Annotated in this window: 113 protein-coding genes and 1 pseudogene (2 of these 114 cut by a window edge); 75 read left to right on the top strand and 39 right to left on the bottom strand. The window is 44.4% G+C overall.

Annotated features, from left to right (window positions below; genetic code table 11):
* From KSX81_RS18315 to KSX81_RS18275, 9 genes and pseudogenes are all read left to right on the top strand, one after another.
* Positions 1-449: the 3' portion of a DUF2589 domain-containing protein gene (locus KSX81_RS18315; RefSeq protein ID WP_005680436.1), read on the top strand. Its footprint begins 49 nt before the window's first position; the window shows 449 of its 498 coding nt (coding positions 50-498); the start codon falls outside the window, past its left edge; it ends in the stop codon at positions 447-449.
* Positions 450-470: 21 nt separating this feature from the next.
* A pseudogene (locus tag KSX81_RS18310) lies at positions 471-1,174 on the top strand (DUF2589 domain-containing protein).
* Positions 1,175-1,178: 4 nt separating this feature from the next.
* Positions 1,179-1,772 (top strand): hypothetical protein, encoded by a 594-nt coding sequence (locus KSX81_RS18305; protein ID WP_217732871.1) that lies wholly within the window; start codon positions 1,179-1,181, stop codon positions 1,770-1,772.
* Between the two features lie 179 nt (positions 1,773-1,951).
* A complete protein-coding gene (locus KSX81_RS18300) occupies positions 1,952-4,297 on the top strand; it encodes an ATP-binding protein (RefSeq protein ID WP_217726171.1) in 2,346 nt (781 codons plus the stop codon).
* Entirely contained in the window at positions 4,278-5,585 is a 1,308-nt protein-coding gene (locus tag KSX81_RS18295) for a sigma-54-dependent transcriptional regulator (RefSeq protein ID WP_217726170.1), read from the top strand. Before KSX81_RS18300 ends, KSX81_RS18295 begins: the two co-directional genes overlap by 20 nt.
* 292 nt (positions 5,586-5,877) lie before the next feature.
* Positions 5,878-6,291, top strand: a complete 414-nt coding sequence (locus KSX81_RS18290; protein WP_004315319.1) for a hypothetical protein — start codon at positions 5,878-5,880, stop codon at positions 6,289-6,291.
* A gap of 245 nt (positions 6,292-6,536) precedes the next feature.
* Positions 6,537-7,148 carry an RteC domain-containing protein gene (locus KSX81_RS18285; RefSeq protein ID WP_004309735.1) on the top strand — a complete coding sequence of 204 codons (612 nt, stop codon included), beginning with the start codon at positions 6,537-6,539 and terminating at the stop codon, positions 7,146-7,148.
* Between the two features lie 128 nt (positions 7,149-7,276).
* On the top strand, positions 7,277-8,731 hold the full coding sequence (locus KSX81_RS18280) for an ATP-binding protein (protein WP_118409805.1): 1,455 nt from the start codon (positions 7,277-7,279) through the stop codon (positions 8,729-8,731).
* Positions 8,732-8,736: 5 nt separating this feature from the next.
* On the top strand, positions 8,737-9,150 hold the full coding sequence (locus KSX81_RS18275; protein WP_195622971.1) for a hypothetical protein: 414 nt from the start codon (positions 8,737-8,739) through the stop codon (positions 9,148-9,150).
* Between the two features lie 94 nt (positions 9,151-9,244).
* Here KSX81_RS18275 and mobC read toward each other — a convergent pair whose 3' ends face one another.
* The 4 genes from mobC to KSX81_RS18255 form a co-directional block, all read right to left on the bottom strand.
* Positions 9,245-11,254 (bottom strand): conjugal transfer protein MobC, encoded by a 2,010-nt coding sequence (gene mobC / locus KSX81_RS18270; RefSeq protein WP_152635408.1) that lies wholly within the window; start codon positions 11,252-11,254, stop codon positions 9,245-9,247.
* Between the two features lie 41 nt (positions 11,255-11,295).
* Complete coding sequence (gene mobB / locus KSX81_RS18265) at positions 11,296-12,546, bottom strand: conjugal transfer protein MobB (protein ID WP_008781210.1); 1,251 nt, start codon at positions 12,544-12,546, stop codon at positions 11,296-11,298.
* On the bottom strand, positions 12,525-12,953 hold the full coding sequence (gene mobA / locus KSX81_RS18260) for a conjugal transfer protein MobA (protein WP_005776212.1): 429 nt from the start codon (positions 12,951-12,953) through the stop codon (positions 12,525-12,527). Before mobA ends, mobB begins: the two co-directional genes overlap by 22 nt.
* A 270-nt stretch (positions 12,954-13,223) precedes the next feature.
* Positions 13,224-13,403, bottom strand: coding sequence for a hypothetical protein (locus tag KSX81_RS18255; protein ID WP_072066744.1), 180 nt, complete (start codon positions 13,401-13,403; stop codon positions 13,224-13,226).
* A gap of 232 nt (positions 13,404-13,635) precedes the next feature.
* On the opposite strand from KSX81_RS18255, the gene KSX81_RS18250 reads away from it, so the two are divergent.
* From KSX81_RS18250 to KSX81_RS18165, 18 genes are all read left to right on the top strand, one after another.
* Positions 13,636-14,391: a ParA family protein gene (locus tag KSX81_RS18250; protein WP_005643916.1), complete on the top strand. Its 756-nt coding sequence runs from the start codon at positions 13,636-13,638 to the stop codon at positions 14,389-14,391.
* Positions 14,392-14,396: 5 nt separating this feature from the next.
* On the top strand, positions 14,397-14,846 hold the full coding sequence (locus KSX81_RS18245; RefSeq protein ID WP_004311202.1) for a DUF3408 domain-containing protein: 450 nt from the start codon (positions 14,397-14,399) through the stop codon (positions 14,844-14,846).
* Complete coding sequence (locus KSX81_RS18240; RefSeq protein ID WP_317197081.1) at positions 14,843-15,232, top strand: DUF3408 domain-containing protein; 390 nt, start codon at positions 14,843-14,845, stop codon at positions 15,230-15,232. The genes KSX81_RS18245 and KSX81_RS18240 overlap by 4 nt, the downstream gene beginning before the upstream one ends.
* Complete coding sequence (locus KSX81_RS18235; protein ID WP_049100628.1) at positions 15,229-15,969, top strand: hypothetical protein; 741 nt, start codon at positions 15,229-15,231, stop codon at positions 15,967-15,969. Before KSX81_RS18240 ends, KSX81_RS18235 begins: the two co-directional genes overlap by 4 nt.
* A gap of 200 nt (positions 15,970-16,169) precedes the next feature.
* Positions 16,170-16,481 carry a DUF4134 domain-containing protein gene (locus KSX81_RS18230; RefSeq protein ID WP_004311205.1) on the top strand — a complete coding sequence of 104 codons (312 nt, stop codon included), beginning with the start codon at positions 16,170-16,172 and terminating at the stop codon, positions 16,479-16,481.
* A gap of 10 nt (positions 16,482-16,491) precedes the next feature.
* On the top strand, positions 16,492-16,824 hold the full coding sequence (locus KSX81_RS18225; RefSeq protein WP_007749041.1) for a DUF4133 domain-containing protein: 333 nt from the start codon (positions 16,492-16,494) through the stop codon (positions 16,822-16,824).
* The gene (locus KSX81_RS18220) at positions 16,821-19,325 is read left to right on the top strand and encodes a TraG family conjugative transposon ATPase (protein WP_211475857.1); all 2,505 of its coding nucleotides are present in this window, start codon (positions 16,821-16,823) and stop codon (positions 19,323-19,325) included. The genes KSX81_RS18225 and KSX81_RS18220 overlap by 4 nt, the downstream gene beginning before the upstream one ends.
* Positions 19,326-19,362: 37 nt before the next feature.
* Positions 19,363-19,746, top strand: a complete 384-nt coding sequence (locus KSX81_RS18215; RefSeq protein WP_080971827.1) for a DUF3876 domain-containing protein — start codon at positions 19,363-19,365, stop codon at positions 19,744-19,746.
* 26 nt (positions 19,747-19,772) lie between these two features.
* Positions 19,773-20,402: a DUF4141 domain-containing protein gene (locus KSX81_RS18210; RefSeq protein WP_004308927.1), complete on the top strand. Its 630-nt coding sequence runs from the start codon at positions 19,773-19,775 to the stop codon at positions 20,400-20,402.
* A 3-nt stretch (positions 20,403-20,405) separates the two neighbouring features.
* Positions 20,406-21,410, top strand: a complete 1,005-nt coding sequence (gene traJ / locus KSX81_RS18205; RefSeq protein WP_118496404.1) for a conjugative transposon protein TraJ — start codon at positions 20,406-20,408, stop codon at positions 21,408-21,410.
* A gap of 31 nt (positions 21,411-21,441) precedes the next feature.
* Complete coding sequence (traK, locus tag KSX81_RS18200) at positions 21,442-22,065, top strand: conjugative transposon protein TraK (RefSeq protein ID WP_004314861.1); 624 nt, start codon at positions 21,442-21,444, stop codon at positions 22,063-22,065.
* Positions 22,066-22,070: 5 nt separating this feature from the next.
* Complete coding sequence (locus KSX81_RS18195; protein WP_044546584.1) at positions 22,071-22,331, top strand: TraL conjugative transposon family protein; 261 nt, start codon at positions 22,071-22,073, stop codon at positions 22,329-22,331.
* A gap of 28 nt (positions 22,332-22,359) precedes the next feature.
* The gene (gene traM, locus KSX81_RS18190) at positions 22,360-23,709 is read left to right on the top strand and encodes a conjugative transposon protein TraM (RefSeq protein WP_122118582.1); all 1,350 of its coding nucleotides are present in this window, start codon (positions 22,360-22,362) and stop codon (positions 23,707-23,709) included.
* 54 nt (positions 23,710-23,763) lie between these two features.
* Positions 23,764-24,750, top strand: coding sequence for a conjugative transposon protein TraN (gene traN / locus KSX81_RS18185; protein ID WP_122118583.1), 987 nt, complete (start codon positions 23,764-23,766; stop codon positions 24,748-24,750).
* A gap of 2 nt (positions 24,751-24,752) precedes the next feature.
* Positions 24,753-25,328: a conjugal transfer protein TraO gene (locus KSX81_RS18180; protein WP_118473142.1), complete on the top strand. Its 576-nt coding sequence runs from the start codon at positions 24,753-24,755 to the stop codon at positions 25,326-25,328.
* Positions 25,329-25,336: 8 nt separating this feature from the next.
* A complete protein-coding gene (locus KSX81_RS18175) occupies positions 25,337-26,209 on the top strand; it encodes a toprim domain-containing protein (protein WP_005840064.1) in 873 nt (290 codons plus the stop codon).
* A 30-nt stretch (positions 26,210-26,239) separates the two neighbouring features.
* Positions 26,240-26,746, top strand: coding sequence for a DUF3872 domain-containing protein (locus tag KSX81_RS18170; RefSeq protein ID WP_217726081.1), 507 nt, complete (start codon positions 26,240-26,242; stop codon positions 26,744-26,746).
* A complete protein-coding gene (locus KSX81_RS18165; protein ID WP_048928290.1) occupies positions 26,743-27,270 on the top strand; it encodes a glycoside hydrolase family protein in 528 nt (175 codons plus the stop codon). Before KSX81_RS18170 ends, KSX81_RS18165 begins: the two co-directional genes overlap by 4 nt.
* Positions 27,271-27,335: 65 nt before the next feature.
* On the opposite strand, the gene KSX81_RS18160 is transcribed toward KSX81_RS18165, so the two are convergent.
* The 11 genes from KSX81_RS18160 to KSX81_RS18110 all read right to left on the bottom strand — a co-directional run bounded on the left by KSX81_RS18160 (position 27,336) and on the right by KSX81_RS18110 (position 32,909).
* Complete coding sequence (locus KSX81_RS18160; RefSeq protein ID WP_229069671.1) at positions 27,336-28,643, bottom strand: hypothetical protein; 1,308 nt, start codon at positions 28,641-28,643, stop codon at positions 27,336-27,338.
* A 157-nt stretch (positions 28,644-28,800) separates the two neighbouring features.
* Entirely contained in the window at positions 28,801-29,109 is a 309-nt protein-coding gene (locus KSX81_RS18155; protein ID WP_048928289.1) for a hypothetical protein, read from the bottom strand.
* A 52-nt stretch (positions 29,110-29,161) separates the two neighbouring features.
* Positions 29,162-29,467: a DUF6956 domain-containing protein gene (locus tag KSX81_RS18150; RefSeq protein WP_083434146.1), complete on the bottom strand. Its 306-nt coding sequence runs from the start codon at positions 29,465-29,467 to the stop codon at positions 29,162-29,164.
* Positions 29,407-29,637, bottom strand: a complete 231-nt coding sequence (locus KSX81_RS18145; RefSeq protein WP_008778214.1) for a DUF3873 domain-containing protein — start codon at positions 29,635-29,637, stop codon at positions 29,407-29,409. Before KSX81_RS18145 ends, KSX81_RS18150 begins: the two co-directional genes overlap by 61 nt.
* A 20-nt stretch (positions 29,638-29,657) precedes the next feature.
* Entirely contained in the window at positions 29,658-29,915 is a 258-nt protein-coding gene (locus tag KSX81_RS18140) for a hypothetical protein (RefSeq protein ID WP_008778215.1), read from the bottom strand.
* Between the two features lie 24 nt (positions 29,916-29,939).
* On the bottom strand, positions 29,940-31,205 hold the full coding sequence (locus KSX81_RS18135) for a PcfJ domain-containing protein (RefSeq protein WP_122118585.1): 1,266 nt from the start codon (positions 31,203-31,205) through the stop codon (positions 29,940-29,942).
* Positions 31,202-31,621 (bottom strand): PcfK-like family protein, encoded by a 420-nt coding sequence (locus tag KSX81_RS18130; protein WP_004310304.1) that lies wholly within the window; start codon positions 31,619-31,621, stop codon positions 31,202-31,204. Before KSX81_RS18130 ends, KSX81_RS18135 begins: the two co-directional genes overlap by 4 nt.
* A 23-nt stretch (positions 31,622-31,644) precedes the next feature.
* Complete coding sequence (locus tag KSX81_RS18125) at positions 31,645-31,866, bottom strand: hypothetical protein (protein ID WP_008019901.1); 222 nt, start codon at positions 31,864-31,866, stop codon at positions 31,645-31,647.
* 11 nt (positions 31,867-31,877) lie between these two features.
* The gene (locus KSX81_RS18120) at positions 31,878-32,093 is read right to left on the bottom strand and encodes a hypothetical protein (protein WP_034530475.1); all 216 of its coding nucleotides are present in this window, start codon (positions 32,091-32,093) and stop codon (positions 31,878-31,880) included.
* 7 nt (positions 32,094-32,100) lie between these two features.
* Positions 32,101-32,436 (bottom strand): hypothetical protein, encoded by a 336-nt coding sequence (locus KSX81_RS18115; protein WP_008778217.1) that lies wholly within the window; start codon positions 32,434-32,436, stop codon positions 32,101-32,103.
* A gap of 62 nt (positions 32,437-32,498) precedes the next feature.
* Positions 32,499-32,909 (bottom strand): hypothetical protein, encoded by a 411-nt coding sequence (locus KSX81_RS18110; RefSeq protein ID WP_008778218.1) that lies wholly within the window; start codon positions 32,907-32,909, stop codon positions 32,499-32,501.
* Positions 32,910-33,474: 565 nt separating this feature from the next.
* Between KSX81_RS18110 and KSX81_RS18105 the strand changes: the two genes are divergently transcribed.
* Both KSX81_RS18105 and KSX81_RS18100 read left to right on the top strand, forming a co-directional pair.
* The gene (locus KSX81_RS18105; protein WP_004301750.1) at positions 33,475-33,972 is read left to right on the top strand and encodes a hypothetical protein; all 498 of its coding nucleotides are present in this window, start codon (positions 33,475-33,477) and stop codon (positions 33,970-33,972) included.
* 20 nt (positions 33,973-33,992) lie between these two features.
* On the top strand, positions 33,993-35,645 hold the full coding sequence (locus KSX81_RS18100) for a flotillin family protein (protein ID WP_004301748.1): 1,653 nt from the start codon (positions 33,993-33,995) through the stop codon (positions 35,643-35,645).
* 629 nt (positions 35,646-36,274) lie between these two features.
* Here the strand turns inward: KSX81_RS18100 and KSX81_RS18095 are convergent.
* Positions 36,275-36,712 carry a DUF6078 family protein gene (locus tag KSX81_RS18095; protein ID WP_004320897.1) on the bottom strand — a complete coding sequence of 146 codons (438 nt, stop codon included), beginning with the start codon at positions 36,710-36,712 and terminating at the stop codon, positions 36,275-36,277.
* A 191-nt stretch (positions 36,713-36,903) separates the two neighbouring features.
* On the opposite strand from KSX81_RS18095, the gene KSX81_RS18090 reads away from it, so the two are divergent.
* From KSX81_RS18090 to miaA, 22 genes are all read left to right on the top strand, one after another.
* On the top strand, positions 36,904-37,764 hold the full coding sequence (locus tag KSX81_RS18090; RefSeq protein ID WP_004308557.1) for a hypothetical protein: 861 nt from the start codon (positions 36,904-36,906) through the stop codon (positions 37,762-37,764).
* Positions 37,765-37,848: 84 nt separating this feature from the next.
* The gene (locus KSX81_RS18085; RefSeq protein ID WP_004301742.1) at positions 37,849-38,526 is read left to right on the top strand and encodes a DUF5715 family protein; all 678 of its coding nucleotides are present in this window, start codon (positions 37,849-37,851) and stop codon (positions 38,524-38,526) included.
* Between the two features lie 101 nt (positions 38,527-38,627).
* Positions 38,628-39,644: a PhoH family protein gene (locus tag KSX81_RS18080; RefSeq protein ID WP_004301740.1), complete on the top strand. Its 1,017-nt coding sequence runs from the start codon at positions 38,628-38,630 to the stop codon at positions 39,642-39,644.
* A gap of 71 nt (positions 39,645-39,715) precedes the next feature.
* Positions 39,716-40,660 carry a phosphoribosylaminoimidazolesuccinocarboxamide synthase gene (locus tag KSX81_RS18075; RefSeq protein ID WP_004301731.1) on the top strand — a complete coding sequence of 315 codons (945 nt, stop codon included), beginning with the start codon at positions 39,716-39,718 and terminating at the stop codon, positions 40,658-40,660.
* A gap of 162 nt (positions 40,661-40,822) precedes the next feature.
* Positions 40,823-41,560 (top strand): bifunctional demethylmenaquinone methyltransferase/2-methoxy-6-polyprenyl-1,4-benzoquinol methylase UbiE, encoded by a 738-nt coding sequence (gene ubiE, locus KSX81_RS18070; RefSeq protein ID WP_004308553.1) that lies wholly within the window; start codon positions 40,823-40,825, stop codon positions 41,558-41,560.
* A 17-nt stretch (positions 41,561-41,577) separates the two neighbouring features.
* On the top strand, positions 41,578-42,606 hold the full coding sequence (locus KSX81_RS18065; RefSeq protein WP_149938961.1) for a hypothetical protein: 1,029 nt from the start codon (positions 41,578-41,580) through the stop codon (positions 42,604-42,606).
* A 6-nt stretch (positions 42,607-42,612) separates the two neighbouring features.
* Entirely contained in the window at positions 42,613-43,359 is a 747-nt protein-coding gene (locus KSX81_RS18060; RefSeq protein WP_004304542.1) for a shikimate dehydrogenase family protein, read from the top strand.
* An 18-nt stretch (positions 43,360-43,377) separates the two neighbouring features.
* Entirely contained in the window at positions 43,378-44,328 is a 951-nt protein-coding gene (locus KSX81_RS18055; RefSeq protein ID WP_004301723.1) for an alpha/beta hydrolase, read from the top strand.
* Positions 44,329-44,400: 72 nt separating this feature from the next.
* Entirely contained in the window at positions 44,401-45,318 is a 918-nt protein-coding gene (locus KSX81_RS18050) for a TPM domain-containing protein (protein ID WP_004301721.1), read from the top strand.
* A gap of 48 nt (positions 45,319-45,366) precedes the next feature.
* On the top strand, positions 45,367-45,948 hold the full coding sequence (locus KSX81_RS18045) for a LemA family protein (RefSeq protein WP_004301719.1): 582 nt from the start codon (positions 45,367-45,369) through the stop codon (positions 45,946-45,948).
* A 69-nt stretch (positions 45,949-46,017) separates the two neighbouring features.
* A complete protein-coding gene (locus KSX81_RS18040; protein ID WP_130060920.1) occupies positions 46,018-46,362 on the top strand; it encodes a hypothetical protein in 345 nt (114 codons plus the stop codon).
* 34 nt (positions 46,363-46,396) lie between these two features.
* Positions 46,397-47,716, top strand: a complete 1,320-nt coding sequence (locus KSX81_RS18035) for a toll/interleukin-1 receptor domain-containing protein (protein ID WP_004301715.1) — start codon at positions 46,397-46,399, stop codon at positions 47,714-47,716.
* 33 nt (positions 47,717-47,749) lie between these two features.
* Positions 47,750-49,519 (top strand): TIR domain-containing protein, encoded by a 1,770-nt coding sequence (locus KSX81_RS18030; protein WP_004301713.1) that lies wholly within the window; start codon positions 47,750-47,752, stop codon positions 49,517-49,519.
* 128 nt (positions 49,520-49,647) lie between these two features.
* Positions 49,648-50,814, top strand: a complete 1,167-nt coding sequence (locus tag KSX81_RS18025; protein ID WP_004320904.1) for an AIR synthase-related protein — start codon at positions 49,648-49,650, stop codon at positions 50,812-50,814.
* A gap of 3 nt (positions 50,815-50,817) precedes the next feature.
* The gene (prfA, locus tag KSX81_RS18020; protein WP_004301709.1) at positions 50,818-51,930 is read left to right on the top strand and encodes a peptide chain release factor 1; all 1,113 of its coding nucleotides are present in this window, start codon (positions 50,818-50,820) and stop codon (positions 51,928-51,930) included.
* 82 nt (positions 51,931-52,012) lie between these two features.
* Positions 52,013-52,837, top strand: coding sequence for an orotidine-5'-phosphate decarboxylase (gene pyrF, locus KSX81_RS18015; protein ID WP_004301706.1), 825 nt, complete (start codon positions 52,013-52,015; stop codon positions 52,835-52,837).
* Between the two features lie 30 nt (positions 52,838-52,867).
* Positions 52,868-54,097, top strand: a complete 1,230-nt coding sequence (locus tag KSX81_RS18010) for an HD domain-containing protein (RefSeq protein ID WP_004308539.1) — start codon at positions 52,868-52,870, stop codon at positions 54,095-54,097.
* Positions 54,098-54,179: 82 nt separating this feature from the next.
* Positions 54,180-55,220, top strand: a complete 1,041-nt coding sequence (gene lpxD, locus KSX81_RS18005; RefSeq protein ID WP_004301700.1) for a UDP-3-O-(3-hydroxymyristoyl)glucosamine N-acyltransferase — start codon at positions 54,180-54,182, stop codon at positions 55,218-55,220.
* A 3-nt stretch (positions 55,221-55,223) separates the two neighbouring features.
* Complete coding sequence (locus tag KSX81_RS18000) at positions 55,224-56,609, top strand: bifunctional UDP-3-O-[3-hydroxymyristoyl] N-acetylglucosamine deacetylase/3-hydroxyacyl-ACP dehydratase (protein ID WP_004301699.1); 1,386 nt, start codon at positions 55,224-55,226, stop codon at positions 56,607-56,609.
* Positions 56,610-56,627: 18 nt separating this feature from the next.
* Positions 56,628-57,395 carry an acyl-ACP--UDP-N-acetylglucosamine O-acyltransferase gene (lpxA, locus tag KSX81_RS17995; RefSeq protein WP_004301698.1) on the top strand — a complete coding sequence of 256 codons (768 nt, stop codon included), beginning with the start codon at positions 56,628-56,630 and terminating at the stop codon, positions 57,393-57,395.
* Between the two features lie 21 nt (positions 57,396-57,416).
* Positions 57,417-57,971 (top strand): IS1096 element passenger TnpR family protein, encoded by a 555-nt coding sequence (locus tag KSX81_RS17990; RefSeq protein WP_004301697.1) that lies wholly within the window; start codon positions 57,417-57,419, stop codon positions 57,969-57,971.
* A 121-nt stretch (positions 57,972-58,092) separates the two neighbouring features.
* The gene (miaA, locus tag KSX81_RS17985; protein ID WP_004301696.1) at positions 58,093-58,995 is read left to right on the top strand and encodes a tRNA (adenosine(37)-N6)-dimethylallyltransferase MiaA; all 903 of its coding nucleotides are present in this window, start codon (positions 58,093-58,095) and stop codon (positions 58,993-58,995) included.
* A gap of 6 nt (positions 58,996-59,001) precedes the next feature.
* Here the strand turns inward: miaA and KSX81_RS17980 are convergent, their stop codons facing one another.
* The 3 genes from KSX81_RS17980 to KSX81_RS17970 all read right to left on the bottom strand — a co-directional run bounded on the left by KSX81_RS17980 (position 59,002) and on the right by KSX81_RS17970 (position 61,953).
* Positions 59,002-61,119, bottom strand: a complete 2,118-nt coding sequence (locus KSX81_RS17980) for a M56 family metallopeptidase (protein ID WP_052588015.1) — start codon at positions 61,117-61,119, stop codon at positions 59,002-59,004.
* A gap of 23 nt (positions 61,120-61,142) precedes the next feature.
* Positions 61,143-61,511 carry a BlaI/MecI/CopY family transcriptional regulator gene (locus KSX81_RS17975; RefSeq protein ID WP_004301694.1) on the bottom strand — a complete coding sequence of 123 codons (369 nt, stop codon included), beginning with the start codon at positions 61,509-61,511 and terminating at the stop codon, positions 61,143-61,145.
* A gap of 139 nt (positions 61,512-61,650) precedes the next feature.
* Positions 61,651-61,953 carry a hypothetical protein gene (locus KSX81_RS17970; protein ID WP_004301693.1) on the bottom strand — a complete coding sequence of 101 codons (303 nt, stop codon included), beginning with the start codon at positions 61,951-61,953 and terminating at the stop codon, positions 61,651-61,653.
* Positions 61,954-62,107: 154 nt separating this feature from the next.
* Here KSX81_RS17970 and KSX81_RS17965 point away from each other — a divergent pair, with 154 nt between their 5' ends.
* The 3 genes from KSX81_RS17965 to KSX81_RS17955 all read left to right on the top strand — a co-directional run bounded on the left by KSX81_RS17965 (position 62,108) and on the right by KSX81_RS17955 (position 66,348).
* On the top strand, positions 62,108-64,318 hold the full coding sequence (locus tag KSX81_RS17965; RefSeq protein ID WP_052588014.1) for a S9 family peptidase: 2,211 nt from the start codon (positions 62,108-62,110) through the stop codon (positions 64,316-64,318).
* Entirely contained in the window at positions 64,318-65,166 is an 849-nt protein-coding gene (lipA, locus tag KSX81_RS17960; RefSeq protein ID WP_004301691.1) for a lipoyl synthase, read from the top strand. The genes KSX81_RS17965 and lipA overlap by 1 nt, the downstream gene beginning before the upstream one ends.
* Positions 65,167-65,229: 63 nt before the next feature.
* Complete coding sequence (locus tag KSX81_RS17955) at positions 65,230-66,348, top strand: hypothetical protein (RefSeq protein WP_004301690.1); 1,119 nt, start codon at positions 65,230-65,232, stop codon at positions 66,346-66,348.
* On the opposite strand, the gene KSX81_RS17950 is transcribed toward KSX81_RS17955, so the two are convergent.
* The 3 genes from KSX81_RS17950 to KSX81_RS17940 form a co-directional block, all read right to left on the bottom strand.
* Positions 66,314-67,018, bottom strand: coding sequence for an SAM-dependent methyltransferase (locus tag KSX81_RS17950; RefSeq protein ID WP_004301689.1), 705 nt, complete (start codon positions 67,016-67,018; stop codon positions 66,314-66,316). The two genes, KSX81_RS17955 and KSX81_RS17950, sit on opposite strands and share 35 nt — an antisense overlap.
* Positions 67,019-67,109: 91 nt before the next feature.
* Complete coding sequence (locus tag KSX81_RS17945) at positions 67,110-68,117, bottom strand: hypothetical protein (protein ID WP_004301688.1); 1,008 nt, start codon at positions 68,115-68,117, stop codon at positions 67,110-67,112.
* A 6-nt stretch (positions 68,118-68,123) separates the two neighbouring features.
* Positions 68,124-68,981, bottom strand: a complete 858-nt coding sequence (locus KSX81_RS17940; RefSeq protein ID WP_004301687.1) for an enoyl-ACP reductase — start codon at positions 68,979-68,981, stop codon at positions 68,124-68,126.
* A gap of 351 nt (positions 68,982-69,332) precedes the next feature.
* Here KSX81_RS17940 and KSX81_RS17935 point away from each other — a divergent pair, with 351 nt between their 5' ends.
* From KSX81_RS17935 to KSX81_RS17925, 3 genes are all read left to right on the top strand, one after another.
* On the top strand, positions 69,333-70,952 hold the full coding sequence (locus KSX81_RS17935) for a glycoside hydrolase family 28 protein (protein ID WP_004301686.1): 1,620 nt from the start codon (positions 69,333-69,335) through the stop codon (positions 70,950-70,952).
* A gap of 164 nt (positions 70,953-71,116) precedes the next feature.
* Positions 71,117-72,358 carry a DUF4861 domain-containing protein gene (locus tag KSX81_RS17930; protein ID WP_004301684.1) on the top strand — a complete coding sequence of 414 codons (1,242 nt, stop codon included), beginning with the start codon at positions 71,117-71,119 and terminating at the stop codon, positions 72,356-72,358.
* Positions 72,359-72,512: 154 nt separating this feature from the next.
* Positions 72,513-74,189: a glycoside hydrolase 43 family protein gene (locus KSX81_RS17925; RefSeq protein WP_004301683.1), complete on the top strand. Its 1,677-nt coding sequence runs from the start codon at positions 72,513-72,515 to the stop codon at positions 74,187-74,189.
* Between the two features lie 82 nt (positions 74,190-74,271).
* Here KSX81_RS17925 and KSX81_RS17920 read toward each other — a convergent pair whose 3' ends face one another.
* Together KSX81_RS17920 and KSX81_RS17915 are read right to left on the bottom strand one after the other, a co-directional pair.
* Positions 74,272-74,700 (bottom strand): DUF6575 domain-containing protein, encoded by a 429-nt coding sequence (locus tag KSX81_RS17920; protein ID WP_004301681.1) that lies wholly within the window; start codon positions 74,698-74,700, stop codon positions 74,272-74,274.
* 2 nt (positions 74,701-74,702) lie between these two features.
* Positions 74,703-75,077: a hypothetical protein gene (locus KSX81_RS17915; RefSeq protein ID WP_004301677.1), complete on the bottom strand. Its 375-nt coding sequence runs from the start codon at positions 75,075-75,077 to the stop codon at positions 74,703-74,705.
* Between the two features lie 179 nt (positions 75,078-75,256).
* Between KSX81_RS17915 and KSX81_RS17910 the strand changes: the two genes are divergently transcribed.
* A complete protein-coding gene (locus KSX81_RS17910) occupies positions 75,257-75,907 on the top strand; it encodes an HAD family hydrolase (protein ID WP_004301675.1) in 651 nt (216 codons plus the stop codon).
* A gap of 23 nt (positions 75,908-75,930) precedes the next feature.
* Here the strand turns inward: KSX81_RS17910 and KSX81_RS17905 are convergent, their stop codons facing one another.
* The gene (locus KSX81_RS17905; protein WP_004301673.1) at positions 75,931-76,332 is read right to left on the bottom strand and encodes a HEPN domain-containing protein; all 402 of its coding nucleotides are present in this window, start codon (positions 76,330-76,332) and stop codon (positions 75,931-75,933) included.
* On the bottom strand, positions 76,329-76,652 hold the full coding sequence (locus KSX81_RS17900) for a nucleotidyltransferase domain-containing protein (RefSeq protein ID WP_004301671.1): 324 nt from the start codon (positions 76,650-76,652) through the stop codon (positions 76,329-76,331). Before KSX81_RS17900 ends, KSX81_RS17905 begins: the two co-directional genes overlap by 4 nt.
* A gap of 264 nt (positions 76,653-76,916) precedes the next feature.
* Here KSX81_RS17900 and KSX81_RS17895 point away from each other — a divergent pair, with 264 nt between their 5' ends.
* Complete coding sequence (locus KSX81_RS17895; protein ID WP_004301669.1) at positions 76,917-78,056, top strand: glycoside hydrolase family 88 protein; 1,140 nt, start codon at positions 76,917-76,919, stop codon at positions 78,054-78,056.
* A gap of 65 nt (positions 78,057-78,121) precedes the next feature.
* On the opposite strand, the gene KSX81_RS17890 is transcribed toward KSX81_RS17895, so the two are convergent.
* From KSX81_RS17890 to KSX81_RS17835, 12 genes are all read right to left on the bottom strand, one after another.
* Positions 78,122-82,408 carry a two-component regulator propeller domain-containing protein gene (locus KSX81_RS17890; protein ID WP_195643076.1) on the bottom strand — a complete coding sequence of 1,429 codons (4,287 nt, stop codon included), beginning with the start codon at positions 82,406-82,408 and terminating at the stop codon, positions 78,122-78,124.
* A 100-nt stretch (positions 82,409-82,508) separates the two neighbouring features.
* Positions 82,509-84,851, bottom strand: coding sequence for a hypothetical protein (locus KSX81_RS17885; RefSeq protein ID WP_254884189.1), 2,343 nt, complete (start codon positions 84,849-84,851; stop codon positions 82,509-82,511).
* A 386-nt stretch (positions 84,852-85,237) separates the two neighbouring features.
* On the bottom strand, positions 85,238-85,819 hold the full coding sequence (locus KSX81_RS17880; RefSeq protein ID WP_008144980.1) for a DUF4948 family protein: 582 nt from the start codon (positions 85,817-85,819) through the stop codon (positions 85,238-85,240).
* A 6-nt stretch (positions 85,820-85,825) separates the two neighbouring features.
* Positions 85,826-86,566 carry a toxin-antitoxin system YwqK family antitoxin gene (locus KSX81_RS17875; RefSeq protein WP_008144979.1) on the bottom strand — a complete coding sequence of 247 codons (741 nt, stop codon included), beginning with the start codon at positions 86,564-86,566 and terminating at the stop codon, positions 85,826-85,828.
* Positions 86,567-86,671: 105 nt separating this feature from the next.
* Positions 86,672-87,130, bottom strand: coding sequence for a hypothetical protein (locus tag KSX81_RS17870; protein WP_008765525.1), 459 nt, complete (start codon positions 87,128-87,130; stop codon positions 86,672-86,674).
* Positions 87,131-87,175: 45 nt separating this feature from the next.
* Entirely contained in the window at positions 87,176-87,913 is a 738-nt protein-coding gene (locus tag KSX81_RS17865) for a DUF1266 domain-containing protein (RefSeq protein WP_008144975.1), read from the bottom strand.
* Positions 87,914-88,248: 335 nt separating this feature from the next.
* A complete protein-coding gene (mobV, locus tag KSX81_RS17860; RefSeq protein ID WP_217725700.1) occupies positions 88,249-89,616 on the bottom strand; it encodes a MobV family relaxase in 1,368 nt (455 codons plus the stop codon).
* Positions 89,617-89,768: 152 nt separating this feature from the next.
* Positions 89,769-90,176, bottom strand: a complete 408-nt coding sequence (locus KSX81_RS17855; RefSeq protein ID WP_254884188.1) for a hypothetical protein — start codon at positions 90,174-90,176, stop codon at positions 89,769-89,771.
* A 20-nt stretch (positions 90,177-90,196) separates the two neighbouring features.
* Positions 90,197-90,589, bottom strand: a complete 393-nt coding sequence (locus tag KSX81_RS17850; protein ID WP_217725699.1) for a hypothetical protein — start codon at positions 90,587-90,589, stop codon at positions 90,197-90,199.
* A gap of 17 nt (positions 90,590-90,606) precedes the next feature.
* A complete protein-coding gene (locus KSX81_RS17845; RefSeq protein WP_195310924.1) occupies positions 90,607-91,839 on the bottom strand; it encodes a site-specific integrase in 1,233 nt (410 codons plus the stop codon).
* Between the two features lie 510 nt (positions 91,840-92,349).
* Complete coding sequence (locus KSX81_RS17840; protein WP_004318650.1) at positions 92,350-96,318, bottom strand: two-component regulator propeller domain-containing protein; 3,969 nt, start codon at positions 96,316-96,318, stop codon at positions 92,350-92,352.
* Between the two features lie 72 nt (positions 96,319-96,390).
* On the bottom strand, positions 96,391-98,439 hold the full coding sequence (locus KSX81_RS17835; protein WP_004318649.1) for a hypothetical protein: 2,049 nt from the start codon (positions 98,437-98,439) through the stop codon (positions 96,391-96,393).
* Between the two features lie 230 nt (positions 98,440-98,669).
* On the opposite strand from KSX81_RS17835, the gene KSX81_RS17830 reads away from it, so the two are divergent.
* The gene (locus tag KSX81_RS17830; protein WP_004318648.1) at positions 98,670-98,912 is read left to right on the top strand and encodes a transposase; all 243 of its coding nucleotides are present in this window, start codon (positions 98,670-98,672) and stop codon (positions 98,910-98,912) included.
* 156 nt (positions 98,913-99,068) lie between these two features.
* Here the strand turns inward: KSX81_RS17830 and KSX81_RS17825 are convergent, their stop codons facing one another.
* Entirely contained in the window at positions 99,069-100,196 is a 1,128-nt protein-coding gene (locus tag KSX81_RS17825) for an AraC family transcriptional regulator (protein WP_005680128.1), read from the bottom strand.
* 177 nt (positions 100,197-100,373) lie between these two features.
* Between KSX81_RS17825 and KSX81_RS17820 the strand changes: the two genes are divergently transcribed.
* From KSX81_RS17820 to KSX81_RS17750, 15 genes are all read left to right on the top strand, one after another.
* Positions 100,374-101,660 (top strand): IS1380-like element ISBfi1 family transposase, encoded by a 1,287-nt coding sequence (locus KSX81_RS17820; RefSeq protein WP_004312659.1) that lies wholly within the window; start codon positions 100,374-100,376, stop codon positions 101,658-101,660.
* 770 nt (positions 101,661-102,430) lie between these two features.
* On the top strand, positions 102,431-102,610 hold the full coding sequence (locus tag KSX81_RS17815) for a hypothetical protein (RefSeq protein ID WP_008771119.1): 180 nt from the start codon (positions 102,431-102,433) through the stop codon (positions 102,608-102,610).
* A gap of 181 nt (positions 102,611-102,791) precedes the next feature.
* Entirely contained in the window at positions 102,792-103,247 is a 456-nt protein-coding gene (locus tag KSX81_RS17810) for a ferritin-like domain-containing protein (protein WP_005680129.1), read from the top strand.
* An 80-nt stretch (positions 103,248-103,327) separates the two neighbouring features.
* Positions 103,328-103,975 carry a MarC family protein gene (locus KSX81_RS17805; protein WP_004308119.1) on the top strand — a complete coding sequence of 216 codons (648 nt, stop codon included), beginning with the start codon at positions 103,328-103,330 and terminating at the stop codon, positions 103,973-103,975.
* A gap of 46 nt (positions 103,976-104,021) precedes the next feature.
* Positions 104,022-104,504, top strand: a complete 483-nt coding sequence (locus KSX81_RS17800; protein WP_004308118.1) for a ferritin — start codon at positions 104,022-104,024, stop codon at positions 104,502-104,504.
* Positions 104,505-104,527: 23 nt separating this feature from the next.
* Entirely contained in the window at positions 104,528-105,580 is a 1,053-nt protein-coding gene (locus tag KSX81_RS17795; RefSeq protein ID WP_004308117.1) for a class I fructose-bisphosphate aldolase, read from the top strand.
* Positions 105,581-105,592: 12 nt separating this feature from the next.
* Entirely contained in the window at positions 105,593-106,342 is a 750-nt protein-coding gene (gene gpmA, locus KSX81_RS17790) for a 2,3-diphosphoglycerate-dependent phosphoglycerate mutase (protein WP_008643582.1), read from the top strand.
* A gap of 76 nt (positions 106,343-106,418) precedes the next feature.
* Positions 106,419-106,847, top strand: a complete 429-nt coding sequence (locus tag KSX81_RS17785; RefSeq protein WP_004308115.1) for an Hsp20/alpha crystallin family protein — start codon at positions 106,419-106,421, stop codon at positions 106,845-106,847.
* A gap of 100 nt (positions 106,848-106,947) precedes the next feature.
* On the top strand, positions 106,948-107,445 hold the full coding sequence (locus KSX81_RS17780) for an RNA polymerase sigma factor (protein WP_004308114.1): 498 nt from the start codon (positions 106,948-106,950) through the stop codon (positions 107,443-107,445).
* Between the two features lie 22 nt (positions 107,446-107,467).
* On the top strand, positions 107,468-108,454 hold the full coding sequence (gene pfkA, locus KSX81_RS17775; RefSeq protein WP_004308113.1) for a 6-phosphofructokinase: 987 nt from the start codon (positions 107,468-107,470) through the stop codon (positions 108,452-108,454).
* A gap of 12 nt (positions 108,455-108,466) precedes the next feature.
* Complete coding sequence (locus KSX81_RS17770) at positions 108,467-110,242, top strand: cation:proton antiporter (protein ID WP_004308112.1); 1,776 nt, start codon at positions 108,467-108,469, stop codon at positions 110,240-110,242.
* 6 nt (positions 110,243-110,248) lie between these two features.
* The gene (gene glgP, locus KSX81_RS17765; RefSeq protein ID WP_004313433.1) at positions 110,249-112,807 is read left to right on the top strand and encodes an alpha-glucan family phosphorylase; all 2,559 of its coding nucleotides are present in this window, start codon (positions 110,249-110,251) and stop codon (positions 112,805-112,807) included.
* A 6-nt stretch (positions 112,808-112,813) separates the two neighbouring features.
* The gene (locus tag KSX81_RS17760; RefSeq protein ID WP_008643581.1) at positions 112,814-113,632 is read left to right on the top strand and encodes an arginase family protein; all 819 of its coding nucleotides are present in this window, start codon (positions 112,814-112,816) and stop codon (positions 113,630-113,632) included.
* Between the two features lie 54 nt (positions 113,633-113,686).
* Positions 113,687-114,223, top strand: a complete 537-nt coding sequence (locus KSX81_RS17755; RefSeq protein WP_008775197.1) for a methylglyoxal synthase — start codon at positions 113,687-113,689, stop codon at positions 114,221-114,223.
* Positions 114,224-114,457: 234 nt separating this feature from the next.
* Positions 114,458-115,343, top strand: partial view of an ATP-binding protein gene (locus tag KSX81_RS17750; protein ID WP_004312905.1) — the beginning only. It continues 1,520 nt past the right edge of the window; 886 of the gene's 2,406 nt are visible here — the first part of the coding sequence; it begins with the start codon at positions 114,458-114,460; the stop codon falls past the right edge of the window.

The following is a 115,343-nucleotide window of genomic DNA, read 5'->3' as shown; positions in this document are numbered from 1 at the left end:
GTGTTCAAACCAATTCATTCTCTGATATTATGAATGGTTTGCAATACGCCGTAAACTGTGCACAAGATACATTGCAGAATCATCAGATACAAAATCTGACCAGACTTTTTGAAGGAACAAATGCAAATAACGCAAATACGTTCCAATCGAAAAAAATCATGGTTGGAGACAAGACTATTGATATTCCACTTATAGCTTTGATATCCCATCATTATCTTGCGATGGATAATGTGCAGATAAAGTTCAAGGCGAAGGTCGGAAGCGTGGAATCACAGATTCCAGAAAACAACTTATTGTTATCCAGCCCACAAAGAGCCAATCTCCAGATGCAGATGAGCAACATAAAACCGGATGCGGATGATGTCATGGAGGTTTGCGTCAATTTTAAGGTTCAGGAGACTCCGGAGAGCATTTCCCGAATTATTGACGATTTTGTAAAAAATATCTAACAATTTTAAAATTCAAATGTTATGGCAGAAGAAATAAAGAACCAAGGGCAACAAGAAAATGCGGAAAACTTGAATGAAAATGTAAGCGGACAGGCGAAAGAAATTATCTCCGCTGCATTGGAAGAGACTCAAAACAGAGAAACTTCTCCAGTTCTTAAAGCAGATTCAAACGTGACTGACAAATTCAAGGGGCTTCCCATGCGGGAACTTATTGCAGCTCCACTTATTGCAGCAGCCGAAGCACAACAGGAATTGGCAGCGACAGCATGGAATTTCTACCAGCAAATTGCATTTGATGGTAAAAGCGGCAATAAAGCGCGTATATTGAATTCGATGTCGAAAGACCGATACAGCAGGATGGAAAAATGACAACAATGTCACAAAGTGTCAAGGCTCCGTTTATAGGATTGGTGCCTATTCCTTCCCTGCTCATAGATCGCGTGGATGTCGATTTCCAGATGGAGGTTACCGATACATCAAACGTAAAAAGCACTACCAACGCAGAAGTAGAGGCAAAAGCTTCTGCAAAACATTGGTTTATAAATGCGGAAATCAGCGGCAAAGTCACGACCGCCCGCGAGAACACCCGCATGACCAACCAAACGGCAAAATACCAGATACATGTGACAGCCAGTCAGCAGCCGCAGACCGAAGGTCTGTCTAAACTGATGGATATAATGGCATCATGTATCGAGCCTATAACAAACGAAAGTAACAGTAAGTAAATATATGAATTTGATTCAAGCATTAAGATTGCCAAACAGTCAAGCAGTAATGACAAATATTGCACGGTTTCATTATCAAAATATTTATAATGTAGGTTTGACCCGTCCGATTGTCACGCAAAGTAATTTGACATTTCAAATAAAAGGATATACCCGTAACTATCGTTTTCTTAGATTAGACTATGCCTGTGTCATATATATTGCGGATAGAATAGCAGTCGTTGCTTCAAATGGCATAGATACTTTAAGTTCAGGTTTTTCGGGGTGTTATATGGCCAGTTTTAGGCACAATGGCATTAGGTATGTTGCTCATATTCCAACGCCTAACAATAGTATTAAAACATCATGGAATCGGGCGGTTAAAAATCGAATAATAGATAATGTTGTTCTTTTTAAACCTACTGAAGGATTGGCGAGAATCCCAGGAACCATTGGTATTTGGGGAATTATAACATTTAACGATAGATGTTATCGGCTTGATGTAAATGAAAACGCTCCTCCAAGTCAAGCCATACGTGGCCAAAGAATTTTTAACTCAATCCCGAGAAATCCCATACTAACAGAAATTCCACCTATCGCCGGTGGTCAGATGCCTTAATAATTATAACAATTGTAAATAAGGGAAGAATGGTTGTTTCATTGAGGAGTAGAATTCTATTCGGATATATAATTCTGGTGGCGGTCATAGGCAGCATGGCCGCCATTCTCATCCATGAACCTGCGAAGTTCCACGACCTATATGCGTATTTTAAATAACGGTATTTACACAAACAGCAAATGAGCGAACAATTCGTTACCACTACCAAGCATTTCCGCAAGCTGCTTGCCGCAGGCTATCTGTTGATAGTCCTGCTGGTGGGCGGCATCATCTGCACGTGGCTCGGAGAATGGCGCGACTTGGAGTTGCTGGAACGGGAGAACCGTGAAATCAACCGCTTCCGCAAGGAAACACACGATGCGTATGTGGGTGTGGTGGAGTTGTCTCTTTTGGGCGAGTCGGTGCTGGAATGGGACGATAAGGATGTGGCGGCATACCGGCGGCAACGGATGACGGTGGATAGTATGCTTTGCCGCTTCAAGAGCCATTACGAATCGGTGCGCATAGACAGCGTGCGCCACTTGCTGGAGGACAAGGAAAAGCGGCTGTGCGCCATCATGGAGGCTCTGGAACAACAGGCGGACATCAACCGCCGGATAGCCAAGCAGGTGCCGGTGATAGTGCAAACGAGCAGGCAGGAAGAGCCGAAGAAACAGAGGAGGAAAGGTTTTCTCGGGTTGTTCGGCAAGAAACAGGAAGCACCTCCGACGACGACCACCACGATGCTCTACACACTGAACCGTGATATGATAGCGCAACAACGTGCCCAGAGCCATCGTCTGTCGGAATATGCCGACAGCCTTGCCAGCCGCAATGCGGAACTGAACCGCCAACTGCAAACCCTTATCCAGCAGATGGACCACAAGGTGCAGGCTGACTTGCAGGAACGTGAGGCGGAAATATCCGCTATGCGTGAAAAGTCGTTCTTGCAGGTAGGTATCATAACGGGTGTCATGCTGCTGTTGCTCATTATTTCATACATCATCATTCACCGCTATGCCACCCGCATCAAGCAGTACAAACGTAAGACAACAGATTTAATCGGGCAACTGCAAAAGTCCGTAAAACAAAACGAATCGTTGATAGCCTCACGTAAGAAAGCGATGCACACCATCACCCACGAGCTACGCACACCACTGACTGCCATACATGGATATGCGGAACTGATGCAGGACAACGAAGAAGAAAAGATAAGCGGTTATGCGGACAATATCCTGCAAGCCTCCAAGAGAATGACCGACATGCTCAACTCCCTGCTTGACTTCTTCCGCTTGGACAGCGGCAAGGAACAAGCGAATGTCCGTCCGTTTCGTTTGGAAAACATCGCGGAGCTGTTGCAAACGGAGTTTACGCAACAAGCAGAAGCAAAAGATCTTAAACTTACCATCGAGTGCCCGGAGGGTATTATCCTGAATGGCGACAAGGAGCGCATCATACAGATATGCGACAACCTGCTGGGCAATGCCGTCAAGTTCACGAATGCCGGAAGCGTTTCACTTGTCATAAGCTATGACGGCAATAGGCTGACCCTTGTAGTAGAGGACACCGGAACCGGCATGAGTGCGGAAGAACAACAGCGAGTGTTCGGAGCGTTCGAGCGGCTTTCCAACGCCGCCACGCAAGACGGTTTCGGATTGGGGTTAAGCATTGTGAAACAGATAGTCGGGATGCTTGGCGGCACTATACGCTTGGAAAGCGAAAAAGGAGAAGGCAGTCGTTTTACTGTGGAGTTGCCAATGAACACTGCCGATATTGGTTTTGAAGAACAGACAGCCGCAGAAAGTCTGGCTCATATAGAAAGACCTTATTCTGTCATCGTATTGGACGACAATCCGATGGTATTATCCATGACAAAGGAAATGTATGCTGGTATAGGTGTGCATTGCGACACGTTCACCACTATTGGCGATGCAATGGAAGCCATGCGGCAGCACACATACGACCTCATGATAACCGATATGAAGATGCCGGAGATTAACGGCTATGAGGTGTTGGAGTTGTTACGCTCGTCAAGTGTCAGCAACTCGAAAGAGATTCCCATTGTCGTGGCGACCGCCTCCGGCAGTTGCAGCGAAGAGGAGCTGTTGGAAAATGGATTTACCGCCTGCCTGTTCAAGCCATTTTCCATTTCCGAACTGGTTGCTGTATCAGACAAATGCCTTTTGACAAGTACGGACAAGGATGAACTTCCCGACTTGTCCTCTCTGCTTGCATATGGTGACAAACGGGCGATGCTCGACCGTTTGATAACCGAAACAGAAAAGGATATGCAGGCTGTCCGGGAAATCATGGAGAGGAATGACCGCAAGGCGTTGGACGAATGGATGCACCGTCAGCGAAGTTCATGGGCTGTTATCCGTGCTGACAAACCCTTGTGGAACCTGTATGAACTGCTGCATCAAGAATCTGAATGTTCCGAAATGGAATTGCGGAAATGCGTGGATGCCATGCTTCGTATGGGAACAGTTATCATAGAACTTGCGCAAAAGGAAAGGAGGTTGTCGGATGAAAGTATTTGTGATTGAGGACAACCCCGTCTATAACGATTATGTCTGCAACCTGCTGAAGAAAGACAGCTTCGATACTATGTCGGCATATAATCTTGCCACTGCCAAGAAACTATTGGCAAAGTCAGAGGTGGATGATATTGTCGTTGCCGACCTACGCCTCCCCGACGGTGAAAGCATAGAGTTGTTACGGTGGATGCGTGCCAACGACAAACAGCAGGTGTTTATCGTTATGACCAATTACGGGGAGGTGCATACGGCAGTGGAAAGTATGAAGCTCGGCTCAAAGGATTACATACAGAAACAGTTGTTGGAGGATAAACTGATACCGCTTATCCGCACCCTGCAAAAAGAACATGAAAAGCGACTACAATGGAACATTCCGATATTCGTCCGGCAGGGCGAAGCCTATCAGAAAATCAAGAAACGTGTGCGCCTTGTAGCCACCACCCGGATGAGCGTGCTGATACTGGGCGAGAACGGTACGGGCAAGGAACATATCGCACAACATATACACCAACAAAGCAAACTTGCCGATAAACCTTTTGTGGCAGTGGACTGCGGAGCCTTGTCCCCGTCATTGATACAATCCGCCTTCTTCGGACACGTCAAGGGTGCGTTTACGGGTGCCGAAGCAAACAAGACGGGGTATTTTCTGGAAGCGGATGGCGGCACGCTGTTCCTTGACGAAGTGGGCAACCTAACAATGGAGATGCAACAGATGCTGCTCCGCGCCATACAGGAACGCCGTTACCGTCCCGTCGGTGCAAAGGAGGACAAAACAGCCAACGTGAGGATAGTGGCTGCAACCAACGAGGATTTGCAGAAAGCCGTAACGGAAAAGCGGTTCCGGCAGGATTTGCTCTATCGCTTGCAGGAGTATGTGATAACCATGCCGCCCTTGCGCAACTGCCCGGAAGACATCATGCCATTGGCCGAGTTCTTCCGTGAAATGGCAAACCGTGAGTTGGAACGTAAAGTAAAAGGTTTTGCCGCATCTGCCCGTAATGCCCTGCTCGCCCATGCGTGGCCGGGCAACGTGCGCGAGTTGAAACAGAAGATACAGACGGCAGTCCTGCAATCAGAAGGCGATATGATAACCGAAGCCGATTTGGAACTTGACAATGAACCGTCCGCTACTTCCGCTTGTTTTACATTGAAGAGCGGGGATGAAGAAAGAGGACGTATCCTGCGTGCTTTGAAACAAGCAGCCGGTAACAAGAAAATGGCTGCAAAGATACTGGGTATCGGCAGGACAACGCTGTATAATAAATTGGTAGAGTATGGATTGAATGAAGAAAACTGACCGGAGTATGGCTGTAAATGGCAATAATTGATTAACTTTGCAATTGTATTTCAGAAAATAGCAGGCGATCGGGTAACTTTTCGCCGATGATATAGACATAAGACCGCAAGGCGTTTCGAGCGAAAATCTGGTAAATTGAAACTACGGAGACGATTGCGTGATGCTTATGCTATGCTTACGCATAGCGTGCATTCACGTACTCTCCGTAAAGGCTTTACCAGAGCCATCGCTTGAAAGTAGTGTGAATTGCACGCTACTTTTTTGCCTCGCCAAAAAGGAAAGGAAATACGTTATGGCGAAAATACAATTACTTGCCGTTATCTCAATAGATGGCTGTCCGATGAAACTGCATCCCCGGAAGCGGTTGCTTCAAACCGAAGATTACGGTATGGATGAAATACGTGCCAATGCCCTGTATAAGCTGACATCCGACTATTCGGTATCCGTGCTTCAAGAATGGAGAGAGGAAGGTGGAAGCATTTGCCATTTGTTGGAAGTAACTGCCGGGAATACCGAATATGCCAACGGACTGTTACGGATGAACGTGATAGATGAAATCATACTATACGTTGTTCCAACCATCGACGGAAACGGAGCGCATTTTTTCAAGTCAGCACTACCTATGAATGACTGGCGGCTTATGGAGAACAAAACTTATAGGGACGGAGTAATCCGGCTTACCTATCATAAAGAGCCACGGGCGTAAAATGTTCAGATTATGAACATCTTGGCGGAATTTCCGTGTTCAGAAAGTGAACACATGTTCAGAATCTGAACACATTTCACAAGGGATGCAATCAAGGATAAAATTATTTTTGAATTTTATCTTTCTGAAAAACAATGTAGTACAATTTTCTCACAATCTTTTCTCGTGTTTAGGGCTATGATTTGCCCATATATCAGTGTGCGCACACTGATAAACAAGTGTAAACCCTCAAAACAGAAAAGATAATGAACCATCTCATACTGGCGGAAACACAGTTTTTCGCCCTGATAAACGGAAAAGACAACGGTAGCACGGAAACGGCATACGGCGGATTCGTGCAGGAAGTAATAAACCTGTGCTACGGCGGCAATGATGCCAAGCATATTATTGTGGCGTTGGCTTTTGCCGAAATCGAATTACAGCACCATCCGCAGAACTTGTCGGCATCGGAGGAGAATGTCGTCACTGTGTATATCCGCAAGGCGTTATCCTTCATCCGAAAGATGCAGAAGATGGTATCCGCTTCTGCAATTACCTCCGTGCCACCACTAACATCCACATCCGAAACCAAAGCCACAGTCCCAGCCCTGCAATGGACTGGTAATGCCGTCGAGTTGGTAGAACTAATCTATGCCCTCTACGCCACCGGCTGCATCAATGGCGGCAAGGCTTCGCTGAAAGAGCTTGCCCCTGTCCTCTATTCCTTTTTCGGTGTGGAGTCCAAAGACTGCTACCGCTTCTATACGGACATCAAACGCAGGAAAAGCGACAGTCGCACCTACTTCCTTGAAAAGATGCAGGACAAACTGAACGCGAAGATGCGACATGACGATGAATTGGAGCGGATGAGGAGATAAACGAATGCCAAACAAAGGATAAGCGGCCGGATTATACGGTTTCTTATCCTTCTTCATTTACAATCACTCTATTATCTGCCGGAAAGCCGATTAAAATCATTAACTTTGCAAGTATTAATCAATGACGGATGAAAATAGATAACCTCGAAATATTGAACGGACTGATTGCCGGAGCCGAAGGCGGGACAGTTGAGTTCAAAGAAACTACCGGGCAGTTGGAGCGTGGAATGGAAACTCTTTGTGCCTTCCTGAACGGTACGGGCGGCACGGTGCTGTTCGGTGTAACCGACAAGGGAAAGATTATCGGTCAGGAAGTGAGCGACAAGACGAAGCGCGATATTGCGGAAACCATCAGACGAATCGAGCCGTTTGCGACCATTGATATATCCTATACAGACATTCCGGGAACGAACAAAAGTGTTATAGCTTTATCAGCGGAAGAACAACGATATATGCGCCCGTTCACCTATAAGGGGAGGGCTTATCAACGGATAGAGAGCGTTACATCTGCCATGCCGCAGGGTATATACAACCTGTTGGTTATGCAGCGAGGCGGAACCTATGCTTGGGATTCCATGCAAAATCCCAGCTTGAAAATATCCGACCTTGACGAAACGGCAATCTTGGGCGCAGTACGTGGAGGAATCAGAGGCGGACGTTTGCCGGAAGGTTCTATGCAGGAGGATGTCCGAACCATCCTTGAAAAATTTGACTTGTTGAATGATGGAAAGCTGAACAATGCTTCCGTTGTCCTATTCGGACGAAACTTCTACCATTATCCCCAATGTCTGCTCCGTTTAGCCCGGTTCAAAGGAACGACAAAAGATGAATTTTTAGATAATCAGCGTGTGACAGGCAATATATTCAACTTGCTGGATGCTGCAATGGCATTTTTCTTCAAGCATTTGTCCCTCTCCGGTAAAATTGAAGGTTTGTACAGAGAAGAGGAACTGAATGTGCCATATAAGGCATTGAGAGAATGTTGCATAAATGCTTTTGCACATCGTGTTTACCATCGCCCCGGCAGTTCAGTCGGGATTGCTATCTATGATGACCGCGTGGAGATTGAAAACAGCGGAACATTTCCGCCTGATATTACCATTGAGAAACTGTTGGGTGGCCACAATTCCGAACCACAAAATCTGATAGTAGCCAATGTGCTGTACAAAAGTGCAGTATTGGAGAGTTGGGGACGTGGCATAGCCCTTATGGTAAACGAATGTCGCCGTGTCGGTATTCCGGATCCGGAGTTTCATACCGACGGCAATGCTGTATGGATTGTGTTTCATTATACAAGAACTACAGTAGGACAAGACCCCACAGCACCCCCACAGCAACCCTATAGTAACCCCACAGTAACCCCACAGTTAGGAAAACTGTTGTCTGCTATTGGGAACAACACTCTCTCTGCTAAAGAAATCATGGAGAAAACGGGAATGAAAGATAAAAGGAATTTCTTAAAGAACTATATCCATCCGGCAATAAATTCCGGTTTGGTCCTTTCACTTTATCCCATAGGCTCCAAGAGTCCGCAACAGAAATACTATCTTACTGATAAAGGTAAAGGTTTCCTGCAACAATAACGGGTATGGCTAAAAAGAAGAAACATAAGAATGATGTAAAAACTGATTTACCGATAATCATGGATTATGGTATCGGCAGTATATCCGTTTATGACCCGGCAGACATGATGCCATACAACGAGCCGCCAATTAGCGAACAAATCCGCTTCAAGAAACTCGGCAAAGAGATGAAATCCGAGTTCAAGTGGCTGGTATCTTCCGTAGTGATTGAGTATTGGCAAGAAAACCGACAGATACCTTTCGGTGAAGAAATGTCGAAACTCAGAACCAGACTGTTGAGAATGTTTGCCGAAGAATACAGCATACTGCTTAAAGACGATACAGAGATGAAAAATTATTTGCTGACGCTTGCCATTACCACCATCAACAAGCATCTCAAATCTGAGAATAAAAAGAGGGCGTCAAAACTCTCTTTTTAACAAAATTACCCTTGCTACAGATATCTGTGACAGGGGTAATTTTCATATTTTGGGTGTTTTGACACATCCCCTTTTTCATATATAAAGGAATCTGTTATTTCTGCTGCAACAGGTGTTTCAAGTTTTCATCATTTGCGATACGTTCCAGTTCCTCTTGAACAATCTGCTTCACTTCCTCCTTGATGCGCCTGTAATTCGCCTGAACCGTTTCCTTCATGCGGTCGTTGCCGTCCCCGTCCGTAAAGTCGGTAATGACGGGGATTTTCTTGTAGGCTTTCTCCTCGCACCTCACCTTCTCGGCATCCACGACAATCTCACAATGAAAAATCTTCTGCTCGATACGCTCGTTGAAGTTGTCGGACACCGAACCGACAAACATACCCTGCGTCAAGCCGGAAATCTTGCTCGGCGGGATGAGTGAATCCATCTGCGTGTTGATGGAGGTGGAAACATCCTGCCGGTTGATGGAAATGGACTGCCGTTTCTGCAACACCTTACCGAAGCGTTCGGAAAGCGTCTTGGCGGTTTCACCCACCACCTGACCGGAAAAGATATTGCCGACGGTGTTCATCACGACCTTCGCTTCTTTATCACCGTAGTCGCGCACCAACTGGCTAAAATCCTGAAAGCCCAGACACACGGCAACCTTGTTGCTTCGCGCGGTGGCGATAAGGTTGTCCAACCCCTTGAAATAAATCGTGGGCAGCTCGTCGATGATGACCGACGACTTCAGCATCCCTTTCTTGTTGATGAGTTTCACGATACGGGAGTTATACAGACCGAGAGCGGCCCCGTAGATATTCTGACGGTCGGGATTGTTGCCCACACAGAGTATTTTCGGTTCTTCGGGGTTGTTGATGTCCAGCGTGAACTCGCTGTCCGACATCACCCAATAGAGCTGCGGGGAAATCATCCTTGACAAAGGGATTTTCGCGCTTGCTATCTGCCCCATCAACTGCTCCGCAGCCCCTCCGAGCCATGCGTCCATGAACGGAGAAAGATAGTTTTCCAATTCCGGGTAAGAGGTCAGTATCGGGAAAATATCCTCATAGCGGCGGTTCAGGAACTCAATCGCATGGGGGAACGTGCAGTATTTGCCGCCTTGATAGATTTTGAGATACCATATAATGCTGGCAAACAAAATAATAGGTGATTCCACAAAGAAGTCGCCCTGCTTCTGCACCCACGTTTTATTGAGGTTGAGCATTATCGTATAGGCACTCTCGTAGGCATCCGTAATATCCTCCATGAAATCCGGGTGGATGGGATTACAGCGGTGCGAGCGTCGCGGGTCGTCGAAGTTTATCACATAAAACTTCGGCTTCACCTTGTAACCCTCCGGGTGGTTCAGCAGATGGTTGTAGGCGATTGTAGATAAGTCGCTGAATTTGAAGTCATATACATACATCGAAAAGCCCTTTTCAATCTGCTGCTTGATGAAACTGTTTACCACCGCGTATGACTTTCCACTACCCGGCGTACCCAACACGATGGAGGCACGAAAAGGATTCACCACATTGATCCAGCCGTTGTTCCAACGCTTTTTGTAGTAGAACCGTGTCGGCAGATTGACCGAATACTCGCTTTCGATAAGCCGCGTTTCCTGCATGAAGCTCTCGTTCTCGTTGTTGAACACATCATCCATGAGGTTGTGCTTCAACAGGCGGCTCAACCACAGACCGCCCATCAGCAGGAATACATAGCCCGCGCCAACGGCCAGGATATACAGTCCCGTCACCGCCTCCACCGGCAATGGCAGGGCCAGTATCCACCAGTTGAGGAAGAACAGCACGAAGCCCACGGCAAGGACCGCCCAGATTTTCCCCCACGTGATTTTCTCGCCCTTCACGCCCTTTGTCCCCAGACAGGACAGGGCAAGCAGGAGGACGGCAAATAGTTTCGTGTAGAGGATGGAACGGAACAGCCCCGCCGTGCGGTTGAAGTTCATCAGTATCCTGTCCACCACACCGATGTCCACACCCCAGAGCCGTATGGCTTCATAACAGAACCAGTACACGTTCATGACCACTAAAATAATACTCACGGCACGCAGAAAATCCATGATTTTCGCCAATGCCCTCAAATCGTCTTCTTGTTGTGACATACCTTGAAATTGTTTTGATTGTTGATACTTTGTCTGACTGATTACATTCCCAAGCCCTTGCGCTTCTTCTTTTTCTTCCTGCGCTGCATCGCCCGGATGAAGGCTTCCTCCTCGGCGTCCACTGCCGGGCCTTCGGGAGAGAACAAGCCCATGCCGTCCAAGTCCCTTCCGTATTCGGAAGTGGACGGAGCTTGCGTTTCCTCCTGACCCTCCGTGGTAATGGAAAGCGGAACCGGCGGCTGTCCGGCGTATGGCAGCGTGAAGTGTTCCTGCAAGGCGTTGGCGGACAGTTCCCTGCCCATGCGTGAGCCGTTCAACACGCATCCTGTTCGGTGGTCGATGAACGTTGCCCCGTAGATGCGTCCTTCCTCCGTATAGCGCAGCACGGTGTCAATACCTTTCTCCTTGAGTGTGGCAATGAACCTCTCCTTGTCATACGTGCCTTGCAGTACGGAAAGGACGGTGCGCTTCGTCATGTCGGCGAGTTTTCTGTCCTTGATTTCCGTTTTTGAACGGGCGAACTTTCTCTGTACGGCATCATAGCCGACGGACTTCCCGAAGAGCGAGGACTTGAAAGGATTGCCGACCTTGTTGCCACTGTCGTCCGTAACGGAATAGACCAGCCCATTATATTCCCGTCCGCGCACGTTGCCCCGCGCTTCCTCCACCGTCATATTATATAAGGAAAGGAGGGCGCGGTATTCGCCCATCGTCTGGAAACGGTAACGGCGGTTAAGTTCCTTTACCACATTCCCCGCCTGTTTCTTCACATCGCCCGCCGAAACATCCACTTTATGCAGCGGCATATCGGTACGGCGGCTTTTCCGTTCCGCGTCATGCAGCCCGTATTTCCGTTCCAGCTCGCGGGTTATCTGCTTGCTACGGTAAAAGTTGTTCCGGGTGTCTATGCTCCTGCCGTCCCCGTCCACCCGCACCGTCACGATATGCAGGTGGTGGCGGTCTATGTCCTCATGCTTGTACACCATATAGGGCTGGTTGCCGAAGCCCATCTTCTCCAGATACTCCCGCGCGATGTCCTGAAGCTCGGTGTCGGTCAGCATATCGTCGGGATGCGGGTTGAGCGAGATATGCACCACCGGCTTCTCCACCTTCGACCGCACGGGCATCAGGGCGAGGAAGTCCTCCATCGCCCGGCGGATGTCCACCGTTCCCGTACCGTCATTGTAGATGCGGTTGGTCGTCAGCAGCCGCCCTTCCTCCTTGTTGATCTTCTCCCCGTTGTAGGCAAGTGCGCCGTACAACGAGTTTCCTACGCTGATTTTTGCGACCATTTTTCCTGCATCTCTTTAGACAGTTCCACAATCTGGCGGCTCAGTTTCACGAGTTCGACGGTCTGTTGCTCCAGTTTGTAGAGCAACGCCATCGCCTTTTTCTCGGAAAAATGCAGCCTCAGTTCCTTCACGACTTGGTTGTAGTTCGTGCCTATTGCGCGGAATTGCGCATGAAAATCAGATAGCTTGGTGTAGTAATCCACCAGCGTTTTATCCACTTTCAGTACCTTGAACGGTTGCCCGAAGAAGTGCGCCTTCAGGAAAACCGACTTGGCGTAAACGCCCGACTTCTCGAACATGGAGAGGAAACGGTTGTGTTCCTCCTCGCTGAAACGGACGGTGTATCTGAACACCGCCGGATCGAGTTTGGGATTTCTCCCGCCTTTGTTTCTTTTTTTTTCACTCATATTACTTTGGATTTAGCGGTTTGACGGCATAAGCCGCCGCTTCATGGCACAGACACCGTAGGTTTGAGAGGCTTCCCGACTTCGGAGGGTAAGCCCGCCCCCTGCAAGGGCAAGGCGTTTTCCGGGATGCTCAAAATATTTTGAGCGGCTGAAAACATACCTTGCTATGTTCAGGTGAACATAAAAATCCGTTGGGGACGGATTGGGGATGATTTCTTTCAAACTCCGGGCTGCGCCACCTGCGGCGTACCCTGCCGTTCAGGTGCAAAGTTACGCCCTTAAAGCGATGTCGGACAGAGGCTTGACCCAGACAATCAGTGTCAACCGGCGCAACGTGCTGCCACTTGCCGGAGAAGTGATACAAGTTCCAAAATATCCTTGTTTATTTGCAGTGTGATTCGGATGTGGGACTGAAAATACACTCCTTCCGCCAGATGTTCGGACAGCAATCCGGGCATCAATCCAAACGGTTGAAAACAGGTGTATGTATACAGATAGTTTTCCAAGCACACGTCCGTGCGGACGGATAAAAGCATGGACGGTTGGACAAACCGATGAATACCCGCAGGCACAGCCGGATTAAGGAGTGAATAAATAAATGAATGGGAGTGCGTGCGTACGTACTAATGACAATACGCTACCGCCACCGGACAGATGTATAACCAAATAAATTATCAAAAAAATGAAAGAAGCAACTTATGTGGCAATCTCCACGCAGAAAGGTGGAGCGGGTAAGACAACCCTGACAGTGCTTGTAGCAAGCTATCTGCACTATGTGAAAGGCTACAACGTAGCCGTGGTGGACTGCGATTTCCCGCAGTACAGTATCCATGACATGCGCAAGCGTGACATGAAAGCCGTCATGGAGGACGGGCATTACAAGGTGCTGGCGTATGAGCAGCTCAAACGACTGAAGAAGAACCCGTACACCATCAGATGCAGCCGTGCGGAAGATGCGGTAAAGACCGCCGAAAATCTGGTGGCAGCGCAGCCCGACCTCGATTTCGTGTTCTTCGACCTGCCGGGAACAATCAACAATGCCGATGTGGTGCAGACCATTTCCCAAATGGACTATATCTTCACGCCCATCATCGCCGACCGTGTGGTGATGGAGAGTTCCATCAAGTTCGCCACTGTCATCAACGAACAGATGATAAGCACGGGCAAGTCCGGCATCAAAGGGATTTACCTCGTGTGGAACATGGTGGACGGACGCGAAAAGACTGAACTTTACAAGGCATACGACAAGGTCTGTGCCGAGTTCGCCCTGCCCATTCTGGAAACACATCTACCGGACAGTAAGCGCTTCCGCAAGGAGACGGCGGCAGAACGCAAGGCGGTATTCCGCTCCACGGCGTTTCCGGCGGACAAAATACTGGTACGCGGCAGCAACCTCGACAAACTCGTCGATGAGATTCTCGGCATCATCAAAAACTGAACGGCATGGCAAAGAAAACAAGAATCGAGGACATCGACAGCGAAGCCGTAATCAACTCATTTCGACTGGACGATACAAGCATTCCGCCGGAAGCGAGAAGCACGGACGGGAACGCTCCTGTCCCACCTCCGAAAGAAGCGATACAAGAAGCCGTTTCTCCACCCGCCTCGCACTCCAAAGAGGAGCCGGAACGCAGGCGCAGGAACAGCAAGCCGGAAAAATTGGATTATGACACAGTATTCATATGCGGTTCCAATATCACGGCAAGGCTCGGCAAGCAGGTCTATATCCGCAAGGAGTACCACGACCGCATACAGAAGATGCTTCATGTAATCGGAGGCAACGAAGTGACTATCGCGGCATTTCTTGACAACGTGCTGACACACCATTTCACGCTGTTCCAAGACGAGATAGCCGAATCGTTCAAACGGCACATGGAATCCTATAATTTATAAACACTCAAAAACAACAAAGAAGTATGAAAAGAACAAATAAGAACCGTCAGGCTGAGTATCTGCAAACAGGAAAGAGTGAAAGAACCGCTGTCCGTGCAGCAAAGTGTGTAACCGACTACGGACAGGAAAATACCGACGTTGACTTCCGCAAGGATAAAGGCAGAGACAAACCGCTCTCGACTTTCCTGCAAGCATCGGAAATCAAAACGCGGCAATGTATATACATCAGCCGAGAAATTCATGAGAAAGTCGCTATCGTTACCAGTCGGATGGGAAACGGTTTGAGCATCGGCAAGTTTGTGGATAACATCCTCCGCGACCATTTCCGACAATACGGGCAGCAGTACATGGAACAGATTAAAAACGCCCAAAAAGTAAGATTATGACAAAGGCGTTTTTAATCGTATCGGTTGCTTGCAACGTGTGGTTTCTGTTTCTGCTGTTCTATGACCGCATCATGGACACGAAGCTCATCCGTTTCTTCAGACATATTGCCGGGCTGTGGCGGTCATTGGACAGTACGGTGGCAGAGCAAGGAAAGGATAAGGAAATACCTCACGCAGACACCTCGGACATCATTGGCAAGAGCCGTTTCAAGATGGCATCGACCCGGACAACCGCTGCCATACCGACGCAAGAAGCCGCCACTTCGGAAAAAGGCATTGAGCTGTCGGAGGAAGAGGCTACTTTTGACGACGGAAACACGGAAACCGTCTCACGCCCGACACAAGTACCGGAGGACAAACTCGATGAAACCTTCACGAGCATCCCGCCCTCGGAACTGGAGTACGGAGAAGATAAACCGGAGGATGAAGAACCTGACAAAAAGCAGGCTTCGGGAAGTAGCTTCGAGGATATTGACATGGCAGTACACACCATATGGAAGGAATCACCATCCGATGAGGAAATGCGACACGCCGGAAAGGTCATGACGGAACTGGACGGGACAGAGCTTTTCACAAGAATAACGGAACGCCTGACCGATGAAGCAATGAGCGAGAGGCTTGCAAAGGCGATGGCAGTTTTCGTGGACACGGTGAACATGACCGTGACACAACAAAAGGAAAAGGTGTTCGTGATTCCCGACAACATCGAGGAGTTCGACTTCCGAAACTATGTATAACAACTAAAAAAGAATGGAAATGAAAACGTAAAATGACGACACCCACGCGCACGGCGGTACAAGGTACAGCCAACCCGCAACGGAGACGCCCAAGTCCGTAGAAACAAACAGGCAACCACTAAACCAAAGTAAAGAAACAAAGTATCAACCGCCCGAAAAAGGACTATCCACCCTTTGGACGGCACAAAAAAGAACAGTTTATGAACAAGAACATCAGACAAAAGTTAATCATCGCTGCGGCACTTATGATTGCCGCAACCGCCTCCGCTTTCGCACAGGGAAACGGTCTGGCAGGCATCAACGAAGCCACCTCTATGGTGAGTTCGTATTTCGACCCCGGCACGAAATTAATCTACGCCATCGGCGCGGTAGTCGGGCTTATCGGTGGCGTGAAAGTGTACGGAAAATTCTCGTCTGGAGACCCGGACACCTCGAAGACCGCCGCCTCGTGGTTCGGGGCTTGTATCTTCTTGATTGTCGCCGCCACTATCCTGCGCTCATTCTTCCTTTAATAAACAATGTATGGCTGAATACCCGATAAACAAGGGTATCGGCCGTCCGGTCGAGTTCAAGGGTTTGAAGGCTCAGTACCTCTTCATCTTCTGCGGAGGTCTGCTGGCTCTCTTCGTCCTGTTCGTCATCCTCTATATGGTCGGCATCGACCAGTGGATATGTATCGGCTTCGGCGCGGCATCGTCTTCCGTCCTCGTATGGCAGACCTTCGCGCTGAACGCCCGGTACGGCGAACACGGGCTGATGAAATTGGGAGCGGCAAGGAGCCATCCCCGATACCTTATCAACCGACGGCGGATCACCCGATTATTCAAACGGCAACGAAAGGAAGAAACGACATGAGAAATACATCCAAAATGACAACACTGGAAAACAAGTTCCCCCTGCTGGCGGTGGAGCATGGCTGCATCATCTCCAAAGACGCCGACATCACGGTGGCTTTTGAGGTGGAACTGCCGGAGCTTTACACCGTGACGGGCGCAGAGTACGAGGCGATACACGGCTGCTGGTGCAAGGCTATCAAGGTGCTGCCGTACTTCTGCGTCGTGCATAAGCAGGACTGGTTCATCAAGGAACGCTACAAGCCGGAGTTACAGAAAGACGACATGAGTTTTCTGAGCCGCTCCTTTGAACGCCATTTCAACGAGCGTCCGTACCTGAAACACTCCTGCTATCTCTACTTGACCAAGACGACGAAAGAACGTAACCGTATGCAGAGCAACTTCAGTACGCTGTGCCGGGGACATATCATCCCGAAGGAACTGGGCAAGGAAACCGCCGGGAAGTTCATGGAGGCCGCCGAACAGTTCGAGCGCATCATGAACGACAGCGGCTTTGTCAGGCTGCGACGCCTCTCCACCGACGAGATTGTCGGGACGGAGAAGTCCGCCGGACTGATAGAGCGTTACTTCTCGCTCATGCCCGAAGGCGACACGACCTTGCAGGACATCGACCTCTCGGCAAAAGAAATGCGTATCGGTGACAACCGCCTGTGTCTGCACACCCTCTCCGACGCGGAGGATATGCCCGGAAAGGTGACTACCGACATCCGCTACGAGAAACTCTCCACCGACCGCTCGGACTGCCGCCTTTCCTTCGCCTCCCCCGTTGGTCTGCTGCTCTCCTGCAACCACATCTACAACCAATATGTGATTATCGACAACAGCGAGGAAAATTTGCAGAAGTTCGAGAAGTCCGCAAGGAATATGCAGTCGCTATCCCGATACAGCCGGAGCAACAGCATCAACCGCGAGTGGATAGACCAGTACCTGAACGAAGCCCATTCCTACGGGCTGACATCGGTGCGGGCGCACTTCAACGTCATGGCATGGAGCGATGACGCGGAGGAGCTGAAGCATATCAAGAACGATGTAGGCAGCCAGCTCGCCAGCATGGAGTGCGTACCCCGCCACAACACCATCGACTGCCCGACGCTCTACTGGGCGGCGATGCCCGGCAATGCGGCGGACTTCCCGGCGGAAGAGAGTTTCCACACCTTCATCGAGCAGGCGGTGTGCCTCTTCACGGAGGAAACCAACTACCGCAGCTCGCTCTCGCCCTTCGGCATCAAGATGGTGGACAGGCTTACGGGAAAACCGCTGCACCTCGACATCTCCGACCTGCCAATGAAGCGGGGCATCACCACCAACCGCAACAAGTTCGTGTTGGGTCCTTCGGGCAGCGGCAAATCCTTCTTTATGAACCACCTCGTGAGGCAATACTACGAGCAGGGTACGCACGTGGTACTGGTGGACACGGGAAACTCCTATCAGGGCTTGTGCGAAATGATCCGGCGCAAGACAAACGGGGCGGACGGCGTGTACTTCACCTACACGGAGGAGAAACCGATTTCGTTCAACCCGTTCTACACCGATGATTACGTGTTTGACGTGGAGAAGAAGGACAGCATCAAGACATTGCTGCTGACGCTCTGGAAGTCGGAGGACGACAAAGTGACGAAGACGGAAAGCGGTGAACTGGGCAGTGCGGTGAACGCCTATATCGAGCGTATCAGGGCTGACAGGAGCATCGTCCCCTCGTTCAACACCTTCTATGAGTATATGCGCAACGACTACCGCCGCGAACTGGCAGAACGTGAGATAAAGGTGGAGAAGTCCGACTTCAACATCGACAATATGCTCACTACCATGCGGCAGTATTACCGGGGCGGACGCTACGACTTCCTGCTCAACTCCACGGAGAACATAGACCTGCTCGGCAAGCGGTTCATCGTCTTCGAGATTGACAGTATAAAGGAGAATCGCGAGCTTTTCCCTGTGGTGACCATCATCATCATGGAAGCCTTTATTAACAAGATGCGCCGTCTGAAAGGCGTGCGCAAACAACTGATAGTGGAAGAGGCTTGGAAGGCTCTCTCTTCGGCAAACATGGCTGAGTACCTGCGCTATATGTACAAAACCGTGCGCAAGTATTACGGGGAGGCAATCGTGGTGACGCAGGAGGTGGACGACATCATTTCCTCGCCCGTCGTCAAGGAGAGCATCATCAACAACTCCGACTGCAAGATACTTCTCGACCAGCGGAAGTACATGAACAAGTTTGATGCCATACAGTCCCTGTTGGGTCTGACGGAGAAAGAGAAGTCGCAGATACTCTCCATCAACATGGCGAACAACCCGTCAAGGCTCTACAAGGAAGTGTGGATAGGATTGGGCGGCACGCAGTCGGCGGTCTATGCCACCGAAGTTAGTGCTGAAGAGTATCTGGCGTACACCACTGAAGAAATGGAGAAGGTGGAGGTTTACCGTCTGGCGGAGCAGCTGGGCGGTGACATTGAAGCCGCCATCCGGCAGCTTGCCGAAAGACGGAGAAACAAGGAATAAGTAAAAACAGATTCATCAACCAAAAAAGAAAATGCGTATGAGTATATCAAGAACGAAGATGCTGCAAGTCAGCAAGTGTTTAATCGGGCTGGCGGTCATGGTGTTGCAATCCTGCGATGTAGCGGACAACCGCCGCGACCTGCTTTGCGGGAACTGGGAAAGCGTGGAGGGAAAGCCCGACGTGCTTATCTACAAGGAGGGTGAAGCCTATAAGGTGACGGTGTTCAAGCGGAGCGGGCTGCGCCGCAAGATGAAGCCGGAAACCTATCTCTTGCAGGAGGAGAACGGCAACCTGTTCATGAACACCGGATTCCGTATCGACGTGTCCTACAATGAGGCGACGGACATCCTGACCTTCTCGCCGAACGGGGACTATGTGCGTGTGAACCCGAAACCGGACCATCCGATAAGCGAGCAATAACGATAACCACTAAAATCCAAAGTAACATGAGAACAAGAATAACACTTATTATCTGCCTGTGCCTGTTTGCAGTCGGTAGGGCAAGCGCACAGTGGGCGGTGATAGACCCGTCCAACATCGCGCAGAGCATCGTGAACACCTCCAAGAACGTGGTACACACTTCCACGACCGCCCAGAATATGATAAAAAATTTTCAAGAAACGGTAAAGATTTACGAGCAGGGCAAGAAGTATTACGACGCACTGAAATCCGTGAACAATCTGGTAAAGGACGCCCGGAAGGTACAGCAGACCATCCTGATGGTGGGTGACATCACCGATACCTATGTGACCAGCTTCCAGAAGATGATGCGTGACGACAACTTCACGGTGGAGGAACTCGGAGCCATCGCCTTCGGCTACACCAAGCTGTTGGAGGAATCCAACGATGTGCTGACGGAACTGAAGAATGTGGTGAACATCACCACGCTCTCCATGACCGACAAGGAGCGCATGGACGTGGTGGAACGCTGCTACTCCAAGATGAAGCGTTACCGCAACCTCGTGAGCTACTACACCAACAAGAATATCAGCGTGAGCTATCTGCGGGCAAAGAAGAAGAACGACCTTGACCGCATCATGGGGCTGTACGGGAACATGAACGAAAGATACTGGTAGCCTATGGATTTCGACAACCTTCACCAGATTCTGCGCTCGCTCTACGAACAGATGATGCCACTATGCGGGGACATGGCGGGCGTGGCGAAAGGCATCGCCGGGCTGGGCGCGCTGTTCTACGTCGCCTACCGGGTGTGGCAGTCGCTGGCGAGAGCCGAACCGATAGACGTGTTCCCCATGCTGCGCCCGTTCGCCATCGGTCTGTGCATCATGTTCTTCCCGACGGTGGTATTAGGCACGATAAACAGCATCATGTCGCCCGTCGTGCAGGGTACGGCAAAGATGCTGGAGGCGGAAACGCTGGACATGAACCGATACCGTGAGCAGAAGGACAAACTGGAATACGAGGCGATGATGCGCAACCCCGAAACCGCCTACCTCGTGTCGAACGAGGAGTTTGACAAACAGCTGGAGGAACTGGGCTGGTCGCCCGGCGACATGGTGACGATGGCGGGGATGTATATTGAGCGTGGGATGTACAACATGAAGAAGGGCATCCGCGACTTCTTCCGCGAGATACTGGAACTGATGTTCCAAGCCGCCGCCCTCGTGATAGACACCATCCGCACGTTCTTCCTCGTGGTGCTGGCGATACTCGGTCCGATAGCCTTTGCCATATCGGTGTGGGACGGCTTCCAAAGCACGCTCACGCAGTGGATATGCCGCTACATACAGGTCTATCTGTGGCTGCCCGTGTCGGATATGTTCAGTACCATACTGGCGAAGATACAGGTGCTGATGCTGCAAAGCGACATCGAACGGATGCAGGCTGATCCGAACTTCTCGCTGGATTCGAGTGACGGGGTGTATATCATATTCATGATAATCGGCATCATCGGCTACTTCACCATTCCAACGGTGGCAGGCTGGATTATCCAAGCCGGAGGCATGGGAAGCTACGGCCGCAACGTGAACCAGACGGCGGGACGAGCCGGAAGCATGGCGGGCAGCGTGGCGGGTGCAGCCGCAGGAAACGTGGTCGGACGTGCCGGGAAACTGCTGAAATAATCAACTGACAATTAAAAACGAATAAACAACAATGGAATTTAAGTCACTCAAAAACATCGAATCATCGTTCAGGCAGATACGCCTGTTCGGTATCGTCTTCCTCTCGCTGTGCGCCGTGATAACGGTATGGAGCGTGTGGAGTTCCTACCGCTTCGCGGAGCGGCAACGGGAAAAGATTTACGTGCTGGACAACGGCAAGTCGCTGATGCTGGCTCTCTCGCAGGACTTGTCGCAGAACCGTCCGGCGGAGGCAAGGGAACACGTGCGCCGCTTCCACGAGCTATTCTTCACGCTCTCGCCCGAAAAGAGCGCGATAGAGCATAACGTGAAACGCGCCCTGCTATTGGCGGACAAAAGCGTGTACAACTACTATTCGGACTTTGCCGAGAAGGGGTACTACAACCGCATCATCTCCGGGAACATCAACCAAGTGCTGAAGGTGGACAGCGTGGTGTGCGACTTCAACGGCTATCCCTACCGTGCCGTGACCTATGCCACGCAGAAAATCATCCGGCAAAGCAACGTCACCGAACGCAGCCTCGTGACCACGTGCCGCCTCTTGAACTCGTCCCGTTCGGACGACAATCCCAACGGTTTCACCATTGAGGGATTCACCATTATCGAGAACAAGGATTTACAAACCATCAAAAGGTAACGGACATGAAGAAAATCAGGAAATCATTTTGGCGTGCGTACTGGAAGCTCCACGACAAAAAGAAAATGCTGGTGGCAAGGCTCAAAGGCTATCTGGACGGTTTGCCCCCGAAGACACGCAGGCGCATCGTGCTGGCGATGCTCGCCGCCTTTGCGGTGCTTGCCATCTACACCTTCGGCAAAGCCGTCTATGACATCGGCAGGAATGGCGGCAGCCGGATAGTAACAGACCATGCCGGACAGGTGGGACTGTCCGTAAAGCCGTAAAACAATCACAACGTAATACCTTATTTATATGGAACAGACGAAGAATGAACCTAAAAACGAGAATAAGGCGGCTCCCGACAATGGGAAACCGAAGAAGGAGCGCAAGCCGCTGACCGAAGCCCAAAGGCTGAAACGTCAGAAAATGATAGTGCTGCCCGCTATGGTGCTGGTATTCATCGGGGCTATGTGGCTGATATTCGCCCCGTCTTCCGACAAGGAACAGCAACCGGGAACGGGTGGTTACAACATCGAAATGCCCGACGCTGACAAGGCGAACCGCCAGATTATCGGCGACAAGGCGAAAGCATACGAGCAGGGGGCGATGGAGGAACGGCAGGAGAACCGCAACCGCACCATGCAGGAACTGGGCGATATGTTCGACCGAGAGGTGGCGGAAACGGACGGTGGCAGGGACTTCGACCTTGCCAATCCCGGAGGAACGGAAGAGAACGTGAAATCCGCCCCGAAGACCATCCAGTCCTCCGTAGCCGCCTACCGCGACCTCAATGCCACGCTCGGCAACTTCTATGAACAGCCGAAGAACGACAACGCGGATATGGACGAACTGTTGGAGCGCATCGCTTCGCTGGAATCGGAACTGGAAAGCGAGAAAGGCAAGGCGTCCGCTGTGGATGACCAAGTGGTACTCATGGAGAAGTCCTACGAACTGGCAGCGAAGTACATGGGTGGACAGAACGGCACACAGCCACCTGTCGGACAGGCGTCAGAGCCTTATCCAGTGCAGAAAGCCGGAAAGAACACTGCTGCACCTGTCAGGCAGGTAACGCATCAGGTGGTATCTTCGCTCTCACAGCCGATGAGCAACGCTGAGTTTGTCGCCTCCTTCTCGCAGGAGCGCAACCGCAGTTTCAATACGGCGGTGGGTGTCACGACTGTATCGGACAGGAACACCATATCGGCGTGTGTCTATGGGGCGCAGAGTGTGACTGACGGGCAGGCTGTCAAACTCCGGCTGCTGGAGCCGATGGCGGTAGCGGACAAAATCATCCCCCGTAATGCGGTGGTAATCGGCACGGCAAAGATTCAGGGCGAACGGCTTGATATTGAAATCACGTCGCTGGAGTACGCGGGTACGATTATCCCGGTAGAGCTGGTGGTGTATGACACGGACGGGCAGCCCGGTATCTTCATTCCCAACTCTATGGAAATGAACGCCGTCAGGGAGGTTGCCGCCAACATGGGCGGCTCGCTGGGCAGCAGCATCAATATCTCCACCAACGCAGGGGCGCAGCTCGCCTCCGATTTGGGTAAAGGGCTGATACAAGGAACCAGCCAGTATATCGCCAAGAAGATGCGTACCGTCAAGGTGCATCTGAAAGCCGGGTACAAGGTCTTGCTCTATCAGGACAGGAATTGAAAAAAGAAAAAGTAACAACAATCCAATTTTTATTTACCACTAAAATCCAAAGTAATGAGAAAAGTAATCATCATGTTTGCCCTCGCTATGGGCATCGCAACTGCCAACGCGCAGGAGAACGTAACCGTTGGAAAGGACAACGGAAGTGAACAACCGACCTTGACAAAGGAGGTCTATCCGCAGAAGGAGGCGGACGGCGACCTGTATCACGGGCTGACAAAGAAGCTGACCTTTGACCGCATGGTTCCCCCGCACGGCTTGGAAGTGACCTACGACAAGACCGTCCACGTCATTTTCCCCTCGGAGGTGCGCTACGTGGATTTAGGCTCGCCCGACCTGATTGCGGGCAAAGCCGACGGAGCGGAGAACGTCATCCGCGTGAAAGCTACCGTGAGGGACTTCCCGAACGAAACCAATATGTCCGTGATAACGGAGGACGGGAGTTTCTATGCCTTCAACGTGAAGTACGCCGCCGAACCGCTGCTGCTCAACGTGGAGATGTGCGACTTCATCCATGACGGCGAGGCAGTGAACCGCCCGAACAATGCGCAGGAAATATACCTGAAGGAGCTGGGCAGCGAAAGCCCGATGCTGGTGCGCCTTATCATGAAGTCCATCCTGGGGCAGAATAAGCGCGAGGTGAAGCACATCGGCTGCAAGCGATTCGGCATCCAGTACCTGCTGAAAGGCATCTACACGCATAACGGTTTGCTCTATTTCCACACGGAGATAAAAAACCAGAGCAACGTGCCTTTCGACGTGGACTACATCACATGGAAAATCGTGGACAAGAAGGTGGCGAAGCGTACCGCCGTGCAGGAGCAGATTATCCTGCCGCTCCGTGCGCAGAATTACGCCACACTCGTGCCGGGAAAGAAGAGCGAGCGCACGGTGTTCACGATGGCGAAGTTCACCATTCCCGACGACAAATGCCTCGTGGTGGAACTCAACGAGAAGAACGGAGGTCGCCACCAGTCTTTCGTGATTGAGAACGAGGACTTGGTACGTGCCAATACCATCAACGAACTTCAAGTGCGCTGACCATGAGAAAGTACATCGCAATAATCATCGCGTCGCTTGCCCTGTGTACGGGGCAGGCGCACGCCCAGCGATGCCTGCCGAAGATGCAGGGCATCGAGGTCAGGGCGAACATGGCGGACGGTTTCAATCCCGGTGGCAACGACGGTGGGTACAGTTTTGGGGCGGCTCTTTCCACTTATACCAAAGGCGGAAACAAATGGGTGTTCGGCGGCGAATACCTGTTGAAGAACAACCCTTACAAGGACGGGAAGATACCTGTGGCGCAGTTCACGGCGGAGGGGGGATACTACTTCAAGATACTCTCCGATGCCCGTAAAATCGTGTTCGTCTATGCAGGAGCTTCGGCTCTTGCCGGATATGAATCGGTGAACTGGGGCGAAAAGGTGTTGCATGACGGCTCCACGCTCCATGACCGGGACTCCTTTATCTACGGCGGTGCACTGACGCTCGATGTGGAGTTTTACGTGGCAGACCGTATCGCTCTGCTCGCCAACCTCCGGGAGCGTTGCCTGTGGGGTGGCGACACGAGGAAGTTTCATACGCAGTGGGGCGTGGGCGTGAAGTTCATCATAAACTGACGCACCGCATGGAACGGACGGAAATCGACGCCATGAGGCATATAGCCCTTGCGGACTTCCTCGCACGGCTGGGGCATGAGCCTGTCAGAAGAAGCGGTAACGAGTTGTGGTATCGTGCGCCATACCGCAATGAGCGCACGCCTTCTTTCCGTGTGAACGTGGCGAAACAACTCTGGTACGACTTCGGTACGGGCAAGGGCGGCGACATCTTCACGCTTGCCGGGGAGTTTATCGGAAGCAACGACTTCATGGAACAAGTGAAGTTCATAGCGGAAACCGCCAATATGCCTATGCCTGTTCCCGAAATGAGCAGACCAACTTTCCAGCCTAAACCGTCAGAACCTGCCTTTGAAGGAGTGGAAGCCACCCCGCTGTTTCGTTCTCCACTGACGGACTATCTGGCGGAACGGGGCATTCCTTACGGCATTGCATCCCGGTATTGCTGCCAACTGAATTACGGAGTGCGTGGCAAGCGGTATTTCGCCGTCGGCTTCCCGAATGTGGCTGGCGGATATGAAATCCGCAGCCGTTTCTTCAAAGGATGCGTGCCTCCGAAGGATGTGTCGCCGGTCAAGGCGGAAGGCTCTCCGGCTGACTTGTGCAGCGTATTTGAGGGCTTCATAGACTTCCTTTCCGCCGCCACGCTCGGATTGGAAACGGGTGACTGTCTTGTGCTGAACTCGGTTTCCAACGTGGAAAAGGCGATGAGGTATTTGGGCGGTTACGGGCGCATAGACTGTTATCTTGACCGTGATGAATCCGGACGGCGGACGTTGGAAACGCTGAAAGGACACTATGGGGAACGTGTCTGCGACCGTTCCGCCCTCTATGATGGTTGCAAGGACTTGAACGAGTATCTACAACTGACAACGAAAAAATAAAAATAACAATAACTTAAAAATCAAAGGACAATGAACATACTGAACAACAAGAACAAGAGAATATCAATTTTCAAGGCGTTGGCACTCTGCCTGTTCGCCGCCATATCGCTCACGCTCGTGTCGTGTGACGATGACATGGACACCCAGCAATCATATCCCTTCACGGTGGAAACCATGCCAGTACCCAACAAGGTGACGAGGGGGCAGACGGTGGAAATCCGCTGTGAGCTGAAAAAAACGGGCGACTTCGCCAACACCCTCTATACCATTCGTTATTTCCAGTTCGAGGGGGAAGGCACGCTGAAAATGGCGGGCGGAATCACGTTCCTGCCCAACGACCGCTACCTGCTTGAAAACGAGAAGTTCCGGCTGTATTACACGGCGGAGGGCGACGAAGCGCACAACTTCATCGTAGTGGTGGAGGACAACTTCAACAACTCATACGAGCTGGAATTTGACTTCAACAACCGCAGCGTGAAGGACGACGGGATTGTTTCCGTTATCCCCATCGGCAATTTCAAACCTCTGCCAAGATGATGCGTGTATTCATGGCTATCCTCTGTTCACTTATGGCGGTCTGTTCTGTGTCCGCACAGATCAGCCGCCAAGAGGAAACGGACGGGCAGGCGGCAATTTACCGCCTGCCGCTTATGGAACGAGCATTTTTGTGTACCCGCTACTTTGAGGGCTGGCACTCGGAGAAACACCACCCATACGTGGGCTGGGGTCACCGTGTGCAGTCGGGCGAAAGCTATTCGGCACGCACCATGACGAAACGACAGGCGGACGCACTCCTGCGGAAAGACTTGCGTAAGTTCTGCGCCATATTCCGCAAGTTCGGGCGTGACAGTCTGCTCCTTGCCACACTCGCCTACAATGTCGGTCCATACCGGCTTTTGGGGAGCGGAAAGATACCTAAAAGCACGCTGATCCGAAAATTGGAGGCGGGCGACAGGAACATTTACCGGGAGTATATCGCTTTCTGCAACTACAAGGGTAAACGGCACGCCATGCTGCTCAAACGGAGAAAGGCGGAGTTTGCGCTGCTGTACATTCCGTAACATGGCAAATGTCTGACAAATGAAACTCCGATGAAGCCACAACTTCATCGGAGTTTCCCATTTTGTTAGAATTGAATTCTGACTTCTTTCTCTTTAATATGTATCAAATCCCCCATAATCGTCATAGAACACATTTTCCCATTCCAAGGTTCGTCATAGCATTCCTCTTTATCACAATTTTGTTTTTCACAAAATGAATGCAATGGACAAACATAACCACATTTATGTAATCCCGTTAAATATGTGAACAGAGCATTGTGTCCAATTAAAGCTAACATATCGTCAGACAGTTTACTGGAATCTGTTAAGGACGATGGTGGTGGATTAAAATCTCCGTTGTCAGTATAGCTATAAGGCATTCCTAAAAAATCTATCAATGTTTTGATTCGTTCCTTAGATAGAGGTTGGTAATCAGTAATCAAAGTTAATATTGGAACAAAACCTTTGGCTGGACGTATTCGTTCAAGAACTTCTCCAATATAATCTATTTCTACTTGGACACTTTTAGAAAACACTTGCTTGAATGCGTCTATAAGAGTATCAAAAAAGTCACAAACTGACATTGATTTACCATTGATATTTATTTTAGCTTCATTTATGAACTGTTCAAACAGTTCTATTGCTGATAAATTCGGATTTTCATTCGCATATGCTAATTCATTGATTAAAACTTCAGCAGGAGAAAGACTAAATAAAGATATGTAGCAAATTGTTATCAATTTTATATTATCTGACGCTATTGCTGAAAAATGTTGTTCTGCAATAATCTTAACTAAATTATATGGGAGGTCATATCTTTCATGAGTTGCAGTTTCATCAATTAGCATTTGATATAATGCAGCCATACTCTCCTTGATAATATTAGCCCCCAAAGTTATTGCTTGTTTTGAACCATCTGTAAAACAGATGTCTAATGTTATCACAGGCAATGTCCTATTATTCAATTGTTTATATTTTCGATGAATACAGATACGTTCATTTACATCTATCCTAAAATCATTTCTCCGTGTATCTGCAAGTGGACAATATCCCATTCCACATTTCACAATAGCTATTTTATTCGCCAGTTCTGGAGAATAATCTATATCTAATGGGAGTGTGATAGTAGATGTTGCATTTTCTACAAAAGCATATGTTTCTGCCATTATATTATATCGAACCATACTATCATATAGTCCCCACGGAGTTGATACATTTTGAAGAAAGTGAATATACTCATGAACAATAGTGCCTAATGTTGGAATATCAAGTTCATCTATATTTCCATCATATGAATCATGAATACGAATCTGCATAAACGCAGGTTTATATTCACCTCGACTATTATTCAGTTCGGTTATAATGTGTTTTTGACTTGTCGTTAATTCACACATATTTTACTACTATAATTATGAGTATTAAACTTTTGCAAAGATATTCATAATATTCCATATATCGCCAAAAGCGATTGAAACAGCGGTTTCTTTGCTACTTTCTTTGTCCGCCATCATGCTCACTGAAAGAAAGTAGGCGGCTTTCGCCGCCCACCTCTCAAAAACGGGTGTAAAGCCCCGTCACCATCGTGAACATTTCCTCCAGCATATCGCAATATATCCCCTCGTGCGTTTCAATGTCCTTCGTCCTGCTCTCGAATGTCTTTTTGCTGAACGTCCTGCGGTAGAAACGCATATTGTAGAGGTCTGCACCTCCGTCGTAAATGATGTCAAGACGGTTGGCACTCGTTTTGTTCCTCGCAAGGCTCATGCGTAAGCCGTTGCCCATGTCTATGAAGTCTTTGCTTCCCGTCATGGCGGCAAAGCGTCTGCCGCCTATCTGCTCCAAAATAGTCTTTGCTATCATATTCGTTGTTTTTAGGTGTTATGTTGTGGCGGTGCGGACACCGCCACAATGTTCAAAATTCTGTTTTCTCGGTTATGGGTGTGCATCTTTCCAGCCACTCTTTCAGACACTCCATGTTATACTCGCTCGTTATGACTGCCGTATGGCTGTCAATGGCAGTAAACCTGCTACTTTCATAGTTGTCTATCCACCCCTTTAAGGTATCAACTCCCCATGCTTCGGCATCGTCAAACATACCGTCCAATACCGTGATAGGCTCGCTGAACTTGACTATCAGCGTTTGGTAGCCTGCTTCGTTCATCGCTTGTCCTCCTTCCTTTCCTTTGCCGTTAGCCACTTGTCCCGTGCGGCTCGACATTCGTCTAATGTGGGTTTGACACAAGAGAAAAGTTCCCCGTCCGTGTGGCGGTAGTCGTATTGCACAAGGGTGCGTTTGCGTCTGCCGATACCCGTTTGGAAATTCTCGTAGTTCTCCGTTCCTGCCGATTGGCAGGTGCTTACTCTGTTAATTGTCATTTTTGTTGCCATAGTCGTTGTTATTTAGATGATTAGAAATGTACAGACAGCACTCTGTGTTGCATCACCATTTCGGGGTTACTCGTATAGCGTTGGTGCAGGTAGAAATGATGTGAGCCGAAGCCGTAAAGGAAGAACTTGCCAAGTTCGTGTTTCTCGGCAAAGTCCTTGACGCTCGCCCTTAATTGCTCCTCACTCTGACAAAGAGTGAGGAGGTTCATAAATTCAAGGAACATCGTGGGGATTTTATCATCCCATAGGAAAAGCATGCTTTCAAATCTTACTTCCATAATGTTAGTTGTTAGATGTCGATATTATGCCGCTTTCATCCGCTGGCGGATAAGGTTGGCGTTCTTGTTCACAAGGGCGATGATGCGGTCGTGGTATTCGGAGTTCTCGTTGCATACGCCACGACACTGCACCACCTCAAAAGTTTTTAGTGACACCTCTATCGTTTCAATTCGTTTTCCGTCAATGGTGGCGGATAGGATAAGGGAGTCTTTTCGTTTGTGGTAACCGCCCACACAATGGTGCATCGTCCTTCCTTCCTCTGCCATTTCTTCCACGCTCTCTATGACTTTGACGCAAATAAGGCTGTCGGTAAAGGCAAGTCCGAAGAATATGCCCTTAGCTTTCAGATATTGTTTCTCGTCCTCAATCGCTTTCCTGCGTTGCTGTTCAGTCCGCTCATGTTTCCTTTGCAGGTTGCGCTTTGCCACCAACTTGTCGTGTTCAACTTTGAGGTCGGCAGGGCAAACGTATTTCGGGCTGTTTGTGTCCTTGCCGAAATGACGCAGGAGGTCTATGGTGTCACGCCACATTGAGCCGTCCTCAATGGTATAGCCGTTGCGGATACATATCTTGATTGAAGCCCAATACTCTCCAATATTGAAAGAGTGGTACAGATAGTAGCGCAATATGGGATATTGCCCTGCCTTCAACAGCGTTTCCGCACGGCTGTCCGACAATAATGCCGGTATTAGTTTGGTGGGTACAATGTCGTGGAAATTGCCGTTAAAGCCGTTTCTGCGGAGCGTCGACAACACCTTATATCTTGGATATATCGGGGAATATGAGATATGGCGGTACGCTTCATTGTCATTGCGGATAGCAAAAGGAGAAGCGAATGAGAACGTGTCGATGTAGCATCCCAATGTGCGTGGAATGGCAACAACAGCCTTACGCCCTTGTTCATTCCACCAATACTGCCCGATTTCAAGGGCATAGGACTTGGCATTAACCCCTTTCTCCATACCCACGACAAGCAAGAACATTCGTAGCACTTGGTATTCTCCGCTTGTGGTAAGGGTTGTGAAATACTGCTTTTGTCTTACCTTGCGCTGATAGGTGAGGCAGACTTTCAAACTTGCTCCACATTCGGGACACGTACAATGCTCGGTCTGCTCCGTCATTACCCAACTATGACCGCAATCCATACAAGTGGTACGACCTTTCGGCAAGCGGTGTGCATAATGCTCCACGCAATTACGGAATGCCCAATTAATCTGTATCGGGGTTATCGGGCGTAGTTTCTTGCTTTGGGCAAGAACTGCTTTTTCAAATTTGTTTCTCGGTTTCATAAGCCAAAATCAAATAATGAGGGTTGAACTTGGGTTTCTGTTTTCGCCTTTGTCGGCTTGGTGCGGTTCTGCAACTTGCGGAGTTCCTCGTCTTGGTATCTGCGGACTGCCTGCTGACGTGCTTCTGCTTTTTCCTCTGCCGTGAGTTCCACAATGTGGTTCACCGCCACTTGGCATTGGATAGGCTTGCCCACCTCAATCTCGTTCTCGTCATAGTAGTGTACTGCTTGTCCGTATATCTCTCCGTCCGTGAAGCCGTTACAACCGCTTTTCTGCACATAGTTCAGAATGTAGGTTACGCAATCGTCAATGTTCTTGGCTGGATTGCGGTAGTTCTTCGCAAAGAGCGTGTCTTCCTCCGCACGTTGTTCCAAATACATCTGTATCGTTCTCTTGAAATGGTCTGTTCCTTTCATATCGCTGTCGTTTTTATGAGTTGTCAAATAGTATGTTTCAAAATCTCCCTCCAATAAATCGGCTCAACCTCGCTCAATAGGAAGTCTATAAAGTCCTTCCGTGCGTCCTTGTTCAGTTCGTGGTAGAGTCCACGGAAGACGGACATATTGCCGTTTAGGTATGTTTCCACCATATACTCGAAGATGTTGCCCACCTCGTAGTATCTGCATTGTTGCTCCACTGTCTTGCTTCTTCTCTTTGCCATGTCGGTAGGGATTAAAGGGTGAATAACCAAAGAATGAAGTCAAAGAACAGGATAACGGAAAGAATAGCCACGATTACCCCTATTGCCACTCGGAACACTCCGTTTATTATCTCTCTGACGATGTACCAAAGGATGCCGGACACCCAAAAGGCGGTGCGCATGATTGGGGTGCATATCGCAAGCCCTATGTATTGCGCCATTTGTCTGAAATTTACCGTTGCTGTCATAGCCGTATCATTTGTTAAGTTCCACGATGCTGTCTATCCTGCCGTATAGTAAACTGCGGAGTGCGGTCTTGTCGGTAGCCTTGTATTCCGCCCAATGTCCATACTGCTTTACAATGTAGGTTCGAAGAATGTCGGAAAAGTCAAACATCCAACCTTGCAAGGGTACTGCGCTCTTGAAATAGGTGTTGCTGTTCACGTTGCGTGTAAGCCAATCCTTTTCCTCTCGGCTCAATTTCTCACCATTGTTCAGTTTGGTGCGAAGTCCGTACACCCTGCTGCCTTGCAGGTTCTCCAAACTTGGTACTTCCCATGCCACGAATTTTGTTGCTATTGCCGTTCTCATATCCGTTTTGTTTTTGATTTTTTGTTTTTTAATGCGGATTCAAGAGCTGAGGGAGTTGAGTTTCAAACTATCTTATCTGCCTCTCGTTTATCCGACATTTTTTTTAATGCGTCTTTCTGTCGCATCGGTCGTTTTCGTTTCGGGTGCTTAAAAAGGTAGGGATTAGGGAATGCAAGGTTTTTCGGAAAAATACTACCCGAAGGGCTGGAGATTTTTCCAGAAAACAGGAGGCTTGACCTTGCTTTCCCGTACAATCCCGGAGTTACCTTTGCACCCAGCACGAAAATGACTGCCTGATGCGGCTCACTGAAAGGCGCGAAAATGGAGGTAAACGGAAGTGGAGGCAGATTAGACAGGAAAACTTCAAAAGAGAAATCCGTGAAAAAGACATCCCCAACAGAAAAGAACATAGCCGGTAGCGTGAAACCGGGCAAACCATCGGCAAGGAAGTCTGTTTTTATCTGTTTGGCCAAACGTGTTTGGTCGGATGGATAAAATCATTCTTCCCGGTTTGTCTGCCGTGAGTGACGGCTTGTTCCATTAATGGAATGTGCGGTCATACACGGCTTTCCGCTTCCGGCTCAAAAGGACAACGAAAAAAGAAAAATCGTCAAAACCCCGTAAAAGCACCTCTTTGGCATAAGCACAAAAGAAAGGGGCCTTGTCTCATCAGTCTAAACTATTGTTTAGGCGTGAGGCAAAGCCCTTTTCTCCGCTTATGCGGCAGTCGGCACACGTTCGTTCAAAATCTTTTTGGGCGATGGTGTGCTGACGGATAAAATCGCTTTTACGGAAAAACTTGTGCGAGAAGAAAAAATCAGGAGATTCATTTCTAATCTCCCGTTTTATTGTTACTTTTGCATACGAAGAGTTCTTTGAAGGTTACGCAACGCACAGAAGAATAATGCAGTAGATAACTAACTAATTCGTAACCTATTACTATTATGAGCGATTGCCCAATGCTCATTTCCAATAAATTACACTCTTTTCGTAACTTCGGAGAACAAAATAATCATGATTCACTAATACCTCACAATTATGAGTAGTACCATTTTCCTTATTATTGCCCTTGTGACAACAGGAATATTTGTAATCCAATTCGTTCTATCCATCTTTTTCGGAGACATAGATGCAGATGTAGACGTAGATGCTGACATCAGTAGCGTAGTTTCTTTTAAAGGACTAACTCATTTTGGAATCGGATTCGGCTGGTACATGTATTTAGCGGGAAACACTGAAATTCAAAGTTATGTCATCGGAATTCTGGTGGGTCTTTTCTTTGTTCTCGCTGTGTGGTTTCTCTATAAGAAAGCTTATCAACTGCAACAAGTGAATCATTCTGAACAGACAGATCAACTTGTGGGACGAGAATGTACCATCTACTTCAAGCAAAGCGACAGCAAATATACTGTACAGACCACCCGGGACGGAGCCATGCGTGAAGTAGACGTCATCTCCGAATCCGGAAAAACATACCAGACTGGAGACCGAACAATCATCACCAGTTACAAAGACGGAACACTGTTCATTCAATAACTATTCAAATACATAATTTTATGACACAAGAAATGTTGATAATGGCTGCTATATTAGTGGCAGTCATTTTGCTTACCTTCATTGGTATCCTTTCCCGTTACCGCAAATGTAAGAGTGACGAGGTACTCGTCGTATATGGTAAAACGGGAGGAGATAAAAAGTCGGCAAAACTATACCACGGTGGTGCAGCCTTCGTATGGCCTATTATTCAAGGCTACGAATTCCTGTCCATGAAACCCATGCAGATCGAATGTAAACTGACCGGTGCGCTATCCGCTCAGAATATTCGTGTAGATGTGCCGACTACAATCACCGTAGCCATCAGCACAGATCCCGAAGTGATGCAGAATGCCGCAGAACGTATGCTGGGTCTGACGATGGATGACAAGCAGAACTTAATTACTGATGTTGTATATGGTCAGATGCGTATGGTGATCGCCGATATGACTATCGAAGAATTAAATTCTGACCGGGATAAGTTCCTGGCTAAAGTGAAAGATAATATTGATACTGAACTTCGCAAATTCGGTTTGTATCTGATGAACATCAACATCAGTGATATTCGCGACGCTGCCAACTACATTGTCAACTTAGGTAAGGAAGCTGAAAGTAAAGCACTGAACGAGGCACAGGCTAACATCGAAGAACAGGAAAAGCTGGGTGCTATCAAAATTGCCAATCAAATAAAGGAGCGTGAAACGAAAGTAGCAGAAACCCGCAAAGATCAGGATATTGCTATTGCAGAAACCAAAAAACTACAGGAAATCTCCGTTGCAAATGCAGATAAGGACAGAATCTCACAAGTAGCCATTGCCAATGCAGAAAAAGAATCACAAGTAGCAAAGGCTGAAGCCGAAAAGAATATCCGTATCGAGCAGGCAAATACAGAAAAAGAAAGCCGTGTTGCCGAACTAAACTCGGATATGGAAATCAAACAGGCGGAAGCTGCCAAGAAAGCTGCTATCGGACGAAATGACGCACAGAAAGAGGTAGCACTTTCCAATGCTGAACTAGCTGTAACACAAGCTAATGCCGATAAGCAAGCAGGTGAAGCTACCGCAAAATCGGAAGCTGCCGTACAAACTGCACGCGAAATTGCGCAAAAGGAAGTGGAAGAAGCTAAGGCACGGAAAGTGGAATCTTCATTGAAGGCTGAAAAGATTGTTCCTGCGGAAATCGCCAGACAGGAAGCTATCCTGCAAGCAAATGCCATCGCTGAAAAGATTACCCGCGAAGCGGAAGCACGCGCAAAGGCTACTTTAGCACAAGCCGAAGCGGAAGCAAAAGCTATCCAATTGAAACTGGAAGCAGAAGCGGAAGGTAAGAAGAAATCATTACTTGCGGAAGCAGAAGGTTTCGAAGCAATGGTAAGAGCAGCTGAATCGAATCCAGCTATCGCTATCCAATATAAGATGGTAGACCAGTGGAAGGAAATCGCCGGCGAACAGGTGAAGGCGTTCGAACACATGAACCTAGGAAATATCACTGTATTCGACGGAGGAAACGGTGGAACTAGCAATTTCCTGAACACATTAGTAAAGACAGTAGCTCCGAGCCTTGGCGTATTGGACAAGCTTCCTATCGGTGAAACAGTGAAGGGTATTATCAATCCGGAAAGCAAAACGGAGGAAAAGCCTGCAACAAAAGCTGACGAGAAAAAAGATAAGAAATAGTTGTAATCCAACATAATATACGCTGATGAGAAAAGCATGATTACTTGTTCTCATCAGCGTTTGTTTTTTATATATAACTCGAATAAATCTTCTTTGAACATTCCGGATTTATTACGTTCTTTATGTTACATAAAATATGTAACACAAAATATGTAATAAGTCGTGAAGCCATATCGCTCATTCTTTGTATACAATTACAATAATCCCGGAATGTCGCGCCACTAGAAATGATTTTGCAAAATCATTTCTCATATTCTCATAATCCATAGAATAATTACCTGTAATTCAAAGCAATAGCACTATGAGAAATACTTTTCAAAAAGCTGTTTCTCATAATATTTTGCCTGAAATGTCATAAAAAACCGGTATTTCTCATACTTTCATCATGCATTTCTCATACCGGGACTGCTATATAATACCTACATAATAAATGTCAACCCAACCCGAAGATAAGAAAAAAGGCAGTCAACTATTATCAGGGTATTACAGTCCCCGGTAGTCCCATATATTATGGGAAAAGATTCCCTAGCTGGAGGGAATTTATTCCCTTATTTTGCGGGAATAAATTCCCATAATATAAAAGAATACTTTCCCACAATATGTGGGACTACCGGAACTAACGGATATACTTACCCAAGATCATAGTATTCTATATATTCGTCAAATTGAGGCGTTTCTGTAACTCCCCGCCTGCGGAAAAGTCCCTGTATGTATTCCTGCTCCTTCGGTTTAATCAGCCGCTCCTTGTTGCAACAACGGTAATAGATCGTTTTGCCAAAGTAGGCTATCATCTGTCGTTTGATAACGGTGGCATCAGCAAGCGGCACCCGATCCAGCAAATGTTTCATACCCCGTGCAAACAACACCGGCTTTTCATCAATAAAGTAAGTGCAGTCTACACCATCGGAAGTGACATGTTCGGGATTAATAACCATTACAGCAGCCCGCTGTTTCGGCATTCGGAGAGTTACTTGTCGCCGCAAACATTTGTCCGCACGCAAACAATGTCCATTCAAGCAATGAGCGAAGCTAACGGGCATAGAATTGTAATCGAAATCTGTTTTCATGTGTGTTATGTTTAGTGGGAAAGTGGCCTATTTTTATAAACCGCTACAAATGTATGAAAATAGCTGGAGGACAGGAAATAAATACACTATTTACTTCAACATATCGATAAAATCTTTATATTTGCCTCCAACGTCAACACAGGAACTTATAAGACTATATCTCTCCTGCAAAACTATAAAACAAAATAATCATGAAAACAAAACATTTACTTGGAGCACTACTGTCATTCCTCTGTACAATTATCTTTTTTAGCTGTGGCAATAATAATGAAGAAAAGATATATCCTTTATCCTTTGAAAAAGAGTATTACGAACAACCTTTATTAAGAGCAACAGATATTACCATTAGAGGTGGAAACAGAGACTATACCGTGACTGTAGAAGAAACTGATATTTTAAGCATCGATGTAGATTTATCCAGCTCAATAGGAATGGGAAGTTTAAAAGTTACCCCCAAAAAGAAAGGAGAAACAAAGGTGAAAGTAAAAGATAATATCACCAACGAAATAGTTGAATTAAAAATTAAAATTATAGACAGTTATTTGGCATACGCAATAAAAGAAAGTAATCATCCGGCACTGTCCAATGGCACTGTGGTCTATTTGATTAACAATGAATCTAAAGATTGCTATTTCTTCCGATATAGCGACTCCAAAAACGAACTATCCCAAAATCCGATAGCCAAAGGAACATACGATTTTTCAGTCAAATTAGAAAATGGTTTCGGCAACTCATCTCCTACATACGCCATACCTTATTTAACATTAAATTATGCATCTGACGAACAAGGAAATTTCACGGATGCATCAACCCCTCCCACCCCTCACAAATTAAGATTTGAACTATTTGATGGAGTTACAAGTGTAAATGCAGTTATCAATCTTATACAAAGATATTTAAAGATAGATTGGGAGCAACTTATTAACAAGGCTCTTACTAGAAGTGATTATTTAATAATACCAACGCTGAAGACAACAATAGATAACACGGATTATACCATTATAGGCACTCTTGATACCCGTCCGGAAATACCGGAAAATATTTTAGAGTGACCCGTAAAAGATATGAGGCGGAAAATAATGCAAAACATAGAACGTATGAAAAAATAGCGTATATTTGCGGGCAAAAAATACAAAATGACTACTTACAAGCTTCGCATATTACCGCTATTTTTACTTGTTATTGGGCTTACAACGCTTACTTCAAGCTGCAAAAAGAAAGACATGTCACTGAAATTGAACAAGCCGCACAATATTCGTGGCGTTGTCAGTTACAAACGTTCTTTCCCTGATTTGAACGATGCACATCTGGAAGTCGCTAAAAAGATAGGTATTAGCCCGCTGGCAGACCGAGAGGAAGCGGAAGCAATGAAAGAAAAGTTGACTCATATCACTGATAATGAATTTTATGCAGTGGATTCATTGACACATTCCATTCCCTACCTCGTTCCACGTGCCAGCGCATTGCTCGATACAATCGGCTCCAACTTTCTCGATTCATTGGCTGCCAAAGGGCTGAATCCCAATCAGGTAATCATCACCTCCGTACTACGTACTGAAAACGATGTGAAACGTCTCCGCCGTCGCAATGGAAATGCCTCCGCCAACTCGGCACATTGTTTCGGGGCTACTTTTGATGTTAGTTGGAAACGTTTTAAGAAAGTGGAAGATAAAGACGGTCGCCCTATGCAGGACGTGAGTGCCGACACACTGAAACTTGTTCTATCCGAAGTTTTAAGAGATCTACGACAAGCTGAAAAATGCTATATCAAATACGAACTGAAGCAAGGTTGTTTCCATATTACTGCCCGATGAACGGAAGATGAATGTAAATTGCAGTAAAATTCACCTCCAAACAATCAGAGAATCCAAAACGTTTCATTAAATTTGCAGAAATTTTTCTTTAATACAACTTAATGATAGAGAAGCTGATTGTTCTTGAGGACATTGATCCGGTTATTTTTTACGGCGTAAACAACGCCAACATACAGTTAATTAAAGCTTTATATCCAAAGCTACGCATAGTTGCCCGAGGCAATGTCATCAAAGTGCTGGGCGACGAGGAAGAAATGTGTGCCTTCGAAGAAAATATCACCAAACTTGAAAAGTACTGCGCCGAATATAATTCACTGAAAGAAGAAGTTATCATTGACATTATAAAAGGAAATGCGCCGCAAGCAGAACAGACAGGAAACGTGATTGTGTTCAGTGTCACAGGAAAACCTATCATCCCCCGAAGTGAAAACCAGTTGAAACTGGTAGAAGGATTCGCCAAGAATGATATGGTATTTGCCATCGGTCCGGCAGGTTCGGGAAAGACATACACCGCTATCGCCCTCGCCGTACGTGCATTGAAGAATAAAGAAATCAAAAAAATCATCCTTAGCCGCCCCGCCGTAGAAGCCGGAGAAAAGCTCGGTTTCCTGCCCGGCGACATGAAAGATAAGATCGACCCATACCTGCAACCTTTATACGATGCCCTGCAAGATATGATACCTGCTGCCAAGTTAAAGGAATACATGGAATTGAACATTATCCAGATTGCCCCGTTAGCCTTTATGCGCGGACGCACGCTGAATGATGCGGTCGTCATTTTGGACGAAGCCCAGAATACTACCACACAGCAAATCAAAATGTTCCTCACCCGTATGGGTATGAACACCAAAATGATTGTGACGGGAGACATGACACAGATTGACCTCCCCGCTTCACAAACATCGGGATTGGTGCAAGCTCTCCGCATCTTAAAGGGAGTGAAAGGTATCAGTTTTGTTGAACTGAATAAAAAAGATATCGTACGCCATAAACTGGTGGAACGTATCGTGGATGCTTACGAAAAATTCGACAAAGAAGCGAAAGCCGAACGGGAGAAACGGAAAAACGAACAACTGGTTATCAACGGCGAACGTCCGGTGAAACTGGCCAAAGACTAATCGTCTTTAGATTCGAAATCCTATTGCGACTTGTTATTTGTAACTTGTAATTTGTAATTATAATAAAGACAATGAAAGCATTAACAAAAACAGATTTCAACTTTCCGGGACAGAAAAGCGTGTACCACGGAAAAGTGCGCGATGTGTACAACATCAACGGCGAAAAACTCGTCATGGTAGCAACCGACCGTATTTCGGCCTTTGACGTAGTACTTCCTGAAGGCATTCCTTACAAAGGACAAATGCTGAACCAGATTGCAGCTAAATTCCTCGATGCCACTACTGACATCTGTCCGAACTGGAAAATGGCTACTCCGGACCCAATGGTAACGGTAGGTGTATTGTGTGAAGGTTTTCCGGTAGAAATGATTGTACGCGGTTACCTGTGTGGTAGCGCATGGCGTACTTACAAAAGCGGTGTACGTGAAATTTGTGGCGTGAAGTTGCCGGACGGAATGCGCGAAAACCAGAAATTCCCGGAACCCATCGTAACTCCGACTACGAAAGCTGAAATGGGATTGCACGACGAAGACATCTCTAAGGAAGAAATCCTAAAACAAGGACTGGCTACTCCGGAAGAGTATGAAATTCTCGAAAAATATACATTAGCTCTCTTCAAACGCGGTACTGAAATCGCAGCAGAGCGCGGACTGATTCTCGTAGATACAAAATACGAATTCGGTAAGCACAACGGCACTATCTATCTGATGGACGAAATCCACACTCCGGATTCAAGCCGCTATTTCTACTCTGAAGGTTATCAGGAACGTTTCGAAAAAGGCGAACCGCAGAAACAACTTTCTAAAGAATTCGTTCGCGAATGGTTGATGGAAAACGGTTTCCAGGGCAAAGACGGTCAGAAAGTACCGGAAATGACTCCGGCTATCGTACAAAGCATCAGTGACCGCTACATCGAATTGTTCGAAAACATCACCGGTGAGAAATTCGTGAAAGAAGATACTAGCAATATCGCTGAACGTATATTCAAAAACGTCGAAACTTTTTTGAACAGCTGATAAGCGATAAATGACAGATAATAAATGATAGTTGATAGATGATAAATGATAGTTAATATGCAGCTTATCGCATATAACTATTAACTCTGTCATCTTCCAACTATCATTTATCAACTATCTTCTTCAACTATCAACTATCATTTATCAACTATCAACTAAAAAATGGATTACCCGCAACAACATATCAAGCCTTACGACGAAGAAGGAAAAAAGACCGAGCAAGTGGAACGTATGTTCGACAACATCGCACATGCCTACGACAAGCTGAACCATACCTTATCTTTAGGTATCGACCGCAGCTGGCGCAAAAAAGCTATTGCCTGGTTACACCCTTTTCAACCGCAGCGAATGATGGATGTAGCGACCGGTACAGGGGATTTTGCCATCCTCGCCTGCCGCAAACTGCAACCTGCCGAACTAATCGGCACGGACATCTCGGAAGGTATGATGAATGTGGGACGTGAAAAAGTAAAAAAGGAAGGACTGTCGGATAAAATATCTTTTGCCCGGGAGGACTGCACTTCACTCTCTTTTGCCGACAATGATTTTGACGCTATTACTGTAGCTTTCGGTATCCGCAATTTCGAAGATCTCGACAAAGGGCTCTCCGAGATGTGCCGCGTACTGAAACCGGGCGGTCATCTTGTAATTCTGGAACTTACCACTCCGGACCGCTTCCCGATGAAACAACTGTTTTCCATCTACTCTAAAGTCGTCATTCCATTATTGGGTAAGCTTCTATCCAAAGATAACAGTGCCTACCGCTATCTGCCGGACACCATCAAAGTATTTCCTCAAGGGGAAGTCATGAAAGGAGTCATCGCCCGAGCCGGTTTTAGCGAAGTCAACTTCAAACGGCTGACCTTTGGTATCTGCACTCTTTATACCGCAACCAAATAACCTAATAATGTAACCTTATGAAAACAACAAAATCAATTGGACTATTTCTACTCTGCATTTTTTGTTGTATCAATTTTACCTCTTGTGATCCAACAAACAATGGAGGAGATGACCTAATATGGGATTTTGCTCCCATAGTTCTTTACATTTCAGTACAGGATGCTCAAGGCAATGACCTACTGAATCCACTCACCAAAGGCTCCATTGCCAATCAAGGAATAAAAGCGATCTACAAAGGGGAGACTTACGAAAAAGATGCTCCGCTAAACGAACGCACCAGAGCTTATATGGCCTATTTCACAGGTCTGCAAACAGGAGTAAGCAAAGACGGAAAATATTATCTGACTTTCGGAGAATTCAATGGCGATCATACATTCGATAATGAGAAAGTAGAAATAGACTGGAATGATGGAAAAGAACCATCTGTCATCACTTTTTCCAGTAAACTGACCTGGAAATCAAAGAAAGAACCCGTATTCGACCGGAAATTCTGCCTGAACGGACAAGAAATTGACCAGAAACAAGGTTTAGTAATTACCAGAACCCCCTCTCAATCTGAACAGAAATTCGATATCGTTGCCGTAGAATATGGCATAGATGTAGAAACGGACGAAATTAAAGAAAAAATAAAAGCCGATTTAGAGAATAAATCTCCCTATACCAATGGAGAATCATACAGTATATCTATTCAGGAAAAGAACTCCGGTACATATACATTACTCAATTCTGATGGCTTTCCTATAACAAAAAAGGAATTCGCAATCGAAGAAGCAGAAGCTCATGGTATGTATGGAATAACGACTGAAATAGCCAAAACTTGCAGACTTATTCCTCCTGACGACCAAATATACAACCATATAAAATTGAAATTAGGCATTGACGGCGAGAAGTCATCTAACACTTTCAATATCTTTATCGGCCGCCCTTATAATTTCTGGATATACGAAGATTTGACGGAATACTATAAAGACAAATACCCTGACGGTAAAGTAAAAGAAATAGTACGTCTTCTAAAAAGTAAACCCAATAACCCAACTAAGCAATAAATGATTATGGAAAAATATGGTTTAATCGGCTACCCTCTGCGACATTCTTTTTCTATCGGATACTTTAATGAGAAATTCAAATCCGAAGGTATCAATGCAGAGTATGTGAATTTTGAAATTCCCAGCATTAATAACTTCATGGAAGTTATCGAAGAGAATCCCAATTTATGCGGGCTTAATGTGACTATCCCCTACAAAGAACAAGTGATTCCTTTTTTGGATGAACTCGACCGTGATACCGCAAAGATAGGTGCTGTGAATGTCATTAAAATCATCCGCCAGCAGAAAGGAAAAGTCAAACTGGTTGGCTACAACTCCGACATCATCGGATTTACTCAATCCATTCAACCTTTATTGCAGCCTCATCACCAAAAAGCATTGATTCTGGGTACCGGCGGAGCTTCCAAAGCCGTCTACCACGGGCTGAAAAACCTGGGTATTGAAAGTATATTCGTATCACGCACCCACAAAGCCGATGATATGCTGACTTATGAGGAACTGACTCCCGAAATTATGGCAGAATATACAATCATCGTCAACTGTACTCCCGTAGGTATGTTTCCTAAGGTAGATTTCTGCCCTAATATTCCTTATGAGCTACTGACTCCAAACCATTTGCTCTACGATTTGTTATATAATCCGAATGTTACACTGTTCATGAAAAAAGGAGAAGCACAAGGGGCTGTTGTTAAAAACGGTCTGGAAATGCTGCTGCTCCAGGCATTTGCCGCATGGGAGATATGGCATAAATAAGGATTAGAGAGAGTTTTTATGAGGAGAAAAGTTGTATATAGCATCATTATTATCATGCTGGCATTGACCGGCTGCACCATCGGAGGAAGTTTTTATATGTTAAACTTTTCATTGACTCCGAATGCCAAGATTTTGTCTAAAGATGCTGACTCTTATCCCTTCATGTATAGAAACTACCCTTTCCTACGTCCATGGGTGGACAGCCTGAAACAAGTGGATGCACTGAAAGATACATTCATCATCAATCCGCACGGAATACAACTTCATGCGTATTATGTTGCTGCTCCCCAACCCACCAGTAAGACAGCAGTCATTGTGCATGGACATACAGATAATGCTATCCGTATGTTTATGATTGGTTATCTGTATAATCGAGATTTAGGATATAACATATTACTTCCCGACCTGCAACATCAGGGAGAAAGTGAAGGCCCAGCCATCCAGATGGGATGGAAAGACCGTTGGGACGTATTGCAATGGATGAACATTGCCAATGAGATTTTCGGAGATAGTACACAAATGGTTGTACACGGCATTTCAATGGGAGGTGCGACAACCATGATGGTGTCCGGTGAGGAACAGAAACCATTTGTTAAATGCTTTGTGGAAGATTGCGGCTACACCAGTGTATGGGACGAATTCTCACATGAGCTTAAAGCTAGTTTCCACCTTCCCCCTTTTCCACTCATGTATACCACAAGCTGGCTTTGCGAGAAGAAATATGGATGGAATTTTAAAGAGGCTTCCTCACTGAAACAAGTAGCCAAATCACAGCTTCCGATGCTGTTTATTCACGGGGATAAAGACACGTATGTGCCTACCTGGATGGTATATTCGCTCTACGAAGCCAAACCGGGACCCAAAGAACTATGGATTGTTCCAGGAGCGGCTCATGCAGTTTCATACAAAGAGAATAAACAGGAATACACCGACCGAGTCCGTGCATTCGTCGGGCGATACATTCATTAAACCTATTATAACAAGGAGTTTTAGATTCATAACAGAAAAAGTTTCTATATTTGCAAACGTAAAATAATCGTTATGAAATCAATATTGACTTTTATACTAGCTACTTTTCTTCTGTTCCCACTACAAGCTCAAGAGAAAGTATACACGGTGGACAACCTCCCAAAAGTTCACCTGCAAAACAAAATGCAATATGTTTGCAACCCGGCCGGCATACTTTCACAGGCAGCTTGTGACAGTATAGACTCCATGCTTTATGCCTTGGAACAACAAACAGGAATTGAAACGGTGGTTGCCGTAGTTCCATCAATCGGAGAAGAAGATTGTTTCAACTTCTGCCATCAGTTACTTAATAAATGGGGTGTAGGGAAGAAAGATAAAAATAACGGATTGGTTATTTTGTTGGTTACAGATCAACGTTGTATCCAGTTTTATACCGGTTATGGTTTGGAAGGAGTGCTCCCCGATGCGATCTGTAAAAGGATTCAAACCAGATATATGATTCCTTACCTGAAAGACGGAAATTGGGATGCCGGAATGGTGACCGGCCTAAAAGCGACTTGTCAGCGGCTTGACGGTTCTATGGAAAATGATGCTCTCTCCGATTCGAACAGCGGTGGTTCTTTTGATTTTGTTCTTGCCATTCTTTGTTTTATTGCTATTGGCGGAGGTCTTGCTTTCTTTTCGGCACGCAAACAAAGCCGTTGTCCGAATTGTGGTAAACATCAATTACAGAGAAGCGGAAGTGCTGTCGTATCCCGAATTAACGGGGTGAAAACCGAGGATGTTACCTATACATGTAGAAACTGCGGACATACCATCATACGTCGCCAACAAAGTTATGATAATGATTACCACCACCGGGGAGGTGGCGGAGGTGGTCCATTTATTGGAGGCTTCGGCGGAGGTAGTTTCGGAGGCGGAGGCGGTTTCGGTGGAGGCAGCTTTGGCGGAGGAATGGGCGGTGGCGGCGGTGCCGGTTCTCGTTTCTAAAGAAAATAAGTAGAAAACAAATTATCAAATTCAATAAAAACAAGAAACATGAAGAAGTCAATTATTATCATCTTAGCCGTTGTGGCTATCCTTGTCATATGGGCAGTAAGTGTATATAACGGTCTGGTTACTATGGACGAGAATGTTACCGGCAAATGGGCAAATGTAGAAACTCAATACCAACGTCGTGCCGACTTGATTCCTAATCTGGTAAACACAGTGAAAGGATATGCGACACATGAGAAGGAAACATTAGAGGGAGTTGTTGCCGCACGTAGCCAGGCAACTCAAATAAAAGTGGACGCTGCCGATCTGACACCGGAAAAGTTAGCGCAATATCAAAAGGCACAAGGTGCTGTAACATCAGCACTGGGCAAGTTATTAGCTATTACCGAGAATTATCCGGACTTAAAAGCTAATCAAAACTTCCTGGAATTACAGGCTCAACTGGAAGGAACTGAAAACCGTATCAATGTAGCGCGCAAAAATTTCAATGATGCTGCACAGGCTTATAACACCAATATCCGCCGTTTCCCCAAAAATATCTTTGCAGGAATGTTCGGCTTTGATAAGAAAGCATATTTTGAAGCAGAAGAAGGAAGTGAGAAGGCTCCGAAGGTAGAATTCTAAAAAGAGGCTAAATCGATCTTTATATTTTACATTTAGAGATACTTAGCAATATAAATAAATCTTTAGCTGGTGGGAAAAGAAGAAACTTTCCCACTATTTTTATTTATATCCACCTCACATTTTACAAAAGATGGCCCAGATAAGCATGGTTTTCTAATAGAAAAGTACATTTATTTTCCATTTAATCACAAATGTCATTTTACAGCATTAAATCATTATATTCGTGATGCAATCTTAAAGCATTCGCTTGGAAATAATCAAGTATCTGTTTCAATAGAGAATCAATTAATTATCAAATTTTCAACAACTATTTTAAGTACTAATATCGAACACTACTTTATGTCGTCTTTTTTTTCACAAAATATTTCTTTGTTATTCTTTATTCCACTCAAAAAGAGTATATTCGCACTATAAATCAGAGGTCACATTTTAGTAAATACAATATAACATGAAATACAAATACGATGTTTTTATAAGCTATTCACGCAGAGATTACGTTGATGAAAGCTACAATGTAATACCTGGTAATGCCATAGCGGAAATCCAAAATGTATTCGATGAAAATGGTATTACCTACTGGTTCGATAAAGACGGAATTTACAGTGGACAAGAGTTCATTGAAATTATCACAGGCGCAATAGCTGAATCTAAGATACTCATATTCATATCCTCCAAACATTCGAACGAATCGATGTGGACTGCAGGAGAAATATTCGAAGCCTTGGACGGAGAAAAAGCAATTATCCCTGTAAAAATTGATAATAGCCAGTATAATAAGAAGTTTAAACTTCTTATACGACCATTAGATTATATTGATTATCTGGAAAATCCCAAAAACGCATTAAAAGATCTACTCCGTGCCATTAATAAAGTCAAAGAAGATATTGCTCAAAAACAGCGGGAAGAAGAAAAGCTTAGAGAAGAGAGAGAGGCGGAAGCAAAGAAAGAAAAAATAAAAAAAGAAATCAGTGTTTTGGCAAAAGACTGCCAACGTTTGACTTTGCAACAAATAGATGTAGTCAACCAAATATTTGAAAAACAAATATATATAGGAAATACAACCAAGATATGTCCTATATGTGACAAGGAAGTATCAATATCTTCTAATTTTTGTAACAGATGTGGTTGGACTTTCCCTATATTATACTGTATTGATGAAAACAACACTTATCCTTTGGATGAAGAACAATTATCCATAGCTCGAACCAATTGGTGTAGTATAATAAAAAACAGTTTAGAGCCCGAAAAACAACCTCTGAAGAGTTCCCCCTTACAAGCTACCGAAGAACATAAAAGTATGACCGATAATAAATATGCTCTACAAAATGCTATGGATGAAATAGAGACATTACGAAAATATCTCCTTGATGAGCGAACTAAAGTTAAGGAAATACAAGAAGAATATGAAAACCTTTTGAAAGTTCAAAAGAATATAGAATTGAAGCAGGAAGTTCCTTCTGCAAGAGAAATAGGAAATATAATATTAGACAAATTCTCTACAACAAATTCAAAGAAATATCAATCATTCAAGAACAAAAATGATGTATTCAATTTTGTTCGTTCCTTTTGCAAAGCAAGGTTTTTAACACTTAATCCTAGCTGTTACGTTGCAGATATTCAATATACAGATCTAAAAGATGCATTATACGAAAAATATAACATCCATATTGGTGAGCATACTCTAAAATGCCACTCTACATTATATAAACTTGTTGATTCTATTTGGAATGAATATACCAAACACAGTAATTCTGACGCCAGTAGATAAATATTAGGTTGAACCAATGAAATATAATATAACATGAAATACAAATACGATGTTTTTATAAGCTATTCACGCAGAGATTACGTTGATGAAAGCTACAATGTAATACCTGGTAATGCCATAGCGGAAATCCAAAATGTATTCGATGAAAATGGTATTACCTACTGGTTCGATAAAGACGGAATTTACAGTGGACAAGAGTTCATTGAAATTATCACAGGCGCAATAGCTGAATCTAAGATGCTCATATTCATATCCTCCAAACATTCGAACGAATCGATGTGGACCGCAGGCGAAATATTTGAAGCTTTGGATGGAGAAAAAGCAATCATTCCTGTAAAAATAGATAATAGCCAGTACAACAAGAAATTTAAACTTTTGATACGTCCATTAGATTATATCGATTATCAAGAAAATCCCCAAAATGCATTAAAAGATTTGCTCCGTGCTATTAATAAAGTCAAAGAAGATATTGCCCAAAAACAACGGGAAGAAGAAAAGCTTAGACAAGAGAAAGAGGCCGAAGCTAAGAAAGAAAAGATAAAAGAAGAAATCAGCGTTCTGGCAAAAGACTGTCAACGTTTGACTTTACAACAAATAGATGTAGTCAAGCAAATATTTGAAAAACAAACATATATAGGAAATACAACCAAGATATGCCCTATATGTGATAAAGAAGTGTCAATATCTTCTAATTTTTGCAACAGATGTGGTTGGACTTTTCCTATATTATACTACATTGATGGAAATAACACTTATCAATTGGATGAGAAACAATTGTCTGTAGCGCGAACCAATTGGCGTAGTATAAATATGGTGAGTGAACTGCAGACCATAAAAAGTAATTTAGAAATCGAAAATCAACGATTGCAACGTTCTCTTTTGCAGGCTACTGAAGATTGCAAGAGTATGACTGAAAATTTAAAAAAGAATGAATCTGCCATACAAAAAGCTAAGATTGAAATCAAGCAGATGCAAATCCTAAATAAAGAATCAGATTCTCGAATCAAAGAATTAGAGTTTTCCATAATAGAAAGCAAAAAAGAAAATGAAAAAATAAAAAATGATTTACTCGATAAAGAGAAGCGTTTATTGTATTCTATAGAGGAAAACAAACAACTACAAAAACGTCTGTCCGATGAACAAACTAAAGCTAGAAAAGTACAGAAAGAATATGAGAATCTTTTAGCAGAGCAAAAAGTTAAAACACAATCTCAATCAAAGCCTATCGTACCCAAACAAGAAGTGTCTTATGTCAACAGATCTACAAATATGGCATCAGGAAATTCGTCTGTAGTAAATTCAAATAAAAACAAAACATTCAAGAACAAGAATGATGTATTTGGATTGGTTCGAAGTTTATGTACAGGATCTTTAATAACTCTTGACACCAATATTATCACTGCAGGTTTACGTATATATCCTTTAATTCAAATCTTAGCTAAAGATTATGAATTAACATATAGTGAGAAAGCAATCAGTAATCTATTTACCATAGGAAATCTTGTTAATGCAATATGGGAAAGAAAGACTTCTACAATTCCCAATACACTTCCACCAGCTCAAAAGAAGAGAAAATTCAGTTCTAAAAATGATGTATTCAATTTCGTTCGCCCTTTCTGCAAGGGAAAACTAATAACACTTAATACAGGTTTCTATGTTGCAGAAATTCAGTATGCTGATTTAAGAAAAGCATTGCTTGAAAAGTACAATATAAACATCAGTGAATATAGTTTGAGGTGTCATGCCACAGTCGGAAAACTGATTGATTCAATCTGGAGTGAACATATAAAATATGCATTATAATCTTGGCTTTACACGCATAGTCGTATTATAATCGAAAGTTTACCCTGGAATTTACCTGACTGTTTTTCTAGGCTGTACCAAAAAAAAGCTGTACTTTTGCAGCCGTATACAAAATAATTCTATAACTCATGAGTAATCAACGATACATGATGCGTGGAGTAAGCGCATCAAAAGAAGATGTGCACAACGCCATCAAGAACATCGACAAAGGAATCTTCCCGAAAGCATTCTGTAAAATTATTCCCGATATATTGGGAGGTGACCCGGAATATTGTAACATTATGCATGCCGATGGTGCCGGAACCAAATCATCTCTTGCTTATATGTACTGGAAAGAAACGGGTGACTTATCCGTTTGGAAAGGTATTGCACAGGATGCATTGATTATGAATATTGACGACCTGCTTTGTGTAGGTGCCGTAGACAATATCCTTGTTTCATCTACCATTGGACGTAACAAACTGTTGATTCCCGGAGAAGTAATCTCCGCCATCATCAACGGAACAGACGAATTGCTGGCCGAACTCCGTGAAATGGGTGTAGGCGTATATGCAACCGGTGGTGAAACTGCAGATGTCGGCGATTTGGTACGTACCATCATCGTTGACTCTACCGTAACTTGCCGCATGAAACGTTCAGACGTTATCGACAATGCCAATATTCGTCCGGGTGACGTGATCGTTGGTCTGGCTTCTTACGGACAAGCTACTTACGAGAAAGAATACAATGGCGGTATGGGTAGCAACGGTTTGACGAGTGCCCGTCACGACGTATTCGGCAAATATCTTGCTGAAAAATATCCGGAAAGCTATGATGCTGCAGTTCCTGAAGAGTTAGTTTATTCCGGTAAGTTAAAACTAACAGACAGCGTGGAAGATTCTCCAATTGATGCAGGTAAGTTAGTACTCTCTCCTACCCGTACATACGCACCGGTAGTCAAAAAATTGCTTGATGCATTGCGTCCGGAAATCCATGGAATGGTACACTGCTCCGGTGGTGCACAAACTAAAGTTCTGCATTTTGTAGAAAACGTTCGTGTAGTAAAAGATAATCTTTTCCCTGTTCCTCCTTTATTCAAAACGATCCAAGAACAAAGCGGTACGGACTGGGCAGAAATGTACAAGGTATTCAATATGGGACATCGCCTCGAAGTCTACCTGTCACCGGAACATGCAGAAGAAGTAATAGCTATTTCCGAGTCATTCGGTATTCCGGCACAGATTGTAGGACGTGTTGAAGCATGCGAGCAAACAGAATTAATCATTAAGAGCGAATTCGGAGAATTTAGATATTAAAGAATGGCAGACAATAGTACCATACTAGAAAAATTAGACGGACTCGTAGCCCGTTTTGAAGAAATATCTACCCTTATCACAGACCCGGCAGTGATTGCCGACCAGAAACGTTATGTCAAGTTGACTAAAGAATATAAGGAATTAGACGACTTGATGAAAGCAAGGAAAGAATATATCCAATTACTGGGTAATATTGAAGAAGCTAAAAATATCCTTGCCAATGAATCGGACGCTGAAATGCGCGAAATGGCGAAAGAAGAAATGGACAATAGTCAAGAGCGCCTTCCGGTATTGGAAGAAGAAATCAAACTGATGCTTGTCCCTGCCGACCCGCAAGACAGCAAGAACGCTATTCTCGAAATCCGCGGCGGCGCAGGAGGCGACGAAGCAGCTATTTTTGCCGGCGACCTCTTCCGCATGTATGCCAAATTCTGTGAAACCAAAGGTTGGAAAATGGAAGTCTCCAATGCGAACGAAGGAACAGCCGGCGGATTCAAAGAAATTGTTTGTAGTGTGACAGGCGATAATGTATACGGAATTTTAAAATACGAATCGGGAGTACACCGCGTACAGCGTGTTCCTGCGACGGAAACGCAAGGACGTGTTCACACTTCAGCCGCATCCGTGGCCGTGCTTCCTGAAGCAGAAGAGTTCGATGTAGTCATCAACGAAGGAGAAATCAAATGGGACACTTTCCGAAGCGGCGGTGCCGGCGGACAGAATGTAAACAAGGTAGAATCCGGAGTACGTCTGCGCTATATCTGGAAGAACCCGAACACCGGTATTGCCGAAGAAATCCTTATCGAATGTACCGAGACACGCGACCAGCCGAAAAATAAAGAGCGCGCCTTGGCCCGTCTCCGTACTTTTATCTACGACAAAGAACATCAGAAATATATCGATGACATTGCCTCCAAACGTAAGACAATGGTATCTACCGGAGACCGTTCAGCCAAAATACGAACTTACAACTATCCCCAGGGACGTATCACCGACCACCGCATCAACTATACAATCTATAATCTGGCAGCCTTCATGGACGGGGATATCCAGGATTGTATCGACCACCTGATCGTAGCGGAAAATGCAGAACGCCTGAAAGAAAGCGAACTTTAGAGAAGTGGAGAGTTGAGAATTGAGAGTTGAGAACGGTTTCTTAAAATAGTAAATAGTAAATTGCAAAATAGTAAATAACAAGATGGATAAGCAACAATTATTTGAAAACATAAAGCGCAAAAAATCATTCCTTTGTGTAGGACTTGATACTGACATCAAGAAAATCCCGGAACATCTGTTGAAAGAAGAAGATCCGATCTTCGCATTCAACAAAGCAATCATTGACGCGACAGCTGATTTGTGTATCGCCTACAAACCCAATCTGGCTTTCTATGAAAGCATGGGTGTAAAAGGATGGATCGCATTTGAAAAGACAGTAAAATATATCAAAGATAACTATCCGGATCAATTCATCATTGCTGACGCAAAGCGTGGTGACATCGGAAATACTTCTGCAATGTATGCCCGCACATTCTTTGAAGAATTGGATATCGACTCTGTAACAGTAGCCCCCTACATGGGTGAAGACAGCGTTACTCCGTTCCTTACCTACGAAGGCAAATGGGTGATCCTGTTGGCATTGACTTCCAACAAAGGATCTCATGACTTCCAATTGACAGAAGACGTAAACGGCGAACGTCTGTTCGAGAAAGTATTACGCAAATCACAGGAATGGGCTGGCGATGACCGCATGATGTATGTGGTAGGTGCTACTCAAGGACGTGCTTTTGAGGACATCCGCAAGATTGTCCCGAACCATTTCCTTCTCGTACCAGGCGTGGGAGCACAAGGCGGTTCACTCGAAGAAGTTTGCAAATATGGTATGAACAGTACATGCGGATTGATTGTTAACTCGTCGCGTGGTATTATCTACGTAGATAAAACAGAGAAATTTGCAGAAGCTGCCCGCACCGCCGCACAAGAAGTACAAGCACAAATGGCTGAACAACTCAAAGCAATTCTCTGAAAAGGGAAAAAGGATCTCTAAAGAAAACGAATGCCTTACGAAAGAAAGATAATTAACGACCCCGTATTCGGGTTCATCAATATTCCAAAGGGGTTACTGTACGATATAGTACGGCATCCCCTTTTGCAGCGTCTTACCCGCATCAAGCAAGTAGGATTGTCATCTGTTGTGTACCCCGGTGCACAACATACCCGCTTCCAACACTCCTTAGGTGCTTTTCACCTGATGAGTGAAGCTATCACCCAACTGGCCTCCAAAGGCAATTTTATCTTTGATAGTGAAGCGGAAGCCGTGCAGGCCGCCATCCTGTTGCATGATATAGGACACGGCCCTTTCTCGCATGTACTAGAAGACACGATTGTAAAAGGAGTCTCGCACGAAGAGATTTCTCTCATGTTGATGGAACGGATGAACAAAGAGATGAACGGCCAGCTAAGTCTTGCCATTCAAATCTTCAAGGACGAATATCCGAAACGCTTTCTGCATCAACTCGTAAGCGGTCAGCTGGATATGGACCGACTTGATTATCTTCGCCGCGACAGCTTTTATACAGGCGTAACGGAAGGTAACATCGGCTCTGCCCGAATCATCAAAATGCTTGATGTAGCGGATGACCGTTTGGTTGTCGAATCCAAAGGGATCTATTCTATCGAGAATTTCCTCACGGCACGTCGCCTGATGTACTGGCAAGTATACCTGCATAAGACGTCCGTGGCATACGAAAAGATGCTGATTAGTACTCTCTTGCGTGCCAAAGAACTGGCTTCACAAGGAGTGGAACTATTTGCATCACCCGCATTACGTTTTTTCCTTTACAATGATATCAATCCTACGGAATTCTATAACAACCCCGACTGTCTGGAGAATTTCATCCAGCTGGACGACAACGATATATGGACAGCCTTGAAAGTGTGGAGCACCCACACCGATAAAGTACTTTCCACTTTAAGCACGGGAATGATAAACCGAAATATCTTTAAAGTGGAAATTTCGTCGGAACCTATTAGTGAGGACAGAAAAAAAGAATTAACTTTGCACATCAGCCAACAACTAGGCATAACCCTTTCCGAAGCGAACTATTTTGTCTCTACCCCCAGCATCGAAAAGAATATGTATGACCCGGCAGATGACAGTATTGATATTATCTACAAAGACGGCACTATCAAAAATATTGCCGAAGCATCGGACATGCTGAACATCTCATTATTGTCCAAAAAGGTAAAGAAATACTATCTCTGCTATCAGAGATTACACAGATAAGTATAAAATATTCATGCAATAACACGGAAATCTGAAAAAAAAATCCGTTATTTGTGAACTAATTAAATTTTAAATAAAAGACATGGAGTTCTCGGCTAAGCAAATTGCAGCATTTATCCAAGGGGAAATCATTGGAGACGAAAACGCTACGGTACACACATTCGCTAAAATTGAAGAGGGAATGCCCGGAGCAATTTCTTTCCTGTCAAATCCCAAATATACACCTTACATCTACGAGACACAATCAAGCATTGTCCTGGTTAATAAGGACTTCACTCCCGAACACGAAATTAAAGCTACTCTTATCAAAGTAGACAATGCATACGAAAGTCTGGCTAAATTGCTCAATCTTTATGAGATGAGCAAGCCTAAGAAACAAGGTATAGATTCATTAGCTTTTGTTGCACCCAGCGCCAAAATTGGTGAGAATGTATACATCGGTGCTTTTGCCTATATCGGCGAAAATACCGTGATTGGAGATAATACTCAAATTTACCCGCACACTTTCATTGGAGATGGCGTGAAGATAGGCAACAGTTGCCTGCTTTACTCCAATGTAAATGTTTATCATGATTGCCGCATAGGTAATGAATGTATCCTTCATTCGGGTGCAGTGATCGGAGCTGACGGATTTGGTTTTGCTCCCACTCCAAACGGATATGATAAGATTCCGCAAATCGGAATTGTTATTCTGGAAGATAAAGTAGATATAGGTGCTAATACGTGTGTAGACCGTGCTACAATGGGAGCTACGGTAGTACACAGCGGTGTCAAGTTAGACAATCTGATACAAATAGCACACAATGATGAAATAGGTTCGCATACCGTTATGGCTGCGCAAGCCGGAATTGCCGGTTCTACCAAAGTGGGTGAATGGTGTATGATCGGTGGCCAGGTAGGTATTGCAGGACATGCTAAAATAGGAGATAAAGTTGGATTAGGCGCACAATCAGGTGTGCCGGGAGACATCAAGTCCGGTAGCCAGCTTATCGGAACTCCTCCTATGGAACTGAAGCAATATTTCAAATCATCCATTGCACAAAGAAGCCTGCCGGATATGCAGAAAGAACTGCGTAATCTGCGCAAAGAAGTAGAAGAATTAAAACAACTATTAAATAAGTAACCAATGCTGAAACAAAAAACGCTGAAAGATAGCTTTTCACTGAGCGGGAAAGGTCTTCACACTGGACTTGATCTCACTGTAACATTCAATCCAGCTCCGGACAATCATGGATATAAAATCCAACGCATTGACGTAGAAGGACAACCAACTATCGACGCAGTAGCCGACAATGTAACAGAAACCACCCGTGGTACTGTATTGTCGAAAAATGGAGTCAAAGTAAGCACCATTGAACATGGTATGGCAGCCCTTTACGCATTGGGCATTGATAACTGCCTGATCCAAGTTAACGGACCGGAATTTCCTATTTTAGATGGTAGTGCACAATATTACGTACAAGAAATAGAACGTGTAGGAACAGTAGAGCAAAATGCCGTCAAAGACTTTTATATTATCAAGTCTAAAATTGAGTTCCGGGATGAAACGACTGGTTCTTCTATTATTGTACTACCTGACGAGAATTTCAGTCTGAATGTACTGGTTTCTTACGATTCGACTATTATCCCGAATCAGTTTGCTACCCTTGAAGATATGCATAATTTCAAAGACGAAGTGGCTGCCAGCCGTACTTTCGTCTTTGTTCGTGAAATAGAGCCTTTGCTCTCCGCCGGATTGATTAAAGGTGGTGACCTGGACAATGCGATCGTAATCTACGAACGCAAGATGTCACAGGAAAGCTTCGATAAGTTGGCAGATGTGATGGGAGTACCTCACATGGATGCCGATCAATTAGGCTATATCAATCACAAACCGTTAGTTTGGCCCAATGAATGTGCCCGTCACAAACTGCTGGATGTCATTGGTGACCTCGCTTTAATTGGCAAACCGATTAAAGGCCGTATCATCGCTACTCGTCCGGGACACACCATCAACAATAAATTTGCCCGTCAGATGCGGAAAGAAATCCGTCTACACGAAATACAGGCACCAAGTTACGACTGTAACCGTGAGCCGATAATGGATGTAAACCGTATCCGCGAATTGTTGCCGCACCGCTATCCTTTCCAACTGGTGGACAAAGTAATTGAAATTGGTGCCAACTACATTGTAGGTATTAAAAACATCACAGCCAACGAACCTTTCTTTCAGGGACATTTTCCACAGGAGCCCGTTATGCCGGGAGTACTTCAAGTGGAAGCAATGGCACAAGTCGGAGGCTTGCTCGTCTTGAATTCTGTCGATGATCCAGAACGTTATTCTACCTATTTCATGAAAATAGACGGAGTGAAATTCCGCCAGAAAGTAGTGCCGGGAGATACAATCATCTTTCGCGTAGAACTGCTGGCACCTATTCGTCGCGGTATTTCTACCATGAAAGGATATGCGTTTGTCGGCGAGAAAGTTGTTTGCGAAGCAGAGTTCATGGCACAAATAGTAAAAAATAAGTAATAATTGATATTTAAAAGCATGATAAGTCCTTTAGCGTATATCCATCCCGAAGCTAAGATTGGGGAAAATGTAGAAATTGCGCCTTTTGTATTTATAGATAAGAACGTAGTTATCGGCGACAACAATAAAATTATGGCTAACGCCAATATTTTATACGGTTCACGTATTGGTAACGGAAACACGATTTTTCCGGGTGCCGTTATCGGAGCCATTCCGCAAGACCTCAAGTTTCGCGGTGAAGAATCGACAGCCGAAATCGGAGATAATAATCTGATTCGTGAAAATGTAACAATCAACCGTGGTACGGCAGCTAAAGGGCGCACGATTGTGGGAAATAACAATTTATTGATGGAGGGTGTACACGTAGCACACGACGCATTGGTTGGTAACGGATGTATCATCGGTAACTCTACCAAGATGGCAGGCGAAATCGTCATTGATGATAACGCGATTGTCAGTGCCAATGTATTGATGCATCAATTCTGTCATGTAGGCAGTCATGTAATGATTCAGGGCGGATGCCGTTTCAGTAAAGATATTCCTCCTTACATCATTGCAGGACGCGAACCAATCGCTTTCAGCGGAATCAATATCATCGGCTTGCGCCGTCGTGGTTTCTCCAATGAAGTGATCGAAAATATTCACAATGCATATCGTATCATTTACCAAAGTGGTTTGAACACGACGGAAGCATTGAAAAAAATAGAAGATGAATTCGAAAAGAGCCCGGAAATTGACTATATCGTCAATTTCATCCGTAATTCAGAACGTGGTATTATTAAATAAACAGTTCAAAATAGTCATATTATGATATACAGATTTACTATCATATCTGATGAAGTTGACGATTTTGTCAGAGAAATACAAATTGACCCGGAAGCAACTTTTTATGACTTCCATGAAGCAATACTGAAATCAGTAGGGTACGCAAACGACCAGATGACTTCTTTCTTTATCTGCGATGACGACTGGGAAAAAGAAAAAGAAGTAACCTTGGAAGAAATGGACGACAATCCGGAAATGGATAGCTGGGTGATGAAAGAAACTACTATCAGCGAATTGGTAGAAGATGAAAAACAGAAACTGTTATATGTATTCGATTACATGACAGAACGTTGTTTCTTCATCGAACTATCCGAAATTATCACCGGAAAAGATATGAATGGTGCCAAATGTACCAAGAAATCAGGAGATGCTCCCAAACAAACGGTAGACTTTGAAGAAATGACCGCTACCGGAGGTTCTCTTGATCTGGATGAAAACTTCTATGGAGACCAGGACTTCGACATGGAAGACTTCGATCAGGAAGGATTTGACATAGGTGGTGACACTAGCAGCCCATACGAAGAAGAAAAATTTTAAGTATTAAGCATCAAGTATTAGGTATTAATTGCTATGTAGTGTCAGGCAGTTAATACCTAATATTTTTTTAGTCCCGTACGCTTTAATACTTAATACTTCTATACTTAATACTTAAAAATCTATGCCTACTCTCATTGTTCTTATAGGTCCTACAGGTGTGGGGAAAACGGAGTTGAGCCTGCGCTTGGCAGAAACATTTCAGACAAGCATTGTATCTGCCGATTCGAGACAGCTTTATGCCGAATTAAAAATAGGCACAGCAGCTCCTACTCCCGATCAACTTAAACGTGTCCCCCATCAACTGGTCGGCACGCTCCACCTCACAGACTATTACAGCGCTGCTCAATACGAAACAGAAGCACTGGATATTCTGGAGAAATTATTCACGCAACACGAAGTAGTGATTCTCACTGGTGGCTCAATGATGTACGTAGACGCTATCTGTAAGGGAATTGACGATATTCCTACCGTTGATGCGGAAACCCGTCAACTCATGCTACAAAAGTATGAAGAGGAAGGCCTTGAACAACTCTGCGCAGAACTTCGCCTGTTAGATCCGGAATATTACCGGATTGTAGATCTGAAGAATCCCAAGCGGGTAATTCATGCGTTGGAGATTTGCTATATGACCGGACGCACTTATACTTCTTTTCGCACCCAACAAAAAAAACAGCGTCCTTTCCGTATTCTGAAAATCGGCCTGACTCGTGATCGGGAAGAACTTTATGACCGTATCAACCGTCGGGTAGACCAGATGATGGAGGAAGGATTATTGGAAGAAGTACGTTCCGTACTTCCCTATCGTCACCTCAATTCACTCAATACAGTAGGCTATAAAGAACTGTTCAAATATCTGGACGGAGAATGGGAACTCCCCTTTGCTATAGACAAAATCAAGCAAAACTCCCGCATTTATTCGCGTAAACAGATGACCTGGTTCAAAAGAGATGAAGAAATAAAATGGTTTCACCCGGAACAAGAAACGGAGATACTAGCGTACCTCCGTCAACAAATCAATACATGATTTCTCTTATCTTTTGTTCTGACGGGCCTGATATTCATCATCCGTCAACATTTCTACAATAATCACCCCATTCTTTCCTTTGTCTCCGTAGACAACCTGTGCTGATTTATCTTTCAGCACAGAAATACTTTTTATATGGTCCGGCGCAAGCTTAGACAACGCATCTTTCTCCATAGTTTCTTTCCCGTCTATAATGACTAAAGGCTCTTCGCCTTTTATCCCATGCACAGTTACACCATTATTCACCTTAAACCCTGAATTTCCATTTTTCACACTGCCTGAAAGTTCAGGAAACAGGTCAACCACTTCCTGCTCCATTCGTATATTCATCGTAGAAGATACAGAAGCTTTTACTGGCTTATATCCAATAAATGAGAACCACAGATTGCCGTCTTTCATTGCTTTCAGACTAAAATGACCATTTATATCCGTTATCGTACCATGATTTGTATTAGGCACAATAATGCTGACTCCAGCCTTCGGACGCCCCTGCTCGTCAACAACAGTTCCACTGACCGGAAAATCGGGAACAGCATCCGTACTGGTTGTTTTTTGTGAAAAACTGATTTCCTTATTCTGTATTTTAGTCTTACTGCCTCGTTGAGTATTCACAAGTATCACCCCGTTCGCACCCCGTTTACCATACACTTTTATCGAAGTAGAATCTTTCAACACAGATATACTTTCTATTGTTGACGGGTCCAGCTTTTCCATAGCATCCATACTAATCTCCTTGCCATCAGCAAAAATCAGAGGCTGCTTATTCTCTGCAAATCTGATATTCCCAAATCTTATAGGGACAGTATATTTCACTGGTACAGGTCTGCCTCGTTGCTTTCCGGGAATCCAATCCGGCATTTCACTGACAATTCTTTCGGCTTCCTGATTTAATGACGCTTCATCCGACTGAAGTACACGTACATCTTTTATCTTCCCGGTTTCAGCCACAGTGAAACCTACCATCACTCTACCGCCCGCTTTACCCTTCATCGGAGAACCAGCTATTTTCTCCGACAGATATTTTTGCAGTGCACTCATACCACCAGGATATTCCGGCATCTGCTCTACAACCTCAAAAATAACAATTTCTTCCTCCTCTTTCGATTTCACGCCGGACACCACCAAATCATCTTTCTTCTCGTCTTTAGATACTTTTACTGTATCTTGCAGCACCTTTTCTTGCACAATTTCCGCCAAATCATTAACTTTGACAGCAGAAATCTCTTCCATTTTTTCAGAGATTTCAGGACGGGCAAAAGCAGTTACTGCAATAGCTGCCAACGGAAGTACATACAAATACTTCAACCGTGCCCACGGATTCGATTTTTCTTTTAACATCATAGTGATACGTTTTTTAAGTTTACTGTGATTAAAGCTGTTGGCCATAGAGTAGAGCCTTGTGCCAACGGCTTTTTTTATCAATAATAGTTGATATTCTTTCGCGTTTACACCCTCATTAATGACGGTCTCGTCCGCTTCATATTCGTGAACGTTCTGCAACTCCTGTTTCAACAACCATGCACCAGGATTGAACCATTGGAAAAAGATGCAAATATCCGCCACCAATAAATCTACTGAATGACGATGGTGGATATGAGCCATTTCATGAATAAGGATTTCCCTCCCGTTTTCCTCCAGGTCTTTCCGGCTGATGACAATATAGTTCATCCAACTGAACGGAGCTATCTCCTGATTGTGCACCACAAGTGTAACCCCTTTCTCCAACTTCTCATGTTTGCCGGAATGTATCAACCGGAAGAGACAAATCAAAGAATAGATATTGCGACAGGCAAGAAACAGAATACCCGCCAGATAGACCAACAGAACAATCTGTACCCAAGATATGGCCGACGTCTCCTGCACTGCACCGACATTGGCAGGAGTAGCCTCCAACTCTGCCATCAATAACAATTGCTCAATGGAGAGCACAGCCTGCTGCACTTCAACCTGATGCCGGGTAGTTACTTCGATACAAGGAATGAGTAATGAAAAGAACAACACTCCCAATAAAGCCATACGATTGAAACGATGAAAGGTTTCCTTGCTAAGTAATAACCGGAAAAACAGGTAAAACAGAACAAGACAAACAGATGATTTTAATATATAAATGAAGAAAACTCCCATAGCATAGATTTTCGTTTAATAGATTAGTGTTTTTTGTCAGCCTGTTCCACTTCCTCGATGAGCTGTTTCAATTCATCCAAGGAAATATCTTCCTCTTTAACTAAAGAAGAAACGGCATTCAGGTAAGAATTATTAAAATACTTACTAATCACATTCCGCAGCGTTCCTTTACGAAAATCTTCTTCACTGACTACGGGATAATATTGATAGGTATTTCCGAAAGTATAATGAGCTAGAAAACCTTTTTCTTCCAACCCACGCACAATCGTAGATAGTGTATTGAAATGTGGCTTGGGATCTTCATAGAAAGCCAACATTTCCTTCACGAACAAGGGACCTTTTTCCCAGAAAAAGCCCATGATTTCTTCTTCTTTTGCTGTTAATCCTTTCATATCTGCAACTTTGTTTGCTGCAAATAACGAAAAGTTTTAGTTCATAAACTAATTTATCTAGTTAAAGTAAACTAAAAGTTATAGTTAAGACGAAGAATCTACTATTAAACACCTGTGAAACAGATTTATTACATCTCTTTTAGCTCCACAGTTTATTGACAATAAAGTTGCCGATAAAGAACAAGTCGCCCATAAAAATAATGCTGAATACCAGGAAAGTGAAACAAGTACTCCACCGGGCTCCTCCCTCCTCTTCGCCACGTTTGATACGAAGCAGGGAACTATGTAAACAATCACCTGCTATGAACAGTACAAACAAACTCGGTATCAAGTCACCCCATGACACCAACCACAGATTATCACCCTTCCCCATCAGGAATGTCAATGCCACGGCCAATAAGAAGACAGAAGCATATTGCAAGTCTTTTCTTTTTGAATTCATAGTGGTAATGTTTAAAGTCCTTTTCACAAAGATATTGAATCTCACCCAATAATCCTTATCAAATCTATATAAAAATCGGTCAGGCTTTGTTGAATCTAAGTTTATTGTTACTTTTGCAAGTACGAATTAAAACCAAAACCGATTATAAACGCAGATGAAAAAGATCAGCATCACTTTATTACTCTGCCTTCTCTGTCTGACCGGAATGGCACAAGGACAAAAGGCACTCGATTTAAAAGATATTACTTCCGGACGTTTCCGCCCGGAAAATATTCAGGGAGTAATCCCTATGCCTGATGGCGAACACTACACACAGATGAACGCTGACGGCACGCAAATCATTAAATACTCTTTCAAGACAGGCGAGAAAGTAGAAGTGATTTTCGATGTAAATACCACACGCGAATGTGACTTCAAGAACTTCGACAGTTACCAATTCTCGCCCGACGGTCAGAAATTGCTGATTGCTACTAAAACAACACCTATTTACAGGCATTCATACACAGCTGTACATTACATTTACCCTTTGAAACGAAATGATAAGGGCGTTACGACAAACAACATTATTGAACGGCTGTCTGACGGTGGACCTCAACAGGTCCCCGTCTTTTCTCCGGACGGTACCATGATTGCATTTGTACGCAACAATAACATATTTCTTGTTAAGTTGCTTTACGGCAACAGCGAAAGCCAGGTCACAGAAGATGGCAAACAGAATTCGGTAATCAACGGTATTCCTGACTGGGTGTATGAAGAAGAGTTCGGCTTCGACCGTGCTTTGGAATTCAGCGCCGACAATACGCTGATTGCTTTTATCCGTTTCGACGAGTCGGAAGTTCCCTCCTACTCTTTCCCGGTATTTGCCGGACAAGCACCCCGCATTGATGCTTTAAAAGATTATCCGGGCGAATATACATACAAGTATCCGAAAGCCGGATATCCGAATTCGAAAGTAGAGGTACGCACGTATGACATCAAATCACATGTCACCCGTACAATGAAACTCCCATTGGATGCAGATGGATATATTCCGCGTATACGCTTCACAAAGGATGCCAATAAACTGGCTATCATGACATTGAACCGCCATCAAGACCGTTTTGATCTTTACTTTGCCGATCCTCGTTCCACACTTTGCAAACTTATACTTCGTGATGAGTCTCCTTATTACATAAAGGAGAATATTTTCGATAATATCCAGTTCTATCCGGAATATTTCAGCCTGCTTAGCGAACGTGACGGTTACAGTCACCTCTATTGGTACAGCATGGGAGGTAATCTGATTAAAAAGGTTACTAACGGTAAGTTTGAGGTAAAAGATTTTCTGGGATATGATGAAGAAGACGGTTCTTTCTATTACACCAGCAATGAAGAAAGCCCTCTGCGCAAAGCTGTCTATAAAATAGACAAGAAGGGCAAGAAGCTCAAACTATCCCAACAGACAGGAACCAATACACCGCTCTTCAGCAAATCGATGAAGTATTACATGAACAAGTTCTCCAACTTGAATACTCCGATGCTGGTTACACTGAATGATAATTCGGGCAAAACACTCAAAACGCTTATTACCAATGACGGATTGAAACAAACATTGTCCGGATATGCTGTGCCGCAAAAAGAATTCTTCACTTTCCAAACCACAGATGGCGTGAAGTTGAACGGTTGGATGATGAAACCGGTTAATTTCTCCGCATCCAAAAAATATCCGGTACTGATGTATCAATATAGCGGTCCGGGCTCTCAACAGGTATTGGATACCTGGGGAATCAGTTGGGAGACATACATGGCAAGCCTCGGTTACATCGTGGTATGCGTGGACGGTCGCGGCACAGGAGGTCGTGGAGAAGCTTTTGAGAAATGCACTTATCTGAAAATCGGAGTCAAAGAAGCCAAAGATCAGGTAGAGACTGCCTTGTATCTCGGCAAACAACCATACGTGGATAAAGATCGCATCGGTATCTGGGGCTGGAGCTACGGCGGATACATGACTCTTATGAGCATGAGCGAAGGAACGCCTGTATTCAAAGCAGGAGTAGCAGTGGCCGCACCCACCGACTGGCGTTTCTATGATACGATTTATACCGAACGCTTCATGCGTACTCCGAAAGAGAACGCGGAAGGATATAAGGAATCATCAGCCTTCACACGTGCTGACAAACTACATGGAAACTTGTTGTTGGTGCATGGTATGGCAGATGACAATGTGCACTTCCAAAATTGTGCGGAATATGCCGAACAGTTGGTTCAGCTTGGAAAACAATTTGATATGCAAGTGTACACGAACCGCAATCATGGAATATATGGTGGCAATACCCGCCAACACCTATACACACGGTTGACCAACTTTTTCTTGAACAATTTATAATGACGGACAGAGTACGTAAGCCCGAATGGCTGAAAATTAATATCGGTGCCAACGAACGATACACCGAAACCAAACGGATTGTCGACTCCCACTGCTTGCATACTATATGCAGCAGTGGGCGTTGCCCTAATATGGGGGAATGCTGGGGAAAAGGAACTGCCACCTTTATGATCGGTGGTGACATCTGTACGCGCAGTTGCAAATTCTGCAACACACAAACCGGCCGCCCGCACCCGTTAGACATAAACGAACCTACCCATGTAGCAGAATCCATCGCACTGATGAAACTGGATCATGCTGTCATCACATCCGTAGACAGAGATGATCTACCGGATTTGGGAGCAGCACATTGGGCACGTACCATTCAGGAAATAAAACGGCTGAATCCACAAACAACAATCGAAGTGCTTATTCCTGATTTTCAAGGCAGGATGGAGTTGTTAGATTTGGTAATCGAAGCCCGTCCCGACATTATTTCACACAATATGGAAACCGTACGCCGCATTAGTCCGCTAGTGCGCAGCGCGGCAAATTATGATACAAGTTTGCAAGTCATCAGACACATTTCCGAGAAGGGAGTTAAGTCTAAAAGCGGCATTATGGTCGGACTGGGTGAGACCCCGGAAGAAGTTGAAACATTGATGGATGATCTGTTAGCAACCGGTTGCCAGATTCTTACCATAGGCCAATACCTTCAACCGACTCACCGGCATTATCCCGTTGCAGCATACATCACTCCACAGCAATTTGCAGATTATAAAACTGTAGGTTTAGAGAAAGGATTCAACATCGTAGAGAGTGCTCCTCTTGTTCGTTCCTCCTACCACGCAGAGAAACATATTCGTTAGCAAACAAAACATATCCCCTATTTGTTTTATTGATAGAACCGACAAATAAACATAAATATAGAGATGGCTCATAAAGGAACACTTTCTTCCACATTTAACATGTCGCTGGGTTTTATCCCCGTTATTATTTCCATTTTATTGTGTGAACTTATAACGCAAGACACGGCTATTTACATCGGTACAGGCATAGGTATTATAGGTATATACCTTTCTTATCGACGTAAAGGATTGTTAATTCCTAATTTTATCCTCTATATAGCGACCGGAGTGTTAGCACTATTATCCGTAGCAGCTCTCATTCCTGGTGATTATGTTCCCCCCGGTGCGCTTCCACTTACACTGGAAGTCAGTATTCTCATTCCGATGCTAAGTCTTTACATGCATAAGAAAAGGTTTATCAACCACTTCTTAAAACAGATAGGTTCTTGCAACAAACGTTTATATGCGCAGGGAGCAGAAGCAGCCGTTGTATCCGCACGTATCGCTTTGATCTTCGGTATATTGCATTTTATTATAATCAGCATTACCATCGTTTTTCAAGATCCGTTGAGCAAGACAAGTATCTTTGTACTCTATAAGGTGCTGCCCCCTACCGTCTTTCTGATGAGTATTCTGTTCAACCAGATTGCCATCCGTTTCTTCAATCACTTAATGTCACACACGGAATATGTTCCTATTGTGAATACCAAAGGAGACGTGATCGGGAAAACACCTGCAATAGAAGCTGTTAATTACAAAAATGCATACATCAATCCGGTGATAAGAATTGCCATATCCACTCACGGAATGTTATTCCTTTGCGACAGGCCATCAACAGCCATTCTGGATAGAGGGAAAGTAGATATTCCCATGGAATGTTATCTTCGCTACGGAGAATCTCTGGAAGCAGGCGCCACTCGTTTAATCAACAATGCTTTTCCTCATGAAAAAGGTATCAAACCTGAATTCAACATCGTTTATCACTTCGAGAATGAAGTAACCAACCGTCTTATCTATCTATTCATTGTCGATATCAAAGACGATTCCATCCTTTGTACCCCCCGCTTTAAAAACAGTAAGCTGTGGAATTTCAAACAGATAGAGGAAAACTTAGGAAAAGGCTTCTTCAGCAGCTGCTTCGAAGATGAATATGAACACCTGAAAGGCGTTATTTATATAAGAGAAAAATACAGGGAATCTTAGATAAATCGGGCACGTGTCCTTTCCAGTCCTTCACTGTACGCGTCTGTATATATTCTCCTTCACAAGTAATATTGGCAGCGATACAGAGCTTTGTTTGAGGACGGCAATTCAACAAAATATCCTCTACCATTTTATGATTCCGGTAAGGCGTCTCTATGAAAAGTTGCGTTTGATTTTCAGCATACACACGCTGCTCCAGTGCTTTTAGTTTCTTGGCACGTTCTCCCGGTTCAATCGGCAGATAACCGTGAAACGCAAAACTCTGCCCGTTAAAGCCGGAAGCCATCACGGAAAGGATAATGGAAGAAGGTCCGACCAAAGGAACCACTTTCAGCTTTTTACGTTGTGCGATAGCAACCACATCCGCTCCCGGGTCAGCTACTGCCGGACAACCTGCTTCGGAGATAACCCCCATTGAAGCTCCACCCACCAAAGGTTGCAGATAACCGGAAATATCATTAGGAGAAGTATGCTTGTTCAACGGGTAAAATGTCAATGCATCAATATCAATCTCCCGGTCCACCTTTTTCAGGAAACGCCGGGCAGAACGAACATCTTCGACTATAAAATACTGGATACCAGAAATGATCTCCTTATTATAAGAAGGCAATACCTTTTCAATAGACGTATCACCTAACGTCACGGGCAACAAATAGAGGGCAGTTTCCACTTTTTAAATTGAGAATTAAGACTATACTTTAATATTAAAAATCAAATAAGGTTTTGAGCGAAGCTAATTAAGAATTGAAAAATGCAACAGTTTAGGAAGCCAGATAGTTGGATTCACTTAACATCACATGATAATCAGTAAATTCCAGGAGATCTTTCAGTTTCATATCCTTATGCTTTTTCATATAAGAAGCGATGATTCTTGCTCCCATCCATGTCCCGATCAATGCCGGAGCTTGAGCACCCAACATATCGACAGCAGGAGCAGGCTTCATATAATAGCGGATCACCATCGGGTCTCGTGCATGCAGATGATCGTTGGTACAGATATAATTCCATATCTCCTTTTCATTCTCCTTACACCAGTCGTTTTCCTCCTTGGAATATCCCATCGCTTCGCCGATATCACTATATCCTAATAAGTTCTGCACGACGTAGTTGATTTTTCCGGAGTGCATCATCAAGTCAATCAAACAAGTACCCTCATGATAGTTCATTCCGTAACGGCTCAAAAGATAAAAAGCAAAACAATCCGGCACAATCCGTTCCGGACGCATCGAGCGACATTGATAATCGTAATAGAAACGCTTATAAAGAGGATAATCTTCCCCCATATATTTATCAAGACTGATCCCTAATAAAGAATCCACCAAAATAATAGATTCGTTGAAGGCAGACACTTGCGAATAGATAAACGGCACTTTTGTATCAGGCACTTCCTTCTTCAGTTTCCAGAATCCTTTGTTAAGTCCTTTTTCCACCTCATCCAGATTAGGGTACTTTGCTTCTACGTCGCTAAGCAAACGGACTAAAGTCGTATCCGAATAGAATTTCTGCAGACGTTGCGAAATGGTATCATCTTTCACCGTACCGATAGACAATACATCCTCAATCAGGATTTTCGTCGGCATACGGTAGTCCATCGTCAACTTCTGCATAGCAGAAAAGCTGTTGGAGCGAACGTATTCGCTCAACAGCTTATCATATCTTAGAACAGAAATCTCCTCTTCCTTCTGCTCCGTACCCTTTCCCGTGCTTATCCCGCAGGAGGCGAAAAGCATACTCATTAAAATAATAAGAAGAGAGATCCGTAGTTTCATATTTTTTTATCCGTAAATGATGTTACCATTTTCGTCCATATACTCATCGAGTCCTTTCTCGTAAGTAGCCATGGCACGAAGACTCATACCTACACTGGAGAATCCACCGTCATGGAATAAGTTCTGCATAGTTACCTTACGGGTAAGATCGGAGAACATCACGATGCAATAATCGGCACATTCGTCAGCCGTAGCATTTCCGAGAGGAGACATACGGTTGGAGAAATCAAACAGTTTATCCATACCCTTCACGCCCGAACCGGCAGTAGTAAATGTAGGAGACTGCGAGATAGTATTCACACGTACGCTATGTTCGCGTCCGTAGATGTAACCAAAGCTACGTGCAATAGATTCCAGCAATGCCTTTGCATCTGCCATATCATTGTAGCCGTAGAAAGTACGCTGCGCGGCCACGTAGCTCAAAGCAACGATAGAACCGTAATCAGCAATAGCGTTCAATTTCTTGGCCGACTGAATCATTTTATGGAATGAAACAGCTGAAATATCCAATGTCTTATCCAACATTCCATAGTCAAGGTCATCGTAAGTACGTTTTTTGCGCACGTTGGGAGACATACCGATAGAGTGGAGTACAAAATCAATTTGTCCACCCAGTATATCCATGGAGGTCTTGAATACATTTTGCAAATCTTCTACACTAGTGGCATCTGCCGGAATAACCTGGCAATTTAATTTCTGGGCCAAAGCGTCGACTTCTCCCATACGGATAGCCATCGGAGTATTTGATAATGTAATAGTTGCACCTTCTTCTACGGCACGCTCTGCTACTTTCCAGGCAATAGACTGATCGTTCAAAGCACCGAAGATAATACCTCTTTTTCCTTTCAACAAGTTATAACTCATATCTTTTAATAGTTAAATTTTGTGCAAAGATAGGAACTTTCTGCATAAAAACACGAGAAGTGTGCAAATAATAGACAGAAATGACAAAAAATACACGTATTCTATCAATTAGTCCACATCCTCTTGGGGTTTGCCACCTATCTTTGCAATCGATAATTAAGAGGTTTTTTCATAATATTTATTTAAGGTTAGAATTAGGTTAACATGAATTTGTCTTATTCCTCTCCTGCAGGCTGCCTGCGACAGATCGCCTGCGGAAGGACATAAGAATTATGAAATCGCCCTCATTAATCATCACCCAATTACCAAGAAAAACAATAGATGTATAACCCTATAGAAATAAGTTACTAAATGAACACATTGACAAAAAGACTCTTCTGGATGGCCCTATGCTGTTTACCGTTTATCTCATCAGGATGTAAACAAAGCGAGACTACCGTAAAAGAAAGCTCCATCAGTGACGCTCTTTACCAGAATTTACCTTTTGAAATGCCGAAAGTACAGCAACCGGTTTTCCCTGCTTACGAAGTAAACATTGAGAAATTCGGAGCCAAAGGAGACGGTCTGTTCCTGAATACCAAAGCTATCAACGATGCTATTAAAGACGTGAATCAACGCGGAGGGGGTAAAGTGATTATCCCGGAAGGTGTCTGGTTGACTGGTCCGATCGAGCTGTTGAGCAATGTAAATCTATATACGGAACAAAATGCGCTGGTACTTTTTACCGGTGATTTTGAAGCATATCCTATCATTGCCACTTCTTTCGAAGGACTCGAGACTCGTCGTTGCCAATCACCGATTTCAGTACGCAATGCAGAAAATATAGCTATCACCGGACATGGTACATTTGACGGAAACGGTGACTGCTGGCGTCCGGTAAAAAAAGGAAAGCTGACTGCTTCACAATGGAAAAAGCTGGTAAACTCGGGAGGTGTTCTCGACGAGAAACAAGAGATATGGTATCCCACTGCCGGCTCACTGAGAGGTGCAATGGCTTGCAAAGACTTCAATGTCCCCGAAGGTATCAACACAGATGAAGAATGGGCTGAAATCCGTCCATGGTTACGTCCGGTGTTGTTAAGCATCGTCAAAAGCAAGAAGGTGCTGTTGGAAGGAGTTACTTTCAAAAACTCACCAAGCTGGTGTCTGCACCCATTGTCTTGCGAAGATTTCACAGTAAATAATATCATGGTCATCAACCCCTGGTATTCTCAAAACGGTGATGCTATCGACTTGGAATCTTGTAAAAACGCTCTAATTATCAATAGTGTGTTTGATGCGGGAGATGATGCCATCTGTATCAAATCCGGTAAAGACGAAGATGGACGCCGTCGTGGAGAACCTTGCCAGAACGTTATCGTGAAAAACAATACAGTATTGCACGGACATGGCGGATTCGTGGTAGGTAGTGAAATGTCCGGCGGTGTGAAGAATATCTATGTAGAGGACTGCACATTTATGGGTACAGATGTAGGTTTACGTTTCAAGAGTACCCGCGGACGTGGCGGTGTGGTAGAAAACATCTACATTAACAATATCAATATGATTAATATTCCGAATGAACCCTTATTGTTCGACTTGTTCTACGGTGGAAAAGGTGCCGGTGAAGAATCGGAAGAAGATCTGTTGAGCCGTATGAAAACTGCCATTCCTCCGGTGACAGAAGAAACACCAGCTTTCCGCAATATTCATATTTCCAATATTGTTTGCAGAGGTTCGGGACGTGCCATGTTCTTCAACGGACTGCCGGAAATGCCCATCAGCAATATTACCGTTAAAAACGTTGTGATGACGGAAGCTGCGGATGGAGTTGTTATCAGTCAGGTAGACGGAGTTACTTTGGAAAATATTTATGTAGAATCTTCTAAAGGTAACAATATATTAAACGTTAAGAATGCCAAGAATCTGACTATAGACGGAAAGGTATATGAGGAATTAGGTGCAAAAGAGGAGATTTTAAGTCTCAAATAAAAACTCATTGCCATTCTGTGATGCAAAATAGAAACCACAATATCATTATATAGAGTAAAAAGCTCAAATAGCAGACTATAATCTCCTCAAAAGAGACACAGTCTGCTATTTTTTCTGCTATTTTTGCAAGGAGAAATACGACGTATAATTTCAGCCTTAGAAACATGAAGAAGAATCTTTTTATTATTACTTTCTTTTTAGGAGCTTTCAGCCTGTCTGCCCAAACGCAGAAACAGGAGAAAACCATCACAGTTGAAGTACAAAACAACTGGAATCAGCCCAAAGCGGATGCTCCGGTTGTTATCAATCTACATGAGTTGCACGCTGGTTTCAAAGTAAAATCAGCCGTTGTCATGGAAGGAAGGAAGGAAATTCCTTCGCAGTTGGACGATTTGAACCGGGACCGCAAGATGGACGAACTGGTCTTTGTTGCCGATCTTCCTGCCCATGGTAGAAAAACATTTCAGGTTACACTTTCTTCGGAAAAGAGTACAAAGACTTATCCTGAACGAGTTTATGCCGATATGTTTATTGTAGACAACAAGAAAGGTAAACATCAACGGGTACAGGCTATCACCGTTCCCGGCACTAGCAATATATACAGCATGGTACGTCCTCACGGTCCGGTTTTGGAATCGGAACTGGTAGGATACCGTCTTTATTTCAATGAAAAACAGACACCGGATATTTACGGCAAGTTCAACAAAGGACTGGAAATCAAAGAATCGCAGTTCTATCCGACGGATGAGCAGTTAGCTAAAGGATTCGGAGATGACGTACTTCGCGTGTTCGACAGTTGCGGACCGGGTGCATTGAAAGGTTGGGACGGACAAAAGGCAACCCATATTACTCCAGTGGACACTCGTACAGAACGTATCGTCTCTTATGGACCGGTACGTGTAATTGCAGAAATAGAAGTAACCGGATGGAAATATCAGGACCAGGAACTGAATATGATGACACGCTACACGCTTTATGCCGGACATCGCGATCTTCATATCGAAGCATTCTTTGACGAACCGCTCGATAAAGAAATTTTCTGCACAGGTGTGCAAGACATCGTAGGTACTTCCAAATCTTTCTCCGATCATAAAGGACTCGTAGGAAGTTGGGGAACGGACTGGCCGGTAAACGATACCGTAAAATATGCTAAAGAAACTGTAGGGCTGGGCACTTGTATTCCCCAACGTTATGTAAAATCGGAAGAAAAGGATAAAGCCAACTTCCTTTATACAATTACCGCCCCGGGAAATAAATATTTCCAGTATCACACGACTTTCACCTCGATGAAAGAGACATTCGGATATAAAACGCCGGAAGCATGGTTTGCTCATCTCCGCGAATGGAAAGAAGAGCTGGCTCATCCGGTGACAGTGAGAATAAAAGATAACCGCCCCAATAAATAGGGTAGAAACAAATACAACTAAACAAAAATTACGAGGTATCTACCAATTTTTCTATGACTCTGCACAAATATTCCTCCTTGTGCAGAGTCTTTTTATTTACCTTTGCCATCAGATAAAACCAACGAATCATATCTATAAATAATCTATCTATAACATGAAACGATTGACACAGACTTTAGCCTTTTGCTTATTAACGGTTTTCACCGCAGTAGCACAGAAGAACTATGTATCTGAAGTATGGGTTTCCGACCTCGGAAACGGTAAATACAAAAATCCGGTGCTTTATGCCGACTATTCCGATCCGGATGCTTGCCGTGTAGGAGATGATTTCTATATGACTTCATCCAGTTTCAACTGTTTGCCGGGATTGCAAATCCTTCATTCTAAAGATTTAGTCAACTGGACAATCATCGGTGCCGCAGTTCCCAATGCCCTCTCCCCTATCGAAACTCCAGAACGGCCGGAACACGGCAATCGTGTATGGGCTCCGGCTATTCGTCATCACAACGGTGAGTTTTACATCTTTTGGGGAGATCCCGATCAGGGAGCTTTTATGGTGAAAGCCAAAGATCCGAAAGGTCCGTGGAGCGAACCGGTCTTGGTGAAAGCGGGAAAAGGTATCATTGACACTTGCCCGTTCTGGGATGAAGACGGAAAAGTATATATGGTACACGCATACGCAGGAAGTCGTGCCGGACTGAAAAGTGTAATCACTATCTGCGAACTGAATGCAGAAGCAACAAAAGCGATCACTCCTTCCCGTATAATTTTCGACGGTCACGAAGCACATCAGACTTGCGAAGGTCCTAAAATGTACAAGAGAAACGACTATTATTATATCTTTCATCCGGCCGGCGGTGTGCCGACAGGCTGGCAGGTCGTATTACGTTCTAAAAACATCTACGGTCCTTACGAATGGAAAACAGTACTTGCGCAAGGTAACTCTCCTGTCAACGGTCCTCACCAAGGTGCATGGGTAGATACTCCTACCGGAGAAGACTGGTTCCTCCACTTTCAAGATGTCGGTGCTTACGGACGCATTATGCATCTCCAACCGATGAAATGGGTGAACGACTGGCCTATTATCGGTATTGATAAAGACGGTGACGGCTGCGGAGAACCTGTTTTGACTTACAAGAAGCCAAATGTCGGTAAAACATATCCTATCTGCACTCCACAAGAAAGTGACGAATTTGATGGGTATACACTTTCTCCGCAGTGGCAATGGCATGCTAACATTAATGAAAAATGGGCGTATTATGCAGGTGACAAAAGCTATGTCAGATTATACTCTTATCCGGTAGTAGAAGATTATAAGAACCTGTGGGATGTAGCCAACCTCTTATTACAAAAAACTCCTTCTGATAATTTTACCGCAACAATGAAACTGACGTTCAGCCCTAACCAAAAGAATAAAGGCGAACGCACCGGACTTGTCGTTATGGGCAGGGATTATGCCGGACTTGTTCTAGAAAATACAGACAAAGGTTTGGTTCTGTCGCAAGTTGAATGTGACAGAGCAGATAAAGGCAAACCAGAAGAAGTGAAAGCCGCTGTTGATCTTTCGCAAAACACGGTTTATCTGAAAGTGCGTTTCAGTTGTGACGGAAAGAAAATCAAGGGTAGTGAAGGCGGACATGACCTCATTGTGATGTGTAATTTCAGCTATAGCCTCGACGGAAAGAAATATGAATCATTAGGTGTTCCTTTCCAGGCAAGAGAAGGACAATGGATTGGTGCCAAAGTCGGTATGTTCTGTACGCGTCCGGCTATTAAAACGAATGACGGCGGTTGGGCAGACGTTGACTGGTTCCGTATTACGAAGAAGTAATCAAAGTATATATAAGGATGAAAAAAGATTGTCCCACAACTTTCAAGCAGTAGCGGGACAATCTTTTTTATCTTCTTTAAACTTACATACAAGCCCAGCCAAATTTACGAACAAGCTCTGCAAGCAGACTACGGTCTTTTATTGGCAAATTAATGACCACATTCTCGCGCTTCTCTCCAGATAAAACATATCCCTCAGCCGGCAATTTATCTTCCAACAATACACTTTCCTTTAATAACGTTTTCTGGTATTCACCCGATTGAAACACAACATCGTAATACTCATGTTCATTTTCAGGCTGTAGATAGAGTAAACGCAAATCGGCTTTACCTGCTAAGAAGGATTCAAGTCTACGTGTAGAGATACGTATTCCCGTATAGCGATAAACCGTCTCATCATCATATAAAAGACAAAGATACAGTGTATCAAAGGCATCTCTTGCCACAAAAAGCTGAGGCACATCACAGAAATCCAGAATTTTGTCTATCCTTAACACATCTTCCATTCCCATAATCAGACTATTTTAGCTTGTAAAACATTAAAATCCTTTGTTCTCCACCAAGAATAATGTGCTATATCAAATGTTTTCTTTAACACTCCATCTTTTGGTTCCAATATGACTAAAGCAATATTTGCCTTCTTGAACTTAGGAAGCTTTAATCTTTTCTCCGCTTCTTCCCTCTCTGAAAATAGAGAGACTGCCCTTGTCACACATTCATCTATTCCTAATCCTTTAAAGACCTTATCCGGCTGCATTTTTCTTTGCGAAAAGAAATCTTCTGTTGTAACAGGATTACCATTTGCAATTCTATAATAACAGCCTTCGCACCGCTTCGCATCCGTTGGGGGACATTGTTCAGGCAATGCCTCAAACCATTCTGCATTCATTATTCTTTAGTTTTTCGCAAAGTTAAGCCAATCTGGTAGAATAACAAATATATTTCCGGCTTTGTTGTTCATTCGATATTCTCTAAACTATTGCCTCATTCTTCCCAATCTCATTTTTTTAGTATACCTTTGCAGAATAAAAGATTTAAATATAGAATTAACTATAAACATAAGCCTTAATGAAAAAACTAATAATATTCGATTTGGACGGTACATTATTAAATACTATCGCAGACCTCGCCCATAGCACTAATTATGCTTTGAATAAATTAGGATACCCCACACACGATGTAGAAAAGTATAACTTCATGGTAGGAAATGGTATCAACAAACTCTTTGAACGTGCATTACCCGAAGGAGAAAAGACAGAAGAGAATGTGCTCCGGGTAAGAAAAGAGTTTATTCCTTATTATGATATTCACAATGCAGACGATAGTCGTCCTTACCCGGGTATTTCAGCGTTATTGTCTTATCTGCAATCCGCAGGCATTCAGATTGCCGTAGCCTCCAACAAATATCAGGCCGCTACCGAGAAACTGGTTGCCCACTACTTTCCGGAAATTCATTTCACTGCCGTTTTCGGCCAACGGGAAGGAGTAAATGTCAAACCTGATCCAACAATCGTTTTTGATATATTAAAACTTGCCGATGTACGAAAAGAAGATGTTCTTTATGTAGGTGATTCCGGTGTAGACATGCAAACAGCAGCCAATGCCGGTGTAACCGCTTGCGGAGTGACATGGGGATTCCGACCACGCACGGAACTAGAAGAATTTAATCCGGCATATATGACAGATGTGGCCGAAAAAATAAAAAAAATGGTCTTTTAACGATGATATCCTTACAAGAATAATTATGATTCGGCAAGTAAAACTTCAATAGTCTCAATAAGTTCTCTTGCCGGAGCTTTTATCGTACTGATTTCATCCTCCGATATTGAATAAATGCAATTATAATCCCCTTTTTGCCGTAATTGTTCCATACGCGCCAAAAAACTTCCCAAACGTGCACTAATTTTGCCTGTTTTTATAAAATTCAAGCCAAAGCAAGCTATCAACCCATCATGGGTTTTACATGATAATCCATTTTGTATTAATAAAGCCTGAACAGCATGAAAACAGGCATAATAATATCTATTGGAAGCAATATCCCAATACTTCAGATCAAACATCTCATCTGCTTGTTTCAAAAATACTTTAGCTTTCTCCAACTGTAATATCACCAAAGAATTACGTTCTTCATCTGTCAATTTCATACTAATTCAATTCCTTCCTGCTCTACATTTTTATAAAATGGTGTAATACAACTTGCAGCCCATTCTTTCATCGTATACATAATCGGATTAATTCGCGCTCCCAAGTCCCATCCCAACATAGTTAAGGGAAAGCTTACCTTATCATAATCTTCAGGCTCCAATTTTTCTTTATCTAAGATAATCAAAATATCCCAATCAGAATCAATCCGTGCATCCCCACGAGCTTGAGAACCAAACAACAAAGCCTTGCCACCTTTTGGTAAATGCTCTGTCAATGCCTGCTTAATAGACTCTAATATTTTATTTGTATGACTTTTCATATTCGTCTCCCCTTACTCTTCTACAAATATACAATAAATATCAATACAACAATATGACTTACAAAAAAATCGCTCTTGCTAATTATTCATACTTGGTTCTTATCCATGACTAATATGAATAAAGAATAAAGTCTAATATTACATATTTTCCGTACAAATTTCAATATCACTTTCCTTACAATGCATTTTCTTTGCAACAGGTAAAGAAAGGCTCACCTTTGTGTGCCTAAATCTAAGAACAATAGTAATCTAATTTATTATAAAATGAAAAAGCATCTTATACTATTTTTTGCAGGAGTAATATTGAGTTACGGGAACATAAAAGCACAGACAGTTCCCGATAAAAAAGAAATTCTGAAAGTAACTCTTCATGTGAACGACTATTTCATGAAGAAATATGCCAACTATCGCACTCCTTCCTTTGTGAAAAAAGTAGTTCGCCCCAGTAATATCTGGACACGAAGCGTATATTACGAAGGCTTAATGGCACTCTACTCCATCTATCCCGCAGACGAATATTATCTCTATGCCAAAGAATGGGCGGATTACCACCAATGGGGCTTCCACCGTGGGACAACCACCCGTAATGCAGATAATTACTGCGCCAGCCAAATCTATCTCGATTTATACAACATTTGCCCCGATCCTGAAAAAATACGGAAAACGAAAGCCAATATGGATATGCTGGTCAATACTCCACAAATAAACGACTGGTGGTGGATAGATGCTATCCAGATGGGGATGCCTATATTTGCCAAAATGGGGAAACTTACAGGCGAACAGAAGTACTTCGACAAAATGTGGGATATGTACGAATATACCCGTAATAAACACGGAGAGAACGGAATGTTCAATGTCAAAGAAGGTTTGTGGTGGAGAGACCATAATTTCGATCCTCCATACAAAGAGCCTAATGGCGAAAACTGTTATTGGAGCCGTGGTAACGGATGGGTATACGCAGCTTTGGTGCGGGTAATGAACGAAATTCCATCTGATGAAAAACATCGCCAAGATTACATCAATGATTTTATGGCTATGAGCAAAGCACTGAAACAATGCCAGCGTGAAGATGGCTTTTGGAATGTCAGCCTCCACGATCCGTCAAACTTCGGAGGCAAAGAGACTTCCGGCACAGCTCTTTTCGTATATGGTATGGCTTGGGGCGTACGCAACGGTCTATTGGATAAAAAGACCTATCTGCCTGTAATCATAAAAGCATGGAATGCTATGGTGAAGGATGCAGTTCACCCGAATGGTTTTCTTGGTTATGTACAGGGAACCGGCAAAGAACCGAAAGACAGTCAACCTGTCACATACGACAAAGTTCCTGATTTTGAGGATTTCGGAACAGGATGTTTCCTTCTTGCCGGAAGTGAAATCTATAAATTAGACCTCAATATGTAACTGATAAACATACTTATCTTGAATCCGGTCTATCCTTCACAAACCGGATTCAAGGTAAGTATATACTACGTTTTACTTCTCTCCCCTTTCTGGTAAGCCGAAGGAGATACTCCAAACTGCGCTTTAAAACATTTACTGAAATAAAGAGGATCGTTAATACCCACTTTATAAGAAACTTCCGCAACAGTCAGATCCCTTTCGGTCAAAAACAGTTCGGCAGCCTTCTTCATTCGTACGACACGCAAATACTCATTCGGTGAGTATCCTGTCACTCCGCGTAATTTTTTATAAAACACAGTTCGTCCCATCCCCATCATCTGCGCAAATTCATCAATAGAAATGTTGTATTGAGAATAAATCTTTTCCACCACAGCCACCAACTGATCTGCAAACTCCTTATCCCGGTCCGTGTTACATAAAGCAGGACGCACTACCCCCGGTTCACTGGAAAACTTCTTCCGTAACTTTTCGCATTGCTCTATCAGCCGGAACACCTGCGCAAGCAAAAGCTTAAAACTAAATGGCTTTGTAACATAAACATCCGCTCCCGCTTCAAGTCCTTCCAGGTGCTTATCCGGTGAAGTCAAGGCAGTCAGCAGAATAATAGGAATATGACTTGTCGCAAATTCAGTTTTCAGTTTCTTTGTCACTTCGAAACCGGTCATCCCAGGCATCAATACATCGCAGATAATCAAGTCTGCGTCATAGTTGCATGCCTTTTCAAATCCGGATATTCCATCCGCAGCCACTTCTACTTCAAAATAAGCACTAAGCTCCTCCTGCAGGAACCCACGAATATCATTATCGTCTTCGATGACTAATATTTTATGTTTTCTTGATGTGGTGACTGTCTTTTCATGTTCCTGACATTCCTCTGAAAGCTCCTGCAAATGGTGAGTCTGCATATTCGCTTCTTCCAACAGGAGATTGCCGGGAACCAGGAAGTCTTTTTCCGAATAAACAGTTTTATCAGTCGGAATACATACCGTAAATACGGAACCTCCCCCTTCATTATCTTTATATTCAATCGTTCCCTTATGCACCTGCACCAATTCATGGCTCAAATGCAACCCTACTCCAATGCTATCTCCGGAGAAACTACTTTGCATGAAACGTTTAAACAATTCTCCCTGCTTTTCTTTAGGAATACCTACTCCGGTATCCGCTACCTGAATGTATAAACACTTCTTCACCTCATCCACATTCACAGAAAACAGAATTGTCCCACCCGAAGGAGTATACTTAAAAGCATTTGAAAGTAAGTTATACACCACCTTATCCAAATTACCTTTATCAATAAACATTTTATAGGATGGCACAGACGGCAAAAAGCGGAAATCCATATTCTTCTGTTCTGCTACGTCACTGAAACTTAAATATATTTCGTACAGGAAAGCAACTACATCAGTTTCCTGCAGAGAAAGAGCCAACTTGTTGTTCTGCATTTTTCTGAACTCCAGCAACTGATTAATCAGCCTCAACATACGTTGTGTACTTTTATCCATGACTTTCAACGGATGCAATAAGGCTTGTGGAATATCATCCATCCGGTACATTTTCTCCAATGCTCCTTGGATCAATGTAAGCGGAGTACGGAATTCATGAGAGATATTTGTGAAAAATACCAGTTTATACTCTGTCAGTTGTTTTTCAACATTGATGCGGTTGCGCAACCTATTGAAATTAAAAATGATACGATATGTAAAGTACAAAGCTATTAATATCAGGATGAAATATCCGAGCATAGCCCAATTCGTTTTCCAAAACGGAGGCACGATAACAATCTTCAAGGTTGTTTCAGTATCATTCCAAATACCGGCACCATCACAATATTTCACATGGAAAATGTAACTCCCCGGCTCCAGATATTTATAAGTGGCAAAACTTAAAGAAGACGGAACATTCCATCCCTTGTCATAGTTTTCCAGCCAATACATATACTTGATTTGACCATTATCCGAATAATCGAGAGTAGAAAAATCAAGCATAAAAGAATTCTGGAAATATTTCAATGTAATCTTATCCGAATAGGCTAAAGATTCTTGCAAAGGAGAACCCGGCATATTAGGCTTCACCTGAATTCCATTAACGGACAATCCTGTGATAACAATAGGAGAAAGCAATCTCTCTGTTGGAATCTTCTTCGGGTCAATAATCGTCAATCCGTAGTTTGTTCCAAAAATCAGTTTACCGTCTGCACCCATACACGCACTGTTCTCGCTATACACATTTCCTAATGTATAAGATGAGAAGAAATAATTCTCGAAAGAATGGCTGTTGGGATTGAACCTTGAAATTCCATATTCCGTAGCAATCCATAATTGTCCCGAATGATCTTCTAAAATAGATTGCACCATATTATTAACCAGTCCTTCCGCTATTCCATAATGTGTATATTTCAAAGACTGACAGTCGTCTGACAGTTCGCATAGATTCAGCCCGGCACCCGAAGTTCCTACCCACATGCGCCCTTTGCTATCACGAAACAGGCAACGAATCTCATTGCTGCAAAAATTGCCATCGGTGTAGCTGAACAAATGATAGTTATCTTCATTAGCAATCAATGAGTCAGGGTGGAAAATGCAGATACCTTCACTTGTGCCCATCCATATCATCCCTTTCTCATCTTCTGCCATTACTCTGACTATCCGTAAGCCATACTTCTTTCCTTGAAAAAAACGACGGAACTTATATTGTCCTTTTTCCGTTGATTCTGCCAGATCCAGTCCTCCTCCAAATGTTCCCACCCACATACGATCTTTCTTATCGCGAAGAATGGAATAAATATTAGAATGAGATAAGGCAAAAGGATTAGACGGATCCGTTTTATACCACGTATCTCCTATTTTTAGTCCGTCTCCCCGGGTTCCTATCCATATATTCTCCTGACTATCTTCTGAAATCGCATAAATATTATAGGGCAAATAATGATTATCTATCTTAGTTTTCAGATGAGAATCATAATTATACAATCCACCTCTTCGCGTTCCTACCCATATATCTCCATTCGACATTTTAGTTAGTAACCGGATTGTATTCGAACGGTCAAAAACATCCGGTGATTCTGGATAGACATGTGTAATACCTTTATTTGAAATGGAAATATGAGACAAACCGGAATATTCGGAGCTTACCCATATTCCTCCTGTCCTGTCTTTCATCAAACATAACAAGAAATCTGACCCTATAGGTCCCGCATTCTTTCCTTCCGAAACAAAGTGTTCCAACCGGTCCTCCTGAATATCGTAGGTGAAAAGTCCGTTTCCATAAGTTGAAATCCACACAATCCCCCGGTCATCACGCACCACATGATAGCGTTCATAATCTATATATTTCATCTTCTCTTCAGGGATCAGTTGAAAATTCTTTATTTCTCCGCTCTTCGAGTTTATATAATAAATTCGTCCAGTGTTATTGTAAGCCCAACAATCTCCATAATTGTCATGAATAACTTTTCCATTATTTATTTTCAATTCCCGGCAAGGAGTTATTTGAAAATTCTGAAAATCAAATTCATATACCCCTTCGCTAGAAGTAAATATAACCCATTTATCTTTTATCAATGAATGTGTACTGACAGATGTATTACCGGCAATAGCAGACAGCGACGTTAAACAGTCTATTTTTTTCGATCCATTTACACAGCGATACACATCTCCACTCTTTGTCAGAAAATACATATCCTCTCCATGAGGGAAAGAAGAAGAAAAATTCAATTTCCTATCGATAAATTCAACTTTCCCTTTATAAACAAACGCAAGTCCCTGCATGGTACCAATCCAGATCCTGCCACTAGAATCTTCATTTATAAATTTAATCCGGTCATCGGGCAGGTTTCCAAATTTCGTTCTAAACTTCACAGAGGTCATAGTCCGATCGTCCTCACAAACAATTTGACGTACACCATTCCTTCTATGCCAAAGCCACACATCTCCATTAGCGGACATAAATATTTCTGAATAGTTCTCTCCATCACTTCCGGTACCGGTAAAATCTACAAAACAAGCTTTCTGTAGATCATAACAGCTGAATAATTCCGGCACAGTCTTTATCCACAAAAAACCATTCTTATCCTCTGCCACATGTTTTATTCTGTTATCTGCTAAAGAAATCCGATCGTGTTTCCCGCTTTCCAACTGATAAGTAAGAAAAGTATTTCCATCATAACAGGTCAATCCGTCTAAAGTACCCAACCATAAGAACCCTTTACTGTCCTGAAACATGCATCGTACAGAATTACTAGGTAGCCCATCACTGGTTCTCATTTGTTTGGAACTAAGTTCAATATCAGCATACAAATCCGATATAGAAAAACTAAACAAAACGAAAAGGCATAATAATTTATATTTCATATAGTGGTTGGGGTTATTTTGATTGCTGGTTACAAAGATACATCTTTTGCACTGCAACATAGAATGTAACACTATGAAAAAGTAAAATCTCCATATAAATTTATTCTTTAATAATACACTTCCCACGATTTATCCCCTCTGCATTGATCGTCATTTGTCGACAAGTAGCATTATTATAAAAACTAACGTTCACTTTTCCATTATTATCAGTCCTCACATCAGGATTCCAATACAAAGTTCGACGAAAATCGATATCTCCCGGAACACTATTACTATGATTTACCTGATAGAATTCTCTTACAGGAGAAAAGGCTTTGAAAAAAGTATAACGCATTCCCTTCTTATACTTGTCATGCAACACATCGTTATATAAACGGACGATGAATAATACCAGCCTTTGGTTAGCCTGAAAAACAGCATCATGTAAATGTCTCATACTATAAAAATCTGATGTCGGATCACTCGGAGGATAATAGCCATAATTACTATCTATGTTTCTCACTATCCAAGCCCGAAGATTTCCATCATACACTTCTATTGTTTTTATATTCTCTATCGGATGATCGGAAGCACCGATGCCCTTTCGCGGATTAACAGAACCTCCACCATCTAAAATATAACAAATAGCACTATTAGCATACGTATACGCAGTATCTACCATGTTTACGGCAGAAATATTTCTTTCCATATATTCCCCCAATGTTCCTGGATAATCCTTCCCTTGATCCATTAGCCTACTAATATCCTTTTCCACATCACAAACCAGATCCGGAAATATCTCATTCTTTATCTGTTTTTTCTTTATCACCACTTGGGGAAGATTCTGTATCATACCTAAAACATTACTATTGGCCAGACTATCTGAAGTGTCTGCAAAAACAATAACCGTATCCTTCACCTGAAAGTCCGAAATAGAATAACTGCGGGCTTCCGGACTAAAAAGGCGGTCGAGCATAATCCTGCAATGTTTCGGTTTGCCTTTCGAAGTCACAGAAAGAGCCAGCTGCCATTCACCGTCTACTGCCGCATGATCCGGCAACAGGAAATGGAAACGCCCTTTTTTGTCAGTTTTGCAATGACCATGGAAAGAAGCACTATCCTTAACAATCCAAAATACAACATCCACATTCGCTTCCACCTTATTCTTGAGTAAAGATTTCACTACACCACTCACTGGTAAACCCTCTTCAGCATAATGTGCCACATGAAAAGGAGATACCCCCGCCATCACCTGCCAATTGTAACGGCGCCACCCCTGTACCATCATCAACAAGTCCAACTTCATACGATTACTACGGTCGTCCGTCCCGAAATATTGCATCGGATGAGCGATGTAACCTCGTATTTCAGAAGAGAGCAACAAGTCTGTCAGGATATTCTCATGATAACCAGTATGAATTTCTGTGCCGGCATCACGCACAGACAATGAAAAACTGCCTGATACAGGATTACCGGACAAATCTTTCACAGCAAGTGATAGTCTCACCTTTTCTAAAGGTTTATAGAAAGGTTTATCCGCCTCCACCGTAACACGGCAATATTCTAACGGAGCACGATTAAAAGCCAAACGGTCTGCCAAAATTTTGCCATCCTGATTATAAAGAGTAAATTGAAGGCAACCGGCAGGAAGTTTTCCTTTATCCAATTGATAAATATAAGGTTTATCACCCAAAATTAAAGCTTCTGCTGAATAAACTGTACCACGACATGATACAGAAACGGCTAAAGTATCAGCCGGCAAGTCCGGAGATTTTTGCAGATGTACCTGATAAGTCTCTGCATCCAAATCTGTCACACGCATCACATATCCTGAAGAAATAATGTTTGAAAAAGCAAAGTCATATTTCTTTCCATCATAATCGGCTACAATTTTATATGTAGTCTTATCAGGAATCATTTCAAAAAATCCCATACCTTGGTGATAAGTGGAGAAATATGAAACCAGTTCACCGGAAGAATCATATACCGCACCTGTTATATTCAAATCTTCTCCATTCTCTCCTGTAGCTTTGAAACCGATTCTCGAACGTAACCCAACCACAGCATTTCCTCCTTCAGGATAAAAGGAAAGGTTGACTTTCTTAGCTTTTGTGTTTTTTTTACGTTCGTCTTTCAAGCCAAAACCACTATCCATCTTCCGATCAGTATAATGCCCTTCTATTTCCGGAGAATCATAAACAGGAAATACACGAGAAAAAATACAATCGTCACCAAAATTCAACATACTTCGAGTGTAAGCACGAACTTCATAGAAACCACTATGATAACGGGAACTCAAGGCAAATTCACCATGACATTCACCATTTTCAAGCTTCAATTGGCGGTCATCCACTACCATGCCTTGTGGAGTCAACAGCTCTACATGTAACACTTTGCTTAAAGTTGTAGGACGAAGTTGCTCGGCAAATACCACATAAGCCTTAAACCAAATAGTATCACCCAAATAATATCCGGTATTGTCAAAATGAAGATACACCTTTTCTTGAGGGTTCAGTTGGTTGAATTGATTTATCGCTTTTACATAGCCAGGTAATGAACGGACACTTATAGATTGGGCATATAATGGTGGAACTATTATGATATATAATAGTAAAATAGCGAAAACTGTTTTTATTTTAGATTTTTCTCGGTTTGACTTAACCGATTGAGAAATAAACTTTTAGCGAATTATTTGAGAAATAGAGGTAACGATTTAGCAACTGTGCGAATTTCAGCGTTTTACATTGCTATGCTGTCAAATAACTCTTTCATTTGCAAATATAACATCTTTTTCCGAAAGTACGAACTTTCGGTGACAATTTTATAAAATCGACTTGCGAAAAAAGAAAATTATCGTGAATGGTCTAACTCTATATACCAGCCTTCCTTGACGGGCTTGTATAGCGTAGTGTCATTGTATGTCCTGCGGTAAATTTTGTTCAGGTCGCCGTGTTCGGTGATACGGATGTCACGGCGGCTTCTCAATTCGAGATCGTAAACGAAACTCTTGGATGTTCCCGCATCCACGATGCCGTGGGAGTAGTACAGCATAAATAAGCTCACATATACCGAATCTGCCGTTTCCTGCTCCCTGCGGTCAACAAGGACAAGACCGCATCCAATCTCTGACAACAAGGAGTCGAGTTGTATTCGGTCAGATCTTGATAACCCGTGTACCGGCGTGTCCTGCACTTGGTTCGGTTGGTAGGATATTTGTCCTGCCGAATCAAGGATGAGAATATCGCAGGGAGAGAGCGGTGGATAGTGAAAGCTTCCCTCCGAACTCTCCGCCATGATTTTGCGTATCTTGTCGAATGCCGCCTCGTGCGTGGCGAAGTGGCGTATCATTTCCTCGTCCGTCGGCGGCATGGGTGGCTCGCAGCTTACGACCGATGCAAGCGTTAAAAGTAGTATTATGATAACTATCTTCATCTCTGTTTAAGCCCCACCTTCACCATGCCATGTGCAGGTTTGGGTATTGTTATCATAGTTATGTTCTATCCATTGCCCCGATTTCTCGCCGTCAGTGTATTGTCCCTCGATAGTTATATAGGGTTTGCCGTCCCGTGTCGATTCCACACGATAAGAGCCGTCAAGTTTTCCGTTACGGTAGTGGCGTATTATCCTGCTGCGAAGCGTGCTCGCATCCTCGAAGATTTCCCACTCCTCGCCATCTTTTTTCCCGTCGATATAATGAGATTCAAAAATCTGCTCTCCTGTCTTGCTGTCAAAGCGGCGCTCCCGCCCGCTCTCCACACTCTGCTTATATTCCTTTTCGGCTTCTATTTTGCCGTTACGAAAATAGGTCTTTACAGTTCCGTCTATCTTGCCTTGCTGCATGGGTGTTTCCTTTCGGGGAGTAACGCCGTCTTGGTAATACTCCGTGAATGTGCTGTTACGCTTGCCTTTGGCATATATACCCGATTCACGCAGCACCCCATCACGATAGCGGCGATAATCACCGTTTATCATGCCATCGGAAAATTTAACACACTCCTCGTCAAGTCCTCGTATAATGCGATATTTTCCCCGTAACGGCTGTTTTCTGCCTTTTTTATAATAGACCGTGCGCCGTGAGTTATCTGTTATAGTCTGCAAATCGCTCCATTCTACGATTTGTTGTGCGGAAACCGTGCCACACAATAGTAAAAAGATGTATAGTGCCAATATTCTATTCATTGTATTTTTTGTTTTTCAAGGTTGCGGCTAACACGTGGCTCAATCACCACGAAAAGCGATTGAGCCACACGCCATTATCCGCATAAATCGAACTTGTTAGCCTCTTCACTTCTTCAACAAAGCGAAAAATTCCTCGTATCGCTCGAAAGATTCAAAGAATCCTGCATGCAATGTTATTTGTGTATCATCCGTCAAGAAGATTTCCAATTCTCCTTCTTCATCGTCATATTTAAGATGTTTTATATCCGATATTTTAAATATTTTGTCGGTTTTCTCCCCTTTCTTTATTATAGGATAGGTTACACTATCTGCATCGACAACGATTTTTCCTCCGTTCGCCGCCAAAGCACGGGCAAGACGAACCTTGTTCAATGTTATTACCAAGAGAACGAGTCCTCCGATTATAAAAACAATGGCAGTACTCGTAGGGCCAAGTATTCGGGTACTGCCTATTCTTATACCGAATGGATAAACGAGCGGCACGACAACCATACCGACTGATACAGCCAACATTGTAATGTTATCCTTGATAGGAGAGGCTGGAGCATAATTAAACGTTTTCATAATTCAAAAAAAATGTAGAGTTAATAAATGTTTTTTAATAAAGTATCACCATTTTATATAAGTCCAAGGGCTTTTGGTATCTGTCAGTAAATCTTCTGCCAATCCAATCATGTTGGTAGTTCCCATCGACAAAGTACGACCAAGAACATAACTATAAGCATAGTCTTTCCAATTGGTATAAACTTCTTTGGTCATCTCGTAAGCGGCATTGATACACTGCATACATTCTTCTTTTACAATGTACTCTTGCTCAAGGCAAAGTCTGCTGATAAAGTTTAATCTTCCTGCATCCCACGCAAGTACTCCGAGTTTGCCCATTTCTTCTTTGGATACGACAATTCCAGCTTGTTCAATGTCCGGATATTTTTCCTCCATCGTTTCCAACTTTTCCAAACAGTCATTTCGGAAATCGGTGTGTTCTTTCAATTCTTCATTTTCATTAAGCCACTTCCTGCTTATATTACCCCCTCCTTGAAGAAAAGCCGTATAAGCATAGTGAAACATTGTTTGCGAGGGAGCTTGCGACAACCAATTCAAAGTTTCGATGGCACTATCCCTATCCGTTATACCAAAGTATTCACCTAAAATAACTTTACGAACAGAGGGAGTTACGCCAGTTTCGAATGTGTTCAATACACCTTGTTGTTGATATACATACAGATTGCCAAGACTTATCTTGCGTAAATCCGCTTCTGGCAAATGTGAATTTTCATCCACATTCAAACCATCCTGAAAGAAACTCTGCAATTTTGCAAGTCTTCCCCAAAGAGATGTCATGTCCATAGTACTATGTTTGTCTTTCCAGCTCCTTAAGACCTTTTATTATTAAACCACGAAGCGTGGAACTGCAATGCCACGTCTTTGTTGAAGGTCGTAGGAAAAACCTAATGAGCAGATGTAGTAATAGCAGCCCACGCTATAGCGTGAGAACCACTATGCCATCCTTGCTCATTTTGAAAATTTCCTACGTTTTCAACAACAAGATAAGCATAACGCTTCTTTCTTTTCTAATATGTCTTGGACGGAGTTTCCCTAATCCAACCACAAAGGTAGTGAAAAGTTGTGATAATCACTTATGTTGCAATAGATTTATTTGCTCGCTGTATAAAATTGGAGCTTTACAGTTTCATACCCCTGCTTTTCCTTTGCTGCTGTATAGGTTGCCGTATGTTCTGCCTTAACTTCTCGAACTGTTCCTTAAACCACTCGGCAATGGGCTTTCGGTCAATGGCAAGAACCAACCTCGTCCCGTCCGTGGGGTCTTTCAGCACTTGAAACCCAGCCTTTTCTGTCGTGAATTTCCGTCCGTGTTCCTCCGAGTAGAGTTCCCCTGCATACTCCAACGGCTTTCCCTTGACGAGCGTTGCCGTCTGCCTTTCATCGAACCCGACAAGGCGGCATAGGTTTTCGATACGGAGCATTTCACGGAAATAGGGAAACCATGCCGCCGCCTTTGCGATTACCGTTTTCAAGAAAGATATTTCCTCCTTGTGCTTCGTTTCCTTGTCCGCTATCTCCCTGCCGTGCTTTTGCTGCATTTCCCGTATCTCCCGACTGTGGTCTGCCTGCATGGTCTGTATTCTGTCTTGCAGGGCTTCGATGGTTTCCTCGTGGTCGGCTACCTCCCTATGCAGGGCGGTGTTCTCCCTTTCCAGCGTCTTGATCTTGTTACTGCCGAAAAGAGAACCGACGCTCTCGGCGATGTTGGCGGCTGCGACGGTTGCCGCCCCTTTCAGCTTCTCGGTCTGTATTTCTTTTTTCGCCCGTCTTAGTTCTTCCCGTGCCGTTTCTTTCTGCTGTTGCAAATCCACCACTTCCGCTTTGAGGTCGTCGGAGAGTTTCTGTATATCCCGATAATACTGCTGTGTGGACTTGTGGCGAGCCTTCGAGCCGTCTATGCCTCTTTGCAGCCCGTATTTCGCCATCGCTTCGGCATAGGTATCTTGGTAGGATTTCAATTTCAGCCGTGTCATAATATCGTCTGCGCACAGCCTCACGGTGCCGGTCGGCTTCTTGCGGTATCGCTTCTTCGTCTGCTCCTCCCTTTTCCTGCGCTTGCGCTCTCCCTTGACGATGGGGACGAGCGTGACGTGTATGTGCGGCGTTTGCTCGTCCCTGTGCAGGTGAGCCGCCACGATGTTCTCCTTTCCGAACGTGTCGGCGAAGTATTTCAGATTGTCGGCGCACCACTCGTCCAAACGCCCCTCTTCCTCTATCCGCTTCATGTCCTCGTGCGTTCCCGACACGTTGATGCGGATTGCCCGTACTTGGTTGCTTCCGATTTTGCGTGTCAGTACCGCTTCTTCCAGTCTTCTCTGAACAGCCGCCGAACGGTCTTTCACCCCGTCGGGGTATTCGATGAGCCTGCGGTTCAGGTGCGTTCGTGTGGGGTCTGCGTTCTTCGGTATGATGAAACGCTCGATATGTGCGGTTGTTCCGCTGTCGCTGCCGTGCGCCTTTTCCATGTGTAAAACTACGAAACCCATATATTCTTCCTTTCTTTTTTGGCTTGTGAAACAATGATTTTTTGTATCTACGGGGGCGGCAAATGCCGTCCCCGAGGGGTGTGCAGAGGGGCTTGCCCCTTGCCTTATTGGGGAATTTTCAGCGTTGCTTGCAATGCGGCTCGGAAAATTCCCTAATAAGCTACGGTATTTTCTTCGTAAATACCCTGCGGCGTGCCGTCCGTCTGCCTTTCGGCGGTGGCTGTCCCTGCCGCCTGCTTACCCGTATAACCCCACCTTATTTTTCCCTTCCGGTCGGTGGCGGGGCGGTCGTTTCCGTTTTCAAAGGCTCTTTTGCAGGGGGTGGTCGGGTACAAGGTTTTCCCGATAAATACGCTCGCAGCGAAGCGAGAGGAAGATTTATCGGGAAACGGCGCAGCCGCCTGATCTTTTAGCCGACATAAAGCCCCGTGCTTGCTTTGCCTTTGTAAACGGGAATGATTGCTCCGCTTTCTTCTGAAAAGAGAAATAGACCCTGCAATATATATCACCATAGTGATAGGTTTGCATGTTGGCATGTTGGCATGCTGGTACGTTTGCATGTTGCTATGTTGGTATATCATCACGCTTTCCAACGGCTGTTGGGCTTGCCGTCCGAAACAACCGACACGAACACCGTCGTTTTTTCTTTTCGCACGTGCATAATCCTTTCCAGCAATGCCTTGCGGACTTTCGCCGCCCCGAACGATTCGACACGGAAAGCGAGGGCGGCTATCGTTTCGAGGTTGTAAACCTCCGCGCTGTATCTGTCCGATATGCGGATAATGCGCTTTATGTCATATATACTCAAAACTCCGCTTTTGCAGAGTGCCTTTATCCCTGCCCGAACCGTCGGGGCGATAACCCCGAACAGTTCGCAGATTTCCCGCTCGGTCATGGCGGTTGCACCTATATCGCTCGGCAGAAAGATATTGCCCTGCCCGTCCATCGTGATAATGTTCCTTTCTTCTTTCATCGGTATTCCGTTTTTAATTAGATGGCTCGGCAGATATTCTTCTCCATATCCTCCAACTTGTGCGACAAGGTTTCCATGTCCTGGCTTATCTTCTGGGCGGTGATTTTGGCGTATATCTGCGTGGTTTTGATGTTAGTGTGACCGAGAAGCCTGCTGACGGTTTCAATGGGTACACCGTTGGATAAAAGCACGGTCGTGGCGTTCGTGTGTCTTGCAACATGGTAGGTCAAGCGCACCTTGAAGCCGCATTGTCTGCCTATATCTTTGAGTATCTTGTTGCAACTGCCGTTACTCGGAACGGGGAAAACATGACCGTCCCGAGCCAGTCCCTTGTACTTTTCGATGATACGCTTGGGAACGTCCAAAAGGCGGATGTTCGATTCGGTGTTGGTCTTCTTTCTTCGGGTGATTATCCAAAGATTGCCGTCGAAGAATGTTTGCAGGCGGTCGGTGGTGAGGTTCTTCACGTCCGAATACGCCAAACCCGTGAATACCGAAAAGACGAACAAGTCCCGTACAAGCTCGTGGGTGGCGTTCTTCATGGGTGCGTTCATGAGCGTCTGTATCTCCGTTTGGGTGAGGTAGCCCCTATCCACGCTTTCGGGAGAGTTGATATATCCGGCAAAGGGATTGAACGGCAAACGCCCGTCGTTCCTCGCAATGGAAATGATGTGCTTCAACACAATCATGTAGCCCCACACGGTATTGGTGCGGCATTTCTTCTCCGTGCGCAGAAAATACTCGAAGTCGTTGATGAACGTGAGGTTGAGTTCCTTTAACGGAATATCCTCACGCTTGTAGGTATGGGGCAAAAACTCCCGAATATGGTTGCAGACCGTCCGATAACGGGTAAATGTCCCTTGTGCCCTGCTGTGCCCGACTTTTTTGGCAAACTCGGCGTTGTGCTGCTCGAACAACTTCAGCAAGGTTTCCTGCTTGACACCGATACCGAGATAGGCATCTTTCAACTTGGCGGCGGTGACATAACCGTCCGTCTGCATCAGCTCTTGATAGCGACGGTTTACCTCCACCCGAATTTTATCTACCGCAAGGTTGATTCTCTGTGCTTCGACGCTCTTGCCCGAGGCACGGCTGTTCTTCACGTCCCACAGTCGTGGGGGAACGTCCATCTTGCAACTGAACTGTTTAATCTCGCCGTCCACCGTGATACGGCACATCAAAGGCAGGTTGCCGTTGGGCTTCTCGCTGCCTTTTTTCACGTAAAATAAGACCTTGAATGTACTACGCATAACTCACTCCTTTTTTGGGTGACAAAATTAGTTATTAGTGAGTTACCGACAGCTATGTAAATCAACGCAAAACGCAGAAACAGAACATTTTAGCAAGAAATCCGCACCCATTACGGGAGTAACGAGGTGGTAACTGAACTTCTGCACCGTTTGGCTTCGAGGTGGTATTTCATTGGCTCTGTCCCATAGAAAAACAAAGCGTAACGAACGATCTATCAGCCAATTCGCTACGCTTCGCTCAAATTTACTTTTTCGCTATGTGTTTATTTTATAATTATTTCTTTGACTTTATATAAATTACAGTACAAATTCTCAAACTAAGAATCGTTTATATATACGATAGGAAAACAACTCTCTCTTCCGCCCGAAGGCTGGCTGGCAAAAAAAAGTAAATACCTTGTCATACATCAAATTTAGTTGTTAATATATTTGCAAAATTACCCGGAACAACTCGGATAAAATATCAGAAAATGACCTGATATTATAAAATTTAAAGCAAAATACATATTACTAGTGCGATATGAAATCTTTAGGCAGTACTCCGAACTGTTTTTTAAAACAGCTTGAAAAATAGGAGGGGGTACTGAACCCTACCATGTAAGAGACTTCCACCACTCCATAGGTTCCTTCTTTCAGTATGGAAGCTGCCTGCTTCAAACGGAAAAGGCGGAGATATTCGTTCGGACTCATATTTAGGATTCCTTTCAATTTCCGGTAAAAGTTGGAACGTCCCATATTCATTGCATCCGCTATATCATCAATTTGCAGGTCCGTATTATCAAGATGGCGTAATACATACTCATTTAACTTGCTAATAAACATCTCATCGGCCTTTGTCTGCGCCATTGCATCTGCTTTGATAAAAGGAAATTCAATAAAGTGACGGCGTAATCTTTCCCGATTACTCAACAGATTTGCTACATTGGCACGAAGATACTCCATAGAAAACGGCTTTTCAATATACGCATCCGCCCCTTCTTCAAGTCCTTCGATTCTTGATTCCAGATTAGTTTTAGCTGTCAATAATATTACAGGAATATGACTATAGTCCAGATTTTGTTTCAGATGCTTGCATAATTCAACCCCGTCCATCAGAGGCATCATAATGTCACTTATTATCAGATCCACAGATTTCTGTTCAAGAACGTCCAACGCCTCGACCCCATTTTCCGCAATCAGTACATGATACAATGAAGACAATTGCCTGAACACAAAAGCAAGCATATCCTTATTATCTTCTACAACCAATATGGAAGCAACCTCTCTTTTATCTTTATCAGAAACTTCACGATCTTCATCATCATACCCAGGTTTCTTATGTTGTTCTTCCGAATCATCCGGAAGTGTCTGGTGTAATATTGGAATGGAAAGAATGAAACGGTTACAATCTAGCTCCCGGTCCATCACCAGCATACCTTGATGCAACTCTGCCAAGTAACGAGCCATAGCTAATCCGATGCCTGTGCCCGAGACAATATCTTTCCCGTCCCGGTATTGGACAAAGGCTTTAAAAATATTTTCACGCATTTCGATAGGGACTATATTCCCATCATTACTCATAGAGATAGTGAACACCTCATTCTTCTCATCAACAGACAAATGGAGATAAACGTATGTCCGGGCATATTTCAATGCATTAGCAAACAGATTACTGAGAATTTTGGTCAAAGCCTCTTTGTCAACAGAAGCCAACAATTCTTCCTCTGGAACTTCTACTTCAAGTTTAATTCCCCTTTGCTTTGCCAAAGTGGTGAAATACTTATAAACAGAGTGGACGATAGTACCGATATTATATTCTTTCGGATTCAATTTAAAACCTTTATTTTCCGCTTTACGGAAATCAAGTAATTGGTTTATCAGGTTCAGTAACCTCTCCACGTTCTGATCCATAATTTCCAATTCCATCCTTACATTTTCGGAGAGTTCCCTATCAGCAAGTACATTCTCCAATGGGCACTTTATCAGTGTTAAAGGAGTACGGATTTCGTGTGCCACATTTGTAAAGAAATCTATCTTAGTGGTGTAGAGTTCCTGCTCCTTTTCCTGTTCGAACTTCTCCATCTCTTTACGCTGCTTTTCAATAGTACGCTTCCTTAAATAAAAGAAGAGGGCGAAAAATGTACCGAGTATCAATAGGATATAAATCAGGTATGCCCATACGGATAAATAAAACGGGGGCAATATCCTGATCCCCAATGTGCGTACATCTGGATTCCATACACCATCACTATTCGCACCTTTCACGCGTAACATGTATGTCCCATAAGGTAAATTGGAATACGTAATAGGGCCCTTACCCGCTGTATGCCATTCGGAATCATACCCTTCCAGTCTATATAGCAGTGTATTCATGCTCGGTGACTGATAACTTATCGCAGCTATCCTGAAGGAGAACGAATTCTGATTTGACTGAAGTTCGATATGGTTTGACAAAGTGATACTTTGTTTCAATGGAGAGCCTTTTTCTCCGACTACCACCTTTTTATTAAAGAGCATAAAATCGGTAATCAAAACAGAGGGTAAAAAATCATTATCAATAAAGGAGGAGGGGGCAAAGGAGATGAAACCGTTAATACAGCCAAAATAAATCCGTCCATTCTTATCCTTATAGCTGGACTGGTAATTAAACTGGTTACTCAGCAACCCATTAGCAACTGTATACACTTTAAAACTGGAATTCTTCGGGTTAAAATGCACCAGCCCTTTATTGGTTGAAACCCAGAACAATCCCTTTTCATCTTCTTCAATCCGATAAATGACGTTGCTTGGCAGACCGATACCGTCATAACGGACAAAGGTGTTGGCGGAAGGCACAAAGCGGCAGAAGCCACCTCCTTGTGTGGTAAACCATAGCTGATTTTGACTGTCTTCAAAAATACTCAGCACCTTATTGGATGGAAGGGTGGACGAGTCTGCTTCCTCATGTACGAAATGTTCCCAACCACCTGTACGGACATTCTTTTTATAGACGCCATCGGCATAAGTTGCCAGCCATAAATTCCCCTGCTTATCCTCCTTTATATAATAAACAAACGTCCACCCAAGTTCGGGGACGCGTTTAAAACGTTCCGTATCTGGGTTGTACCGAAACAATCCTATTGTTGTTCCAAGATACAGATCGCCCGCAGTTATCCGGCAGATAGAAAAGATATCACTTGCAATATTATCATAGTGCTTTACAGCGTATGTCCTCAAATCAATACGCTTCAATCCTTTTGCAAAATTCCCAACCCACAGATAATCTCCGTCCAAATACAATCCGTGAACATTATGATAAATATCCGGATGAATGAACGGTTCGATTTTTCCAGTACTAGGATAATAATGGAAAAGCCCCTTATCTTCTGTACCTATCCAGAGTGTGCCGTCATGGGCGGCACAAAACTCCCGCACCCTTTTTCCCATTTTGTTTGATTCTTTCTGGGGATAGACTTTATCAAAGTAGGTATATTGCCGGGGGTAATAATTCACACCCCCAAAATAAGTCCCTATCCACATTCCGCCTTCACGGTCTTTGAGAATCGAATAGATGGCATTGTCAGAGATTGAATAGGGATCACCGTTGACGTTCTGCAAGTGGATGATTTTTGCCGTGTGCAGATTATAGATATAAAGTCCCGATTCGGTTCCTATCCATAATTCGTCATCTGAATAAAATGCAAGTTCCCTGATATAAATATCACCTCCCAATTCATCCTTGGAAAGAAGGGTACGGATAGTCTTATTAGTTAGGTTCACTTCTTTCAGTCCGAATACAGTTCCCACATACATGCAATTATAGGGTCCGGGGAGCAATTTATAGATGTATTCATCTCTGAAAGACACTTTTGAATCTTCTGGAAAAATCGGAGTTAAAGTTTTAAGCTTGTCTTTTGAATAATACAGATTTCCATCACGTATGTCCAACCAGCAGACATCGTCCGAATCAAAATAGAGTTGGCCGGAAGTTTTAAGGTTCAGAGTACCGGACCCGTCCGACTGATAATTAACCAACTGGCTATCCTGGGGATTGTAATAGAAGATTCCCCGCGTCTGAGTTACAACCCAGATACCTCCTTTCTGGTCCCCAGTTATCAGATTGACCGTACAGTCTATATCTATGTTTGAATTACTTATCAGAGTAAAATGCCTGACCTTTTCCATTTGTGGGCAATAGACATATAGGCCTACGTCTGTCCCAATCCATATTTGCCCAAGATTGTCTTCATACAAAGAAGTGATGAAATTATTGCCCAAGGTTCCGGATTCTTTCATGAAAGTCCGAAAAGAGATACCATCATACCGGTCAAGACCATCCTTCGTCCCAAACCACATAAATCCTTGTTTATCCTGAAGGATGGCATGGACCGTATTCTGGGATAATCCATTATTGATATCAAGTGAACGGAATGCATATTGTCCTTCATTCAGAACGGCAAGGGAATAAAGAGGCATCAAAGAAAGAAGTATTAATATAACTAAAATACGTAGTCTCTGCATTGTCTTAATTGTTAGTTTCATTAATTAACATACAACAGGATATAAGAATATCCTGAAAAGTGGATATCAGAGCTATTTCAACAGTATATTCTCAGTACGTCCCGGTGTCAGCAATTCCCAAAGGGATGCTACCGTCCAACCGGGAGCAAACATGTCATTATAATATCCTTTTCCATTCCTTCCATAATCCCAGTTGGTGTGCTGGATCACTTCCGGATAATAACCAACTTTTATCACTCCACACATATGTCCTTTATAAGGAAGTAACTGGCACATGGAAGTAGAAATGACTTCAGCAAAATCAGAGAAACGAGGTTCATTATACTCTTTGGAAAGCCAACGGAGCACATCGGCAAATTCAAAAATAAATACATCAATATGATTATTCTCCACCGAGACATTTCCCCAGCCGCGAGTTTTCAGACCGATATCACCCAACATCTGCCCGGGAGCAAACGGAACGTCCCAGACGTAATACCAGGACAAGGCAAAATAAGCCGCTTTTCGTGTCAGAGAGGCATAGTGGTTATGTTCCGTACCATTTGTTATCAATGATAAATAGTAAGTTGCCGTAGCGGTATAGAGGGAAGCTTCCTTATCCTCACAGTTTGCATCCAGCGTAGAGGAGAAATAGTCAGCCTTTGATATAAGCTCTTTTTCCAGATATTCCGCAGTACGCCGGGCAGCGGACAGATAGCGTTTGTCCTTAAAATATTTATATCCCATAACCAGAGGTAATGTAGCGGATGGAGTACTTCCTCCACTTCCGTCAACAACTGTAAAGTCATCATGGAATTTACGTGGAAAACTTCCATCTGGATTTTGCAGTTGCAAGAACATATCGAGCATTTTCTTTAAGCGTTGTTCCCAATCAGGATGGTGACGTTTATACTTCTGTTCATAATTCAGATAATGAAACATGGCATAAATTCCTTCCGACTGACGACGTATGCTATGCACTGGGCGTTCTTCTTTCACATCACTATCATTTTCCAGATTTACCCATTCACGCAAATAACCGGTTTCCGTAAAGCCATTTTCTAAGTAACTATCAAATATCTTTTTACTGCTAGCTGCAAGGTCATCACGTCCATTCTCATTGCCAAACTCCCATGCATTGAAAGCGTTTAGAAGTACGCGACCGACAAAACCTATCTCTGCTACATTCATGTTGGCACAGGCTGCCACTTTCATTTCAGGGCTGGAGTAATAGGCAAGAGCTTTGTCCCCAACAAAACTTTCCACAAAATAATTGCTCAGCACTCCTTTTATCTCTTCTGGAGAAAAAGGTATTTTCACAGGTTGGGGACGGTATGTATCATAACAATATTCCCAAGTATGGCAAATAAAATCTGAGTAGTCTGTAGCCTGCCCCTCGATAAATTCCCAGGTCAGGAGTACTGTTTCTCCTTTTTTTAGATATTGGAAAGATGTAACCTCCGGAGCCAGCGTCAACTTACGAATATAGGTTTTAGGAGCTTCTCGGTAAGGAAATCCAAAAGATAGTGTTGATGTTCCGTCATGGCTCTCAAAGCCGGTGAACCCTAGGGACGTTTTGCCCGAGAGGATGATTTCGCCTGTTTGGTGGGTAGCAAGGGCATCCCATTGAAAATCGTCCTTGCGTGCCACAGTCATATAACGTCCATCTTTCTGATTGAAGATACCGGTAAGGGGTGAGCTCAGACGATCCTCACGTACCAGCCAACTCTCTGATATATGAAATGAAGGAGCACCTTTAGGAGAACGTAAATTGCGACTATACCAGAATCCTGGTAGATAAAACATACAGTCATTATGTCGGAAGCCTGTTTTCAACTGTTGTTGATAATTAAAGTACACGTCTTCCAATGCCGTAATACTTACTACCATTACACATTTAACATTGTCACGTTCTATTCTCTCTGTAATGATTAATGGTATTTTTTCTTCAGACTCTAACAGATAGATTCCCTTATCATCAACGGCTCCTTGAAAAGCAAGGGAATAGTTTCGTGATTGATTACCGGGAACCTTCAAGGAGACTTGTGCAGATATTCTTTTATATATATCATTAACAGTCCTAGCATCAATAGTAATAGTACAGATCATCAGGCAACAAAGCATACATCTTAATTTTGTCATATAAATCAGATAATTTAGTTTATTAATATTCTTTTAATTTGCGTTCCAAAATTAGGATATTACGTATACAAAGAATGTGATTTTTTGAGCAATTATTATAAGATTTCAGTAGAATTCATAAGAAACAGCCCATTAAGTATTTATTTTTTAATCCTCTATTAAGATCCCATTACAATATACACTTATATTTTTATTGGGATATTTAATACTACAAATGTAAATGTGTCAGAATGCGGGCACAACCTCAGGTCCCTAGCCTTTGTATTGACGAGACTTCTTTAAGCTGCGGAGAATTATATACTGTTGTCACTAATCGTGCGGGACGTGGTGGCAGAGGTACACTTGTGACCATGATACGTGGCACGAAGTCTGAAGACGTCATAAAGGTGCTTGAAATGATTCATGTCTCCAAGCGCAAGACAGCCAAAGAGGTCACTTTAGATCTTTTGCCGACCATGATGCGGATCGTCTGAACGGCTTTTCCCAATGCCACTATGACAGGTTATCGGTTTCATGTACCTTAATTCCGCAATACTATTGTAAATTAAATCTTTTAAGTAGAGGTTGTGTCAAAACGCTGACACACCTCTTTTAAATGCTATTTAATGCGAAATTACAAAAATACGCATTTAGATGGAGGCAAACTGTTTGCGCCATTGGCTAGGTGACATGCCCGTTTTTTGTTTGAATATACGATAAATCCATGTGTGGGATGAGAAACCGCACTCTGTGGAAATAGCGTCAATGCTATATTCGGGGTTGGCTTTCATCATGCGAACAGCCTCATTAAAACGAATGTCGCTAAGCCAGGTTCTAAAATTGGTGTATTCTGACTGATTGAAGTATTCTGTCAGTTCGTTTTTCTTGTATCCCAACTTGGTAGCTAGCGAATAGATGTTAACTTCATAGTCCTTATAAAATCCCTCTTCACACCATTTCTTGAGGGCTAATTCTATTTCCATCTTTCTATTAGCTGTCAAGATATTTGTGCCATGAGTGTTCTTGCCGTCTTTCATGTCTTCTGCTTCCGTGACTTTTGCTTCTGCGTCATTTTCCTCAGGAATGACTTCTTTGGGTGTGATGTAATAGCCCATAGCAATGAAAGTGTGGACGAAAAAGATGACAGAGAGTAATATCAAGGGACCTATTATATATAATAAGGTATTGAAGAGGATTGCTACAGGAAGGAGTCCAGCAGCAAAGTATAGCAAAATGATGCTGGCTTGCGAATAGCGCACGTATGGAATCAAGTCGATTCCGAAATTCTCCATGAGCTTCTGCTTTCGGGCTTTTGTTTCTTTGCGAATGATAAGAATAAAATATGCCATGCTAGCCACAAAAAGACCGAGCATCACATAGAGCATATTGCCAATGTGTAAACTTTGACTTTTGAACATGCCAATGACGAAAACTATGGCGATGAGTATGTATGCCATCATACCACGTAAACAATACCGTCGCACTTTGTTGCCTGTGCTCTCTATGTTGATTATGGAGAGAGTGATGGCAAATGCCACTGGAGTATAGAACAATATGTTGAATGCTGCGCCCACATCGGCACCTTGTGCACGGAGTCCATGAATCATCTGTAAGAGGTAGTGGACGGAGAAGAATAGCATGGATGCAACGAGAATCCATCTTGATATTTCGTAGCGCCACACCTTCCATCTCACCTGCAAACTTGCCATGGCTAATTGCAATGCTAGCATGGCTGTAATGACGCAACATACAAGTTGTAATATGAATAACGATTTCATAGTATTGTTATTACCTTAATTCCGCAACACTATAAATTTTAACTTTTATAATATCCTGAACAACAAAAAGTTCTTGGACAAGCCAAGCGGCAAAGCCGAGCGGCTCAGGATTTTGTCATGTCAAAGGATTCACTTAACTTAGTGTTGCAAAAATAGTCAAACAAAACCTCATCAAGCATGGTAAAAGTACAAATAAAATCCGAGAAACTCACATCTTTTGGTGGTATATTTCCAATTATGGAGAAATTCGACAGGATGTTGTCTTGTACAATAGACTCTACTTTAGGTTTGCGTAGCAAAGTGTATGGCTATCAATATAGCGAGATAATACGTTCTCTGATGTGCGTATATTTCTGTGGAGGGTCATGTGTCGAAGACGTGACCTCACACCTTATGGAAGCACTTTGCTTGCATCCACCCCTCCGTACATGCAGCGCAGACACAATACTTAGGGCCATTCGTGAATTGACCACACCGAATCTGACCTACAGGTCTGATTCGGGCAAAAGCTACGACTTCAACGTGGCTTCCGACCTTAACAATCTGCTTGTCAATGCATTGCTGGCAACTGGACAGTTGCTGCCAGACAATGAATATGACTTTGATTTTGACCACCAGTTCATTGAGACGGAGAAATTTGACGCAAAAATAACCTACAAGAAGTTTACCGGTTACAGTCCAGGAATAGCAACGGTCGGCGATGTCATCGTCGGGATAGAGAACCGCGACGGCAATACCAATGTCCGTTTCCATCAGGAAGACACTCTAAAACGTATTTTTGAGCGTTTGGAGAATGCCAGAATACATATAAACCGTGCGAGGATGGATTGTGGCTCATGCTCTGAGGCTATGGTGGAAATGGTGGAGAAGCACAGTCGGCATTTTTATATCCGCGCAAACAGGTGTGTATCGTTGTATGACGATATCTTTGCCTTGCGCGGATGGAAGACCGAATACATAAACGGTCACGAGTTTGAGATATGCTCCATCATTGCAGAGAAATGGGTCGGCAAAGCGTACCGCCTTGTCATACAGCGGCAAAGAAGCATCAACAAGGAACTCGACCTGTGGGAAGGGGAATATACATACAGATGCATACTGACAAATGACTATACTTCGACAGACCGTGACATCGTGGAGTATTACAACAAGCGTGGCGGTGCTGAGCGTGTATTGGACGACATGAACAACGGCTTTGGCTGGAAACGGCTGCCAAAATCGTTCATGGCGGAAAACACGGTGTTCCTGCTTCTGACCGCTTTAATACGAAACTTTTACAGACACCTCATATCTGACGCAAACATGAAGAGCTTTGGACTTAAACGCACAAGCAGAATCAAAACTTTTGTATTCAAGTATGTTTCTGTCCCTGCAAAATGGATTAAGACTGCAAGACAGCACATACTGAACATATACACAAGCAATGATGCATACATGATGGCCTTCAAATTTGATTTTGGGTAGCCTCAAATCTTCGTGGCCTTTTGCGTATTGCCTCAAGTCGCATCATGGGGTAAGGGGATTTTGTCTCTTGCGACTGCACCATTAGGGTTCTTTACGAAAACGAGTCGTTTTAGAGAGGTATCTGCAACCCCAGATATCAAAAATATTACAGGTTGCGGATTTTAGGATGTACAAAAGCTCTTTTATGAGGCAATTGATGAACTCAGGATTACTTATCGCTGAAGGGCACGGGATTTGGAGAGCGGAGAGCGATGAAATTCAGTGGCGCAGAGAGTAAAATAATAAAAAAGTTGGATTTTTATTGACGCGAATCAATTCTTTTAGTATTTTTGCCTTGTCTTTTACCAAAAAAGATTAATAACAGTAAGCGTTAGGCATTATCCATGTTCAGGAAATCCCCAATTTCAAGACAACAATTGGATAATACATCAGGTGTCCCTATGCACTATTATATCTTGTTAGCATATATAGGCGTGGGGCTTTGTGTATTATATGTTGTTGAGTATGGGGATACTTCTGAACGGTAATACCAAAGTTCCCACGCTTAACTTTATATAAACACAACTTCAGGGAACAGAGTTGTCATATAATCGCATTATGAAAGCAATTTGTTTCAAAACCGGACAGGTCCTGCCTTCCGTTTTCATTCCTCTGTCTGTTACTGTCTTTAGTGGAATTCTCTGCCTTTTTGTTTCCATTCCTGCCCCTTTTCGGGACTTGCGGCTATTATTACACAAATTACATGCCAAACAGTTTCTCTGAATCCATTTATGGCATTCAATAATCCCCCTGGACATACAGAAGAGGAACTTTGGCAACAAATACTCTCCCTGTCAAGGGAATTGCAGGAATGCAGGGCCTGCCTGCACTATCATAATACGCTGGATTACATATACGACAAGATCAACATGATAGAGAAAGAACTGGATATCTTGTTGAGAATGTTGTAGGGATCTTGTGACAAAAAGGCATGATAATTATACATTTTTATGACTATTTGTCTCGCAAGCATTAAAATTCATTTTACAACTCCATAAGAGTCCGATTTACAGATGCTATCACATAAATTCATGATTATTGCAGGATATGAATTACGATTTATTTTGTCTAATTTCAAATATCAGAACAGCCATGGATAAACGAATTGAATATGCGATGAACACATTGATCAATACAGAAATCTGGTCAACTAACCTGTACCTGTCATTGCAGGTCTATTTTGAGGGGCAGCAACTTCCGATATTGGCCTCATGGCTAAGTGCACAGGCACAGGACAATATGGGCAAGGTCTATCAGATGATGAACCGCATCTATCATGAAGGAGGTGCTGTAACCATCCATGAAATCAGGCGCGACATCCGGCAATGGCCGACACCGCTGGCTGCCTTGAACACCCTGCTTGAACATGAACAATATATATCCCGTCAGATATCCGAACTTCACGTACTATGCCAGAATACGGATTCATCCATCCATTCTTTCATCAAGGGGCTGTACACAAAACGGATATATGTAAGTACGGCGTTTATGGAATTGTTGCGTATCCTGGCCATGGAATATGAACGCAGGCTGCCCTGCTTCATATGATGTGTCAAATCGTGTAACCTGACCGGAGTTTATTGTTCACAGAGAAAATAATGGTCTAAAAATAAAACAAGTATCATCCTATGGATATATTCGCATACTCAATGTTGTGTTTCACTTCGTTGTTCACATTGATGGACCCCCTCGGAGTGATGCCGGTTTTCCTGCAGATGACCGAGGGCATGAGTGCCGGAGAACGCCGGAGCATCGCCTTAAAATCCTGCGCCCTCACGTTCGTCATACTGGTACTTTTCACCTTGTGCGGCAGGTTCCTGTTCCATTTTTTCGGGATCTCGACCAATGGTTTCCGGATTGCGGGAGGTATCATCATCTTTAAAATCGGATATGACATGCTGCAGGCACACTTCACCCATGTGAAACTGAACGAGAACGAGAAAAAAGAATATTCCAGGAACATCACCGTCACGCCTCTTGCCGTTCCGATGCTGTGCGGTCCGGGTGTAATTTCAAGCGGCATAACACTGATGGAAGATGCCCCTGAGCATATTTTCAAAATTGCACTGGTTTGCGTGATCGCCCTAGTCTGTCTCCTCTCTTTCATTATCCTTTGCGTGTCAACGCGGCTTTTGAAAATTCTTGGAGAAACCGGAAATAATGTGATGATGAGACTGATGGGGCTTATTCTGATGGTCATCGCCGTGGAATGTTTCATAAACGGGATGCAACCTGTCCTGACAGATATTTTGAGACAAGCACACGCTTGCCCCTGAATATGAAAAATAAAAAATAGTACCAACATTAAAAATTAGATTCATTATGACCGAGAATTTACAAAAGGCCCTGAACGGGCAGATTACTGCGGAATTATGGTCCGCCAACCTGTATCTTTCAATGTCCTTCTATCTGGAAAAGGAAGGTTTTTCCGGCATGGCCCGCTGGATGCGCAAGCAATCGGCGGAAGAGACAGGACACGCATGTGCCATCGCCGAATATATGGCCAAACGTGAGGCGGAGGCAAAAGTGGACAAGGTCGATGTGGTTCCACAGGGTTGGGGCAGTCCCACCGAAGTCTTTGAACATGCCTTGGAACACGAGAGACATGTTTCCAGATTGATTGACGAACTGGTACATCTGGCTTCCGAGGAGAAAGACAATGCCACCCGTGATTTTCTTTGGGGATTTGTCAGGGAGCAGGTGGAGGAAGAGGCGAATTTCCTGAACATCGTAAACCTGATGAAGAAAGCCGGAGAGAGCGGCATCCTTTTCATGGATGCAAAACTGGGGGAACGCCAGTCCTGATTTGGAATAAAAAAACGACTGACATGAGCACGATTATTGATTTGTTGGGAACGCAGGCAGGATACTACCTGGACCATGTATGCAAGACAATAGACAAGAAACTCATCCATATCCCCGAGCCGAATATGATAGACAAGGCATGGGTGGATTCCGACAGGAATATACGCACCTTGGAGAGCCTGCAAGCCCTGTACGGGCACGGGCGTCTGGCCAATACCGGGTATGTCTCCATCCTGCCGGTGGATCAGGGGATAGAACATTCTGCCGGAGCATCCTTTGCACCCAATCCTCTTTACTTCGATCCCGGGAACATTGTGAAACTCGCTATCGAGGGAGGATGCAACGCCGTGGCATCCACATTCGGAGTTCTGGGAGCTGTGGCACGTAAGTACGCCCATAAGATTCCTTTCATCGTGAAGTTGAACCATAACGAGCTGCTGACTTATCCGAACAGTTATGACCAGGTCATGTTCGGTACAGTGAAGGAGGCATGGAACATGGGTGCCGTTGCCGTGGGGGCAACTATCTATTTCGGTTCGGAACAAAGCCGCCGCCAGATTGTGGAGGTCTCACAGGCGTTTGAATATGCCCATGAGTTGGGGATGGCCACGGTATTGTGGTGTTATCTGAGAAACAGCAGTTTTAAGAAAGACGGGATTGACTATCATGCGGCAGCAGATCTGACAGGGCAGGCCAACCATATCGGGGTCACCATCAAGGCTGATATCGTGAAGCAGAAGCTGCCGTCCAACAATGGAGGTTTTAAAGCCATCGGATTCGGTAAGACCGACGGGCGTATGTATACGGAACTGGTCTCCGACCATCCGATAGACCTCTGCCGCTACCAGGTGGCCAACGGGTATATGGGAAGGGTTGGCCTGATCAATTCGGGGGGCGAGTCCCATGGGACATCTGACCTGCATGATGCCGTCGTAACCGCAGTGGTGAACAAACGTGCCGGAGGTATGGGACTTATCTGTGGGAGAAAAGCCTTCCAGAAGACGATGAAAGACGGGGTCTCGCTTCTGAACACCATTCAGGATGTCTATCTGGATCCTTCGATAACCGTTGCATAAAAACTATATGGCATGAAAAGGATCGTATTGTTGAGACATGGCGAGAGCCTATGGAACAAGGAAAACCGCTTTACCGGTTGGACCGATGTAGACCTGAGTGATAAGGGGATCGTAGAAGCCTGTAAAGCCGGTGATATGCTGAAAGAAGCGGGATTCTCTTTTGAGGCGGCTTACACATCCTATCTGAAACGGGCTGTGAAAACGTTGAATTGTGTTCTGGACCGTCTCAATGAAGACTGGATCCCGGTGGAGAAAAGCTGGAGGTTGAACGAGAAACACTACGGCATACTTCAGGGACTTAACAAAAGGGAGACAGCAGACAAATATGGCGAGGAACAAGTCCATATCTGGCGGAGAAGTTACGGCGTGTCGCCCGAGCCGGTGAAGGAAGACGATCCCCGCTATCCGGGGAACGACACCCGTTACGCCGGTGTTCCCGAAATGGAACTGCCACGGACTGAATCCCTGAAGGATGCCGTCATGCGTGTCATGCCCTATTGGGAATGTGTCATCCTACCCACATTGATGCATAGGGACAACCTGCTTGTCGTTGCCCATGGAAACAGTCTGCGCGGGATAGTCAAGCATCTCAAGAATATTTCCGATACGGACATATCCCTCTTGAACCTGCCCACGGCAGTACCTTATGTATTCGAATTTGATGAACGGCCGGTGCTTGTCAGGGACTATTTCCTCGGAGACCAGGAGGAGATACGGAGACGGACGGAGGCTGTAGCCGAACAAGGTATGATCAGACGATAAGAGTCAGTCAATCAGACTGATTTGTATTGTCTTTTTGAATATTTTATTTATTAACAATTTAAAAAAGGAGGTAAAAATGGTACCTGTAAAAACAAATTCAAACTGGTTGCCGAGTATTTTTAACGATTTCTTCGAGAATGAGTGGCTGGCAAAAACGGGAGTTACGGCTCCTGCCATCAATGTCATTGAGAATGACAAGGACTACAAGGTTGAAATGGCGGCTCCCGGAATGACGAAGGATGATTTCAAGGTGAATGTTGACGAAAACAACAACCTGACAATCTGCATGGAAAAGAAAGAAGAGAAGAAGGAGGAGAAGAAAGACAAGAAGTATCTCCGCCGCGAATTCTCTTATTCCAAGTTCCAGCAGACCATCCTGCTACCTGAAAACGTGGAGAAGGATAAGATTTCCGCAAAAGTCGAACACGGGATCCTGTCCATTGAAATCCCGAAAGTGAAGGAGGAAGAAAAACAAAAAACTTCCAAGGCTATCGAGGTTAAATAATTCCATATCTGGAATGGTGTAAGGCCGGACAGGCTTTTCCTGTCCGGAGAGCCGTCCGGCCTTTAACAGGCACTTCCGGAACAGGGAACCGGCACAACCGATGAAGGAATTCAATTTTGAAAAAGAGCTGCTTAGCGTACAGGACGAACTGTTCCGTTTCGCGTACAAACTGACAGCGGACAGGGAGAAGGCGGAAGATCTGCTGCAGGATACCCTGCTCAAGGCAATGCTTCACAAAGAAAGTTACAACAAGAACACAAATTTCAAAGGGTGGCTGTTTATCATCATGCGTAACACGTTTATCAACGGTTACCGGGCGGAGGTCGGTCATACCCGTCTGTACATATCCTCCGATCCTGCATATTATTCGCGGATCATGGACGAGTCCCGTACAGAGGAGGTGGACAGGAACTATGACCTGGAAAAGATACGTAATGCCATCAAAAGTATACCGGAGTCGCATTTCATACCTTTTGAGATGTACCTGTCAGGGTTCAAATACCGTGAGATAGCGGAAAGAACCGGTGTGAGTTTGGGAACCATAAAGAGCCGTATTTTTCACTGCCGGAAAAAACTGAAAGCTATATTGGCAGAATGAAACAAAACAAGAACTGAGATAGATGAAAAAAGATGAATATATAGGAATCCTTACTTCCGGAGGGGACGCTTCCGGAATGAATGCGGCAATCCGTGCCGTGACCCGTACCGCCATTTTCAACGGCTTCAAAGTCAAAGGAATTTACAGAGGGTACGAAGGCCTGATAGCGGGCGAGTCCAGGGAACTTACGACCGAGGATGTGAGCAGCATCATCCAGCGTGGGGGAACCATCCTGAAAACGGCACGTTCCGAAGCGTTCACCACCCCGGAAGGACGCAGAGAGGCATACGATACCATGAGGAAAGAAAAAATCGGGGCGCTGGTAGTCATCGGGGGCGACGGTTCACTGACTGGAGCCCGCATATTTGCCGAGGAATACCCTGTCACGTGCATAGGACTGCCCGGTACCATCGACAATGACCTGTACGGTACCGATTTTACAATCGGATATGATACGGCCCTGAACACCATTGTGGAGTGTGTGGACAAAATCCGGGATACAGCCACCTCGCACGACCGAATTTTCTTTGTCGAGGTGATGGGACGCGACGCCGGTTTCCTCGCCCAGAACAGCGCAATAGCCTCGGGAGCCGAGGCCGCCATTATTCCGGAAGACCGGACGGATGCGGATCAGCTGGAGACTTTTATCGGACGCGGATTCCGGAAGACCAAGAACAGCAGCATCGTCATCGTGACGGAAAGCCCGGGCAATAAGAATGGCGGAGCCATGCACTATGCCGACCGGGTAAAAAGGGAATACCCCGGATATGATGTCAGGGTCTCTATCCTGGGACATCTACAACGGGGAGGAGCGCCAAGTGCCAACGACCGCATATTGGCCAGCCGGCTGGGTGAGGCCGCCATACAGGCCCTGATGGAGGACCAGCACAATATCATGGTAGGCATACATAACAATGAGATTGTCTATGTTCCTTTTGACCAGGCTATCAAGAACGACAAGCCCATTGACAAAAACCTGATCCGTGTCCTTAACGAGTTGTCCATATAAAATGTTACTCCTATGTCGGAAGTTGCCCCTTTAATATCAGACCTTGCCACTATCTTGATTATAGCCGGTATCATAACCGTCATTTTCAAATGGCTGGGACAGCCGGTCATAGTGGGATATATTGTGGCCGGTATTATGGCAGGTCCTTCCATTTCCCTATTCCCGACTGTTTCCGACCAGGCCAATATCAAGATATGGGCGGATATCGGTGTTATTTTCCTCCTGTTCGCCATAGGACTGGATTTCTCGTTCAGAAAGCTGATAAGTGTGGGAGCCTCGGCCATATTCTCCACTGTTATCATCGTCTGCGGCATGATGTTCCTGGGATATACGGCAGGCAATGCGATGGGCTTCTCACACACGAGCTGTATCTTTCTGGGCGGAATGCTGTCCATGTCCTCCACCGCCATCGTATTCAAAGCATTCAGTGACATGGGGCTTCTCGATCAGAAATTTACCGGTATTGTCCTGGGGATACTAATCATTGAGGACGTGGTGGCGGTAATCATGATGGTGGTCCTCTCCACATTGGCTGTAGGCAAGCATTTTGAAGGCTTCGAAATGCTGGAGAGCATATTGAAACTTGCGGCCTTTCTTATTTTCTGGTCAGCATTGGGAATCTATCTGATTCCTACCCTTCTGAAAAGATTGAACCGCTTTATTAGCAATGAAATACTGTTGACAACCTCCCTGGGACTATGCCTGGGAATGGTGATGATAGCGACAAAGGCGGGATTCTCCGCCGCGCTGGGTGCGTTCGTCATGGGATCCCTGCTGGCAGAAACAGATAAAGCGGAAGAAATCGCACATATCGTGCAACCGGTAAAGGACCTGTTCGCCTCCGTTTTCTTCGTATCAGTGGGAATGATGATCGACCCTGCCATGATATGGGAATATGCCGTTCCTGTTTTTATCCTGACGGCACTGGTCCTATGCGGGCAGGTCCTGTTCGGGAGTTTCGGCGTGTTGCTTTCCGGACAACCGCTAAAGATTGCGATACAAGCCGGCTTTTCCCTGGCACAAGTGGGTGAGTTTGCGTTCATCATCGCTTCGTTAGGAATCAGTCTGAATGTAATGGACAAATACCTTTATCCGGTCATAGTGGCAGTATCGGTCATCACCACTTTCCTTACTCCTTATATGATAAGACTGTCGGATCCCGTCTACTGTTTTGCAGACAGGCACTTGCCACAATTCCTGAAAGATTACCTGACGCATTATTCTTCTGGAACAATGACCACAAGACATCAAGGCTCCTGGCACAAGCTCATCAGGTCCATGTTGGTATCCGTCACCCTTTATCTGGTGGTATGCCTGTTTTTCATAGCGCTGTTCTTCTCCTATGCGTATCCTCTGGTAATGGGACGTATTCCGGGGATGAAAGGAAGCCTGCTGAGCTTCGTTCTTGTCCTCCTTATCATATCCCCGTTTTTGTGCGCCATCATCATGAAGAAAAACAATTCCGTCGAATTCCGCAAACTTTGGGCGGACAACAGGTTCAACAGGGGGCTGCTGGTATCAATGATAGTGATCAAGGTGTTGATCTGTATCATTATCGTAATGGGTATCATCATCCGTCTTTTCAATGTCGCTTTGGGGTCAGGACTGATATTATCTTTCCTGATCATTGTCGTTATCTATTTTTCCAAGCGGATACGGAAACGATCGCTAAGTATGGAAAAACAGTTCCTCGAGAATTTCCAGGGTACAGCCGGGACATTTCCACAGGAAGAACCGGAAACAGGAGAAACCTCCACAGAAAAAAATCATGAACTATCAAATAAGTAAAATGTTATGGAATATTCAAGTTATCATGTAAACGTCCCACAATGGAGGGAGATTACAGTCGGTTCACACCTTCCGGCAGAATTGCGGAGATTTGCGGAGATGGCACATAATCTTTGGTGGACCTGGAACGAGGATGCGAAGAGTTTATATAGTGGTTTGAACCCGGAACTATGGGAAGAGGCGGAACAGAATCCGGTACTGTTTCTGGAACGGATGGATTATGAAGAGCTGGAGGCACTGACACATGACGGAAACTTCATGCGTAAGATGGAAAACGTATATTCCACTTTTAAGGCGTATCTTGATGTGGAGCCGGACCACAGCCGTCCGTCAGTTGCCTATTTCAGCATGGAATATGGTCTGGACAGGGTTCTTAAAATCTATTCCGGCGGTCTGGGCATATTGGCAGGTGACTATCTGAAGGAAGCTTCGGACAGTAACGTAGACCTCTGCGCTGTAGGGCTTTTATATCGTTATGGCTATTTTGACCAGGCTCTGGCGATGGACGGGCAGCAACAGGTTCATTATGACCCACAGAATTTCGGGCAGCTTCCGATAGAGAAAGTGATGCAGCCTGACGGGCGACAACTGGTAATCCATGTTCCCTATGCCGACAGTTTCACGGTCCATGCCAATGTATGGAAGGCCAATGTGGGACGTGTTTCCCTCTACCTGCTGGATACGGACAATGAACTGAACAGCGAGTTCGACCGTCCGATTACCCATCACCTGTATGGCGGTGACTGGGAAAACCGGCTCAAGCAGGAAATACTGCTCGGCATCGGAGGAATGATGACATTAAAAGTATTGGGCATCGAGAAAGATGTATATCACTGCAACGAGGGGCATGCCGCACTGATCAATATCCAGCGGTTATGCGACTATATATCCGAAGGCCTGGACTTCGGACAAGCCATGGAACTGGTTAGGGCTTCCTCGCTTTACACTGTGCATACACCTGTGCCTGCCGGCCATGACTATTTCGATGAGGGGCTTTTCAATAAATATATGAAAGGATATCCTGATAAGCTGGGCATTACGTGGGACGAGTTGATGAACCTCGGACGGCAAACTCCGGGCAACAAGGGAGAACGTTTCTGCATGTCGGTATTCGCCTGCAAAACCAGCCAGGCGGTAAACGGTGTCAGCAAGCTGCACAAGTCCGTTTCACAGCAGATGTTCGCGCCTCTCTGGAAAGGCTATTTCCCGGAAGAGAACCATGTGGGCTATGTGACGAATGGCGTACACTTTCCCACTTGGTGTACGGCGGAGTGGAAAAAGCTGTTTAAGGACAATTTCGATGAGAATTTCATGAACGACCAGTCCAATCAGGAAATATGGAAAGGCGTTTATAATATACCCGATGAAGAGATATGGAACATGCGGAAAAGGTTGAAAACCAAACTGATATCCTACATCAAGTGGAAATGCGGCCGGGACTGGCTCAAAAGCCAGGTTGACCCGGCATTGGGTGTCTCCATTTTCGAGAAGTTTAATCCGAATGCTCTTCTTGTCGGCTTCGGAAGGCGCTTTGCAACTTACAAAAGAGCTCATCTTTTGTTTACCGATTTGGATCGTCTGGCGCGGATTGTGAACAATCAGGAACATCCCATACAGTTTGTCTTTGCAGGAAAAGCCCATCCAAACGACACTGCCGGGCAAGGGCTCATCAAGCAGATTGTGGAGATATCCCGCCGTCCTGAATTCTTGGGTAAAATCATCTTCCTTGAGAATTATGACATGGACCTGGCACGGCATCTTATTTCTGGGGTTGACATCTGGATGAATACTCCCACCCGTCTTGCGGAGGCTTCCGGAACTTCCGGTGAGAAGGCTCTGATGAACGGCGTACTCAACTTCTCCGTGCTGGACGGTTGGTGGTACGAAGGCTACCGCAAGGAGGCGGGATGGGCCATCACCGACAAGGCCACCTATCAGGATGAACAGTACCAGAACCAACTGGATGCGGAAACAATTTATTTCCTGCTGGAACATAATATCCTGCCGTTATATTATGAACGGAAAGAAAAAGACTATCCGGAAACCTGGGTCAAGTACATCAAGAACTCGGTTGCGCAAATAGCTCCCCGCTTCACGATGAAAAGACAGCTGGATGACTACTATGACGGATTTTACAACAAGTTGTCGGAACACTTTCATGTTTTGGCGGCGGACAATTATGCAAAGGCGAAAACGCTTGCCGGCTGGAAGGCAGCTGTCGACAGCAGATGGAATGCCGTGGAAATCGTTTCCGTGAATGCGGGAAAAGGATTGGACGCCACGGTGGAGGCTGGTAAGGAATACGAGATGACGGTCGTCATTGACGAGAAAGGGCTGGACAACGCGATCGGATTGGAATCGGTCATTATACGGCATGAGGAGAATGAGGATCGCATCCATGAGGTCATTCCTTTTTCTTTGACATCCAAAGACGGAAACCTATACACTTTCAAGGCAATAACCAGAATGTTCAGCGCTGGAAGCTTCAAACAGGCATTCAGAATGTATCCCAACCATCCCCTGTTACCTCACCGGCAAGATTTTTGTTATGTACGATGGTTCTGAACGGACATGAATAAGCAAGAGTTACTGACAAATGGACGGTGTAAGAAGAAGGCGGACCGAGAAACCGTCTGGCCGGTTGTCATCATGAACTTCACCGGTGTGTATGCCCATGAGGTATTTGCACGGAACAATCAGTTCATTTGGCTAGACTGCCGTCACCTTTCTGGAACGAGAGGTTACTGTGACAAGGAGGGGATACGAAAATTGAAGCGGGTGATTGCCGGTTATCCAGCGGAAGGTATCCATTTCATTGATTCGGGCAATTATCATTACCTGACCAAATTATGGACAGACAAACTTCGAGTTCCGTTCTCTCTGATTGTATTCGACCATCACCCCGACATGCAGCCTCCCTTGTTCAAGGGCATGCTTTCTTGTGGGAGCTGGGTAAAAGACATGTTAGACTGGAATATGCTTTGCAAGAAAGTGGTGATAGTCGGTGCATCGGACAAACTGATACGCACCGTACCGGAAGAATACGGACAACGAGTCAGTTTTTATAGCGAAGCGACGTTAGCTCACGAGAAGGGCTGGCACAATTTCTCCTCTGCGTATATTGAAGGACCGGTTTACTTGTCCATAGACAAGGATGTCCTGAACCCGGCATCCGCAGTAACAGACTGGGATCAAGGGTCTTTCAGCCTGCAGGAACTGGAGGAATTACTGGCAATTGTCCTTCGAAAGGAACGTGTAGTCGGCATTGATATCTGCGGGGAATGCTCCGCAACGCTTACTTTGTTTGAGGAGAGGCGGGAAGCCACCGTGGACAGCCGGGCGAACAAGGAGCTGCTCAAACTCATACAGTCATTCTCCTGTTTTTTATAAAGCTGTTGGATATTGTTAATTATATTATCACATAAACCATATTTTATTATTATGATGAAAACAATTGTTCGTAAAATCGGTCTGGTTGCACACGATGCAATGAAAAAGGACATGATAGAATGGGTTCTTTGGAACTCGGAACGTCTGATAGGGCATAAGTTCTATTGTACGGGAACCACCGGTACACTCATTAAAAAAGCGCTCGAAGAGAAACATCCTGAAACAGAATGGGATATCACGATTCTGAAATCCGGTCCTTTAGGTGGTGACCAGCAAATGGGCTCACGTATTGTGGAAGGAGAGATTGATTATTTGTTCTTTTTCACGGATCCGATGACATTGCAGCCACATGACACGGATGTAAAGGCACTGACCCGGCTGGCGGGAGTTGAAAATATAGTTTTCTGTTGTAACCGTTCGACAGCGGACCATATTATTTCCAGTCCTTTGTTTCTTGACCCGACCTACAAACGGATTCATCCAGACTATACCAATTATACACAACGCTTTGAAAACAAAGAAATTGTATCGGAAGCAGTAGAACGGGTGAAGAAACGGATGAGCCGAAATGAAAACAATATGATCGAATGAGAATGTAATGTCCAATAAAGGGGATGTGATATGTTTCAGTCATAAAAAGCAGGTTCCTATCCTTTCTGTGAGTATAAAAAAAGATTAAAAGATCAACTGTGTGATAGCAAACTTGCGAGGTATCCTCAAATGGTTTGAAACAGTAATAAACTTTTATCATAAGTTTCTATTATTCCCTTTTATATGAGCGAACACGCCTTTTTGTAGGATTCCAATATAAGAATGAAGACTTCCATGTGGTTGAAACTTAAAATCCTTTTAGGATATGTCATACTGCTTCTCCTGCTCGTCCTGACCATTCATATCTTCCGCAAGGAACAGACGAGGCGGAACAGCCTGCGACAGGATGAGCATGAACTGGCCTGTATCCGGCATCTGGCCGGAGAAACATACGCGGGCTTGCTGGGACTGGCCACTTACGGTGAAACAGCCAGCGTCTGGGATGAAAGCGACCTTGGACTCTACCACACAAAAAAAGACAGTGTCTGTAACATGTTGCAGACACTGAAAAGGTATGTGAAGTCTCCCGAACAACAGTCGCGCATAGATTCGTTATGCCTGCTGCTGGAAAGAAAGGAACTGTTGTTAGACACGGTCATGGACACGTTCGGGCGTCTGCGCAAGACCGGCGAGATCGTGAACAGCAAGATTCCGGCAATCGTGTCCCATATCCAGCAGGCGGATGTCCTTCCTGCCGAGAAAAAGAAGGAGGAGGAAACTCCGAAGAAGGGTTTCTGGTCATTCATCAGGCCCGGGAGGAAAAAATCGGCCTATCTGCAGCAGAAGGAACAGCTGGAACGCCAGCGACAGTCCATTGGTAAACATCAGGGTACCACATCTGTCACGAGCATGCTGCACTCCCTTGACAGGGAGGTGACCGACATGCAGAAAGCCGAACGGGAAAGGCTGCTGGAACAGATGGACCTCCTGTACAGTAACAACACGGACCTGAACCACAGGCTACACCGGATTGTCAGGGACTTTGAGGCGGATGCTGGAATACGGCTTGATGAGCGTTACAGGCAATTCATTTCCACACGCGACCGCTCGTTCCATACGGTCTCTCTGCTGGCTGTCCTCATCTCGTTGCTGACCGTCCTCCTGTATCTTATCATCCACC

Origin of the sequence: Bacteroides sp. MSK.18.37, assembly GCF_019129155.2 — a bacterium.
Taxonomy (GTDB): domain Bacteria; phylum Bacteroidota; class Bacteroidia; order Bacteroidales; family Bacteroidaceae; genus Bacteroides; species Bacteroides ovatus.
The sequence above is the reverse complement of the archived record's forward strand: the minus strand, read 5'-3'. Positions and strand labels throughout refer to the sequence as shown.

Coding starts and splice junctions, on each gene's coding strand:
- KSX81_RS18175 (WP_005840064.1), top strand. CDS start 25,337: ATGGAACGGACGGAAATCGACGCCATGAGGCATATAGCCCTTGCGGAC.
- pfkA (WP_004308113.1), top strand. CDS start 107,468: ATGAAAAAAGATGAATATATAGGAATCCTTACTTCCGGAGGGGACGCT.
- KSX81_RS18100 (WP_004301748.1), top strand. CDS start 33,993: ATGACACAAGAAATGTTGATAATGGCTGCTATATTAGTGGCAGTCATT.
- KSX81_RS18155 (WP_048928289.1), bottom strand. CDS start 29,109: ATGATAGCAAAGACTATTTTGGAGCAGATAGGCGGCAGACGCTTTGCC.
- KSX81_RS18105 (WP_004301750.1), top strand. CDS start 33,475: ATGAGTAGTACCATTTTCCTTATTATTGCCCTTGTGACAACAGGAATA.
- KSX81_RS18145 (WP_008778214.1), bottom strand. CDS start 29,637: ATGGCAACAAAAATGACAATTAACAGAGTAAGCACCTGCCAATCGGCA.
- KSX81_RS17830 (WP_004318648.1), top strand. CDS start 98,670: ATGCGGGCACAACCTCAGGTCCCTAGCCTTTGTATTGACGAGACTTCT.
- KSX81_RS18165 (WP_048928290.1), top strand. CDS start 26,743: ATGATGCGTGTATTCATGGCTATCCTCTGTTCACTTATGGCGGTCTGT.
- traJ (WP_118496404.1), top strand. CDS start 20,406: ATGGATTTCGACAACCTTCACCAGATTCTGCGCTCGCTCTACGAACAG.
- KSX81_RS18230 (WP_004311205.1), top strand. CDS start 16,170: ATGAACAAGAACATCAGACAAAAGTTAATCATCGCTGCGGCACTTATG.
- KSX81_RS17910 (WP_004301675.1), top strand. CDS start 75,257: ATGAAAAAACTAATAATATTCGATTTGGACGGTACATTATTAAATACT.
- KSX81_RS17850 (WP_217725699.1), bottom strand. CDS start 90,589: ATGAAAGAAGAAAGGAACATTATCACGATGGACGGGCAGGGCAATATC.
- KSX81_RS18280 (WP_118409805.1), top strand. CDS start 7,277: ATGAAAATAGATAACCTCGAAATATTGAACGGACTGATTGCCGGAGCC.
- KSX81_RS18250 (WP_005643916.1), top strand. CDS start 13,636: ATGAAAGAAGCAACTTATGTGGCAATCTCCACGCAGAAAGGTGGAGCG.
- KSX81_RS17780 (WP_004308114.1), top strand. CDS start 106,948: ATGAAGGAATTCAATTTTGAAAAAGAGCTGCTTAGCGTACAGGACGAA.
- KSX81_RS17845 (WP_195310924.1), bottom strand. CDS start 91,839: ATGCGTAGTACATTCAAGGTCTTATTTTACGTGAAAAAAGGCAGCGAG.
- KSX81_RS18290 (WP_004315319.1), top strand. CDS start 5,878: ATGGCGAAAATACAATTACTTGCCGTTATCTCAATAGATGGCTGTCCG.
- KSX81_RS17865 (WP_008144975.1), bottom strand. CDS start 87,913: ATGGACATGACATCTCTTTGGGGAAGACTTGCAAAATTGCAGAGTTTC.
- mobC (WP_152635408.1), bottom strand. CDS start 11,254: ATGTCACAACAAGAAGACGATTTGAGGGCATTGGCGAAAATCATGGAT.
- glgP (WP_004313433.1), top strand. CDS start 110,249: ATGGAATATTCAAGTTATCATGTAAACGTCCCACAATGGAGGGAGATT.
- lipA (WP_004301691.1), top strand. CDS start 64,318: ATGACGGACAGAGTACGTAAGCCCGAATGGCTGAAAATTAATATCGGT.
- KSX81_RS17920 (WP_004301681.1), bottom strand. CDS start 74,700: ATGGGAATGGAAGATGTGTTAAGGATAGACAAAATTCTGGATTTCTGT.
- lpxA (WP_004301698.1), top strand. CDS start 56,628: ATGATAAGTCCTTTAGCGTATATCCATCCCGAAGCTAAGATTGGGGAA.
- KSX81_RS17965 (WP_052588014.1), top strand. CDS start 62,108: ATGAAAAAGATCAGCATCACTTTATTACTCTGCCTTCTCTGTCTGACC.
- KSX81_RS18000 (WP_004301699.1), top strand. CDS start 55,224: ATGCTGAAACAAAAAACGCTGAAAGATAGCTTTTCACTGAGCGGGAAA.
- KSX81_RS18220 (WP_211475857.1), top strand. CDS start 16,821: ATGAGAAATACATCCAAAATGACAACACTGGAAAACAAGTTCCCCCTG.
- KSX81_RS18140 (WP_008778215.1), bottom strand. CDS start 29,915: ATGGAAGTAAGATTTGAAAGCATGCTTTTCCTATGGGATGATAAAATC.
- gpmA (WP_008643582.1), top strand. CDS start 105,593: ATGAAAAGGATCGTATTGTTGAGACATGGCGAGAGCCTATGGAACAAG.
- KSX81_RS17770 (WP_004308112.1), top strand. CDS start 108,467: ATGTCGGAAGTTGCCCCTTTAATATCAGACCTTGCCACTATCTTGATT.
- KSX81_RS18245 (WP_004311202.1), top strand. CDS start 14,397: ATGGCAAAGAAAACAAGAATCGAGGACATCGACAGCGAAGCCGTAATC.
- KSX81_RS18060 (WP_004304542.1), top strand. CDS start 42,613: ATGGAAAAATATGGTTTAATCGGCTACCCTCTGCGACATTCTTTTTCT.
- KSX81_RS17835 (WP_004318649.1), bottom strand. CDS start 98,439: ATGACAAAATTAAGATGTATGCTTTGTTGCCTGATGATCTGTACTATT.
- KSX81_RS17820 (WP_004312659.1), top strand. CDS start 100,374: ATGGTAAAAGTACAAATAAAATCCGAGAAACTCACATCTTTTGGTGGT.
- KSX81_RS18025 (WP_004320904.1), top strand. CDS start 49,648: ATGAGTAATCAACGATACATGATGCGTGGAGTAAGCGCATCAAAAGAA.
- KSX81_RS17915 (WP_004301677.1), bottom strand. CDS start 75,077: ATGAATGCAGAATGGTTTGAGGCATTGCCTGAACAATGTCCCCCAACG.
- traN (WP_122118583.1), top strand. CDS start 23,764: ATGAGAAAAGTAATCATCATGTTTGCCCTCGCTATGGGCATCGCAACT.
- KSX81_RS17755 (WP_008775197.1), top strand. CDS start 113,687: ATGAAAACAATTGTTCGTAAAATCGGTCTGGTTGCACACGATGCAATG.
- KSX81_RS18085 (WP_004301742.1), top strand. CDS start 37,849: ATGACTACTTACAAGCTTCGCATATTACCGCTATTTTTACTTGTTATT.
- KSX81_RS18305 (WP_217732871.1), top strand. CDS start 1,179: ATGAATTTGATTCAAGCATTAAGATTGCCAAACAGTCAAGCAGTAATG.
- KSX81_RS17905 (WP_004301673.1), bottom strand. CDS start 76,332: ATGAAATTGACAGATGAAGAACGTAATTCTTTGGTGATATTACAGTTG.
- KSX81_RS18130 (WP_004310304.1), bottom strand. CDS start 31,621: ATGAAAGGAACAGACCATTTCAAGAGAACGATACAGATGTATTTGGAA.
- KSX81_RS17900 (WP_004301671.1), bottom strand. CDS start 76,652: ATGAAAAGTCATACAAATAAAATATTAGAGTCTATTAAGCAGGCATTG.
- traK (WP_004314861.1), top strand. CDS start 21,442: ATGGAATTTAAGTCACTCAAAAACATCGAATCATCGTTCAGGCAGATA.
- KSX81_RS17840 (WP_004318650.1), bottom strand. CDS start 96,318: ATGCAGAGACTACGTATTTTAGTTATATTAATACTTCTTTCTTTGATG.
- KSX81_RS17870 (WP_008765525.1), bottom strand. CDS start 87,130: ATGAAAACGTTTAATTATGCTCCAGCCTCTCCTATCAAGGATAACATT.
- KSX81_RS18035 (WP_004301715.1), top strand. CDS start 46,397: ATGAAATACAAATACGATGTTTTTATAAGCTATTCACGCAGAGATTAC.
- mobV (WP_217725700.1), bottom strand. CDS start 89,616: ATGGGTTTCGTAGTTTTACACATGGAAAAGGCGCACGGCAGCGACAGC.
- KSX81_RS18115 (WP_008778217.1), bottom strand. CDS start 32,436: ATGAGAACGGCAATAGCAACAAAATTCGTGGCATGGGAAGTACCAAGT.
- KSX81_RS18055 (WP_004301723.1), top strand. CDS start 43,378: ATGAGGAGAAAAGTTGTATATAGCATCATTATTATCATGCTGGCATTG.
- KSX81_RS17815 (WP_008771119.1), top strand. CDS start 102,431: ATGGCATTCAATAATCCCCCTGGACATACAGAAGAGGAACTTTGGCAA.
- KSX81_RS17990 (WP_004301697.1), top strand. CDS start 57,417: ATGATATACAGATTTACTATCATATCTGATGAAGTTGACGATTTTGTC.
- KSX81_RS17855 (WP_254884188.1), bottom strand. CDS start 90,176: ATGCAAACGTACCAGCATGCCAACATGCCAACATGCAAACCTATCACT.
- lpxD (WP_004301700.1), top strand. CDS start 54,180: ATGGAGTTCTCGGCTAAGCAAATTGCAGCATTTATCCAAGGGGAAATC.
- KSX81_RS18095 (WP_004320897.1), bottom strand. CDS start 36,712: ATGAAAACAGATTTCGATTACAATTCTATGCCCGTTAGCTTCGCTCAT.
- KSX81_RS17800 (WP_004308118.1), top strand. CDS start 104,022: ATGACCGAGAATTTACAAAAGGCCCTGAACGGGCAGATTACTGCGGAA.
- KSX81_RS17875 (WP_008144979.1), bottom strand. CDS start 86,566: ATGAATAGAATATTGGCACTATACATCTTTTTACTATTGTGTGGCACG.
- KSX81_RS18300 (WP_217726171.1), top strand. CDS start 1,952: ATGAGCGAACAATTCGTTACCACTACCAAGCATTTCCGCAAGCTGCTT.
- KSX81_RS18090 (WP_004308557.1), top strand. CDS start 36,904: ATGAAAACAAAACATTTACTTGGAGCACTACTGTCATTCCTCTGTACA.
- KSX81_RS18135 (WP_122118585.1), bottom strand. CDS start 31,205: ATGAAACCGAGAAACAAATTTGAAAAAGCAGTTCTTGCCCAAAGCAAG.
- KSX81_RS17935 (WP_004301686.1), top strand. CDS start 69,333: ATGAACACATTGACAAAAAGACTCTTCTGGATGGCCCTATGCTGTTTA.
- KSX81_RS18125 (WP_008019901.1), bottom strand. CDS start 31,866: ATGGCAAAGAGAAGAAGCAAGACAGTGGAGCAACAATGCAGATACTAC.
- KSX81_RS18045 (WP_004301719.1), top strand. CDS start 45,367: ATGAAGAAGTCAATTATTATCATCTTAGCCGTTGTGGCTATCCTTGTC.
- KSX81_RS17795 (WP_004308117.1), top strand. CDS start 104,528: ATGAGCACGATTATTGATTTGTTGGGAACGCAGGCAGGATACTACCTG.
- KSX81_RS17945 (WP_004301688.1), bottom strand. CDS start 68,117: ATGAAACTACGGATCTCTCTTCTTATTATTTTAATGAGTATGCTTTTC.
- KSX81_RS18180 (WP_118473142.1), top strand. CDS start 24,753: ATGAGAAAGTACATCGCAATAATCATCGCGTCGCTTGCCCTGTGTACG.
- KSX81_RS17955 (WP_004301690.1), top strand. CDS start 65,230: ATGGCTCATAAAGGAACACTTTCTTCCACATTTAACATGTCGCTGGGT.
- KSX81_RS17825 (WP_005680128.1), bottom strand. CDS start 100,196: ATGAAATCGTTATTCATATTACAACTTGTATGTTGCGTCATTACAGCC.
- KSX81_RS17930 (WP_004301684.1), top strand. CDS start 71,117: ATGAAGAAGAATCTTTTTATTATTACTTTCTTTTTAGGAGCTTTCAGC.
- KSX81_RS17925 (WP_004301683.1), top strand. CDS start 72,513: ATGAAACGATTGACACAGACTTTAGCCTTTTGCTTATTAACGGTTTTC.
- prfA (WP_004301709.1), top strand. CDS start 50,818: ATGGCAGACAATAGTACCATACTAGAAAAATTAGACGGACTCGTAGCC.
- KSX81_RS18160 (WP_229069671.1), bottom strand. CDS start 28,643: ATGTGTGAATTAACGACAAGTCAAAAACACATTATAACCGAACTGAAT.
- KSX81_RS18195 (WP_044546584.1), top strand. CDS start 22,071: ATGAAGAAAATCAGGAAATCATTTTGGCGTGCGTACTGGAAGCTCCAC.
- KSX81_RS17895 (WP_004301669.1), top strand. CDS start 76,917: ATGAAAAAGCATCTTATACTATTTTTTGCAGGAGTAATATTGAGTTAC.
- KSX81_RS18030 (WP_004301713.1), top strand. CDS start 47,750: ATGAAATACAAATACGATGTTTTTATAAGCTATTCACGCAGAGATTAC.
- KSX81_RS18225 (WP_007749041.1), top strand. CDS start 16,492: ATGGCTGAATACCCGATAAACAAGGGTATCGGCCGTCCGGTCGAGTTC.
- ubiE (WP_004308553.1), top strand. CDS start 40,823: ATGGATTACCCGCAACAACATATCAAGCCTTACGACGAAGAAGGAAAA.
- KSX81_RS18080 (WP_004301740.1), top strand. CDS start 38,628: ATGATAGAGAAGCTGATTGTTCTTGAGGACATTGATCCGGTTATTTTT.
- KSX81_RS17970 (WP_004301693.1), bottom strand. CDS start 61,953: ATGAATTCAAAAAGAAAAGACTTGCAATATGCTTCTGTCTTCTTATTG.
- KSX81_RS18275 (WP_195622971.1), top strand. CDS start 8,737: ATGGCTAAAAAGAAGAAACATAAGAATGATGTAAAAACTGATTTACCG.
- mobA (WP_005776212.1), bottom strand. CDS start 12,953: ATGAGTGAAAAAAAAAGAAACAAAGGCGGGAGAAATCCCAAACTCGAT.
- KSX81_RS18050 (WP_004301721.1), top strand. CDS start 44,401: ATGAAATCAATATTGACTTTTATACTAGCTACTTTTCTTCTGTTCCCA.
- KSX81_RS17785 (WP_004308115.1), top strand. CDS start 106,419: ATGGTACCTGTAAAAACAAATTCAAACTGGTTGCCGAGTATTTTTAAC.
- KSX81_RS17805 (WP_004308119.1), top strand. CDS start 103,328: ATGGATATATTCGCATACTCAATGTTGTGTTTCACTTCGTTGTTCACA.
- KSX81_RS17980 (WP_052588015.1), bottom strand. CDS start 61,119: ATGGGAGTTTTCTTCATTTATATATTAAAATCATCTGTTTGTCTTGTT.
- KSX81_RS17940 (WP_004301687.1), bottom strand. CDS start 68,981: ATGAGTTATAACTTGTTGAAAGGAAAAAGAGGTATTATCTTCGGTGCT.
- KSX81_RS18215 (WP_080971827.1), top strand. CDS start 19,363: ATGAGTATATCAAGAACGAAGATGCTGCAAGTCAGCAAGTGTTTAATC.
- KSX81_RS18285 (WP_004309735.1), top strand. CDS start 6,537: ATGAACCATCTCATACTGGCGGAAACACAGTTTTTCGCCCTGATAAAC.
- KSX81_RS18295 (WP_217726170.1), top strand. CDS start 4,278: ATGAAAGTATTTGTGATTGAGGACAACCCCGTCTATAACGATTATGTC.
- KSX81_RS18210 (WP_004308927.1), top strand. CDS start 19,773: ATGAGAACAAGAATAACACTTATTATCTGCCTGTGCCTGTTTGCAGTC.
- miaA (WP_004301696.1), top strand. CDS start 58,093: ATGCCTACTCTCATTGTTCTTATAGGTCCTACAGGTGTGGGGAAAACG.
- KSX81_RS17810 (WP_005680129.1), top strand. CDS start 102,792: ATGGATAAACGAATTGAATATGCGATGAACACATTGATCAATACAGAA.
- KSX81_RS18065 (WP_149938961.1), top strand. CDS start 41,578: ATGAAAACAACAAAATCAATTGGACTATTTCTACTCTGCATTTTTTGT.
- KSX81_RS18075 (WP_004301731.1), top strand. CDS start 39,716: ATGAAAGCATTAACAAAAACAGATTTCAACTTTCCGGGACAGAAAAGC.
- KSX81_RS18170 (WP_217726081.1), top strand. CDS start 26,240: ATGAACATACTGAACAACAAGAACAAGAGAATATCAATTTTCAAGGCG.
- KSX81_RS17880 (WP_008144980.1), bottom strand. CDS start 85,819: ATGAAGATAGTTATCATAATACTACTTTTAACGCTTGCATCGGTCGTA.
- KSX81_RS18150 (WP_083434146.1), bottom strand. CDS start 29,467: ATGTCGAGCCGCACGGGACAAGTGGCTAACGGCAAAGGAAAGGAAGGA.
- KSX81_RS18010 (WP_004308539.1), top strand. CDS start 52,868: ATGCCTTACGAAAGAAAGATAATTAACGACCCCGTATTCGGGTTCATC.
- traM (WP_122118582.1), top strand. CDS start 22,360: ATGGAACAGACGAAGAATGAACCTAAAAACGAGAATAAGGCGGCTCCC.
- KSX81_RS17975 (WP_004301694.1), bottom strand. CDS start 61,511: ATGAAAGGATTAACAGCAAAAGAAGAAGAAATCATGGGCTTTTTCTGG.
- KSX81_RS18235 (WP_049100628.1), top strand. CDS start 15,229: ATGACAAAGGCGTTTTTAATCGTATCGGTTGCTTGCAACGTGTGGTTT.
- pyrF (WP_004301706.1), top strand. CDS start 52,013: ATGGATAAGCAACAATTATTTGAAAACATAAAGCGCAAAAAATCATTC.
- mobB (WP_008781210.1), bottom strand. CDS start 12,546: ATGGTCGCAAAAATCAGCGTAGGAAACTCGTTGTACGGCGCACTTGCC.
- KSX81_RS17890 (WP_195643076.1), bottom strand. CDS start 82,408: ATGAAATATAAATTATTATGCCTTTTCGTTTTGTTTAGTTTTTCTATA.
- KSX81_RS18120 (WP_034530475.1), bottom strand. CDS start 32,093: ATGACAGCAACGGTAAATTTCAGACAAATGGCGCAATACATAGGGCTT.
- KSX81_RS17760 (WP_008643581.1), top strand. CDS start 112,814: ATGAATAAGCAAGAGTTACTGACAAATGGACGGTGTAAGAAGAAGGCG.